The organism is Acetomicrobium sp. S15 = DSM 107314 (genome assembly GCF_016125955.1).
Taxonomy (GTDB): Bacteria; Synergistota; Synergistia; order Synergistales; family Thermosynergistaceae; genus Thermosynergistes; species Thermosynergistes pyruvativorans.
The window spans coordinates 57,672-143,600 of the sequence record NZ_JADEVE010000184.1; the positions used below are offsets into that span (position 1 = coordinate 57,672).

At 53.0% G+C, this 85,929-nt stretch carries 88 protein-coding genes, 4 tRNA genes, 1 other RNA gene and 1 pseudogene (1 of these 94 cut by a window edge); 72 read left to right on the top strand and 22 right to left on the bottom strand.

All coding sequences use genetic code 11. The features are described 5' to 3' along the window. A protein-coding gene (locus tag EZM41_RS04985) for a DNA polymerase (protein WP_198470035.1) crosses the window boundary here: on the top strand, positions 1-1,170 show its 3' end. 1,392 nt of this gene lie to the left of the window's left edge; the window shows 1,170 of its 2,562 coding nt (coding positions 1,393-2,562); its start codon lies off the left edge, out of view; its stop codon occupies positions 1,168-1,170. Positions 1,171-1,172: 2 nt separating this feature from the next. On the opposite strand, the gene EZM41_RS04990 is transcribed toward EZM41_RS04985, so the two are convergent. Continuing rightward, positions 1,173-2,669 (bottom strand): ABC1 kinase family protein, encoded by a 1,497-nt coding sequence (locus EZM41_RS04990; RefSeq protein WP_198470036.1) that lies wholly within the window; start codon positions 2,667-2,669, stop codon positions 1,173-1,175. A 166-nt stretch (positions 2,670-2,835) separates the two neighbouring features. On the opposite strand from EZM41_RS04990, the gene EZM41_RS04995 reads away from it, so the two are divergent. From EZM41_RS04995 to proC, 10 genes are all read left to right on the top strand, one after another. After that, entirely contained in the window at positions 2,836-3,927 is a 1,092-nt protein-coding gene (locus EZM41_RS04995; RefSeq protein WP_232619086.1) for a SurA N-terminal domain-containing protein, read from the top strand. Positions 3,928-4,073: 146 nt separating this feature from the next. Beyond that, entirely contained in the window at positions 4,074-5,021 is a 948-nt protein-coding gene (locus tag EZM41_RS05000) for a dimethylarginine dimethylaminohydrolase family protein (protein ID WP_342449238.1), read from the top strand. Between the two features lie 32 nt (positions 5,022-5,053). Next, positions 5,054-5,860 (top strand): transporter substrate-binding domain-containing protein, encoded by an 807-nt coding sequence (locus EZM41_RS05005; protein ID WP_198470039.1) that lies wholly within the window; start codon positions 5,054-5,056, stop codon positions 5,858-5,860. 41 nt (positions 5,861-5,901) lie between these two features. Then, positions 5,902-6,558, top strand: a complete 657-nt coding sequence (locus EZM41_RS05010) for an ABC transporter permease subunit (protein ID WP_198470040.1) — start codon at positions 5,902-5,904, stop codon at positions 6,556-6,558. Further along, complete coding sequence (locus EZM41_RS05015; protein ID WP_198470041.1) at positions 6,551-7,276, top strand: amino acid ABC transporter ATP-binding protein; 726 nt, start codon at positions 6,551-6,553, stop codon at positions 7,274-7,276. Before EZM41_RS05010 ends, EZM41_RS05015 begins: the two co-directional genes overlap by 8 nt. Before the next feature lie 136 nt (positions 7,277-7,412). After that, a tRNA-Leu gene (locus EZM41_RS05020) sits at positions 7,413-7,500 on the top strand. Between the two features lie 264 nt (positions 7,501-7,764). Beyond that, the gene (locus tag EZM41_RS05025) at positions 7,765-8,367 is read left to right on the top strand and encodes a L,D-transpeptidase (RefSeq protein WP_342449239.1); all 603 of its coding nucleotides are present in this window, start codon (positions 7,765-7,767) and stop codon (positions 8,365-8,367) included. A 23-nt stretch (positions 8,368-8,390) separates the two neighbouring features. Beyond that, positions 8,391-8,609 carry a winged helix-turn-helix domain-containing protein gene (locus EZM41_RS05030; protein WP_198470042.1) on the top strand — a complete coding sequence of 73 codons (219 nt, stop codon included), beginning with the start codon at positions 8,391-8,393 and terminating at the stop codon, positions 8,607-8,609. A gap of 17 nt (positions 8,610-8,626) precedes the next feature. Beyond that, positions 8,627-8,986, top strand: coding sequence for a J domain-containing protein (locus EZM41_RS05035; RefSeq protein WP_198470043.1), 360 nt, complete (start codon positions 8,627-8,629; stop codon positions 8,984-8,986). A gap of 32 nt (positions 8,987-9,018) precedes the next feature. Further along, positions 9,019-9,867, top strand: coding sequence for a pyrroline-5-carboxylate reductase (proC, locus tag EZM41_RS05040; protein WP_232619077.1), 849 nt, complete (start codon positions 9,019-9,021; stop codon positions 9,865-9,867). Here proC and EZM41_RS05045 read toward each other — a convergent pair. Together EZM41_RS05045 and EZM41_RS05050 are read right to left on the bottom strand one after the other, a co-directional pair. Then, a complete protein-coding gene (locus EZM41_RS05045) occupies positions 9,848-10,411 on the bottom strand; it encodes a hypothetical protein (protein ID WP_198470044.1) in 564 nt (187 codons plus the stop codon). The genes proC and EZM41_RS05045 overlap by 20 nt on opposite strands. 369 nt (positions 10,412-10,780) lie before the next feature. Next, the gene (locus EZM41_RS05050) at positions 10,781-11,053 is read right to left on the bottom strand and encodes a F0F1 ATP synthase subunit gamma (protein WP_198470045.1); all 273 of its coding nucleotides are present in this window, start codon (positions 11,051-11,053) and stop codon (positions 10,781-10,783) included. Positions 11,054-11,356: 303 nt separating this feature from the next. Here EZM41_RS05050 and EZM41_RS05055 point away from each other — a divergent pair, with 303 nt between their 5' ends. From EZM41_RS05055 to EZM41_RS05075, 5 genes are all read left to right on the top strand, one after another. Continuing rightward, positions 11,357-12,811, top strand: coding sequence for a leucyl aminopeptidase (locus tag EZM41_RS05055; RefSeq protein ID WP_198470046.1), 1,455 nt, complete (start codon positions 11,357-11,359; stop codon positions 12,809-12,811). Positions 12,812-13,000: 189 nt separating this feature from the next. After that, the gene (locus EZM41_RS05060) at positions 13,001-13,834 is read left to right on the top strand and encodes an SIS domain-containing protein (RefSeq protein WP_198470047.1); all 834 of its coding nucleotides are present in this window, start codon (positions 13,001-13,003) and stop codon (positions 13,832-13,834) included. Positions 13,835-13,894: 60 nt separating this feature from the next. After that, positions 13,895-15,244: an aspartate aminotransferase family protein gene (locus tag EZM41_RS05065; protein ID WP_198470048.1), complete on the top strand. Its 1,350-nt coding sequence runs from the start codon at positions 13,895-13,897 to the stop codon at positions 15,242-15,244. Between the two features lie 47 nt (positions 15,245-15,291). Further along, the gene (locus EZM41_RS05070) at positions 15,292-15,981 is read left to right on the top strand and encodes a 3-oxoacid CoA-transferase subunit A (protein ID WP_198470049.1); all 690 of its coding nucleotides are present in this window, start codon (positions 15,292-15,294) and stop codon (positions 15,979-15,981) included. Next, positions 15,965-16,642, top strand: coding sequence for a 3-oxoacid CoA-transferase subunit B (locus EZM41_RS05075; RefSeq protein ID WP_198470050.1), 678 nt, complete (start codon positions 15,965-15,967; stop codon positions 16,640-16,642). Before EZM41_RS05070 ends, EZM41_RS05075 begins: the two co-directional genes overlap by 17 nt. 136 nt (positions 16,643-16,778) lie before the next feature. Here EZM41_RS05075 and EZM41_RS05080 read toward each other — a convergent pair whose 3' ends face one another. Then, complete coding sequence (locus EZM41_RS05080) at positions 16,779-18,143, bottom strand: SLC13 family permease (RefSeq protein ID WP_198470051.1); 1,365 nt, start codon at positions 18,141-18,143, stop codon at positions 16,779-16,781. A gap of 585 nt (positions 18,144-18,728) precedes the next feature. Between EZM41_RS05080 and EZM41_RS05085 the strand changes: the two genes are divergently transcribed. The 7 genes from EZM41_RS05085 to EZM41_RS05115 all read left to right on the top strand — a co-directional run bounded on the left by EZM41_RS05085 (position 18,729) and on the right by EZM41_RS05115 (position 23,853). Beyond that, positions 18,729-18,974 (top strand): sulfurtransferase TusA family protein, encoded by a 246-nt coding sequence (locus tag EZM41_RS05085; RefSeq protein ID WP_198470052.1) that lies wholly within the window; start codon positions 18,729-18,731, stop codon positions 18,972-18,974. A gap of 66 nt (positions 18,975-19,040) precedes the next feature. After that, positions 19,041-19,946, top strand: a complete 906-nt coding sequence (locus tag EZM41_RS05090; RefSeq protein WP_198470053.1) for a YeeE/YedE family protein — start codon at positions 19,041-19,043, stop codon at positions 19,944-19,946. A 138-nt stretch (positions 19,947-20,084) separates the two neighbouring features. Next, positions 20,085-20,441 carry a DsrE/DsrF/TusD sulfur relay family protein gene (locus EZM41_RS05095; protein ID WP_198470054.1) on the top strand — a complete coding sequence of 119 codons (357 nt, stop codon included), beginning with the start codon at positions 20,085-20,087 and terminating at the stop codon, positions 20,439-20,441. Between the two features lie 11 nt (positions 20,442-20,452). After that, a complete protein-coding gene (locus tag EZM41_RS05100) occupies positions 20,453-20,809 on the top strand; it encodes a DsrE family protein (protein WP_198470055.1) in 357 nt (118 codons plus the stop codon). A 10-nt stretch (positions 20,810-20,819) separates the two neighbouring features. Beyond that, entirely contained in the window at positions 20,820-21,089 is a 270-nt protein-coding gene (gene tusB / locus EZM41_RS05105; protein ID WP_198470056.1) for a sulfurtransferase complex subunit TusB, read from the top strand. 236 nt (positions 21,090-21,325) lie between these two features. Next, on the top strand, positions 21,326-23,098 hold the full coding sequence (locus tag EZM41_RS05110) for a methyl-accepting chemotaxis protein (protein WP_198470057.1): 1,773 nt from the start codon (positions 21,326-21,328) through the stop codon (positions 23,096-23,098). A gap of 14 nt (positions 23,099-23,112) precedes the next feature. Next, a complete protein-coding gene (locus EZM41_RS05115) occupies positions 23,113-23,853 on the top strand; it encodes a PDZ domain-containing protein (protein WP_198470058.1) in 741 nt (246 codons plus the stop codon). Here EZM41_RS05115 and EZM41_RS05120 read toward each other — a convergent pair. Beyond that, the gene (locus EZM41_RS05120; RefSeq protein WP_198470059.1) at positions 23,843-24,439 is read right to left on the bottom strand and encodes a uracil-DNA glycosylase; all 597 of its coding nucleotides are present in this window, start codon (positions 24,437-24,439) and stop codon (positions 23,843-23,845) included. The genes EZM41_RS05115 and EZM41_RS05120 overlap by 11 nt on opposite strands. Positions 24,440-24,485: 46 nt before the next feature. Continuing rightward, positions 24,486-24,836, bottom strand: a complete 351-nt coding sequence (locus EZM41_RS05125; RefSeq protein ID WP_198470060.1) for a hypothetical protein — start codon at positions 24,834-24,836, stop codon at positions 24,486-24,488. Between the two features lie 209 nt (positions 24,837-25,045). On the opposite strand from EZM41_RS05125, the gene hutH reads away from it, so the two are divergent. Then, positions 25,046-26,575: a histidine ammonia-lyase gene (hutH, locus tag EZM41_RS05130; RefSeq protein ID WP_198470061.1), complete on the top strand. Its 1,530-nt coding sequence runs from the start codon at positions 25,046-25,048 to the stop codon at positions 26,573-26,575. 68 nt (positions 26,576-26,643) lie between these two features. On the opposite strand, the gene EZM41_RS05135 is transcribed toward hutH, so the two are convergent. Beyond that, positions 26,644-27,171, bottom strand: coding sequence for a type 1 glutamine amidotransferase domain-containing protein (locus EZM41_RS05135; RefSeq protein ID WP_198470062.1), 528 nt, complete (start codon positions 27,169-27,171; stop codon positions 26,644-26,646). A gap of 434 nt (positions 27,172-27,605) precedes the next feature. On the opposite strand from EZM41_RS05135, the gene lysX reads away from it, so the two are divergent. Further along, entirely contained in the window at positions 27,606-28,523 is a 918-nt protein-coding gene (gene lysX, locus EZM41_RS05140; RefSeq protein ID WP_232619078.1) for a lysine biosynthesis protein LysX, read from the top strand. Here the strand turns inward: lysX and murB are convergent. The 3 genes from murB to EZM41_RS05155 are packed head-to-tail and all read right to left on the bottom strand — an operon-like array spanning position 28,520 to position 31,928. Next, positions 28,520-29,482, bottom strand: coding sequence for a UDP-N-acetylmuramate dehydrogenase (murB, locus tag EZM41_RS05145; RefSeq protein ID WP_198470063.1), 963 nt, complete (start codon positions 29,480-29,482; stop codon positions 28,520-28,522). The genes lysX and murB overlap by 4 nt on opposite strands. Before the next feature lie 36 nt (positions 29,483-29,518). Then, positions 29,519-31,657, bottom strand: coding sequence for a methyl-accepting chemotaxis protein (locus EZM41_RS05150; RefSeq protein ID WP_198470064.1), 2,139 nt, complete (start codon positions 31,655-31,657; stop codon positions 29,519-29,521). A gap of 46 nt (positions 31,658-31,703) precedes the next feature. Continuing rightward, complete coding sequence (locus tag EZM41_RS05155; protein ID WP_198470065.1) at positions 31,704-31,928, bottom strand: hypothetical protein; 225 nt, start codon at positions 31,926-31,928, stop codon at positions 31,704-31,706. Between the two features lie 242 nt (positions 31,929-32,170). On the opposite strand from EZM41_RS05155, the gene EZM41_RS05160 reads away from it, so the two are divergent. The 3 genes from EZM41_RS05160 (at position 32,171) to EZM41_RS05170 (ending at position 34,868) form a co-directional block, all read left to right on the top strand. After that, entirely contained in the window at positions 32,171-32,794 is a 624-nt protein-coding gene (locus EZM41_RS05160; RefSeq protein ID WP_198470066.1) for a nitroreductase family protein, read from the top strand. Between the two features lie 90 nt (positions 32,795-32,884). After that, positions 32,885-33,676, top strand: coding sequence for an SDR family oxidoreductase (locus tag EZM41_RS05165; RefSeq protein WP_198470067.1), 792 nt, complete (start codon positions 32,885-32,887; stop codon positions 33,674-33,676). A gap of 19 nt (positions 33,677-33,695) precedes the next feature. Next, complete coding sequence (locus EZM41_RS05170; protein ID WP_198470068.1) at positions 33,696-34,868, top strand: alanyl-tRNA editing protein; 1,173 nt, start codon at positions 33,696-33,698, stop codon at positions 34,866-34,868. A 61-nt stretch (positions 34,869-34,929) separates the two neighbouring features. On the opposite strand, the gene EZM41_RS05175 is transcribed toward EZM41_RS05170, so the two are convergent. The 4 genes from EZM41_RS05175 to lpdA all read right to left on the bottom strand — a co-directional run bounded on the left by EZM41_RS05175 (position 34,930) and on the right by lpdA (position 39,434). Continuing rightward, on the bottom strand, positions 34,930-36,426 hold the full coding sequence (locus EZM41_RS05175; protein WP_198470069.1) for a tripartite tricarboxylate transporter permease: 1,497 nt from the start codon (positions 36,424-36,426) through the stop codon (positions 34,930-34,932). Between the two features lie 4 nt (positions 36,427-36,430). Then, positions 36,431-36,880 (bottom strand): tripartite tricarboxylate transporter TctB family protein, encoded by a 450-nt coding sequence (locus EZM41_RS05180; RefSeq protein WP_198470070.1) that lies wholly within the window; start codon positions 36,878-36,880, stop codon positions 36,431-36,433. Between the two features lie 71 nt (positions 36,881-36,951). Beyond that, positions 36,952-37,926 (bottom strand): Bug family tripartite tricarboxylate transporter substrate binding protein, encoded by a 975-nt coding sequence (locus EZM41_RS05185; protein ID WP_198470071.1) that lies wholly within the window; start codon positions 37,924-37,926, stop codon positions 36,952-36,954. Between the two features lie 116 nt (positions 37,927-38,042). Beyond that, a complete protein-coding gene (lpdA, locus tag EZM41_RS05190) occupies positions 38,043-39,434 on the bottom strand; it encodes a dihydrolipoyl dehydrogenase (protein WP_198470072.1) in 1,392 nt (463 codons plus the stop codon). 199 nt (positions 39,435-39,633) lie between these two features. Between lpdA and miaB the strand changes: the two genes are divergently transcribed. Genes miaB through EZM41_RS14325 form a run of 3 tightly spaced genes read left to right on the top strand, consistent with a single transcriptional unit; the run spans position 39,634 to position 43,050 of the window. Further along, positions 39,634-41,004, top strand: coding sequence for a tRNA (N6-isopentenyl adenosine(37)-C2)-methylthiotransferase MiaB (gene miaB, locus EZM41_RS05195; RefSeq protein WP_198470073.1), 1,371 nt, complete (start codon positions 39,634-39,636; stop codon positions 41,002-41,004). Beyond that, a complete protein-coding gene (locus tag EZM41_RS05200; protein WP_342449240.1) occupies positions 40,988-41,647 on the top strand; it encodes a helix-hairpin-helix domain-containing protein in 660 nt (219 codons plus the stop codon). Before miaB ends, EZM41_RS05200 begins: the two co-directional genes overlap by 17 nt. After that, entirely contained in the window at positions 41,644-43,050 is a 1,407-nt protein-coding gene (locus EZM41_RS14325) for a ComEC/Rec2 family competence protein (protein ID WP_198470074.1), read from the top strand. Before EZM41_RS05200 ends, EZM41_RS14325 begins: the two co-directional genes overlap by 4 nt. 31 nt (positions 43,051-43,081) lie before the next feature. Here EZM41_RS14325 and EZM41_RS05210 read toward each other — a convergent pair whose 3' ends face one another. Together EZM41_RS05210 and EZM41_RS05215 are read right to left on the bottom strand one after the other, a co-directional pair. Continuing rightward, on the bottom strand, positions 43,082-43,870 hold the full coding sequence (locus tag EZM41_RS05210; RefSeq protein WP_198470075.1) for an epoxyqueuosine reductase: 789 nt from the start codon (positions 43,868-43,870) through the stop codon (positions 43,082-43,084). A 150-nt stretch (positions 43,871-44,020) separates the two neighbouring features. Further along, positions 44,021-45,004 (bottom strand): asparaginase domain-containing protein, encoded by a 984-nt coding sequence (locus tag EZM41_RS05215; protein WP_198470076.1) that lies wholly within the window; start codon positions 45,002-45,004, stop codon positions 44,021-44,023. Between the two features lie 77 nt (positions 45,005-45,081). On the opposite strand from EZM41_RS05215, the gene trkA reads away from it, so the two are divergent. The 5 genes from trkA to EZM41_RS05240 are packed head-to-tail and all read left to right on the top strand — an operon-like array spanning position 45,082 to position 51,375. Further along, complete coding sequence (gene trkA, locus EZM41_RS05220) at positions 45,082-46,443, top strand: Trk system potassium transporter TrkA (RefSeq protein WP_198470077.1); 1,362 nt, start codon at positions 45,082-45,084, stop codon at positions 46,441-46,443. A gap of 7 nt (positions 46,444-46,450) precedes the next feature. Continuing rightward, entirely contained in the window at positions 46,451-47,902 is a 1,452-nt protein-coding gene (locus EZM41_RS05225; RefSeq protein ID WP_198470078.1) for a TrkH family potassium uptake protein, read from the top strand. Between the two features lie 45 nt (positions 47,903-47,947). Continuing rightward, positions 47,948-48,952 carry an asparaginase gene (locus tag EZM41_RS05230; RefSeq protein ID WP_198470079.1) on the top strand — a complete coding sequence of 335 codons (1,005 nt, stop codon included), beginning with the start codon at positions 47,948-47,950 and terminating at the stop codon, positions 48,950-48,952. Between the two features lie 2 nt (positions 48,953-48,954). Next, entirely contained in the window at positions 48,955-50,121 is a 1,167-nt protein-coding gene (locus EZM41_RS05235; protein WP_198470080.1) for a hypothetical protein, read from the top strand. A 12-nt stretch (positions 50,122-50,133) separates the two neighbouring features. Then, complete coding sequence (locus tag EZM41_RS05240; RefSeq protein ID WP_198470081.1) at positions 50,134-51,375, top strand: dicarboxylate/amino acid:cation symporter; 1,242 nt, start codon at positions 50,134-50,136, stop codon at positions 51,373-51,375. A gap of 63 nt (positions 51,376-51,438) precedes the next feature. On the opposite strand, the gene EZM41_RS05245 is transcribed toward EZM41_RS05240, so the two are convergent. After that, positions 51,439-52,089 carry a lactate utilization protein gene (locus tag EZM41_RS05245; RefSeq protein ID WP_198470082.1) on the bottom strand — a complete coding sequence of 217 codons (651 nt, stop codon included), beginning with the start codon at positions 52,087-52,089 and terminating at the stop codon, positions 51,439-51,441. 102 nt (positions 52,090-52,191) lie between these two features. Between EZM41_RS05245 and EZM41_RS05250 the strand changes: the two genes are divergently transcribed. Then, a complete protein-coding gene (locus tag EZM41_RS05250; protein WP_198470083.1) occupies positions 52,192-52,461 on the top strand; it encodes a hypothetical protein in 270 nt (89 codons plus the stop codon). On the opposite strand, the gene sfsA is transcribed toward EZM41_RS05250, so the two are convergent. Together sfsA and EZM41_RS05265 are read right to left on the bottom strand one after the other, a co-directional pair. Next, positions 52,411-53,598: a DNA/RNA nuclease SfsA gene (gene sfsA, locus EZM41_RS05255; protein ID WP_198470084.1), complete on the bottom strand. Its 1,188-nt coding sequence runs from the start codon at positions 53,596-53,598 to the stop codon at positions 52,411-52,413. The two genes, EZM41_RS05250 and sfsA, sit on opposite strands and share 51 nt — an antisense overlap. Positions 53,599-53,782: 184 nt before the next feature. After that, positions 53,783-54,421 (bottom strand): annotated as a pseudogene (locus tag EZM41_RS05265) (cyclodeaminase/cyclohydrolase family protein). A gap of 486 nt (positions 54,422-54,907) precedes the next feature. Here EZM41_RS05265 and EZM41_RS05270 point away from each other — a divergent pair. The 8 genes from EZM41_RS05270 to EZM41_RS05305 all read left to right on the top strand — a co-directional run bounded on the left by EZM41_RS05270 (position 54,908) and on the right by EZM41_RS05305 (position 60,489). Beyond that, positions 54,908-55,447, top strand: a complete 540-nt coding sequence (locus EZM41_RS05270; RefSeq protein ID WP_342449245.1) for a Na+/H+ antiporter subunit E — start codon at positions 54,908-54,910, stop codon at positions 55,445-55,447. Then, the gene (locus EZM41_RS05275; protein ID WP_198470086.1) at positions 55,444-55,701 is read left to right on the top strand and encodes a monovalent cation/H+ antiporter complex subunit F; all 258 of its coding nucleotides are present in this window, start codon (positions 55,444-55,446) and stop codon (positions 55,699-55,701) included. Before EZM41_RS05270 ends, EZM41_RS05275 begins: the two co-directional genes overlap by 4 nt. Continuing rightward, positions 55,698-56,057, top strand: a complete 360-nt coding sequence (gene mnhG, locus EZM41_RS05280) for a monovalent cation/H(+) antiporter subunit G (protein ID WP_198470087.1) — start codon at positions 55,698-55,700, stop codon at positions 56,055-56,057. The genes EZM41_RS05275 and mnhG overlap by 4 nt, the downstream gene beginning before the upstream one ends. Further along, the gene (locus EZM41_RS05285; protein WP_198470088.1) at positions 56,054-56,314 is read left to right on the top strand and encodes a hydrogenase subunit MbhD domain-containing protein; all 261 of its coding nucleotides are present in this window, start codon (positions 56,054-56,056) and stop codon (positions 56,312-56,314) included. The genes mnhG and EZM41_RS05285 overlap by 4 nt, the downstream gene beginning before the upstream one ends. After that, entirely contained in the window at positions 56,314-57,066 is a 753-nt protein-coding gene (gene mbhE, locus EZM41_RS05290) for a hydrogen gas-evolving membrane-bound hydrogenase subunit E (protein WP_198470089.1), read from the top strand. Before EZM41_RS05285 ends, mbhE begins: the two co-directional genes overlap by 1 nt. Next, positions 57,063-57,404, top strand: a complete 342-nt coding sequence (locus EZM41_RS05295; protein ID WP_198470090.1) for an NADH-quinone oxidoreductase subunit K — start codon at positions 57,063-57,065, stop codon at positions 57,402-57,404. Before mbhE ends, EZM41_RS05295 begins: the two co-directional genes overlap by 4 nt. Beyond that, positions 57,401-58,864, top strand: coding sequence for a complex I subunit 5 family protein (locus EZM41_RS05300; protein ID WP_198470091.1), 1,464 nt, complete (start codon positions 57,401-57,403; stop codon positions 58,862-58,864). Before EZM41_RS05295 ends, EZM41_RS05300 begins: the two co-directional genes overlap by 4 nt. A gap of 161 nt (positions 58,865-59,025) precedes the next feature. After that, positions 59,026-60,489: a proton-conducting transporter transmembrane domain-containing protein gene (locus tag EZM41_RS05305; RefSeq protein ID WP_198470092.1), complete on the top strand. Its 1,464-nt coding sequence runs from the start codon at positions 59,026-59,028 to the stop codon at positions 60,487-60,489. 86 nt (positions 60,490-60,575) lie between these two features. Here the strand turns inward: EZM41_RS05305 and EZM41_RS05310 are convergent, their stop codons facing one another. Together EZM41_RS05310 and EZM41_RS05315 are read right to left on the bottom strand one after the other, a co-directional pair. Then, entirely contained in the window at positions 60,576-60,899 is a 324-nt protein-coding gene (locus EZM41_RS05310; RefSeq protein ID WP_198470093.1) for an AzlD domain-containing protein, read from the bottom strand. Beyond that, a complete protein-coding gene (locus EZM41_RS05315) occupies positions 60,896-61,606 on the bottom strand; it encodes an AzlC family ABC transporter permease (RefSeq protein WP_198470094.1) in 711 nt (236 codons plus the stop codon). Before EZM41_RS05315 ends, EZM41_RS05310 begins: the two co-directional genes overlap by 4 nt. 168 nt (positions 61,607-61,774) lie before the next feature. Here EZM41_RS05315 and ffh point away from each other — a divergent pair, with 168 nt between their 5' ends. From ffh to ffs, 13 genes are all read left to right on the top strand, one after another. Then, a complete protein-coding gene (gene ffh / locus EZM41_RS05320) occupies positions 61,775-63,106 on the top strand; it encodes a signal recognition particle protein (protein ID WP_198470095.1) in 1,332 nt (443 codons plus the stop codon). 21 nt (positions 63,107-63,127) lie between these two features. After that, positions 63,128-63,406, top strand: coding sequence for a 30S ribosomal protein S16 (gene rpsP / locus EZM41_RS05325; RefSeq protein ID WP_198470096.1), 279 nt, complete (start codon positions 63,128-63,130; stop codon positions 63,404-63,406). A 2-nt stretch (positions 63,407-63,408) separates the two neighbouring features. Continuing rightward, a complete protein-coding gene (locus tag EZM41_RS05330; protein WP_198470097.1) occupies positions 63,409-63,648 on the top strand; it encodes a KH domain-containing protein in 240 nt (79 codons plus the stop codon). Positions 63,649-63,711: 63 nt separating this feature from the next. Continuing rightward, a complete protein-coding gene (rimM, locus tag EZM41_RS05335; protein WP_342449246.1) occupies positions 63,712-64,245 on the top strand; it encodes a ribosome maturation factor RimM in 534 nt (177 codons plus the stop codon). Continuing rightward, the gene (gene trmD / locus EZM41_RS05340; protein ID WP_198470099.1) at positions 64,242-65,384 is read left to right on the top strand and encodes a tRNA (guanosine(37)-N1)-methyltransferase TrmD; all 1,143 of its coding nucleotides are present in this window, start codon (positions 64,242-64,244) and stop codon (positions 65,382-65,384) included. Before rimM ends, trmD begins: the two co-directional genes overlap by 4 nt. 174 nt (positions 65,385-65,558) lie before the next feature. After that, complete coding sequence (gene rplS, locus EZM41_RS05345) at positions 65,559-65,909, top strand: 50S ribosomal protein L19 (RefSeq protein WP_198470100.1); 351 nt, start codon at positions 65,559-65,561, stop codon at positions 65,907-65,909. Positions 65,910-66,033: 124 nt separating this feature from the next. Next, positions 66,034-66,118 (top strand) — tRNA-Leu (locus EZM41_RS05350). A gap of 171 nt (positions 66,119-66,289) precedes the next feature. After that, on the top strand, positions 66,290-68,377 hold the full coding sequence (locus EZM41_RS05355) for an acetate--CoA ligase family protein (RefSeq protein WP_342449241.1): 2,088 nt from the start codon (positions 66,290-66,292) through the stop codon (positions 68,375-68,377). 3 nt (positions 68,378-68,380) lie between these two features. After that, a complete protein-coding gene (gene plsY, locus EZM41_RS05360; protein ID WP_198470102.1) occupies positions 68,381-68,977 on the top strand; it encodes a glycerol-3-phosphate 1-O-acyltransferase PlsY in 597 nt (198 codons plus the stop codon). 29 nt (positions 68,978-69,006) lie between these two features. Then, positions 69,007-69,477: a tRNA adenosine(34) deaminase TadA gene (gene tadA / locus EZM41_RS05365; protein WP_342449247.1), complete on the top strand. Its 471-nt coding sequence runs from the start codon at positions 69,007-69,009 to the stop codon at positions 69,475-69,477. Between the two features lie 11 nt (positions 69,478-69,488). Continuing rightward, positions 69,489-69,581 (top strand) — tRNA-Ser (locus EZM41_RS05370). 17 nt (positions 69,582-69,598) lie between these two features. Continuing rightward, a tRNA-Ser gene (locus tag EZM41_RS05375) sits at positions 69,599-69,691 on the top strand. 11 nt (positions 69,692-69,702) lie between these two features. After that, positions 69,703-69,802, top strand: an RNA gene (gene ffs, locus EZM41_RS05380) — signal recognition particle sRNA small type. Between the two features lie 25 nt (positions 69,803-69,827). On the opposite strand, the gene EZM41_RS05385 is transcribed toward ffs, so the two are convergent. Beyond that, positions 69,828-70,160 carry a metal-sensing transcriptional repressor gene (locus EZM41_RS05385; RefSeq protein WP_198470103.1) on the bottom strand — a complete coding sequence of 111 codons (333 nt, stop codon included), beginning with the start codon at positions 70,158-70,160 and terminating at the stop codon, positions 69,828-69,830. A gap of 200 nt (positions 70,161-70,360) precedes the next feature. Here EZM41_RS05385 and rpsB point away from each other — a divergent pair, with 200 nt between their 5' ends. From rpsB to rpsR, 14 genes are all read left to right on the top strand, one after another. Then, the gene (rpsB, locus tag EZM41_RS05390; protein WP_198470104.1) at positions 70,361-71,212 is read left to right on the top strand and encodes a 30S ribosomal protein S2; all 852 of its coding nucleotides are present in this window, start codon (positions 70,361-70,363) and stop codon (positions 71,210-71,212) included. A 1-nt stretch (position 71,213) separates the two neighbouring features. After that, the gene (tsf, locus tag EZM41_RS05395; RefSeq protein ID WP_342449242.1) at positions 71,214-71,807 is read left to right on the top strand and encodes a translation elongation factor Ts; all 594 of its coding nucleotides are present in this window, start codon (positions 71,214-71,216) and stop codon (positions 71,805-71,807) included. Positions 71,808-71,878: 71 nt separating this feature from the next. Beyond that, a complete protein-coding gene (pyrH, locus tag EZM41_RS05400; protein ID WP_198470106.1) occupies positions 71,879-72,601 on the top strand; it encodes a UMP kinase in 723 nt (240 codons plus the stop codon). Positions 72,602-72,660: 59 nt separating this feature from the next. After that, positions 72,661-73,218, top strand: coding sequence for a ribosome recycling factor (gene frr / locus EZM41_RS05405; protein WP_198470107.1), 558 nt, complete (start codon positions 72,661-72,663; stop codon positions 73,216-73,218). A 111-nt stretch (positions 73,219-73,329) separates the two neighbouring features. After that, positions 73,330-74,316, top strand: a complete 987-nt coding sequence (locus EZM41_RS05410) for a TAXI family TRAP transporter solute-binding subunit (protein WP_198470108.1) — start codon at positions 73,330-73,332, stop codon at positions 74,314-74,316. A gap of 65 nt (positions 74,317-74,381) precedes the next feature. Then, positions 74,382-76,229: a TRAP transporter fused permease subunit gene (locus tag EZM41_RS05415; protein ID WP_198470109.1), complete on the top strand. Its 1,848-nt coding sequence runs from the start codon at positions 74,382-74,384 to the stop codon at positions 76,227-76,229. An 88-nt stretch (positions 76,230-76,317) separates the two neighbouring features. Further along, positions 76,318-77,712, top strand: a complete 1,395-nt coding sequence (locus tag EZM41_RS05420) for a tryptophanase (protein ID WP_198470110.1) — start codon at positions 76,318-76,320, stop codon at positions 77,710-77,712. Positions 77,713-78,001: 289 nt separating this feature from the next. Then, positions 78,002-80,656 carry a preprotein translocase subunit SecA gene (secA, locus tag EZM41_RS05425; protein WP_198470111.1) on the top strand — a complete coding sequence of 885 codons (2,655 nt, stop codon included), beginning with the start codon at positions 78,002-78,004 and terminating at the stop codon, positions 80,654-80,656. After that, on the top strand, positions 80,656-82,476 hold the full coding sequence (locus tag EZM41_RS05430; protein ID WP_198470112.1) for a hypothetical protein: 1,821 nt from the start codon (positions 80,656-80,658) through the stop codon (positions 82,474-82,476). The genes secA and EZM41_RS05430 overlap by 1 nt, the downstream gene beginning before the upstream one ends. A 22-nt stretch (positions 82,477-82,498) precedes the next feature. Beyond that, positions 82,499-84,175: an arginine--tRNA ligase gene (gene argS / locus EZM41_RS05435; RefSeq protein WP_198470113.1), complete on the top strand. Its 1,677-nt coding sequence runs from the start codon at positions 82,499-82,501 to the stop codon at positions 84,173-84,175. 3 nt (positions 84,176-84,178) lie between these two features. Then, complete coding sequence (locus tag EZM41_RS05440; RefSeq protein WP_198470114.1) at positions 84,179-84,472, top strand: FtsB family cell division protein; 294 nt, start codon at positions 84,179-84,181, stop codon at positions 84,470-84,472. 223 nt (positions 84,473-84,695) lie between these two features. Next, positions 84,696-84,980 (top strand): 30S ribosomal protein S6, encoded by a 285-nt coding sequence (gene rpsF / locus EZM41_RS05445; RefSeq protein ID WP_342449243.1) that lies wholly within the window; start codon positions 84,696-84,698, stop codon positions 84,978-84,980. Positions 84,981-84,994: 14 nt separating this feature from the next. After that, complete coding sequence (locus EZM41_RS05450; RefSeq protein WP_198470115.1) at positions 84,995-85,486, top strand: single-stranded DNA-binding protein; 492 nt, start codon at positions 84,995-84,997, stop codon at positions 85,484-85,486. Between the two features lie 24 nt (positions 85,487-85,510). Continuing rightward, a complete protein-coding gene (gene rpsR, locus EZM41_RS05455; RefSeq protein WP_198470116.1) occupies positions 85,511-85,741 on the top strand; it encodes a 30S ribosomal protein S18 in 231 nt (76 codons plus the stop codon). The last annotated feature ends 188 nt before the right edge of the window (positions 85,742-85,929 follow it).

The window sequence follows — 85,929 nt, forward strand, 5'->3', positions numbered from 1 at the left end:
TATGGTCTGGCTGTAGACAGAAAAATGCTCGAAGGCTTGGCAGGAGAGCTCGCTATCCGCATAAAGGAGGTGGAAGCCTCCATAGCGCGAATGGCCGGTACAGAGATAAACCTCAACTCGCCCAAGCAGGTGGGGTGGCTGCTCTTCGAAAAACTTGGACTGCCTCCGACCAAAAGGACGAAGACGGGTTATTCCACCGACGTTACCGTGTTGGAAGAGCTCTCTAAGCTTGATACCGAGCTCAGCGAGGTTCCCAAAAAATTGCTCGAACACCGTGAGCTTTCAAAGTTGCTCTCCGGCTTTGCGCAGGCCATCCTGCGGGCTATCGACCAAGAGAGCGGGTGCGTGCATTCCACCTTCGACCACACCTCTACTGGGACCGGCAGGCTCAGCAGCAGAGACCCTAACATCCAAAACATCCCGGCCTATGGAGAAAACGCTTTTGCGCTGCGAAAGGCCTTCATCCCCCATGAGCCGGACAGGGTTTTCGTGGCGGGCGATTATTCCCAGATAGAGCTCCGCGTCCTCGCTCACCTTTCGAAGGAGGAGCGCTTGTTAGAGGCCTTTTCTGCTGGGCGCGATATTCACGCCGAAACGGCTTCGTGGGTTTTTGGAGTTGCCGGAGACGCTGTTACACCTGAGTTGCGCAGGTTGGCCAAAATGATAAATTTCGGGCTTTTGTATGGCATGAGTTCCTTCGGCCTATCCCAGCGGCTCGGCATCGCGAGGAGCGAGGCGCAAAAGATAATGGAACGTTACTTCCAGGCCCTTCCCAAGGTCAAGGATTACCTCGAAAGAAGTTTCGAGGAGGCCAAGGCGAGAGGATACACCCTTTCCATATTCGGGAGGCGGCGCCCCCTGAATGAAGTTTCTACTACGGAAGGAAGGGGTGCCGACGCTATGAGGCGCGTAGCCATAAATACCCCTATTCAAAGCAGCGCTGCTGATGTCGCAAAGCTTGCCATGATCAAGTTCTCGAAGAAGGCCGAGCATTTGAGCGGCGAAGCGAGAATGGTCCTTCAGATTCACGATTCCATAGTATGCGAATGCCACGGGCAAAACTCGGGCGAAGTCGAAGAGGCGCTCAAAGAGACGATGGAAAGCGCGGTAAAGCTCGACGTGCCGGTACTGGTTCAAATGAAGCGCGGCAAGTCCTTGGCAGAGGTGTGAGGTCAAAACAAAAGCATAAGAGCTAAGAGAAAACCCGCTATCGCCCATGGCAGCGCTGAAACCTGGGGACTTGCCAGCCACGGCGTCATGGCGACCAGGCAAACGCCCAAAAAGAGCCTGCCTTTGTTGAGGCGACCTTCTTTTTCGGGCGGAGGTTGAATATCTTGGGCGAGCCAAAACGACCTCACCCTCTCGGCCTGCTCCCTGATAACATCCATCGCAGCCTCAAAAGGATGAGTCATCTGCCAGGTCGTCACCTCGTCCAGCGCTTTTTTAAGGACATCCTCGCTGGACGAGGTGGGGTCTAAGGCCATAAGGTGCCCCTCAAGCGTGGAAAGTGCTCTCACGAGGTAGAGAAAAGGGCGCGGTATCTTGAAGCCGTGCTGTGCGGAGAGGGTGGTTAAGGCCTCGAAGATCTCCGAAAGGGAAACCCTCCCCACAGGCCGACTCAAATAATCTTCGAGCATGTCATACATTTGGCTTTGAAGAGCTGTGGCCTCGTGCGAAGGAGGCAGGAACCCTAAGGATAGAAACACGCGGTGAGCCCTCTCTGCGTCTGCATGAAGCACCGCTTCGAGGAGTCTCAAAAATTTGCGTCGCATGACTTCCGGCACAAAGACCATTGCACCAAAGTCAAGGACTATAAGTTGTCCATCTTCGTTAACTAACAAGTTACCGGCATGAGGGTCAGCATGAACCATGCCCGCCTCTATGAACTGGATCGAATATATCTGGACGAGCTTGCTGGCCATCTCTCTTTTGGCGAGCATAGAAAGAGACGGTATCGCTTTGTCCAGGCGAACCCCTTGGTGGTAGGTCATGGTGAGGACCCTCTTACTGCACAGTTGATTTATCGGTTGGGGGACGATGATGCCTGAACCTTCGGCCACTTTTGCGCGGAATCGCGCCATGGATGACGCTTCTCGCAGGAAATCCATCTCGTGCTGCATCTGCAAAGCGAGTTCGGCGACGAGGTCTTCCAGCGTGAAGGGGAGCCTCGATGGGCTCGGTAACCACTTGGACAAGTGGCGCATAATCCGGAGGTCTCTTGCAACTTGAGCCTCCAAGCCGGGACGTCTAACCTTTATGGCCACAGTTCGGCCGTCGGCCAACAGGCCGCGGTATACCTGTGCTATGCTTGCAGAGCCGATGGGCTCTTTGTCGTAGTCTACTATGGCTTCAGCCGCCTCTCCCAATTCTTCGTCTATAATTGTCTTGACTTGCGAGAACGGAGCGGGTTTGACCTCGTCGAGCAGCTCAGAGAGGGCCTGCAAGACTTCGGGAGGCAGCAAGTCCACATGGCAGCTGAGCATTTGCCCGAGCTTTATGAACGTAGGCCCTAACGCCTCTAAAACTTCCTTGAGGCTTTGTGCCTCTTCGTCTGTGAGTATCCTTTGTCTCGGCAGGCGGTCGGCCTTGTAAAGACGTGCGAGGGGAGGACCGAGCGTGATTAAGACCCGCACAAATCGCATGGCGTGAAGTAGCGAGCGCCAGTTCATAAAAGCCCCTCCTGGAGGTAAAATTGCGGATATGTCAATGCGTCTGAATATGCTTTCATTATAGAGCAGATGACGATTTTTGACACCCTCAAAAGAAGGGAAATCGCGTATCATTAATGGACGTCCTCATTGGGACGGTCAACGAAAGGAGACGGTAGGTTTGGTTATGAGAATGCTCAGGACCCAGGTGAAATGGATCATGCTGGTGGTGGCGGTGGTTTTCGTCATCTCCATATTCGCTGTCTATGTACACCGGGGTAGCGGAGGAAGAAATGTGGCACAAGGCGATCGCGTCGTAGCCGAGGTGAACGGCAAAAAAGTCATGCTTTCGCAGATAGACAGTGCGGTTCGTTCTTACGTGGAGCACTATGGCTTAAAAGACATAAGCCCGTCGGACCTTCCCTCGCTTCGACGGAGTGTTCTCGATAGCATAATCGTAGAAGGCGAACTCGAGAAGGAGGTCCAGGCCCGTTCGATTCAGGTGACCCAGGAAGAGATAGACGCCGCAATCGCGTATATAAGCCAGCAGTTTCCGACCAAGGAGTCTTTCGAGGATTACTTGAAGAACAACGGCATCACTATGGAGGTCTTGAGAAAAGAAATTGCCAGGCAGATTGCCCAGCGCAAGCTTCTTCAGCAGGCGTCGGAGGGAGTCTCCGTGTCCGAGGAGGAGACGAGAGAATACTACGACGCCATGAAAGAGTCTTTGTTTAAGAGGCCCAAAGGATATCTGATCAATGTGGCCCGCTTTAAAGAACCTCACGTGGCGGAGATAGTTAAGGAAGATCTCTCCGATAAACCAGATGCCTCTTCTTGGAAGGAGCTCATGGAGCTGCACTCTAACGATGTAATATCCCACACGCCTTATGAGAACCCTGTATTTTTGAATGAAGAATCGCTGAAACAGCAGTTCGGCATCCAGGAGCTAAACAAAGGAGAAATCCTCGGACCCGAGGAGATTGCGAGCGGAGATTACGCCCTATTTTTAGTGATGGAGGAGAAGCCCGAAGAGGTGATATCCTTCGATGTGGTCAGCGGAGACGTAGAAAGGTTCCTTTATTCTCAGAAAGCGCAACAGCGCCAACAGGAGTTTTTAGAGGAGCTTGTAAAGAGGGCCGAAGTGAAGCTCTTGGAGCCTGAGCTTTTTGAAGCGGCAAGCAACGATCAGCCCGAAATGTCCCAGGACAATGTTGTATCTGACGATGTCGCCTCTTCGGATTTGGGATCCGAAGCGCCGCAGGAAGGCGCAAAGCCTTAATGCTTGGGCGATGCAGGTGGGTGCGGCAAACTGTGTAATATCGGTGGGATGGAGATATTTTAGCGGCCGTTCAATGAGGGCGAACTTGCCTTTGAAGAAGCCCAGTCTTCGTTTAAACCTAAACTATTTGCTGATGATCCCAGGAGGTGTGCGTCTTGGAAGAGCTTTTGGCTCGCGGCGAGAGGTGGTTCCCCGAAGAGTCTACTTTCAGAGAGGATATGCCCAAGCTGTGGGGTGATTGGGGGGTAGATTCCGAGGTGGGAAAGCTCAGGGCTGTTCTTATGAGAAGACCGGGAGAGGAGATAGAAAGACTATCAAGCCCTGAGCCCTACAGGTGGAAGGCGTTAATGGACCCGGAACTTGCCAGGGCACAACAGGATGCCTTGGCAAAGGTGTATAGAGATCACGGCGTTGAGGTTTATTACGCAAGAGAAGCGGCTTTGGACAAGCCTAACTCGCTGTACCTGAGGGATATCGTATTCATGACCCCCGAAGGTGCCATACTGGGAAGACCGGCCATGGCGGCCCGCAGGGGAGAAGAGCGATGGGCCGCTAAGGCCTTGAGCGAGTTAGGCGTTCCGATTGTGAGGACCATAAACGGTGATGGCATCTTTGAAGGTGCCTGCTGTCTGTGGATCGATAGCAAAACGGCGATCTTGGGCACTGGTGTACGTTGCAATGCCTCGGGAGCAGCCCAGGTGGAGTACGAGTTGAGGAATATGGGCGTTGAAAATATCATAAAGTTCCAGATCCCCTATGGGCATGCCCATGTCGATGGCCTGATGAACTTGGCGGATCGTAAAAAGGCAGTCGTATTTCCGTGGCAGGTGCCGTACGACGTGGTGGCAGCATTGAAAGAGTTGGATTTTCAGATAATAGAGGCTCAATCCGTCCTCGAGGTTAAGCAGAACTTTGGGGTAAACTTCGTGGCCTTGGAGCCCGGAGTGGTCGTTATGCCGGCCGGAAACCAGCGCACTCAGGCTGCAATGGAGGAAGCAGGCATAAAGGTGATCACCGTGGACGTATCGGAGATCATGAAAGGGTGGGGCGCTATACATTGCATGACGGCCTTTTTGAGGCGTGATTCCATATAGGCGTTAAGTTTAACGTAAAGGAGAGGTGTGACGTGAAAAAGGTCTTGTGCTTGGTGACGGTTTTGGCGGTTATGGCTTTTTCTCACGCTGTCTTTGCCGCTGAGAAACCATGGATGGTCGACAGGGTCTTGGACAAGAAGGAGTTGGTTTTGGGCACGGCTCCCGGGTATTTCCCCTTCGAGATGATCGACAAAAAGGGAAATATCGTAGGATACGATGTCGATGTCGCTAAGGAGATGGCAGATGCCTTGGGGGTCAAGCTGTCGATACAGAGATACGGCTTCGACGGACTGATCCCCGCCCTTCAGACCGGCAAGATAGACATCGTAATGGCCGGCATGACCATAACGCCCAAGAGGGCTCTCGTCGTCTCTTTCAGCAACCCTTACTATTCTACTGGGCAGACGCTTTTGGTGTCGAAGAAAAACCCCGACGTCAAGTCGTGGCGCGATCTCGATCAGCCGGGTAAGATCATAGGCGTGTCATTGGGCACCACAGGGGCGATTCTGGCCAAACAGATCTTCGAGAAGGCCCAGGTTAGAGATTTCGATACGTTCCCCGATGCCTCGCTTGCCGCGTCCTCCGGCAGAATCGACGCGGTCGTCTATGATGAACCTGGCGTGAGAGTATACGTGGCGCAACATCCCGATACCACCTATGGAGTTTACGACCTTATCTCTGTAGAAAACCTCGGCATAGCGGTGCCCAAGAACGACTTCGCCTCACTTCAGTGGATAAATTCCTTCTTGTATTCTTTTGTAGGAGGCCTAAAGCATCAAACGATGGTCAAGAAATGGTTTGAAGATATGAGCTGGATACAAGAGATGGAAGCGAAATAAACTTTGCATATTAGTGCGTAAAAGTCAGAGAGGGGATTTCCGTGAGCGAGCTTGACTGGGGAGTGGCAATAGACTATCTCGACGTTCTGCTCTATGGCGTGTTGCTGACGCTGAGGCTATCGGCCATCTCTACAGTAGTCGGGTTAGCGATAGGGATAACCGTTGGATTGTGTCGCATATCCAAAAACCCGCTAATAGCCATTCCCGCAGCCGTGTATGTTGAGGTCGTGAGGGGGATCCCCCTCCTCGTCCTCCTTTTTTACATCTATTTTGGAATAGGCTATTTTGTGAACATGCCGCCCTTTATAGCTGCCGTCTCGGGCCTCGGCATATTTTCAGGGGCCTTTGTGGCCGAGATTGTGAGGAGCGGCATAGAGTCGATCTCGAGGGGTCAAATGGAGGCTGCTCGCTCCACGGGCATGACATATTTGCAGGCCATGAGGTTCGTGATCCTGCCGCAGGCCTTCAGGAGGATCCTGCCGCCGTTGGCGGGGCAATTCATATCTCTCATAAAAGACTCATCCCTGGTGTCTGTGATCTCTGTGGTGGATCTAACCCTTCAAGCGCGGAATGTGATAATTGCCACATTTCGATCGTTTGAGATCTGGACTGTAACGGCATTGCTCTATTTTTCTCTCACATTCACGTTATCTCGCGCAGTGAGGTACTTGGAAAGAAGGTTTAAGATAGTTGATTAAGCTCGAAAGGGTTTTTAAGAGCTTCGGCCATCTCCAAGTGCTTAAAAGCGTCAACTTGGAGGTGAAGAGTGGAGAGGTCGTGGTGGTGTTAGGGCCGAGTGGCGCCGGCAAGAGCACCATGCTTAGGGTTGTAAATGGCCTGGAGACGGTGGATTCGGGCCAGGTTTGGGTCGACGGCGTGCCTGTCCACGATAAAAGGACGAACATCAATCTGTTGAGACAAAAGATCGGCTTCGTGTTTCAACATTTCGAGCTATATCCTCATCTCACAGCGCTGCAAAATGTGACATTGGCCCCCATCGTCGTCAAGAGGATGAAGAAAGAGGATGCCGAGGCGAAAGGGGTTCAGCTCCTTTCGGCTTTGGGCCTCTCCGATAAGGTCGGCTCATTTCCGGCGCAGCTCTCCGGCGGCCAAAGGCAACGCGTGGCAATAGCCAGGGCCTTGGCGATGGACCCCAAAGTGATGCTCTTTGACGAACCCACTTCAGCGCTGGATCCTGAGATGATAAAAGAGGTCTTGGATGCGATGAAGTCATTGGCGAAGGGCGGTATGACGATGATCATCGTTTCTCACGAGATGGGTTTTGCCAGGGAAGTCGCCGATAGGGTTGTCTTTATGGATAAGGGGATGATCCTGGAAGAAGGTGCGCCGGAGGCATTCTTTTCTTCGCCGACTCATCCCAGGGCGGTCGAGTTCCTGGAGAAAGTACTGCGATGACCTCGCCCTCGCTTGAGGGTGCGAAATGGATAAACGCGGGGAATGCAGGCGAACGCACTTTGATCTCGCAAAGCCTATTGCCTATGTGTGGGAGTCTTGTGATATACTTACTGCGTTAGATTCCCCAGTCTTGTGTGCCGGGGTGGCGGAACAGGTAGACGCAGTGGACTCAAAATCCACCGGTGGTTGCCATCGTGCGGGTTCGAGTCCCGCCCCCGGCACCACTTTTTACAAACCCAGTCGGAATTAACACTTGCCTTTTTGAAGCTCAACGCGGGGGAGCGTATATGCGCTTTACCTGCCTATAAACAGCCCTCATTTCGTTTTCCTTGTAATGAAGTATAAGTGCGTTCTTGACCTTGCAAAATGGGCAATGATAATATTCTTGCGGCGCAGGGCAAGATTTCGTCGTTGGTAAGCAGACAAAGGCGTGTTGTGTTATGATTAAAAAACTTGGCGTTAAAATTTGAAGCTGGGGGTTTTAACAGGTGAGGTCTTCGTTTAAACGTTTTTCGGAAAACCGTGTCCGCCGTAGGCGACTGTGGTTATTGCCGGTGTTGTTTCTTTTAGCGGGCCTTTCGTTTTGGGGCATTAAAACCCTTTGGACTTCCGAGAGCGCTACCGCCGGCGGCGGTCAAAAAGAAAAGGACGTCTCAGTTGCTTCCATTGCGGCGACCGCTCCTGCTAAGGGCGGAGAGGTGTGGGTGAAAGTGGTAAAGAGTTCCCATACACTTTATTTATATGAGGGTGACAAGATAATTAAGACCTCTATCGTCGCGGTGGGCGAAAATCCCGGAGATAAACAGAGAGCCGGCGATCGCAGAACGCCCGAGGGAGAGTTTGTCGTCGAGCAGATTCAAAATTCGAGCTACTGGAAATACGACTTCGGAGACGGCCCTGTGGAAGGAGCTTATGGACCGTGGTTTATACGGTTAAAGACCGGATGGCAGGGTATAGGAATTCATGGCACCCACGACGAATCTTTTCTGGGGAAGGACGTCACAGAGGGGTGCATTAGGATGAAAAACGAGGATTTAGAGTTTTTGAAGAGTCGCATAAGCATCGGGACAAGGGTGGTAATAGAACCTTAAAGGGCGCAAGGGGGGCGAAGGGGATGGATAGGGTCGACACAGAAGAGATAGGAAAGACGGCTGGATTGGTATGGGATTATTTGGAAGAGAATGGGCGAAGCTCTATCAATGCCCTCTATAAAAATTTAAGGGTTTCCAAGCGGTTGGTCGATGCGGCCATAGGTTGGCTGGCCAGGGAGGGGAAGTTATCGTTCAGTCACGAGCAAAGGGGTACTTACGTAGAACTCCTTGAGTCCAAGTAGTCCTGCGGCGAATCCCTATGGCTATAATCCTCAAAATAACCGGTTTTATACTTCCCTTTTTGCTGCTTTCAGCGGTGGCCTGCGTTGTCAATGGTACCGCTTCTCGCTTGCAGAATCTGAGAGGTTTGCGTCTGCGAAGAGCGTTGCCGCCACAGAAGTTTGGCGCCTTGCGTGATCCTTACTCCGTTTTGGGTTGCCAGCCGGGAGCCACTGAGGATGAAATAAGGCGTGCGTATAAGAGCCTGGTCCTCAAATATCACCCCGACAGGGTTAAAACTTTGGGGTTGGACGAGGAGTTCGTTCAATTGGCCTCAAAAAGGTTTCAAGAAATTAGGGTTGCATACGTGTATCTGATGGCACTTAAGCGCAGATCTTGATATAGACCTTTAGCTACCGGGAGGGAGCGACGTTGGATAATTTGAAGGACTACAAAATAGCGGTGATCGGAGCGGGCATTATAGGAGGAGCCATTGCCGATGCCCTGGCTCCTTATTGTCAAGTAATGGCTACGAGGCGCAGCAAGGAGAAGCTCGAGGAGATCAAGAAAAAGGGCATCGAAACGACGCAGGATAACATTGCGGCGGCCACATGGGCAGATGTGGTGGTGGTCGCTGTAAAACCGAAGCAGGTGGTTCCCGTTCTACAGGAGATAACCTCGGCGGTAGAGGACAAACTCGTCATATCCTTCGCTGCAGCCATATCTTTAGACATTATGAGGCGCGTCGCACCGCGCTCGCGCTTCATAAGAGCCATGACCAATATAGCAGCGATTGTGCGTAAGGGTTACACAGTGTATGCCTACGGCGGTGAGGTCCTACAAAAGGACATAGCCTTAGCCGAGGCGATATTTGCAAACCTAGGCGAGGCGAGGGCTGTGGACGAGCAATTTCTCGACGTCTTGACCGCCATGTCCGGCTCTGGCCCAGCGTATATATATACCGTAGTGGAGTCCATGATTTATGGAGCTTTGAGGATGGGTTTGCCTCGCGACTTGGCGTTGCAGGCTGCTGCCCATACAGCCATCGGTGCCTCGCACCTCCTGCTCGCCTCTGGGAGGCATCCGGCCGAACTGAGGGACCTCGTCGTCACGCCGGGCGGCGTGACGATAGAGGGAATCTACGAATTAGAAGAAAGCCGCATACGCACGGCCTTTATGAAGGCAATCAGCGCCGCCTCCGTAAAGGCGCAACAATTCTCTGAGGATGCGAGGGTGCAGGCGGAGAAAACCTTAGGTAACATCAGCGAGGGCTCGGATTAGCACCGGCCTTCCAACGGATCAGTTTCTTGAACAGCTGGAAAGAGGTTTTATCGTCCCTCGGGCTATTGTCCGAGGGATAATTTTCGGGGGCGATATCTCTCTGGACGACTTCTTTAACCGCCGCGCGAGTCACCTCTTTGCTACTTCCCTTATCGTGAGCGCACCTCTGTGGCAAAGGAGTATTATTTACAACTGCGCAGTTATGCTTTAACAGCTTTTCTATCTCCGCCCTTATTTCCTCCAATTGGTGACGGAGGTGTGCGTTTTCTCGTGAAAGGCGGTCCACCTCAGCCTCCGTTTTCTCTAAAGACGAGAGCAGCTTTGGTATATCGTCTTTGGCTGCTGCAATGAAGCGGCCGTCTGCCTCTCGCTGTTGGATCACGTTCCCTTTTCGGCGGCCATAGTCCCCAATCACCTCGCAGACAAAAAAATTCAAGGGACTTTTCGATTTCATGGAAACTGCACGCCCTGAGAACTGCCAAGGGCCAGGGGTGGCAGATTCGTGGCGCCTTCGTATCTCTTCACGCTCTTCTTTATTTAACAAGGCTACCCCCTCCGCCTAAAGGATGAAAATCGTGCATGCTTCTCGCTGCGCAAACGAGGCTTACTCGACTATTATACGTAAACCGTGGCTCTTCTGTACGTGTGCCCGTCGTAGAGGCGACTGCGTCTTTCAGAGATGACTAAAAAAGATCAAAGACTAAAGGTAGACGAATAACGTTATTGAAGACGCAGATGATATCGGCCGAAGAGTTGAAGGCGCTAAAAGCAAGCAGAGCGAGGAAATTAAAGGAAGCGCAATAGAAGCCACAGAACATTTTAGCTAAAACTCGATAAGTTGCGTTTTTACCCTAAACCATTCGGAGGGAAGAGCGCATGCTTTTGTTCCGAATGGTTTAGGGTAAACCAAATCCTACTGCGAGTTGGACTCTGGGATTTGGGATAGTTTTTTGAGGAGCTCCTTCAGATGCCCCTCTCTTTCTATTGGTTGCATTTTGAAGTGAGCGTTCAAAAACTCAAAGGCATCTACCCCGGCCATTTCAGTTAATTTGACGAATATGTCTGCGATCTCGTCGCTGTGCTTCTTCAAAAAGCGTTGTTTTGTTTTCTCCAGCTTTTGCTGGGTTTTCTGGATTACTTCCTCTATGGAGCTCCTTCTCCTTCTTTGTCTCATCTGATCGATCATATTTAACCCCCCTATTTTTTTAAGATCTCAAGTGCTGTCAAGTAATTATACACCTTTTCGCGTAAACTTCCATATCTGTCTAAAGATAGGGCATAATGTGACTACGCGGTGAAAAAGAGGGCGCTATCGTTATCGTAAAGTTAACAATGCCAGTTAACTTGTGAGCCAATATAAAAGTGCAGTGTGCGCAAGCGCCGGTATTTTTGACGCCATGAATAGGGCACAGAAGGCGGCAGTAGTATAATCTTTGGAACGGATCATGTTCGTCGTAGGCTTTTTAATATAGCTTTGGAGGTGGATGTAATGCGCGTAGAGTCTATGCCCCACGATCTATCCGGTTTCGAGGGGGAATCGCTGGGGCTTTTGCTGTTCGAGGGTGATCTCGACGGTATCAATTGTCTGGGGGATCTGGCATCTGAGGTACGCTCCAGGGCTGAGCTTGAGCGGTTCACCGGAAATAAGGAAAGCTTTATCAAGGCCACATTCCCTGACGGGCGTATCAAGCGCGTAATTTTAGCCGGCTTGGGGAAGAGGGAAAAAGCCACGCCCGATGCCTTTCGTACGGGCGCAGCTTTGGTCGTAAAGGAGGCAGCTAAATCAGGGGCAGCTTCTTTGGCTCTTGCAACGCCAACCGCGCCGGATGCCTCGGTCTCTCAAGCCCTCACCGAGGGAGCGCTGCTTGGAAGCTACAGCTTTGACCGCTATAGATCTAAGAAAGATGAACCCGAGACTAAGATAAAGCAAGTTATGGTAGCAGGCGGAGACGAGGAGGCATTGAACAGGGGTGCGCTTTTCGCCTGCGGTCAAAACTACGCCAGAGACTTGGCTAACGAGCCGGCCAACGTAATCAACCCGCTTACCTTCTCGGGTGAAGCTCAGAAGGTGGCAAAGGAAGTAGGGCTCGAATGCACCGTATACGACGAGAGCCACCTACAAGGGATGGGCATGAACGCCCTTTTGGCAGTCGGCAAGGGATCCGCTATTCCTCCCAAGTTCGTTCATCTGGTGTATCGTCCGGCGGAAAGGTCGGCGAAGCGGGTAGCTTTCGTCGGCAAGGGGATCACTTTCGACAGCGGCGGTTTGAACATAAAGCCAGATGAACACATGAGGGGGATGAAAGGAGACAAGATGGGCGCCTGTAACGTTTTGGCCGCCATGCGCACGATTGCCCACCTGCGCCCTCCTGTGGAAGTCCACGGCCTTATAGGGCTCGCTGAGAATATGCCCAGCGGAGATGCCTACAGGCCAGATGACGTGATTAAAGCATATAATGGCAAGACCATAGAAATAGGGAGCACCGATGCCGAAGGGCGCGTCACCATGGCCGATGTCCTGTCTTATGCTTCGAAGCTTAAGCCAGATTACATCATAGATATGGCTACACTGACCGGGGCTTGCATAATCGCATTGGGAGGCTACATGGCTGGCCTCTTTTCAAACGACGAGGACTTTGCAAGAGACCTCCTTTCGGCGTCATCTCGAAGCGGCGAGAGGGTGTGGCGTCTTCCGCTCGATGATGAGCGGCTGCGGAAGCGTATCGATTCCCCCATAGCCGATGTGGCAAATGTAGGGGGACGTCCTGGCGGTGCCATCACGGCGGCCATGTTCCTTCAGGAGTTCGTGGAGGAGGGCATACCCTGGGCGCACCTCGACGTTGCCGGTGTGGACAATTACAAGGAGCCGTTCGGATATTATGCCAAAGGGGCTACGGGCTTCGGTGTCCGCTTATTTCTTGAATGGCTCTATTCGATAATCTGAGAGGTTTGAGGCGGGTTTAACTTAACAGTCTTTCGCGAAGTGGACGGGAGGTCGCAAGGCCTTCCGTCCACTGTTTATGTCGGTTCACGAGTATTGACAGACGAAGGCGAGGTCGCTATGATGTAGTTGCATAATTTGCTGCATAAATTAAAAATAGATGCAAGTTATGCTGCAGAAAGGTGGGGTCGCGTGATCCAAAGGCTTATTCGAGAGAGGTTGAGCACCCTCCCTCCAGGTCAAGCTGAGGTGGCGCGCTTCATAGCGCAAAATCCACAGGAGGCAGCCTTCCTCACCGCCGCTCAGATAGGCTTCAGGGTGGGTGTGAGCGAATCCACGGTCATCCGCTTGGCGATGGCCTTGGGTTATCCAGGTTTTCCCGAGATGAGGACAGCTATCGCCGGCCAGGTTAAAGATCAACTTTCTACGCTCGAGCGCCTGCATCGTTATGATGAAACTTCAGTGGACTCTTCTCTTCTGCGACGAGCGCTTAGAGAGGACATGGGCAATCTCTCCGGGGCCCTCTTATCGGTGGACGAAGGAGCGCTTGAGGCACTATCTTATGCCATAGTTCAGGCTAAAGAGACTTACATTCTGGGCTTACGGAGCGCTCATTCCCTCGCCTACTATCTGTGGTTTTACCTGTCTTGGTTTTTGCCTCACGTGCAGCTTTTGGGAAGGGAGAACATCTGGGAGAGGATAGCGCAGGGAACGCCCGAAACGCTCTTTGTTGGGATGAGCTTTCCCCGCTATACGCGCCTTACCGTCGAGGCCTTAGAGGCTGCAAGGGTGAAAGGGCTTTCCACGGCAGCCATAACCGATTCTTTGGTCAGTCCCTTGGCTGCCTGCGCTCAAATCGTCCTCGCCATTCCATCTAAGCCCATCTCTTTCATAGATTCGTTTTCTGCCCCGATGAGCGTCTTAAACGCTCTTATCCTCGGTGTAGTGGGGAAATGCAAGGATTGCGCGGAAGAGCGCTTAGAAGAACTCGAACGGATGTGGCAAGAAAGGCAAATCTATCTATAGTGTGGGCGATGGACTCCGTCGGGTAAGGGAATTGGGGTAAAAAGGGGGGTGTATTTTGTTATGAGCGAAAAATGTCACGTCTTTCCGAGGGATTTCACTCAGGATTTGCCTATGGCGGTTAAGGCGAGCGGCATTTACATCTACGACGATCAAGGCAAGGAATATATCGACGGTTGCAGCGGTGCCCTCATATCAAATGTGGGGCACTGCGTGCCGGAAGTGGTCGAGGCGGTATGTGAACAATTGCGTCGCTTGGAATTTGCCCACACCTCCCGCTGGAGCAACGAGGCCATAGAGCGAGCTGCCGCCCAGGTAGCAAGCCTTGCCCCCATGGGGATGAGTTACGTCTGGTTCGTCTCCGGCGGGAGCGAGGCCGTGGAATCGGCAGTGAGGCTCGCTCGGAGCTTTTATCTTGAGCGAGACGGAGGGGGGTCGCAGAAGCACCTCATCATAGGCAGGTGGAACTCGTATCACGGAAGCACCATGGGGGCCGTGGCAGTAGGGGGCAATATCCCAAGGCGCAGGGCCTTTGTCCCCATGTTCATGGAGCATCCAAAAATTGAGACCCACTATTGCTATCGTTGCCCTTTTTCTCTCGCCTATCCGTCATGTGGCTGCGCTTGCGCGAAAAAGCTCGAAGAGGCGATCAAACGCATAGGCCCTCAATATATAGCGGCGTTTTTAGCTGAGCCAATTGTGGGTTCGACTGTGGGGGCGCTCCCTCCGCCTGACGAATATTGGCCCATGGTGAGGGAAATCTGTGATCGCTACGACGTATTGTTGATAGCAGACGAGGTGATGACTGGTTTCGGCAGGACGGGGGAGAACTTCGCCGTGGATCACTGGAGCGTGATCCCGGATATCATCGCCTGCGCCAAGGGGATGGCGGCAGGCTATGTTCCCACCGGCGGGGTCATCGTAAAAGATGCCGTAGCGGAAGTAATAAAGAAGGGAAGCGGCGCATTTCCCATGGCGCACACTTATTGCGGCAATCCAGTGAGCGGCGCTGCCGTCGAGGCTGTGATCAAATACATAAAGGCTCACAACCTCGTGAAAAATGCACGCGTCCAGGGAGAACTTTTGGGGTCACTCTTAAAAGAACTGGAAGAGATTCCTATCGTGGGTGAGGCGAGAGGCAAAGGGCTCATGTGGGGGGTGGAGCTCGTGGCCGATAAAGCTACCAAGCGTCCATTCCCCAGAAAGCTCAAGACTTCTGGCGTCGTAACGCGTGAGTGCATGAGGCGCGGCCTCGTGGTCTATCCCGGTGGAGGCATGGCTGACGGCGTGGACGGCGACAACTTCATGGTGGCTCCTCCTCTAACAGTTAAAGAAGGTGAAGTGCGCGAAATAGCTTCTCGCCTGAAAGGTGCCCTTGAGGCCGCCTCAGAAGCGGTACGTGTGGGCGCATGAAGCAGACAGCGCTTTAAAAAAAATAGATCGAGGAGGTTGGTATTGGCGTGCCTACGAAAGTGATAAAACCGGTAACCTCGGCCAAGGAAGCGGTTAGCGGCATCAAAGACGGAAGCAGCATTATGGTCGGAGGTTTTAACTATGGAGGCATTCCTTACACATTGATCGATGCCCTTGTGGAGAAGGGGGTAAAGGGCCTCACTCTTATATCCAACGACACCGCCTATGAAGACGTAGGGCATGGCAAACTCATATCTGGAGGACAAGCTAAGAAGGTGATCGCCTCCCATGTAGGGTTAAATAAGGCTACAAGTCGCCTTTACAACGAGGACAAACTCGAATTGGAACTGGTGCCCCAGGGGACGCTTGTGGAGCGGATCAGGGCCGGCGGTTTCGGCCTGGGCGGCTTTCTAACTCCTACGGGAGTGGGCACCGTGGCGGAGGAGGGGCATCAAGTTGTGGAGGTGGGTGGCAAGAAATTCATCCTGGAGCTCCCGTTAAAGGCGGATTTTGCCCTTATCCGAGCCCATTATGCCGATCGAATGGGCAATCTCACGTATTTCGGCACCAACAGAAATTTCAATCCTATAATGGCCACGGCAGCTGACGTCGTCGTGGCCGAGGTGGATGCCGTAGTGGACGTGGGATGCATCGATCCCAACGATGTGGTGACGCCCGGCATCTTCGTTGACATCTTAGTGGTAAAGGGGGACTCCTACTATGCTGCCCGCACTTAGCGAAGAGGAGAAAAAGCATCGCATCGCCAAAAGGGTTGCCCTGGAGTTCAGCGATGGCGATGTCGTGAATCTGGGCATAGGCATTCCTGCACTGGTTTCAGATTATATCCCGGAGGGGGTCAGGGTCATCCTGCAGACGGAAAACGGTGCTGTGGGGGCCGGTCCCAAGCCGGACGTAGAAGATCTGCGCTTCATAGGCGCAGGGGGTAGATGCCTTTCCATCGCGCCTGGCGGGTCATGCATAGCCAGCGACTTGAGTTTTGGCATCATTCGAGGAGGGCATTTAGACGCCACCGTCTTGGGAGCCTTGCAGGTGGATTCCGAAGGAAATTTGGCTAACTGGATGGTGCCGGGTGGCCTCGTGGCCGGTATGGGTGGCGCTATGGATTTGGTTGTGGGCGCCAAAAGAGTAATTATAGCCACGACTCATACGACAAAGGATGGTCGTCCTAAGCTCGTAAAAAAGTGCACGCTCCCTCTTACGGCCGTGAACGTCGTAGATGTGGTCGTAACAGAGCTCGCTCTCTTTCGTTTCTACGATGGGAAGATGGTCTTGGAGGAAGTGGCTCCCGGCGTTACGGTGGACGATATAAGGGCTTGCACCGAAGCCGATTTTGCGGCAGCGGAGCCCGTTCAAGTCATGAAAGGCATAACGCAGTAGAATTATCTTGACAGCGACTCACTGTTTAGGCGAGGTGAGTTGCCCGCAAATAAGGGATGCCGCAAGAAATCTGCGATGGACAAGCCGCATCGGTTCCTTCATGAGACGGCTTGTCCATCGAGTCAGCGGCTCTTCTTTATAGGCCCAAGATGCCGAAGAAGAGCATGCATACAAAACCGCCCACTACAGACATGGAAAGCCCCCAGATCAAAAGATGTCGGAACAGTTTGGATTTGTCCTCATGTTCCGGTGCGCAAGCTATGCAGAGAGCCCCGAGAGTCGAAAGGGGCGACATATCCACCATGTGCGCGCCAACGTTCACAGTGGAGATCAAAGCGACAGCGTATGCCACCTGCCCTGGCGTGCCCATGATGCCGAGGCTTCGCATCAACCCAGGCACGAGAGGTAAGAACATGGGCATTACCACGCCAGAAGAGCTCGAGTAGGCCGAGATGATGCCGGCTATCAGCGCCACCCAGAAGTGAAGGGTCAACGGTGTGGATATGGAGCCTATGAGCTCGACCAGCACGTTTAGACCTCCTGTTTTGTCCATGACTTCGACGAGCACCGTGACGCCGCAGACAAGTGTCAGGACGAACCACGGCACGCGAGCGATGGACTTCCTTACGTTTGCGGCGCCACAGAGCATCAAGATACCCGACAACAAGAAGGCTACAGACCCTACATTGGAGAATAGGCGTATCGCCCATTTGGGGAGCACTTGTGAAGCTCCCGGCAGCAGCGGCAAAAGGATCAAAATCACGTAAGCCGCCATGATCGCCACAGTAATCCGCTGCTTGTCGTCGAAGGGTTCCGGTTTAGGGGCGATCTCGTCGATGTTTAGTGTCCCGCGCGCTTTCCGCATCCAGGCTAAACCACCCAAAAGCAAAAAGCCAGCGATGTTGGTAATACATTGGGCTACCAAAGAATTCCAGTAGACCTTCCATTCTATGGGAACTATTCTCCCTACCTCTATACCTAAGTCACCTGCCATTTTCGATACGATCTCCATAGACACAATTCCCGTGGGAGCGAAGGGAGAAAAGGCGGCAGCGTTAGCCGTCCCTACCACTAAAAGCGTCATCAGAAAAGCCTTCATGCCTATTCGCCCTGCGATGGCCATGGCAAAAGGGGCTATCAGGGCTACGGTGGCGATATTGCCGGGGCCGATTGTGGTTAGAACCAACACGATCAGAAAGATTATGAGCGGAATGAGTGCAGTGTTTCCCTTGGCCAGGCGCACGGCGCTGATGGTGAGCTTATCCAGCGTGCCGTTCTCTTGGGCCATACCGAAGAGAAATGTGACGCCGAAGAGCGTCATGAATAGCGAGGTAGGCCAAAACCCCAAGACTTTGCTTCCGCTTAAACCTCCCCAGATTGTTCCCACCAAGAGAGCGAAAAAAATTCCCAAAAGGCCCGGATTCCATTCCTCCCTGAAGCAGCTTATGATGATGACGATCGCGAGAGCCACTAAGGAAAGCAACGCTGCTGTAGAAAACATCCGTTACCCCTCCCGTTTTTAAAAGAGTCATAGGATCACGACAACTATGCTTTTTACTTATCATATTATCTTAGAAACGTCAAGATAGGGTTCTCCGCTGTAAGACGACGTAATTTCGTCTTGGCCATAGCGCATGACCCATTTGCTTAATTACTACTTTGATCATCAATACTACGACGTGAATTATGAGAATTAAGAAAATACCCGGTATTATCTGTAAGGCTAATTGCTACAAGGACACATTTCAACTTAATTAGCTGCAATCTATTATGTTTTTCGCATGATTTTGATGGATTTTGCGTACAATAATTTGTCTCACCCTTGACAAATTGAGAGATCAAGGTTAAATTAACAATCAAGCGATTATGGTGTGTTCGAATGATGATAACATATATAATGCTAAAATTACTGAGATTAGCTATACCTAACATAATATACTATTTGAGGATTTTAAAGTATGAATCGTGAGAGGCGATTATGAAAGAGTGAAATTTTAGATGTAAAAGCAGTTATGGAGGGTATCATTATTCGAGGAAAGATATTTGAATCGATTATAAATTGTAAACTTACACGGAGGGATGAGAAATGGCAGATTACGAGGTGTCGAGGGTCATCGATGTGAGAGGCGAAGTGTGTCCTGTGCCGGACGTGGAGACGAAGAGGGCCATAAAGGGCGCAAAAGAAGGCGAGATCCTCAAGGTGCTCGTCGATTACCCGCTTTCGGTGGAGAGAATCCCTGAGAGCGTGAAGAAGCTGGGGAGCGAGGTTTTAGAAGTTAGAAAGAACGGCGGAAGCGACTGGGAGATCTACGTGAAGGTTAAAAAGCAATAGAGATTGCGAATGGCGCCGTGGCGAGATGCGGCGCCATTCGCGATGAGCGAGAGGGAGGGTAAAAACATGATCTTCAGCGGTTTTTTGATTGGCCTGATATTCGGGGCGCTCTTACAGAGGAGCAGGATGTGTTTCAATTCGGCCTTCAGGGATGTGTTGCTATTCAAAGATAACTACCTTCTAAAAATGGCCTTGCTCGCCGTGGCCGTCCAGATGGTCTTAGTGCATTTGCTGGCCCAGATGGGCTTGATCGCGCTTGCGCCTTCTGGCCTCAACTGGGTTGCGAACATAGTCGGTGCGTATATCTTTGGCCTTGGCATGGTTTTGGCAGGAGGATGTGCCAGCGGCGTGACCTATAGAGCCGGAGAAGGTCTTACAACCGCGTGGTTCGCCGCCATCTTTTACGGCGGGACGGCTTATGCCATGAGGAACGGTGGGGTATTCAGCGGCGTATGGAAATGGTTCCAAGGGTTCGGCGTTGCGCCATTTCAGTATTTTGATCAAGCCACAGGAGAAGGATTTTCAAGGCTGTATCTGCAGAAAGCCGGGCAAACGCTGCCCTCCGTCTTTGGCGTCAACCCGTGGATCGTTGTGGTCATATGCGTGGGCCTGATCCTCTGGTATGTCTTCGGCACGCAGACCAGCGAGAGGGAGTCGAAAATAGGGTTAAAAATGGCCGCCGTGCTGTTGGGCGCCGTAGGGGCTTTTGCCTGGTATTTCAGTGAACTGGTCGGAAGAAACTACGGGATGGGTATCACGGGAGGATGGTCTAACATATGGAGCGTCTGGCTTTCGGGTAAACCCTTCAGCTGGGATGGGTTGAGTGTCTTCGGCATCGTGGTGGGCGCTGCGATATCCGCCGTTATGGCGAAGGAATTTAAGCTCAGGATGCCGAGAAACCCCATCACATACGTGCAAGTCATGGGCGGTGGCATCGTCATGGGTTTCGGTGCCACCATAGCTGGCGGGTGAAACATCGGTCACTTCTTCACCGGCGTGCCGGTGCTCGCGATTTCTTCTATAGTTGCTTCGGTGTTTTTTGTGTTGGGAAACTGGACGCTTGCCTGGTTCCTATACGGGCGGGAATAACTCGACGGGAGGCTTGAAGCTATGAAGATAGCCATACAGGTAATGACTCCGCCCTACTCTTACCAAGATATGGACAGCGCGATAAAGATCGCCGAGGCAGCCCTCAACAAGGGACATGAGGTGGCGATATTCCTCTTTGCCGACGCAGTAAATGCTGCCAACTCGCGCGTCAAGCCGATCAGAATTGACAGGAATATTCCGAAAAAGTTAGAGGAGCTCATAAAGGAGAAGGGCTTGAGGGTTGACATTTGCGGGCTTTGTATGGAGTATAGGGGGCTTACGGAAGAGGCGATTATAGAGGGGGCGCGCCCCAGCGGGTTGCCTGAGCTGGCCAAGCTGATCGCCGAAAGCGACAGGTTCTTGAGCTTTCCTGCATGAGGTGACAGACGATGTCCAAGAAGGTGCTCTTTGTGGTTTATCAGTCCCCCGTGGGCTCTATATGGGTCAACGAGGCGTTTCGCACGGCTTTCGGCATGTATGGCGAGGATGTGGAGCCATCGATCCTGCTCATGAGTGAGGGCGTAGTCGCGTTGGCTCGCGAGTGTAAGCCAGAGAAATTGGGCTTGCTTTCGGTGAAGATGGTGCAGCGCTATGTCAAGCGTTACGGCACGCCCGTATATGCCGTCGGGGAAGATCTCGATACTTACGGCGTGAGGGATGTGGATGAGGGGTTTTCGGCCCAGATTATCAGAAAAGACGAACTCCCCGAGCTCTTCCGTCAACACGATTACGTGATATTCATGTGAGGTGAAGGCTATGGCTCTTATTTTGATAAAATACGGCCCAGATCATCCGGCGGAAGGGGTAAAGCTTTCGAGTGCAAGGGAGGGAGATTGTGCGGTACTCGTCCAAAACGGCGTCTATTGGGCTGCCTGTGATGCCTTGAAAGACGCAAAATGTCCGGTCTACGCCATAAAGGACGACTTCCTTGCCAGGGGTTATGAGGAAGAACAACTCGATATCGAGCTTATAGACTACGATGCTTTAGTCGAGCTGATTGAGAGAAACGAAGGGTTCCTGGGTTAGGTAGTTTGTAAGTTTTTAATCACGGTGTTCAGCGTAGCGGATGGGCCAAGATTCAGGAGATCCCATCCGCTTATTTTTGCGTTCACAGCTGCACACGTGCTGCTGCCTGCGTGGAAATAGAGCGGGCATGCCCCTCGCTGGGATTTGTGATAATATCAACGATAAAGCGGTGGCTTTCGAGATCGGATGAATGAAGCGCTTATGCTTTAAAGATCGATGCGAAGGGGGTAAACATGGTGTCTTTTTTTGGATCGCTCAGGCTCAGAAGCAGGTTATTCCTTTTGGTGCTGTTGCTTGTGGCCATCAACGCGGCCACGGGGTGGTATCTTATAACTGCCTTGAAAGGGCAAGGGAAAGCCATTGAAGAGCTTTATGGCGGGGGAATGGAAATAAGCAAGGCTGCTGAGGTCAATGTCGGCGCTTCTGGTCTGTTGACCTCCATGTACAGCACTTTTAACAGCCCGGAGGTGATATGGTCGGGCCAGGCGCTCATCATGGAGTCGATGCTGCAGAACCTCGAAAGGGCTATAAGTGGCTACGAAGAGATCACCGTGATCGAGGGCAATAAGGCGAGATGGGATGAAACGGCTAAAACATTCGCCGAATGGAGTGCCGGCGTCAAAGAAGTAATTGAGCTTTTCCGCAACGAAGCGCCGAGGGAAGAGGTTTCGAAAAAAATTGGTGGCATTTACCTCTCCACCAACGCCCTATCGCAGAGACTGGGCGAGATATTTTCCTTCTCTCAGATCGGCCTCGATACGATCTCCAACAACGCAACCTCTCGCCTGAACGAGGCGATAAAGACTTCTACCATCGCTATGGCCATCGCCGCCGCCGTCGCGCTGGTCCTTGGATTCTTGGTGGCCAGCTCCATAACTAAACCTTTGAAAAAACTCGTAACAAGCGTCCAAAACATAGCGGAAGAGTTGGATCTCACAGTTAGAGGCAATTCCAAAAGCAGGGATGAGACGGGCGACGTGAGCCGCTCTCTCGATCATCTCCTCGAGCGCTTCTCCGAAGCTCTGAAGGAGGTCTCCGGCGTTAGCCTGAGAGTGGCGGAGTCGGCTGAAAACTTCTCGGCCTCGAGCGAGGAGACGAGCGCCAACCTTCAAGAGGTCAAATCGAGCGCGGAGGCTATGGCCGCTCAGGTGGAAAACTTGGCCGCTGGGGTGGAGGAGATAAATGCCTCTGTGGAGGAGGTGGCCGCTGGGGCTCAGTCGGCTGCCCAGAGGAGTCAAGAAGTGACCGAGGAAGTAGAGAGGGCTCGAGGGGCAGGGGAGGATGGAATAAGGGCTGTTCAGAACGCCGTCGCTGCCTCTGTAAATGTGGCAGACGGAGCACTCAAGGCCTCGAATGTTGTGAGTGAACTCGCTGAGAGGGCCAAGCAGATTCAATCGTTTGTGGATGTTATAGGTTCTATAGCGGATCAAACTAACTTGCTCGCCCTGAACGCTGCCATAGAAGCAGCTCGTGCCGGCGAACACGGCAGGGGTTTTGCCGTGGTAGCGGAAGAGGTGAGAAAACTTGCCGAGGCGAGCAATGAGGCTGCCCTGAAGATCGCCGATCTCGCTCAAACGATAGTGGCAGACCTTGGCGAAGTCGTCGACGTCACTAAGGAGAACGCACGGATGGCCGATGGCGCCAAAGCTCAAGCTCAAGAGGCTGAAACTGCAATAAGCCGGATTATGGAGGCGCTGAGATCCATCACTGCCGCTGCTCAAGACATGGCTGCGCTGGCCGAAGAACAGGCTGCCTCGAGCGAGGAGATAGCCAGCACCGTTCAAAACATGGCAGAACGGACTCAGGACGTCGCCAGCGCCGTAGACAGTGTTCACAGGAGCATCGAAGAGGTTGCCCAGGCATCCAGGCATATCGCCGAAGGCTCCTCTGAGCTCGCAGATCTGGCCGGAAAGCTTCAGGAACTCGTGAGGCAATTCAAGATTGAGAAGGAAGAAGAGAAGACAACAGAAAAAACCACAGCGGAGGCTGGACTCGTGCCGGTGAGTTAATATCGGAGGTAGAGATGGCTTTGGTTTGGAAAGCAGCCAGACTGCTCGTTGTGGCGCTGATGGGGTGTTTGTTTTCTACGGCTGCCTGGGCTGATGTGGGGTGGTCAACCAGGGTAGCGGGGTTGTTAGTAGAACTCGCCAAGGGAGACAAAGCTTACAAGGTGGTCATAAGGAATGGCTCGCCTGATGATGTGCGTACGGTCATAAAAGAAGCAATGGAGAAGCACGACTTTGCTCTTGACCGAGAGGAGGAAGAAGTGCTCCTCTTTACAAAAAAATACGGCCTCTCTCGCTATGACGTAGTTTATCGTATCAGCAGCGTTAGAGATGGCACAGAGGTGATCGTGGCTGAAAGTATGCCGAGGAGCATCGTCTTTTTTGATCCTGGCATATTGGGGCGTACATATCGCAACCCAACTTACCTCAAGCCTATCCTGGATTCGGTAAAAGATCGTTTCGACAGGAGCGAACCCCAACTGCCGAAGACGGGGATCTTTTTGGGAGGTTCCGATGCAGGCGGTTATGTTATATCTTCTGTGGCGCAAGGAAGTCCGGCGGATGAGGCAGGTCTAAAAGCCGGAGATTTGGTGACGGAAGTAGACGGTGTGCCCTTAGCGGACCTCGCGATCGATGCGGCGAGGTTTCTGGCAGAAGACGGGCTGGGGAAACCTTCGATCCTCCTTACGGTTCATAGCCAGGGAGAGAGCCGCGTAGTGCGGTTGTATATGAAAGAACCCGCACAGGTTACTCCGTGAGGTTTTCTTGTAGGAAACGCCCGAGGGCGCGAAAGCCTTCCATGGTATCGGGGAGGAGTGAGTGATTGTATATGATCGAGGCCGGGTGAGGCATTGGGAATATGACCTTACCCTGTGCCTCGTAAGGCTTGCCGAAAAGAGCCGGTATGGCGCGATTTTCCGGCGGAACCGGCAGGCCGTGCAATTTGAAGATCACTTTCGCGGGAAACTTCCCCAATGTTAGGATCACCCTCGGAGATATGAGCGCTATTTCTCGTTCGAGGAAGGGAAGACAGGCGCAAACAGAACTCCATTTGGGGCGGCTGTAGCGAGGGATCATGCACTTCAAAAGGTTTGTACGGTATGTATCGCCAAACGAGAGACCCGCTGCTTCCATAAAATAACGCAAAAGGTGGCCCGATGGTCCGATGAAGGGACGGCCTACCATGTCCTCGCCTTCGCCAGGAGCTTGCCCCACTATCATAAGGAAAGCGCGGTCGTTGCCTTCCCCTGGCACCGCACAAAAACGACGCTCGCTCAAAATGCAGCGATGGCAGTTCCTCACTTCCTGAGCCAATTCTTCGAGCGCTTTTTTGTCATTTCCCATATACATAGATATCTTGTAAAGGGGCTGAAATTATCGCGAACGTGAGTTAGACGGACGAAACAACGGCGATGGCCTGATCTAAGGCAGCCCTTAGCTCATCCCATGAAGGGATGCCTCGGAAGATTGCCTTGTTATCCAGCACCCACGCTATCTCCTTTGCTCTGATCTTGTATTTAAATATTTCGAAGAAATAGAGGACATTTCGAGGGTCTATAAGTTCTACCTCTATCTTGTCTCCGTATTCCCTCTTGATTCTTCTCAAAAGCGACCCTACCTTTTCTCTCTCCCCCAAGAGGTGGAACGTCTCCATCTCCTCCATCTCTCTGTAGTCGATCGGGAGGCAGCAGGAATAGATCTCTGGCTTTTCCATAAATATCTTCAAAACCGGCCTTCTCATATTCTCTTCTCTCCCTTCTGCACGCTGGTAGTCCAGACGACACATGTCTTTCAATCGTTTAAAACCATTATATCTTATGTCCGAAGATCTACAGCTCTTTTACTCTCATCCTTTGTGCTATTTTTAAATGCTCGTGTCATGCACTGCCCTTGATTTTATGGTATTATATTATGAAAGGGCATAACAGCTTCCTTCAGGGGGCGGTGGCTATGCATATTATATGGCTCAATGGGCATTCCCTCACCATCGAGGATATCGTGCGCGTAGCCAGAAATGGCTACGGCGTTGCCCTGGATCCCTCTGCCAGAGCCTTCGTGCCGAGAGGCTCGTCTATGGTGGAGAAGTGGGCTGACGCTGGAGAAACGATTTACGGCATCACCACCGGCTTCGGCGACCTGGCGTCTACGTCTATCTCTCCCGAACTGAGCGAAAAACTCCAAGAAAACCTCCTGAAAAGCCATTCCTGCGGAGTGGGAGAACCGTTTCCCGAGGAGATCGTCAGGGCTGCAATGCTGCTTCGCATCAACACTCTCACGAGAGGTTATTCGGGCATCAGGCTGAAGACATTAGATCAAATGGTCGCCTATCTCAACGAAGGGATTCACCCCGTAATTCCGTCGCAGGGCTCCGTCGGTTCGAGCGGCGACCTTTGCCCGCTTTCGCATCTGGCCATCACCCTTCTTGGACTGGGAGAGGTCTTCTATCGAGGGAGGAGGGTTCCCACGCTTCGAGCTCTCAAAGAGGCTGGGCTTAAACCCCTCGACGGGCTCGGCCCTAAGGAGGGCTTGGCCTTAAACAACGGCACTGCCATGACGACAGCCGTTTCGGCCCTGTCTCTTTACGATGCCCTCGAGCTTGCCAAGGCCGTGGACGTAGCGGCGGCACTCTCTTTGGAAGCGCTTCACGGCGTGCCAGATGCCTTCGATCCCCGCATTCATGAGCTTCGCCCGCACATAGGGCAGAAGTTGGTGGCATCCAACATACGAAGGCTAATCGAGGGGAGCGAAATCGTCGAAGCCTACAGAGACAAAAGGGTGCAGGACGCCTACTCGTTGCGCTGTATTCCTCAAGTCCACGGAGCCAGCCGCGACGCGATGGATTTTGTGCGTCAAAAGATAGAGATCGAAATCAACTCCGTGACAGATAATCCTCTCATATTCCCAGCCGAGGGCGAGGTTTTAAGCGGCGGAAATTTTCACGCCCAACCCATCGCGTTGGCCATGGACTTTCTCGGGATTGCCGTCGCCGAACTTGCGGATATCTCCGAAAGGCGCGTCGCCAGGTTGGTCGACCATAAACTTTCAGGGCTTCCGCGCTTCCTCATAAAAAACAGCGGACTGAACAGCGGCCTCATGATCCCCCAATATACCTGTGCGGCATTGGTTTCGGAGAACAAGGTCCTCGCACACCCCGCCTCTGTCGATTCCATACCGACGTCGGCCAACCAAGAAGATCATGTTTCTATGGGGGCCTATGCCGCCCGCAAGGCCAGGACCATTGTAGAGAATGCCCAAAAAGTGGCGGCTATAGAATTTCTGGTCGCAGCGCAGGCTTTGGACTTCAGTGCGCCACTTAAACCCGGTAAGGGCACCGGAGCCGCTTATCGCCGCATAAGAGATGAAGTCCCGTTTTTGGAGGAGGACGTTATCCTTTATCCTTTGATCGATGTGGTCTTGAAGCTGCTATGCTCTGGTGAGGTTGTAGCATTTGCAGAAGGGGTCATTGGAGAGCTCGACTGACTCAAAAATGAGCTCCGGAGTTTGTGCCCCGGAGCTCAGATCGTTCTCATGGAGCCTTTCGGTGCCCTTTAGTTGCTTGAAGCTGCCTCGATTATGGCCTTGCAGAAATGAGGCAAATCGGCAGGCGTACGGCTGCTTATGAGGTTTTTGTCCACGACGACGGGTTCATCCACCCAATTTACCCCCGCGTTTACCATGTCATCTTTTATCGCGGAAAACGATGTGGCCTTAGCACCTTTCAGTATGCCGGCCGAGATGGGCACCCATCCTGCGTGGCAGATGAAGGCGACGATTTTACCGGCCTTATGGAATTCTTTGGTGAGTTCCAAAGCCTTGGGGTACCTTCTGATTTTGTCGGGAGCATAACCTCCCGGGATCAGCAGACCGTCGAAATCTCCGGCTCCTACCTCGTCGAACGAAGAGTCAGCCTTGCACGGGTAACCGTTTTTGCCTCGGTAGACTCGCCCTTTTTCCGGTCCGACTGTTACGACTTGAGCCCCCTCTTCAGTGAGGCGAATTTTGGGATACCATAGCTCGAGGTCCTCATATTCGTCCTCTACAAATTGCAGAAAGCGCTTTCCCGATAAACGAGACATAAAACACCACCTCCGTCTCTTCTTTGTTCAGATTTTATAATCATTTTAATCGTTTTTCAACCCTCTTTGATGCTCTCTTTTTGCCCTGTTTAAAACCCTCATTTACATCTGGCGAACGATTTGCCATCTGATGCCTGCTTGGGCGATGGTTTCCCTCGGTTGTCAGCACCGACAGCCCAAAGACAACGACGGCTTCGCTTCTGTTTTTTCAGGTAGAGCACTTTTGCCCACCCTGATACTCATATAAAAGTGTAGGTGGAATGGATACGGTGCCTCATATAAAATTCTAAGCCAAAACGAGCTCTTTCTCGCATTGCTCAACATCTGCTTTCTGCTTGAGATATGCCCTTGACAGATTTTGGTAATCCGGTTTAGAATTCGTTCATATTGTAAATTTAAGTTAACGCCTTTTGTCTTTCGAGGAGGGATTCATTATGGCAGAGTCTGCCCAAAGCGTCAATCTCATGGGGGAAGCTAATGGAGCGTTTCCCTTGCGCATCATCTATTCTCGCCTGCGCACGGAGGAAAAGATGCTCTTTCAAGCGGCCGATAGACTGGGGATACCGTATGTGGCAGAAGACATCCGCACAAAGAGATGGCCCGACTTGGGCGGCTATCCCGGCGAGGTTGTCATCTGCCGCTGTGTGAGTCATACACAAAATGTCGCGTTGGCCCAACTCTTGGAGTCTAAGGGCGTGCGCACGATCAACAATTCTTCGATAATGCTTCTATGCGGCGATAAGATTGCCACGGCGGCGCGCTTGGACGCGGCCTGTATACCTCAACCTGAATACCGTGTAGCTTTTTCCCCGGAAGGGGCAGTCGAAGCCGCGGAGGAGCTCGGATACCCTGTAGTCTTTAAGCCTTCGGTGGGGAGCTGGGGCAGACTTTTAGCGAAGGTGAATGACCGCGACGCCGCTGAAGCCTTGGTAGAGCACAAGAGCTACCTTGGGCCTCATCATCAGGTCTTTTTCTTGCAACGTTATGTGGAGAAAAATGGCTATGACCTGCGGGTTACCGTGGTCGGCGGAAAGCCCGTTACGGCCATAAAACGATGTAGCAGCCACTGGATAACCAACACCGCCCGCGGGGCCCAAGCTGTGAGGTATCCCTTAGAGGAAGATCGGGAATTGGTCTCCCTTTTGCAGCGACTTTATAAAGCCATCCCAGGCGACTTTTTGGCCGTAGATCTATTTAGGATGGATGGACGATGGGTTATAAACGAGGTCAACGGCCAGCCGGAGTTTCGAAGTTCTACGATCAGCACCACGGGGGTTGATTTGGCGGCCTTGATGATGCAATACGCCTGGTCGCTTGTCCCCGAGGAAGCGCTCCTCGTTGGTCAGGGTTAGTTTGCCTCGTCGAGGAAGGTGTGCAGGGGGCCCAAGCGCCCCCTTTCGTCCACATAGCGCACCTCGCACTCCAAGTATAAGCCGGTGCGTTTAAATGTTGCTGCCCTAATCAGGCTAACCAACTTAAAGACATCAGCGGCCTTTCCGCCGCCGAGGTTTACGATGAAGTTGGCATGCTTTTGACTCACTTGGACGCCGCCTACCGTAAGCCCCTTCAATCCCAGGTCTTGTATCACCTTGCCCGGAGGGCCGAAGCTATCATAGAGCTCCGGGTGGTTGGAGAAGACAGAGCCGCAGTTCGGAAGCTTTAAGGGGAATTTCCTTTTCCTCTCCTCGAGGATCTCAAGCGTTTGCCGCCTGATTCGGGATGGGTCGTCGGGTCGACACAATAGCTCTGCCTGGAGGATTACAAGATCCGTGTCTTGGAAAATGGAACGACGATAGGAAAAGGCACATTCGGCGTTATGCATGACCTTCACATTTCCGAAGCGGTCCATTGCCCATACCCTGCGGACGGTTTCGCCTATGCTGTGCCTTAAACTGCCGCCGTTCATATATATAAGGCCGCCCAAGGTGCCGGGTATGCCCGCAGCGTGCTCGAGTCCGCTTAGGCCCCTATTCGCAGCCGCTCTTGCCAAGGCTGGCACCCACGCGCCGGCCTGGGCCGTTATGATGTTGCCTTTGACTGTATAGTGGGAGAATTTGCGGCCTATCTTCAGCACGGCGCCGCGCAACCCTGCGTCGCTGAAGAGGAGGTTAGACCCATTACCTACGATAACAAGAGCGACGCCCTCTTCTTCAGCACGAGCGCAGGCCCTTGCTACTTGATCTGCCCGGAGCGGCTCTATGAAGAGATCCGCCACCCCCCCGATCCTCCAACGGGAATGAAGCCAGAGGGGCTCATTCACGCGGATGAGCCCCAGATCTTCTGCAGTGCGAAGCCTTTCTATTCCCTTCATCTAACCCCCGCCCGTATAGCCTTTTGTAGCATTGTATCACGGGCGGGAGGCGAAGGCTTGCGCGACTTTCGAGTCGGCGGCAGATGCGGAAGCGGTTACCGGCAAAGCCCTCAGACCTGTGGGCGCCTCAAGAGGCGCCTCGCCTTTACATATGGCAAGGCACCTTTCCATCAACGCTGTGAGCTTGCGGCTCGCCTCCTCGGCGCGACCATACATAGCTTTAGCGGCGTCGAAATCGCGCCTCGATACCGCTTCGATAGCGGGAAGTGCAGATTTGTGGACGATTTCGTGGATTTTCCCTATCTCCTCCCAAAGCGCAGCGATCTCTTGAGGTGGGATAGAAATGGCATAAAAAACGCCGAAGTGGCAGCGGGTAGGGTCCGTCTGAACGAAGGAGAAGGCTTCGTCTCCGCTCGTTACGGCTTTCAGCCTCTTGACCCAGCGTTTGTGGGCCTCCAAAGCTCCTTCGACTTCGGCGATAAAATCTTCTTTCTGGGCGAGTTTGAACCTGGAAAATTTATCCAGCATCGCTCGAGAAAGATTCACCACGCGCTTTGTCTCTTCGCTTAAGGAGACCAGCGATCCCTCCATGGTCTTTGCCGTATGTGTTACGCGCTCCATTATCTCTTTGAGGTCAGAGGTGCGAGATGCGATCTGTTCCGACGCTGCCGACATCTCCTCCGTAGAGGCTGACAACTCCTCGGCGCTGGAAGCCACACCCTCGGCGCTCGTTCCCACCGAAGCGATTCCCTTCAACACGGCGGCAATCTCTTCTATTACGCGATCGCTTCTTTTGGCCACGCTGTCCATCTCCTCGGCCATAGAGGCGATCTCTTTGGCGTTTCCTTCGACCTCTTCCATCACGGCGTTGAGATTTTCCCCTATCTGAACGGCTGCCCTCCTGCTCTCCTCAGCGAGCTTCCTCACCTCTTCTGCAACCACCGCAAAGCCCTTGCCGTGCTCACCGGCCCGGGCGGCCTCTATAGCGGCGTTCAATGCCAATAGATTAGTCCTATCGGCGATGGCCGTTATAGCCTTCACCACGTCTTGGATAAGGGAGGCCTTTTCGGTCACGGCCTCTGTGCTTTGGGCCACCCCATGGCCCTGGTCTCTCATGGTAAGGATGGACTTTCTTACCTCCTCAAGGGCAGATTGGCCTGAAGCGGCCCTTTCTCCGATTTCTGCGGCAGCGGCGTTCAGCTCCTCCGCCATCCGAGCCAGACCTTCGCTAGCCGCAGCTATTTCGGCTATCCCCGAATTGGCCTCTTGAACCGAGGCAGCAATTTCATCTATGTCCTTGGACCCTCTGGATAGCTCTTCGTGCATCTCTTTAAATACGGACGAGGAGCGCCTTACCTGGTCTTCCACGGCGCTCATTTGAACTGCGCTATCCCTGAACGTGCAGAATGTGTCCCAGAAAGAACGCCGCAGAAATTCGATGAAGTGGTTGAACGCGGCGCTTAAATAGCCCAATTCATCCCTGGATTTGACCGGTAAGCGCTGAGTCAGGTCTAAGGTGTCTTCGGCGAGCGCTTTTACGAATGATAGGAGGTTTTTTAGCGGACGGACGATGCCCCTGCTTATGAGCAACCCCACCAAAAAGGCAAAGACCGTACCTGCGATAAGTGTTGCCGATCGAACGCGCCTCCACCATGCTGTTTTGCCTACAGCGTGTTCAGCTAGTACGGCCTGAAGGCGGTTTAACTCGTCTAAGAGCGTTCTCCGATCCTCTGCCAAGGCCTCTGCTGTCATTTGAGCGTTGCTGCTGCTGGAGATGGCGTCGAGCCTTTCCCGCACCTGGCGCCAAAGGCTCAATATGCTTTTGATTTGGTCTTGCACCTCGGGCGGGGCAGGATGGATTGTGTCAATGTGCAAGTAGGAGAGGATTTGGGGTGGAAGAACCCCTCCTTCCAAGAGTAGTTTCAGCCCTTGGTCGAAAGCCTTGATTTTATCGGATAGATTTCGCCGTATTGCGTCGTTTTGATCATAGCTTAAGTAAGTAGCTGTAGCAAATATACCTTCCGCCAAGAAGGCTTGCCTCAAGGCAATGGCCTCTATGGCAGCGTCTTCCTTCTCAAGTCCATTCACGATGTTGTTCAAGCTGTAAACTCCCACGATGAGGATGACGAAAAGTGCGATCAAAATTGCACTGCGCCTCATAAGGCCCTTTCCCATTTTTTCACCTCCGCAGCGATATGTTGACGATCAGGGTCAAATTCGATCAAGTTTTCCCTCGCTCGATAATCTCCTGGGCCTTTTCTGTTTGGTTTGGGAACAGATCCTTCGGCACCTTCTCTCTCCCCACAGCCTTAAATACTGCGTAGCGAGCACATTGTGAATTATCACTCAGGCAGTAGCGCTTTTTCATCATATTGGCCGTCGCCGGCATCTTTTCCATTAAGTCGTTAAAGAATGGGCACTTTTCGACTAATTCACACTTTTGCATCGTCTGTACACCTCCGCTCAAAGATTTGTACCGCCACGCAAAATTGAATCATTTTTGAAAATCTAATTTTATACTAATGCTTCGAGCCTTTCTTCGTCAATGCCCTTTGGTCACACTTTCGTCGCAACATTTGGCAGATGAGGGATCGTTGCGGCGCAAAAAGGAGGTATGGTTTAACTTAAACTCCTTCCAATTGCGTGATATAATTCCACTTGAGACCATTTTACAGAGGAGGGATCGCAGTGGATGTCATCCAGGCGTTGAAAGAGAGGCGCTCCATAAATTTCTTTGATCCCGAGCGCAGCATACCCGATAATACGTTGAAGGAGCTCTTGGAGATCGCAAATCTCGCCCCGTCTTCGTTCAATCTGCAGCCGTGGAAGGTCATCGCTGTCAAAGACAGGGAGCGAAAAAAGGTCCTCAGGCGCTGTGCCTTCGACCAACCAAAGGTGGAAGAGGCCTCGGTTGTGCTCATAATCGTGGCCGATCCGATGGGCGTTGAGGAAAACCGGGATGCAGTTATAAAGTCCAACATAGAGTTAGGCTATATGAAGCCGGAGGCCACGGAGTCGACTCTGGGAATGATCCAGACCCTTTACGGCCCTCCCAATAGCCTGCAGAGGAAGATCTTCGCGGTCAAAAACGCGTCGCTTTTCGCCATGAGCGTAATGGCTGCCGCCAGGGGGTTGGGATTGGAAACGCACCCGATGGACGGCTTTGACGAGGGGGCCATAAAGAAGGAATTCGGCATTCCCAACGATAAGATAGTTCCCATGATCATCGCGGTTGGTTACCTTAAGCCGGGAGTCAAGCTTCTTCCTCGGGCATATAGGAGAAAGATCGAGGATTTCGTCAGGTTTGAGTAGAGCTTCCTGTATAAAAGCGCTGCCAAAACGGCGCTGCGACAAAAGGGCGCCGTTTTGTACAAAAGGTTTTAGGAAACGGAGGGAAAAGTTATGGACCTCGGACTCGAGGGCAAAAGTGTTTTAGTGTTGGCTTCGAGCTCTGGCCTCGGCAAGGCCATAGCCGCTGAGTTTGCAAAAGAGGGGTCGCGCGTCATGATATCCTCTTCCAACGAAGAAAAATTGCGGATCGCCCAAAGGGAGATAAGGGAAGCCACCGGCAATGAGCCTCTGTATAGGGTTTGTGACATCACGAAGGCCGATCAAATAAAAGCGCTGGTGCGCGAGACCGCCAACGCCTTCGGCACGATCCATGTGCTCGTCAACAACGCGGGCGGCCCACCTCCAGGCACATTCGAGAGCTTCGGTGACGATGCGTGGCAGCGCGCTTTCGAGCTCGACCTCTTGAGCTACGTGAGGAGTATCCGGGAGGTGCTTCCCTATATGAAGAAAGAGCGCTGGGGAAGGATAGTGAACTCCACCTCCTCTTCGGTCAAAGAGGTCATAGACAATCTCATACTCTCCAATACGTTCCGCATCGGTGTGGCTGGGATGAGCAAGACTTTGGCACGGGAGGTGGCCCCTTATGGCATCCTCGTAAACGTCATAGGGCCGGGCCGGATACTCACGCCGCGCCTGGAGCAAGTGGACAAGGCGAACGCGCAAAAAATGGGAAAGAGCGTAGAGGATGTCCGAGCAGTCACGCTTTCGGCCATACCGTTGGGGCGGTTTGGCGACCCAGTGGAATACGCCAAGCTCGCCGTTTTCCTGTGTTCCGAGGCCAACACCTACATAACTGGACAGACTATCATAGTCGATGGCGGGATGGTGAAGGCCGTCCCATAAGTCGAGGGAGGAAACATCTGTGGAAGCTAAGATCAAGGATGTCCTCAAGGTCGAGGGCAAGAAAGCTCTTGTGACGCTTTGCGAAAATCCCTTCCGCCCGGCCGGGGGAGGACAGCCTGGAGACACGGGCACCTTGGAGGGCACAAATCTTTTGGCGGTTGTTAATGATTGCACCGAAGAAGACGCAGGGCCTGTGCTCCACTTGGCTGTGAAGCGGGGGGAAGTGAGGCCTGGTGATGTTGTAACGGTCAAAGTTGACTACGGACGCCATGCGACACTTTCGCGCATGCACACCGGCGAACACATACTATCCCGGGCTTTAGAAAGGCAGGTCTCAGGTCTCAAGGTGTATAAGGTTTCCATAGATTCCAAAGAGAGCTCTATATACCTGCGCTACGACGGAGAACTCACATGGGAGATGCTCTTTTCCGCCGAGGATGAGGCGAACTCTATCATCGCCTCCGATATCCCCGTAAAAATTTATAGCCTTTCTCCTCAAGAAGCCCAAAGCCTTCCCAATTTAAAGGCCAACTGGGAGAGAATAGAAAGCGAGAAGATAAGGATCGTCCAGATCGGTGATTACGATCTGATAGCCTGTTCGGGCAGCCACGTATCCTCGACGGCTCAAGTCGGAGGGGTGATCGTGACGGCCTTCAGGGGTTCACCTCCCGAGTGGGAAGTGAAGTTCTCTCTGGAGAGGGCGCACCTCTTGGATGATTACGGCAGGGTCATGAGGAAACTTTTGCGCAAGGTCGGATGCAAGCCTGAAGACCTTGAGCCCATTTACGACAGGCTGAGGGAAGAGAAAGAATCGCTCCAAAAGCTCCTCGGCAAGGTGAGGAGCTACATCTCCTTTCCCTTCTCGGAAGAACAAGTGGACGGATACGAGCTGTTATCCGCCGAGGCGCCAGGCTTGACGGTGGAGGTCGCGACGCCCGCCTTGAAGAAGCTCACCGAAGAAAGAAAAAAGGCCGTGGTTGTCTTGCTGATTCAGGTGGGCGAAGAAAGGGAGGCCTACTTCGTTTTAACGGCCGGCAACGACGTCGCTGTGGACCTGCGGAAGATCGTAAAGGACAGAAAAGAGCTCGAAGCCAAAGGCGGCGGGAGCGCTTCCTGGGTTTCCGGGGTTACGGCATGTCTTTCCGTGGCGCGCTGGAGGGAAGCGCTGAGCGAGCTTCTCCGCTCCTCTTAGCGGCGTCTCCAGGTCGTAAAGAGACAGGGAATCGAGCGCCATCTCCCGATTCCCTGTCTCTTTACGAGGCAACGCTTCTGCGCCTTCTTCTCGCCGACCAGAGCGGGATCGTCCACGCGCATGCTACGCAGATCACCAGCACGGTGCTTATGGGGCGCGTTACGAACTGGTTCAAGGCGCCGCCGGTCTTTATAACGCTCATCATGAAGTTGCGCTCCACCATGGGCCCGAGTATCAGCCCCAAGACTATCGGGGCGACGGGCACATCGCTCTTCTCGAAGAAATATCCCAAGAGCCCCATGACAAGCATCACGCCCACGTCGAAGAGGCTGTTGTTTATGGCGTAAGAGCCGACGCAGCAAAAAAGCAGTATAGCAGGCATGAGAATCCCCTTCGGTACTTTGAGCATCTGCATGCCAGACCTGGCGGCCAAATATCCGAGGGGAATCAGTAGCACATTGGCGATGAGAAAGATCAGATATATGGCGTAGACGAGGTCCCCTTGCCTTTCAAAGATAAGGGGACCAGGACGCAACCCCTTCATCATGAGGATGCCGAGCAATATGGCCGTTATGGAATCACCCGGTATGCCGAAAACGAGCGCCGGGATCCATGCTCCGCCCAAAGCTGCGTTGTTGGCCGACGTTGCGGTTAGGACTGCTTCTTCCGAGCCTTTGCCATATTCTTCCGGATGTTTCGATGAAAGTTTACCGACGCCGTAAGAGATCCAGGCAGCGATGTCGCCCCCTGCACCCGGCAGAGCTCCTATGACCATGCCCAGCACTGCAGAGCGCAGCAGTATTCCTAAACGGTTTTTCATCGCTGCCCATGCGCTTTTGAGCATTTCAAAAAAGCCGAAGGAGAGCTTTTGCGCCGTGAAGCTGACCGACTCCTCCGTCGTGCGTATAACCTCACTCACGCCGAATAGTCCGACCATCGCCGGGATGAAGTTCACGCCGCCCAAAAGTTCGCTGCTTCCGAAGGTAAAGCGCGGTATGCCGAGCGTTATATCTATTCCTATAGTGGAGAAAAAGAGCCCCAACAGGAGCGCTATACAGCTTTTAACCGTGGAGCCCTTTGATACCGTGACGGTGGTGGAAAGGCCCAAAATAGCGAGCCAGAAGTACTCAAACGAAGTGAAACGCGTGGCAAATTGGGCTAACGTAGGAGCGATAAGCATTAGCGAAAGTGCCCCAATGATCCCACCCGTAGCACTACAACAAGCGCAAAGGGCCAACGCCTTCACGGCCATTCCTTTATTGCACAGTTGGTATGCATCTTCTACATAGGCGCTGCTCGACGGGGTGCCGGGAACGCGCACCAGCGTCGCAGGAATGTCTCCGGCAAATATCGCCATGGCCGAGAGGACTATCACACCCGCTAAGGCGGGGAGCGGATCCATGAAGAATGTGAAGGGAACGAACAAAGCGGTGGCCATCGTGGCCGTTAGCCCCGGGACGAGCCCCACAAAGAGGCCATAGACCGCCGTAATGACCATGATGAAAATTAAATAGGGGCTCGATAATAATTGAATTGCTGCCGCGAGGTTTGCCATCATCTTTCTACCACCCCCACGGTCCCACGGGAAGCGGAACCCTGAGCGCCTTTGTGAATAACCCCCACACTACTGCTACCAATATCGTGGCCGTAACGGCGCTGCGCAAAAGGCTATTCTTGCGCAAGCATAACTCTGCCATCATCATGATCCACGACGTTAGAATGAAGCCCAACTTGGGAGCACAGGCGATCAGAAATATTACCAGCCCCGTAACTTCCACGAGCCTTAAGCGTTCGCCCGGCCCGCTGAAGAATTTCTCCCCTTTCTCCTTTTGACGCAAAGCGGGCGCTAACACCAATATACCGCAGATACATAAAGCGATGCCTATAAGCGTGGGGAAAAGCCCTGGCCCGGCATATGAACCAGGGACATTCCCTAACTGCATGCTCCTATGTACAATGAGCACCCCTCCGACAGCGCACCCGGTGCCTATAACGGCATCTTTTGCGAGCAATGTGACCACCCTCTCACACAAATAAGAGCAGGGAGAGCTAAGTCTCCCCGCTCTTGCAAGTCTCCTTCCTTCTACTTGGCTAATCCCAGCTCTTTCATGAGATTGCCCAGCTCTTCATCGTTTTCTGCCAAAAACTTTACTGCCTCGTCGGTCGGAATCCAGGCCACACCGTATCCAACTTGATCCATAAAGCTTGTGAAACGCTCGCTTTCGACCGCCTTTTTCAATGCCGGTTCCAAAACACTTACGACGTCGTCGGAAAGCCCCTTGGGGCCGGCTATGCCGCGCCACGTGCCCAGGCTCCAGTCTATGCCGAGTTCCTTCAGCGTCGGTATGTCGGGGAAGGCTTTGACGCGCTCATCTGCCATGACTGCGAGCCCCTTGATCTTGCCGGCCGAATAGAGACTCATGCCCTCGGGCAAGCTGCACGGCACCAGATCCACGCCTCCGCCTATCAGCTCGCGCAGGCCTTCAGCGGCCCCTGTAGAGGGAACCCAAGTGACCGCGTCAGGCGGAAGGCCCATAGAGGCGAGCCACCCGGCCATGGCGAGGTGCCATATGCCACCGGTGCCCGTGCCGGAGGCGCGCAGTTTTCCTGGGTTTGCCTTTATCTCATTTACGAGGTCTTCCAATTTCCCCCACTTCGAGTCGGCCGAAACCCATACCGCCGCAGGGTCGATGTTTACAATCCCTATGGGGCGAAAGTCGTTGTAAGTTACCTCCGCCATGCCCATCCAATGCATCATGTTGAGCTCGGCGGTGATGATAGTGAGCGTATATCCGTCTGGCTGAGCCTTGGCTCCGGCTATATGACCTATGGCTCCGCCTCCGCCGGTGCGGTTTACCACGTTAAACGGAACGCCCAGATCTTCCTGCAAGATGGCGGCTATTGTCCTTGCTACTTGATCCGTTCCTCCGCCCGCGCCCCAGGGGCAAATGATCTGTACTGGTCTATCTGGGTAAGCCGCTTGTGCGCCTACCGACGAGGCAAAAAGCGCAAACGCTGCAACAAATACAACACACGCTAAACGCCACTTTCCCTTCATGCCTATCCCTCCCAGATGAGATTAAATGCTCTTGAACATCGATATTTTAGGCTAATCTTGTCGTACTTGTCAACCGAAATTGCACTTTAGTTTCACATAGTGAACCATATTTAGATTCACCGCTTGGGCATGTGTATACTTATGCCATCGGCAGCGAGGGCAGCTTCGAATATGGCCTCTCCCACTGTAGGGTGGGCGTGAATTGTGGAAGTTATCTCTTCCAGCGTGGCCTCGAGTGTCATGGCTATCGTTCCTTCGGCGATGAGCTCTGTGGCCTTGGGGCCCAATATGTGCAGTCCTAAAATCTCGCCATATTTTGCGTCTGCTATAATCTTCACCATGCCCTGTGTTTCGCCCAAAATGAGAGCCTTGCCGTTCGCCGCCAAGGGAAATCGCCCTACTTTTATTTCACCTGCGTGCTTTTTGGCCTCCTCCTCCGTCAAACCCACACCTGCGAGCTCGGGAGAGGTGTAGAGGCAGTTTGGAACAGCCTTGTAATTCATGGCTTTGTGCTCGCCCATAATGTTTTCTGCCGCTATAGCTCCTTCCGTCATCGCCACGTGGGCTAACATTATAGGGCTTGCGCAGTCGCCTATGGCGTATATCCCTGCGACGCTCGTCTCCATCTGCTCATTCACGGCGATGCGCCCGCGCTCTACCTTGACGCCTATGTCTTCAAGGTTCAGGCCCGCCGTATAGGGCTTGCGCCCCACGGCCACGAGCACTTTCTTTCCGGCGAGAGAGAGCTCTCCTTCCCCGGCTTTCGCTTTCACCTGGAGTAGGCCTTCCTCCCTTGTGATGCCCGTTACGGTTGTGCTCGTGTGAAAGCGCACGCCCCTGCGCTCCATAATTTTTTTAAGTGCGGCGGCCATCTCCGAATCCATAGGGGGAAGTATCTCGGGCAACATTTCCACTACCGCAACCTGCGATCCGAGGCTCGAAAAGATTGAGGTGAACTCCATCCCTATTACGCCGCCACCGACGATGACGATAGACTCCGGAACCTCGTCGAGTGAGAGCGCTTCGTCGCTGGTTATCACGCCCTCGAGGTCCATACCGGGTAGGGGGAGTTTAACCGGCGCTGATCCGGTGGCTATGACGAAGGCATCGCCCTTTATGTTCTCCTTTGTTCCGTCTTTTTTGGTTACCAAAACCTCTTTGGGCGTCGCAAATGAGCCTTCTCCTTGAACGACGGAGACACCGTTAGACGAAAGGAGTGCCTTTACTCCGTTGGTAAGTTGCTTTACTACGGAACTTTTCCTGTCCATGAGAGCTTTCCAGTCGACCGACAAGCCTTCCGTGTTCAAACCGATGCGCTTGCCTCCCTTGACGGATGAATAGAGTTCAGCTGTATGAAGGAGGACTTTGGTAGGAATACATCCCCTGTTTAGACATGTGCCTCCGAGCTCGCCCTTTTCGACCAATGTGACGTCGGCACCCAGTTGAGCGGCTCTGATGGCGGCCACATATCCGCCAGGTCCTCCTCCTATGACGACTACCCGCTTCATTTGTATCTCTCCTTTCGGCGTCAGAGCTTATTGCTGCATGTTCATCTTTACAATTATACTCGGTGCATGATGCATAAACCTACTTGCACTGCGGTATTTACCTCTCCTCCTCGTGTCCTCTGGTATAATATTGAAGCTATTTTCAATAGGCTTATATACACACATGTATTTGAGCTGATTTTTTCGGTGGTGAAGTTGAATGCCCAAGGGGACGAAGTTTTATCTGCACGTCTTCGGTTGCCAGATGAACGTCTACGATGCCGACCGCCTCAGGAGTGCACTGGTAAATAGAGGATGGGTCGAGGTGCCGGAAGACACGGCTAAAGTGATCGTCTTTGTGACGTGCAGCATCAGGGAGAAGGCCGAGCAAAAGGTCCTGAGTGCACTGGGGCGGCACGGCCGTTCCCGGTCTCGCGCTTCACGGCCTCTTGTGGCCGTGATCGGATGCATGGCCCAGCGGATGGGTGAGGAATTGATGCGCCGCTTCCCCTGGGTGAGCCTGGTGGCCGGACCCAGACATCTCGGATTAGTGCCGGAGGCGCTCGACGACGCGCTGCGAAACGGAAGAAGGCATCTTCTCCTCGATGCAAACGCCAGGGAAGTTATAGACTTAGACGAGATTCCCATCGTGCGAAGCAACCCCTATAAGGCATATGTGACGATAGCACATGGCTGCGACAATTTCTGCACATATTGCATCGTGCCTTATGTGCGCGGACGCTTTCGCTCTCGCAGGCCAGAAGACGTGATCTATGAGGTAGAGCACCTCGTCAAAAGCGGCGTATTGGAGGTCACGCTTGTGGGGCAGAACGTGAACAGCTACGGTCGCGACCTGAAGGGATACGGCTTCCCCCGCCTTTTGGAGGACGTGGCGTCCATTCCTGGCCTTGTTAGGTTGCGCTTCACCACGTCTCATCCGCGCGACTTCACGGACGATCTGATCGAAGTTATGGCGCGGGTTGAATCTATCTGCCCCTCGGTCAATCTGCCGATACAATCCGGAAGCGACCGGATATTGCGCCTCATGAACCGCGGCTACACTGTGGCTGAATACGCTGCCAAAGTGGAGAGGTTGAGGGATGCCTTGCCTCAGCTCGGCTTGACCAGCGATCTCATCGTGGGCTTTCCCACGGAAAGCGACGAAGATTTCAGGGCCTCCCTGCGAGCTCTGGAGGTTTTTCGCTTCGATCAGGTGCATACGGCCTCCTATTCCCCTCGAGAAGGCACGCCCGCTGCGCGGATGACAGGGCAGATTCCAGAAGAGACGAAGAGAGAGCGCCTCTGCGCAGTGAATGCCCTTCAATCCGAGATAGCGCTTGAGATCAACAAGGGCCTCGTGGGGAAGGAATGCGAAATCTTGCTTGACGGTTTCGCCCCCAAGGGTGAGGGGTTGCTTCAGGGCCGAACCGTTACCGATAAAGTGGTTATTGTGCCAGGAGGCGCAAATTGCTTGGGGAAGTTTGCCCTCGTTAAATTAGTGCGCGCCGAACACTGGTGCCTTCACGGAGAGATCCTCTCTCTGCGTGCTTTTCCCTTGCGGGAGCGTGAGGTTCGTGATAGGGCAGGGTAGGTGGCGCGGCTTTCTTTTTCTCGCAGGTGGTGTGGGGTGCTTCCTTTTGGCTTCGTTTTTGCTGTGGACTTTCTCCGGTCGTTTTTCCGACGATGGGCCCACCACTGAAGCCGGTCCCTCCTTAGGGGTTAGGTCCCGGGAGGCGCAAGTGGAACCGGTTGCAGCGCCTCTTAAGGAAGAGGGGTGGGTGGTTTACGTCACCGGCGCCGTCGCGAGGCCCGGGGTTTACAACCTTCCGGCCGGCTCCAGGGTCTACCAGCTCGTCGAGAAATCCGGCGGGCTTACAGATAAGGCCGACGCCGAATCCATAAACCTCGCGGCAAAGCTATCCGACGGCGTCCATGTGCACGTCCCTAAGAAGGGCGAGGCCAAGACGCCGGCACAAGGCTTTGTGGCCCAAGAGAATCAGAAAAAGGGGAGTTTTTTAGACAGCACTTCCACTGGTTCGGTTGATATAAACAGGGCCTCTAAGGAAGACCTTGAGCGGCTTCCCGGGATCGGACCGAAGACGGCAGAGGCCATAATAGCTTACAGAGAAAGCCACGGCCCCTTTAGGCGTGTCGAAGACCTGCTGCAGGTCAAGGGGATAGGCCCTAAGAAGTTGGAAGCCGTTCGAAACCTCATAACCGTGGGTTCACCGTGACGCTTTTACACACTTCTCCCGCGCTGGTTTTGCTTTTGGGTTGGAGCGGTGCCCTCCTTTCCCTTTCAAGGGGAGTATCTCCCTTGGTTTGTGGGGTAATAGGAGGACTTGCCGCCCTGGGCCTATCGCTCCTCAGCGTCAAGAGGATGGACAAGCGACTGACCTGTGTGACATCTCTCATCGTGGCCCTCGCAGTCTTGGGAGGTTTTTTCATCTCCTGGAGATCCTCCGTTGAACCTTCGCTTCCTCAAGCTGTCGAAGGTAAGGGCGTTATAGTCACGGAGCGGCCCTGGGGAGGCAGAAGGGCTATCGTGGCGGATGTATCGGGCAAAAGGTGGCTCGTATATGCTTCGCCAGCGCTTGCGTTGAAAGAGGGCGACGGTGTTTACTTAAAAGGTTTTCCACGTCAGCTTTCCGAAGCTCGAGAACCAGGAGAGTTCGATCCGCATCTGTATTGGAGGGCCAGGGGCGTAAGCGGCGAGGTTGTCGTGGCTGAGCTCAAACGCTCCGGCGGCGATGGTTCGCCTTTGGCGCGGTGGCGCACGCGACTGAGGCGCTTCCTGCTTTTGAGGCTACCTCCACGCCTGCGCGGTTACATGAGCGCCGCCCTATTGGGGGTCAGAGATCCAGGTCTGGAGGAACGACATCGTCGGTGGGGCACCGTGCACCTCCTTGCTGTATCTGGCTTCCATGTCGGTTTAGTAGCCGTCGTATTTCGCAAGCTCTTCCGAAATATGCCTCTTGCGCCGGCGTGGGTGAGCGCTTGTATATGGTTTTATACGCTGATTACAGGTGCCGCACCTAGCGCCCTGAGGGCCGCGCTCATGATCGAGGCGATAATACTGGCCGGCTGGATTGGCCGTCCTCAATCCTCTGTGCACTCTGTGTCCCTTGCAGCTATCGCGTTGCTTTTGTGGCGCCCCTGGTGGTTTTGGGATGTGGGGTGGAGACTTTCGGTGTTGGCCGCCTTGACGCTCGCTTCCTTGGCAAGCGTGAAACGCACTTGGCATGGCGCCATCGCGGCCAGCCCATCTGTTTGGGTTACGACGGCGGCGCAGATAGCCCACACCTTCGGCAGCGTCCCCTTGGGGGGATTGGTCGTAAACCTCGTCGCCATCCCAGCTTTTTCGCTGCTCTTTCCCCTCGGCGCAGCGGCTTCGCTTTTGGCTCTATTGCCGCTACCTTTGGTGGGATGGGCTCTTTGGGGAGTTGAATTCATTTTTGCCCTGTGCGAGTTCGGCCTGAGCACCCTTTCTAAGTTGCTTCCCGGTGAGCTCGTCTGGTTTCCGCAGCTTTCCATCGTTTCTGCCGTGGTGTTTTTTGCGCTTCTCGGCCGAGCGGTTAAATTGAGCGGCGTGCGCTGGTTCATTTTCCTACTCGTAGCTTTGGTGCCATTCGTGTAGCGCCCTTTGGTATCAGTTCAAATTGCTATCATTAGCTCAGGTCTTTTAGCGCACATGCCGCAGTGGCGCATTTCCCACAAGCATCTACTTCATTTCCTATGACCGATCTGTAACGTTCGTTGACTTCGTTGAGACGGTTGAAGCATTTATGCTTGTCGACTCCATTAAGTGAGATGGCACCGACCGGGCACGCTTTAATACAGGCATTGCAGGCTTTACCCTCCAGAGTTGGGCATATTTCGACTTTGGGCGACAACAGTGGCTCGGTGGGTTTAAGGTGATAGTCTAAAATCAGGCTCCCAAACCGTCCAGCGCATCCAAGCGGCGTGATCAACATCTGATGGAGGCCAAATTTGCCCAGCCCTGCCATATATCCTACGCTTTTATGCGACCATCTGCTCAACAACGTTGATTTATCAAAATTGTGGGTCGGTTCAACCCATCCGGCTGTGATGTCTAAGCCCAAAAGGGCGTCTCTGATGAGTTCGCAAGTGCTCGATATCAAGGCGTTAGTCTGGGCATATGCATATAGCCAGCTGATATCGGGGTCCCCTTCTTTGCGCCTGTTTTTATTCACTATATCTGGTGTAAAGGGAAAGAAAAACGAGACCACCGTCTCTGCTCCTCTTAAGATGTCATTGGGTAATAGATGTTTTGGGTTCACTTTATCGCGAAGCGTTATAAATCGGTCGTCTGAGGCATCTAAAAATCCGATGAGGGGTCGCCGGTATTTGGTTTCATACCTCCCCCACCCAATGCCGCCTTCGGCAGCCTTGTTTATGATTGCCCTGATGATGTCGACCACCGTGATTTCATCCATGAAGCTTCACCCCTCAAAACACTCTTGGGACCACGTCTTTGTTTTTGTCTTTCTTAGTCTTCTCCTCCTTTCATACCTTACGTCTCACACGAACACTGCAGCCACCAGACCGAGCCTAAGGCAATATGTATTGGTTGTTAGTTTGTATGCTTAGCGGAGCAGGTATTGCTGCAGGACATCACCAGTGTAGCCTGCGCCGATTCCGACGGCCAACTTGAGCCGTGCCTGTAGCGGAGACAGGTGCCCTCCGTTTAACACACCTGCTTTGAATAATTTTAGGGCACTGCCTTCATAGCTATATATCGGCAACACTTGCCCTCTTTGACAACGCGATGCGAGCACGACCGGAATTCCCCTCCGAACTATGTTCTTAATTGGCGGCAACCACAGAGGATTTACGTTGCCCGATCCGAAGGCAGCCAGCACTATCCCATCTAACTCTTCTTCGGTCAGGAGGTTTAATAACACCTCACCTCCGCCCAGAGAGGCCCAGATTATCTCGACATCTTTCGCCGGCACAACCGGCTCCGGCAAAGGTGTAGACCGCTTTGGCGACCTCAAGATTTGAACGTTCCTCTCCACTATCTCTCCAACTGGACCGCGCCCAGGCGCCTCGAAGGCATCTCTGCGATAATTTGTCACCTTGCAAACCTCTGAGGCGGCGAAGAGTTGGTCTTGCATGCAGACAAGAACTCCCAAGCCCCATGTGACCTTTGAGGCGGCCGCTAAAACGGCCTGGTTTAAGTTCAGGATGGCGTCTGTGCCGATGTGATCCGATGGGATCATGGCTCCCGTGAATATCAACGGCTGCGGATAAGACCAGAGCAGGTCCGCAAGATATGCCATCTCTTCCATAGCATCCGTGCCACAGGTGACCGCTATGCCTTCGAAGCCGTCCTCTACAAGTTTGCGGAGTATCTGGATGAGGTCTATAGTCATTCTGGTGGTGTAATGGCAGCTGGGTTGATGACTCCAGTCGACCACCTCTATGGAACAATTCAGTCGAGCCTGGTCGATCCATCGAAACATATCTTGGGCTCCAAGAGCTGGAGCGTAGCCACCCTCTCGCTCGCTGTAACTCATGCCGATCGTTCCTCCAGCTACGACCAAGGCTATTTTGGGTTGATCGGGCACGGTTTCACCCCCTTATTGGTCTATAATATCCATCGCTATGAAATTGCTTTGACAAGGATAGCACAAGGGGTGCGAAAATGCGCGTCGTAATAATAGGTGCCGGAGAAGTGGGATTTAGCCTCGCTCAAAAATTGATAGAAGAGAGTCACGACGTCATAATCGTAGAACAGGACGAGGGAAAAGCAGCTAAAGCCGATGGCGAGCTCGATGCCATGGTTATCCGAGGGAACGGCGCCCGCCCTCAAGTTTTAGCAAAGGCGGGTGTGCAGCAGGGTGGGAATGTAGATCTTTTGGTCGGCTGTACCGATCGTGATGAGGTTAACATATTGGCCTGCTGGATCGCCAAGAGGGCGGGCGTTAAGCGAGTCATATCCAGAGTGCGGAGTCTGGAGTTCACCGATACGCAGGCATGGGCTCACGAGTTTGGGATCGATCTCATGGCTTCTCCTGAACGGTCAGTGGCAAGAGAGATCGAAGAATTGCTCTTCGTGCAGGCCGCTTCTTACGCTGGAGAGCTCATCAGGGGACAGGTCGGCATATATGCCTTTCGAGTAGCTCCCGATTCGCCAGTGGTCAACACGACCTTGAGCGATGTCAGAAAGCGATATTCCAAACTTCGATCCATCATCGTCTTCATCGAGAGGGGCGACGAGGGTTTTGTCCCATCCGGCGACTCGAGGTTTTGCGAGGGCGATCTCTGTTATCTCGTGTGCATGAGGGAAGACCTTCCATTTGTGGAATCGTTATTGCAGCCCAAAAAGAAGCGCCCCTTACACCGCGTCTTCATCGTGGGAGGGGGCAAAATAGGTTTTCAACTCGCCTCCAGGCTTGAACGTAGCCCAAATTTCATCGATGTAAGGCTGATCGATATGGACAAGGAGAAATGCGAGCGCCTGGCCCAAGAGCTGAAAAAGACCGTCGTATTGTGTGCCAGCGCCGACGATGAAGAGTTCTTGAAACAGGAGGGCGTCGAGAATGTCGATGGCTTTGTTTGCACGACAGCCAACGACGAAACCAATATATTAATCGCCGTATTGGGCAAAGCCCTCGGCGCGAAGAAGAGCATAGCCGTGGTGCGTCATAAGACGTATTTGAACATGGATCGGTATCTGCCAGTGGATTCTTTGGTAAATCCGAACGAAGCCTTAATTTCCATGATACTGCGTTTTGTTCGCTATTCTGAGCAGGCCACATCGCTCTCTATAATTGACAAAATCGGCGCAGAGATGTTGGAAGTGTCTGTGCCTGCGGATAGCCCGACGATCGGGAAACCCTTGAGAGAACTCAATCTGCCCAAAGGGGTTGTAATAGCCTTTGTAGAGAGAAATGGAGAGATCTTCGTTCCCGACGGAGACGCCGTGCTTCAGGCCAACGATACAGTAGTGTTGTTTGCGTCGAGCGGGCTCGTTTCTAAAGCCTTAAACATCCTCGAGGGGTAGTATTTAAATGCGGGTTGGCATAGTTTACAAAATTCTCGGCCTACTTGGAATAGTTGTATCGCTCTGGATGTTGTGGCCGATCTTTTGGGCGGCGATCGACGGCAGCGACGACTTGTTTCCCCTCCTTTACAGCATGGTCTTAGGCTTAGCCATATCCGGTGTTTTTTTGCTCCTCGGTCGCGGAAAGAAAGCGGGAGATATGGGTCCCAGAGAGGCCTTTGCGGCGGTGGGGTTGTCGTGGTTTTTTGTTTCGGCTATCGGGGGGCTGCCCTTATGGCTACACGGAACACTTCCCTCCTATACAGATGCCTTTTTCGAGGCTGCGTCCGGCTTCACCACCACCGGAGCCTCTGTGCTGATCGACATCCAGTCTGTCCCGCGAGGGATTCTATTTTGGCGCAGCCTCACGCATTGGCTCGGCGGAATGGGCATCATCGTATTGAGTTTGGCCATATTGCCCATGCTCGGAGTGGGAGGGATGCAACTTTATAAGGCCGAGGTGCCTGGCCCTGTGCCGGAGAAGCTCACGCCGCGCATCCAGCATACCGCTCTTTTGTTGTGGGGGGTTTATGTCTTGCTGTCAGCACTCGAAACCGGGCTCCTATTCTTGGGCGGGATGAACATATTCGAGGCACTTACCCACACGTTTGGCACGATGGCTACGGGTGGCTTCTCGCCACTGAATGCCAGCATAGGGCAGTATGGCAACGCTTATTTTGATTGGGTGATAATCCTATTCATGTTTTTGGCCGGTGCCAATTTTACGCTGCATTTTCAGATCCTAAAAGGCGATATAAGTGCTTGGTGGAGAGATGAGGAATTTCGTTTCTACGCCTCTTTGGTGGTCGGCGGCGTCCTTTCCGTCGCTGCCTTCTTGCTCCTTTCTGGCAACTATGACACGTTCTTGGATGCCTTGCGATTCGGGGCGTTTCAAGTAGTGAGCATAATTACGACTACAGGTTATGTCACGGCGGATTATGAGACGTGGCCGTTTTATGTTCAGGTTCTCCTGCTCGTATTCATGTTCATCGGAGGGTGCGCAGGTTCGACCGGAGGAGGCATCAAAAACGTTCGAATCTTGATGCTATTCAAGGAGATCTACGCCGAACTGATGAGATTGCTTCATCCCAAAGCCGTTATCTACACACGTTTAAATGATCAAGTGGTTAGCAGGGAGGTCGTCTCATCGATATTGGTCTTTTTCAGTATTTACATAGTGGTATTTACCGTGGGCACTATAATCATGGCTGGATTGGGCGTTGACGTCTTAACGGCCATTGCCAGCGTTGCCGCTACGCTCAACAATATAGGTCCTGGCCTCGGAAGCGTCGGCCCTACGGATAACTACGCCTCGATCCCGATGGCTGGTAAGTGGGTGCTTTCCGTGTGCATGGTCATGGGGAGACTCGAGCTGTACGAGGTGCTCCTGCTCTTTGTGCCGGCCACCTGGCGCAGGTAGCGCCATTGTAATCGACAAAAGAAAGAAGGAAGGGGACGATTTTTGTTGAAAAGAATCCTCATCTTAAGTACAGGCGGAACCATAGCTAGTGTCAAGACGAAAGAAGGACTTACTCCCAAGCTTGGTCCTGAGGATATATTTGTGCTTGCCGGGGTCGACCGAAACATAGCAAGCGTTGAGTTTAAGGAAATCTTGAACATCGATAGCTCTCTTATGCAGCCGGAAGATTGGGAACTTATTGCAAAGGAGGCCTTCGCCGGCCTGCAAAAGTACGACGGGATTGTGGTCACCCATGGCACGGACACCTTGGCGTACACAGCTTCTATGCTCTCCTTCATGTTGAAGAACTTGGAAAAACCGGTTGTGTTGACCGGCGCAATGATCCCTGCGGGTATGCCCGAAAGCGATGCTCACAGAAACTTGAGGGATGCCCTCCTGTTCGCATCCTCCAATTTCGGTGGTGTGTTTGTGGCGTTCGCTGGAAAGATCATGAAAGGCTGTAGAACTTCAAAAGTGAGCACAGTAAGGGTAGATGCTTTTGATAGTATAAATTATCCTGTCGTGGCATATATAAGCGACGATGGAAAGTTAAGTTTTAATGTAAGTCCAACCGAGCTTACCGGCCGCCCCGAGCTGGATGCAAAATGGGACAGCCCTGTCTTCCTCCTCAAACTGACTCCAGGCATCGATCCGAGGATAATCGGCAAGTTAGTCGAGATGGGTTATAGAGGATTGATTCTCGAGTGCTTTGGGTCGGGTGGCCTTCCTTATAGAAAAAGAGATCTGCTTAAAGAAGTGGAGAAAGTGGCTAACACTCTGCCCATTATCCTAACCACCCAAGTGCCTTATGGCATTGTCGACTTGAGGGAATACGAGATAGGGGTAAGGGCAATGAGGGCTGGCGCGATATCTGCCTATGATATGACGAGGGAGGCATGCGTCACCAAACTCATGTGGGCTTTGGGACATTCGAGCGATGTGGAAGATATAAGACGCATTGTTCACATGAACGTATCAGGGGAAATATCGATTCCTTCAGAGGAGGCGTAGCCATGGCTATATGTATAGCAGGTCATATAGGGGTGGGCCACGTCTTCAGCCATTCGGGGATAAACCAGGACGACTCACAAGGCTTTGCTGCCATAAGTCGCATATTGTGCGAGCGCTTTGGCATTAGGACTATCATTAAGGAGGTTTTCGTGGAAAAGGGAACGCTTTTGGTGAGAACCGAGGACGGGGGGATAGGGAAAGCCGTTCCAAGGCGTGGCATAGCGCCCTTTGAGGCAGAAATCCTAAAAAGGCTTATCGGTGAGGATGCCGCTTTGCCTCATCTAACAGTCTTAAAAGTCTTCGGCAGAATGTATGGCCACGGTGTGACCGATCTCCCCGTGGCGACGGAATATGCCGTGGCAGCTTCCGTCGTGGATGCCTTTGTTAGAAAGATTCCAGGTTTTGTCGTCGCAACCAGCGAAGGTGAAGTTGCAAGTGACGTTATAGGTGGAGTACAGATTGATGCGGAAGGGGTCCATTTAGCTCTTTTGCTCACGATAAATGGGTCGAGAATTGGCATCGGCCCCGTGGAAGATTTAGAAGGAAACGTACCTTTGCCACCCAAGCGGGAGGTGATGCAGAGGATAGGAGCGCTAAAGGCTCCTACTATAGTGGTAGAGAGCAAAGCCTACCTGCCGCATTTAAAGCTCGAGAAGGAAGCTTTTTTGATCAGGTTTAACGAGGCGATCGATAATGTTGTCGTTGGAGAAAGCTTAGAGGAGGCGCTGAAGAAAGAGAGGTTAAATTACATCCTTGTAAGAGATGCCTTTCCTGAGAAAAAGGGCGAAATGAAGGATAAGCTGGTTGAAATATCGAGCAACATAGCGCGGCTTGCTATCCTAATGGCGGCTACAGATAATGCTGATGGCAGGGCGATGGCAATCGCAGAACTGGCAAGGCTCATCTCCGAAGATGTAGGCGGCGTAATATTTATGAGCAATGCTTTAAACGATGTCGTTCGAGGTGCCGGTCTTGTGCCAGGCACTGGAGTTGTGTTGTCTATAGCTGTGCCTAAAAGTTACCTCGATACCCATGTGGCGCTCTTTACCACTAAAGAGGAAGCTGGTATAATTAGTATGGCAGTTTTGGCCGCAGCAAGGGTGCTTTGGGGTCGTTACGATGAAGCGATGAAAGAGCTTGAGGAAAAATATATAGAGCCGTTAGGCTAAGGGGGTGTTGTTATGGCAGAGTTAGATACTGTGTTGAGGCTCGGCAAGAGGCCGCTTTATATTCTCATGGGAGCCGTGATCGGCGCAGTCGTGGGGGCCATCATCGGTCCTGAGATCTCGGTCATAAAACCCTTCGGTGACGCATTTATCTATCTTTTAAGGTTCATAGTGGGTCCGCTTATCCTTGTTTCGATAGCCCACTCAGCTACTGTTGTAGAGGATTATCGCAGAATGGGGAGGGTTTTTGGTTGGTTTATGGCCTATTGGGCGATTATGGGTATTATTGCCGCTGTTATTGGATATACAACAGCTAATATTATGAAGCCTGGTATAGGCGTCGCGCTCGGAGAGAAAGAGATTCAACTGGCTGCCGTATCGGTGCGGGATGTTATATTAGGGTGGATACCCCAGAACAGCATCAGACCGCTATTGGAACTCAACATCGTACAGGTCATAATTATAGCTCTATTGGTAGGCTTTAGCGTAGTCTTAGTCAAGGATGTAGCCCCTCAAGAGAGCAAATTCATGAAAGATTTCCTCGCCTCAGCATTGGCAGTAATCTATAAGATTGTTGATATTATACTCTGGTATGCGCCTATTGGAGTGTTCGCTCTCATGGGCGATCTCGTTGGGACCATTGGAGGAGTGGGTCTTGCCGCCGTAGGCAAAATGGTGCTCACTCAATGGACAGCTTATTTGCTGATTTTTATTATAGTGCATCCGATTGTTTTGCTCTTGATACTTCGAGTCAACCCGCTAACATTTTGGAAAAAGGTTTACCCTGCCATGATAACAGCCTTCTCTACCCAGAGCAGTTCTGCTACACTTCCGGTGACGTTGAGGGTAACGAAGGCACTGGGCGTCCCGGATGATGCAGCCAATCTGATCCTTCCCATAGCGGCTACCATCAACATGCAAGCTGTGGCTGCAGAAATGCCCATTTATGCGGTATGGGCGGCACAGATGTATGGCGCACAGCTCACCGTGGCGCACGTGGTCGTGGCGCTCCTCATGGGGGTTTTCGGCGCTGCTGCATGTGCCGGCGTTCCTGGTGGCGGTATATTGATCGCCGCCATTACGCTCCAAACGTTGGGGTTGCCCCTCGCGCCGGTGGGGTGGATAGCTGGCATATATGTCGCCATAGATGTTTTAAACACGACATTGAACGTTACGGGCGATCCGCTCGGCGTGATGGTGGCGAGCAAGGCATTGGGAGAGTTCGACAGGGAAAGATTCTATGCTCCTATAAAATAGAATAGCAAGTGGGGTGCGACGAGCTGCTGCGCGTGCAACAATCCGTCGCGCCCCCTTGCTATTTTAGTAGCCGAGCGCTTCGCCGACCAAGATCACATGAGCGTCGCGACCCGTAGGTACCCGCTCGAGGGTTAACACTGCCCTGCAAAGCCGCTCTGGACTGTTGCAGTTTACGCAGTGCCCCACGCTCTTGCAGGGGACGTTCGTGTTCAGACGGATAGCATTCATAGGGGTAGCCACGTCTCTGATCCGCTGTATGGCAGATTCTACGTCGCGACACACCTTGTTTATCCCTACTACAAAAATTATCCTGTTGCTCGCCCAGGCCATTCCTGAGACGCGGTTGCCGGAGCCATCGATATTGACGAGGATTCCGTCGAGCGTCACGGCGTTTGAGCTAGTCAACAATACATCCGATGCGTTTTCGTCCATGAGCCTTTTGGCTCTCTCTTCGGGTGACAGAGATACACCCCAATGGTGGAATATCTTGTGTCCTCGCGACTCGAGAGCCTCGGGCAAACCCAGCTCCCTGATCGTTACACTTCCTGGGATGCCGACGGATGCACCGGGGGGTATGAGTTCCAAGACAGCCTCCCTGGCCGCATTTCCTGTCTCTACATAGCGAGCCTTGAATCCGTTTCCTTCCAGTGCCTTGGTAACGCTTGCTCCCAGACGTCGGTAGTATTCTTTGCGCACATCATCCCACGACGACATGGTTTCACCTCCAGCTATGAGATGTTAAAATAAATTTAACGTATTGGGCTCTGCAGCCCGACGTTAATTAGCATAACACAAGCGAGAGGGAGGTTAAAGGAAGTGTGCGACGTCATTACTCCTGAATCCGTAGGTCATCACCATGTGAGCGACCCCTTAGAGGTGGCCGAACTGCTCCGAGAGACTTTGGCTGAGGAGCTTCGCTCTATGAACGACATCCAGGCACGGTGGCACATGATAGAGGACGACAAGGTGAAACATGCCCTGGAGCACATCTTGGGAGACAAAAGACGCCTTTTGGTGGCCCTGTGGGGCCTCCTCTCAGAGGTGGAGACGCGTGCTTGGAGCGATGCCGGCGAGAGGCATGCCTGACGTGGATGAGGTGTGCCCGATAAGGGCGCCCCTGTACGGCCTGTCTAAACGATAGTAGAGCAGCAAATTTACGAAGTCGGTGCGTTTAATGGGGTCTTTCAAGAAGCCGAACAAATGCGATCTGCAATCGCAATCGCTTGCGCCGAAGTTGGTTATAGCGAAGTCGCATATCCCCATGAGATCCTTCGATAGGAGACATTCTATGTCTTCTTGGGTCCTTATGGGAAGAAGACGTGTAGCTTTGGAAGCGCTGCTCAGATAATCTATATGCCAATGCTCGTTCTTTCTCTTTCTGCTGTGGCGATTAACGCGCGCCGACAGGTTCTTTTTGGCGGAGCCGACGTAGACGTAATACGCTGGGCGGAAGGAAATCTCTCCTAAGGAGCCGATTTTTATAGTCTTCGGCTCCTTCAGCTCGAAAATAACCATATAGGCGCCGCTATCGGCCATTTCCCTATCGATAATTTGCCAAGGGATGGTAAGCCTTTCGGGATTTACCCGCATTGTGAGCTCTTCGTCCCAACGCACTGCGACAGGGGCTATGTCGATGATGTTGCGGGCATTCGCAAGGGCAGTCGCAAAGTCGAAATCGGTGTGGTAGTCTGGGATGAACGCCCTTGGGCTTAAAGAATTTACAATGAACAACAGGAAGGCTTTGAAACCCTCCTTAGTCAGCCTGGCCATCTCCTCGATGTGCCTTTTACCCCTCGCGGTGACGGCGTCAGGAAAGGCAGCTACCTCTTTTCCGAAGAGCGTGCAGGATTTGACTTCCAGCAAGACCTTTTGGCCGTCCCTTTCGAGCAAAAAGTCGAAACGGCTATCGCCTATCGTAAATTCCGGCCGTATCAGCTCAGAATCCTCGAGTCCGGGAACGAGGTTTCTCGCGAGCATGTGTCTCGCCGCGCGATTGGCCATGTGAGTGTGCAGCAGTATCCATTCGTTCGCCCTTTTAGCGGCCATGACTACATACGGCAATGTGCCCGATGACGCCGCCAGTAGCAATGGAGTGCCTGGCAACAAGATTTCCCACAGCCTTCCTGGGTTTGGCAGGTAAGCGGAGACGACGCCATTTTTGGTCTCGACCCTAACGACGAACCTGTTTGGGCGATCAAGAAAATATGCCAATATCCTTTTCAATCGTTTACACCCCCGTTTCCCCGCTACGGATACCTTCTGCGAACTCTGGATATTCGGGGAGCCTCAAGCCAAGCTTCATGGTCTTGTCGTTTAACATGTTATTCCCCTCGTTCTACGAAAATCCTCTCTCTCAAGCGTTCCTGTAGCAATTCCCGATCTTTACCAAGGCCTGCCCGTTTCTTTATCATCTAAGGAAACTTCCTGTGGCTTCTTCAACATTGGCCACGTGGTTTTTGATCTCAGATAGGAGAGTGTCTATTTTACTTCTCGCGTCGACGGTTAAGGTTTCATTCGCTAACTCCATGAGGTTGATCTTGACGTTGTAGGCTGGTGAACGGGCCGCAGCTTGGGCGAGAGTAGCCGCTGTTCCGATATCCGAAATGGCGTTAGGGTTTTACATGACGCAAGCCGTTTCAGCCAGCGTCGTGACGTCGTGGCCGACACGAAGGGTCCTCATAGACACATGAAAGGTCTCTTTCTCAGCCTCTTGGGTGGCTTCTCTTCGGCGGTTTTTTCGTCTTCCATATTTCCATATTTCCTTTGGGAGCCTCAGGGCGGCCATGAAGGTATCGAACGCCTCAATGCCATCTTCCGTAAGTTCCAAAAGGTGGATTTTCAGATCCGCTACTCTCTTGCCGACATCTTCCATGGCCTTCCGCCTGTCCCGATACTTTTCCTTTACCACGGCAAGGGTCGCCACCATGGAGATCAGGGCGGCGCCGAGTGATGCCGACAATGGAGCATTGCTCCCTCCACCTGGGGTAGGGGAGCCGGAAGCCAGTCCTTCTATGAATTCCTTTATGGTCATTTTGGACAGTTTCATCTTTGCTCTTTTCTTTTTATTATAGGGCTGATTATCGAGTGACGAGCACTTCTTTTTGGACTTCTATATCAGATAATACGCCGGCATGATAGGTAGGTAAACCGCTTAGGGGTTGACGAAAATCCTTGAGAGTTATAAAAACCAAATCAGACATTCATCAGAAGCAGAGGAATATGCGTTCATCTCTATAGTGTAAAATGTGTGGCATGTGGGTTATTTGGATAGCTCGTCAAGCGTCAGGGATCTTGCCTTCTTTGTAGGCTATGGATTAAAGCATTGTGCTTAACGATGGCGCAACTGGCATGTTTTTGAAGGAGTCCGTGAGGATGATTGCCCTTTTTGTTAGTTGTTAGACAAAGTGGAATTGTGGGCAATGGGGTTAAGGATTTTGGCCTTTGTGTCGTTAGGCGTTTTGGGTAAAATTTATACGATCTTTTTGTCGATGAATTAGTTTTGATTACTCCTTCATCAGCCTGCAATTGTTCCGTGAAAAGGGGGAACCGCTTGCGGACTTACAGAAAGGCACCTGTTGTCCTTTTCTTCGCTCTTTTTTCATTCTGGGTACTGTTTACAGGCAGAGTGGAGTTGTCGGTTCTGGCGATCGGAATTGTGCTCAGCATGGTTGTTACCCGCATCACTTGGCGGACTTTTTTTTCGTCGGCTCACGAAATACAACATCACGTGGAGTCTCCGTTGCATTTTCGCCTGCGTGAGGCAGTGGTCTTTTTTCCGTTTTATGCCTGGAATATTTTTAAGGCGACCGCACAGGTGGCCTTTTTGGCGCTAAGGCCCCGCATTGAACTGATGCCGGGAATTATCAAGGTTGAGACCGGCCTTAAAAACAAAACTACTCTCGTGATCCTTGCAAATCAAATCACTCTTACGCCGGGCACCTTGACTGTTGACACCGACATAACTAATCATAGTCTTTTTGTGCACTCCTTGAACCTCAGCACATTGGATGCATGCTCTGCCCGCGAGGAAATCAGACACCTTGAGGAGCGACTGAGGAGGCTCATGGAATGATATTTTTTGTCTTGTGGGGGCTCATGCTTGCAGCGATAGCGGGATTCTGGCGAGTTATAGTGGGCCCTACGGTTCCCGACAGAATTGTCGCAGCCGACGCCCTGTCTATCATTCTGACCACGGTACTGACATTACTGGCCTTGGTCTTTGGGAACGGCATCTTCCTGGATATAGCTTTGGCCTTTGCGGTCTTGGCTTTCGCAGACGTGCTTATAATGGCTAAATACTTTGAGCATGGAGAGCTCCATCGATGAGGATCGAAGTGTCTCTTGTCGTCGCTTATACCTTTATGGTCGTCGGTGTGTTTTTCTCCATAACCTCGGCTTTGGGGATAATAAGGTTTCCAGATGTTTATGCGCGAATTCACGCCGGCACGAAGGCACTTACCGGAGGAGCTTTGATGGTTTTAGTCGGTGCGGCGATTTACGCCCCAACCTGGCAGGCTACGGCAAAGATACTCCTCATTGCCCTTTTCTTCGTGTTCACAAACCCCCTTTCGTCTCATGCCATTGCCAGGGCATGCTTTCGTCACGGTATTAGGCCCAAAATTGTCTTCAAGGATGACTATAGTGAAGCTCTGGCCAACAGCAAGGAGGAAATACAGTCGTGAACATTTCCTTCTACGCTTTGATCTGCGGCTTTCTGGTTTTGACTGCCGCAGTTGCTTCCGAGATAGAGGACATCTTAAGCGCAGTGATAAGCCTCTCTGTATTTAGCGTTTTACTTGTCATTGCATTTGTTATACTTCAGGCGCCCGATGTGGGTTTGACACAGGCTGTTATTAGCTCGGGGCTTATTACGTCGCTGTTTTTGGTTGCGTATAGTCAAACGAAAAAACAAGGCCTTTGGGGAAAGGATGGCAATTAATGCCAAGGCTGTCGGTTTTCCCCCGCATAGCGGCATTATTTCTTTGCCTTTCTCTGGGATGGTGGCTCTGGAAGGGTATCGTGGTTTTGGAGGAACCCGAATACATCACGGGCCCAGCGGTGCATTACATCGAAAAGACAGCCGAAGAAACCGGAGCCTCTAACATAGTTGCGGCTATCCTGTTCGACTATCGGGCTCTTGACACTCTGTGTGAGGCCACGGTGATTTATACGGCCGTCTGCGGTATTGCTCTACTTTTTGCCAAAAGTAAATATAGGAAGTCTTCGATAGGGCTTTCGTTCATCGTAAAAAGGGGGCTCGGTTTCGTTGTTCCCTTCCTGTTGTTATACGCTGCTGGTATAGTCCTCATGGGCCACCTTACCCCTGGTGGGGGTTTTCAAGGCGGAGTAGTTTTTGCGACTGCTACGATCCTCTTTTGCATAGTTTATGGGTCCAACTTTGAAGCCGCCAAGATTAACCCCAAGGCAAAGGAATTCATCGAATCGTCGGGAGCCGTTCTCTTTACTCTTATCGGATTTATAGGATTCTGCGCCGGAGCAGGTTTTTTGGCCAATGTAGCGGCGGGTTTTCCCAAGGGCGAGGTGGGGAGTTTTCTTAGCGGAGGCACCATACCGCTACTTAACATTGCTGTTGGAATGAAAGTTGGTGCGGGTATGTCAACCATTTTTTATAGCATGGTCAAGTTTTTGGAGGTAAGACCTGAAGAATCTCCGGAGGTGGATAAACCGTGACGGTGATCAGGTTGAGCTACGGTACGGCTATCTTGATATTCTGCATAGGCCTGTATACGATAATCTCAAAAAGAAACCTTTTTAAAACTGTCATAGGGCTTGCGCTCATGGAGTCTGCAGTGCTGCTTTTAATAGTGACTTCTGGCTACATTCCTGGTGGAGTACCCCCCATCATACCGATAAACGGCGTTGCCGTTAATCCCCTTCCCCATGCCTTTACGCTGACGGCGATTGTAATTGGAGCAAGCGACGTCGCTATGGCTCTTGCTCTCATAATGAAGCTCCACCAGCGATATGGCACAGTGGACCTGGATAAGATCAGAGGACTTCGTGGATGACTCCAGTCTTGGCCATAGTTACGCCTCTTGCCTGGGGGTTTTTGATCCCGCTGGTATATCTTTTTCGAAAATCCCTGCTAAAGTGGGCCATTCCACTTTTCGAGTTTGCCATCTTCGCGATTACCCTTGCTGCAGCTTTTTCTGGATGGCGACAATACACTCTTTCATTCCTTGGAGGGTGGCCTGCTGAACTTGGAATAGTGTTCGTTGTGGACAAGTTGTCAGCCTTTTTTTTGGTCCTTGTGGCCATAGGAGGTGGCGGCGCATTTCTGTGTTCCTACGGGCGCCTAAAAAGTGGGCCCTGGAGATACTACGTTATCTTTTTCCTACTCCAAGGGGCCATGAACGGCGTTATAGTCACGGGAGACATATTCAACCTCTTCGTCTTCTACGAGATATTCTCGCTGGCAGCATATCTCCTAGTTGCCTTTACCATGTCCTGGCAGGCCATAGAGGCGGGGCTAAAATACCTCGTGATGGGAACTGTCGGAGCCTTCTTTATTCTGCTCGGTATTGCCTATATCTTCATGGCCACAGGCTCCCTGAATATGGCAATCCTTTCGGTATCACTTTCGCAAATTCCGAAAGAAACGCTGACTGTGATTGCTGTCTGTTTGTTAGTGGGGCTCTTTATAAAAATTGGCGCTTTCCCGGTTCACTTTTGGCTACCTGACGCCCACTCATCGGCACAGACGGCAGTGAGTGCCCTTCTTTCGGGTGTGGTAGTAAAGATCTCCGTATATGCCCTAATAAGGGTATCGCTTTTATTTTTTCTTGAAGCAAGACCGAACATCTTTGCCGTAATTACCGCGGTGGGAGTGTTGTCCGTAATGGGCGGGCATCTGATGGCGCTGAGACAGGAAGACATAAAGAGGCTTCTTGCTTATTCTACGGTGGCACAGATCGGTTATATTTTAATAGGCGTAGGAGTAGGCACGGCGGCAGGGATCACCGCGGCCGCTTTTCACGCGGTCAATCACATGTTCATGAAAGCCGGGTTGTTTATCACGGCGGGACATATTACAGAAGATATGAAGACTCGTAACATTTCGGAACTGCGGGGTCTTTATCATCATCGCCGTGGGTTTGTTGTTATCTTCACTATACTGGCTGCAGCGATAATAGGCATTCCTCCGCTAAGCGGTTTCATGGGTAAGTGGTATCTGATGCTCGCCTCTGTGTCTGCAGGAAACATAGTTCCAGCCCTGGCTCTGGCGATTGGGACAGTTCTTTCGGCCTTGTACTACCTGCGCATTTTGTCAGCCTTTTATTCACCCGGTGACGCTCCGCCTGCACGGGAAAATCCTTACTGGCCTTTCTTGGTTGCGGGAGCTTTTTCGGTATGCTGCGTTATTCTGGGGTTTGCCCCTTTCTTTCCTCCTCTCTGGGGTGTCTTTTCGGAAATAGGGATTTGCGCCATGGATAGGGCGGGGTATGTAGCGGCGGTGTTTTTGGAATGACAATGGAAGCGAAGCGCTATACTGCGCCGGGTGCTTCTTTTTGGTGCGGTTGAAGCTGGCTCATTGCCTGGTCTCTTTAACTATTGGCTTCACTGCCGGATTTGTGGTCTTTTTTCTTGTCACGATGGTAGCACTTTGCGGGTTGGGGTGATGAGGTGTTGATGTCGGCGGGATTGAGGCTTTCTTTTGTGTTCGACCCACTCTCCATATTGATGGCGACGTTGGCCCTGTTTATGACAGCCGCAGTCTCGATTTATTCCCTTGGATATGCAAAACCCGAAAACAGGAGGGAACGCAAACTTTTCTCCATTGCCCCCTGGCTCTTTTGTCTTTTTTCGTGTCTTTCTGTTTTTTCAAGTGACTGGTTCTTTTTCGCTCTGTTCCTCGAATTATCCTCAGTCGTGCTCTTTTTCATGATCCTGCCGGTGAATTTCCGCACCGCTGTTTACTATCTGTTGGCTCAGCTTTCGGGGTCGCTTTTAGTCCTTCTTGGCGCGGCTTTCATGTTGCGCGAAACAGGTACGGCCGCTATGGGGCCTGTCCCCGCCAAACTGCTTTGGCTTTTTATACCTGGAGTCGGTATCAAGGCTGCCTTACCTGGACTACATTTCTGGCTCCCAAAGGTCCATAGCGAGGCACCCACCCCAGCAAGCGCTCTGCTGTCGGGTTTTGCCGTCAAGCTTGGTATATATGGACTCGCCAGGCTGGTTTCGCCCCCTGCAGCACCGGCGCTTTTGTTTCTTGGCCCCGCTATGGCCCTCTACGGTGTCTTTCAGGCCCTCATGCAGCATGATGCAAAACGACTGCTGGCCTACCATACTGTGAGCCAGCTCGGCTATATAGTATCTGCCATAGGGGCAGGGACGGCTCTTGGCGTTGCCGCTGGTGCCTATCATGCCGTAGCTCACGCACTCTTTAAAGGTCTTCTCTTTCTGACTGTGGGCACCCTCGAAAAGGCGTACGGGACTAGAGATCTCCGTTTTTTGGGCTCCGGAGCTGCGCGTACCTTCCCCCTCACTTTTGCGCTATTTTTGGTGGGAGCTCTGGCAATAGCGGGCTTTCCTGGCATGAGTGGCTTCGCTAGCAAGGCCATGGTAAAAACCTCGTTGAAAGAAACATCCCATTACGCCATCCTTTGGATGCTCCAGGCGGCAAGCGTGGGAACTGTTTTGTCCTTCTGCAAGCTCGGATATTTTGGTTTTTTTGCTAAGGACAGACAGCCGCTACAGCCATGCGCAAAAGAACTGCCCCGCGCTAAAAAAGACAAATTTCGCAACGCAGGAATGGGACTTCTTGCTGCGGGAACTGTTTTTTTAGGACTTCGTCCGCAGGTTTTACCCACTTTTATGCAGATAAATTGTCCAGCTTTTTTCGAAAGCGACGCTATCCTCTCGGCGGTCGTTCCTATTTTTATCGGTGGAATCCTGTTTTTGGTGCTCAGGAAGGTTCTGGCCCCAGCAGACCACAAAACCCACGACGTGGATAGTTTGTTAACCAAAATCTATGTCGTCCTGGCGTGCTGCCCTGCCTTGGTCGCCAAACTCCACACAGGCAGGCTCCGCTTTTATATCGTTACCGTCATCATTACTGCTTTATCGGCCTTCTTTTTCATCGCAAGTTATTAACGATTTCACTGTACAGCAGTATAAAAGTCAGACTGAGCTTGTAAAGCAATTAAGGCGATGGTTCTGACCCTTTTACCCACTCCATTCTATAGGTACTTTGTTAAAATATCGGAAATCAGCATAAAAAGAACTCCTGACGATATTGTCCAAAACATACTTTTCGTAAAAATAGCAGTTATGATAGCCACTATGCCTGCCAGCAGCTTCATGTTTTCAAAAGAAATTAAAAACTGGCCTGACCTTATGAAAAGCTCAGGCGCTATTAAAGCTGATAGTACAACCGGTGGCACGTAGCGCAAGGATTTTTGCAACCACAAAGGCATTTCCCATAAACCAAAGAGGTAGACGAAAGATAGCCTCGTAAGATAAGTTAAAATTCCCCCTAAAAATAAAACCAGCCATACTTTCATGGCCGCCTTCTTCTTGCCTCTAAAACAAAACCGCTCATTATGCCGATCAAGGCCGCCGCGATTGGGCCTAATTTATAGGGGAGTTCATAAAGCAATAAAGATGAAACCCCTGCCACAAGAGCCACGATAACACTTGAATGGCTCTTTAAAGTTGGGACCAAAATAGCGATAAAGGTTAAAGGGAGGAAAAAATCCAGTGGCCACTTCGGAGGAAGCATTTTACCTAAAGTGATACCAACCGCAGTGCTCAGCTGCCAACTTATCCATAAGGCAATGCCGGCACCTAAAAAGTATAGGTGTCCATAGCTGTGCTCTTGTTGTTTTTGATAGTGATTTATAGTTACGGCATAAGCTTCATCGGTCAAAAGATATGCCAAAAGGGCTTTCCAACCGAATGAGAGCTCTTGTAAATATGGCGCAACCGAAGCACTGTAGAGCAAATGACGCAAGTTTATTATCGCTACCGTGAGGACAATCACAGACCAAGGAGCGGCCTCGGCAAAGAGTTTGCTGGCCGCGAATTGCGAAGAACCGCCAAAGATCATGCAAGACATCAATTGAGTCTGGAGTTTTGTCAAACCTGCCTCTAAAGCCGTAATGCCGTAAATTACTCCGAATGGCACAACGGCAAAGAGTAGAGGGGTTTCGTCGCGAACCCCCTCTAAAAAAGCATACAAACTTCCTTGAACCTTCAAACCTATTCCCATCTCCAAAAGCACCAAAATTCAAAGCAAATAAAAAGCCAGAGAATGGTACCATGTCAGATTTTAATAAACAACTGCCCTGCAGAAAGTCGATACGTTACGACCGCCGGTGACTTGACAGTTTGAGGCGCTCCTCATAATATAATCGAGCTGCTTTCTGGGGGAATGTCTATGTTTGAGGGTTTAAGAGAGCGCCTGGAGGGTGCGTTTTCCAGGCTGAGAAGCAAGGGAAAACTCACGGAGGCCGACGTGGAGGAGGCGCTTCGAGAGGTGAGGCGCGCCCTTCTTGAAGCCGACGTGAACTATAAGGTCGTAAAGGAATTCACGTCGCGCCTGAAAGAAAGAGCTGTAGGACGAGCCGTCCTCGATTCAATCACGCCTGCTCAACAAGTCCTCGCCATAGTATATGAGGAGCTCATCTCACTCATGGGCGGAGGGGCAGAGCCTCTCGCTGTCGCTTCGAACCCGCCAACCCTTTATATGCTCGTGGGGCTTCAAGGTTCCGGCAAGACTTCGACGGCCGTAAAGCTCGCGAAGCGCTTATCTTCCGGTCATAGGCCGATGGTTGTGGCCTGCGACCTGCAAAGGCCTGCGGCGGTAGAGCAGCTCAAGGTTTTGGCGAGCGAGGCGAAAATACCCTGTTTTGCGCCTTATACGTCAGGCGACCCTCTTAGGGTGGCCGAAGAGGCTATGTCGTATGCGCGAGATCGGCTCGTAGATGTTATTATATTCGATACGGCTGGTCGTCTTCATGTGGACGAGGCGCTCATGGATGAACTGGCTAAAATGAAGGCTCTCCTCTCCCCTCATGAGATTTTGCTCGTAGTGGATGCCATGACGGGGCAAGAGGCGGTAAACGTAGCCTTGACATTTAAAGAGCGTCTGTCTATTACAGGGGCAATATTGACAAAGCTCGACGGCGATGCACGGGGCGGCGCTGCCTTGGCGATAAGGGCAGCGACAGGGGTTCCAGTGAGGCTCGTGGGTGTTGGGGAACACTTGGACGATCTGGAAGTCTTTGACGCCGCCCGGATGGCCCAGCGCATCTTGGGAATGGGAGACGTAGCCGGCCTTGTGGAGAAGATCCAGTCCACTGCCGACATGGGCGAAGCGGAGCGTTTGGCCAAGAGCTTAAAGGAAAACCGTTTTACTATGGAAGAGGTGTTGCTTCAGATTCGACAACTTCAGAAGCTTGGCCCTCTGGAAAAGGTCCTGGAGATGGTTCCTCTGCCTGGCAAGCTAAAACAGTTGAAAGGCGTAGAGGTGGACCCTAAGAGGCTTAAACATGTGGAAGCTGTTATACTCTCTATGACGCCGGAGGAGAGACGGCGCCCTGAAATCATCAAGGGAAGCCGCAGGCGCCGGATAGCGCAGGGGTCAGGCACGAGTGTTCAGTTAGTGAACCAGGTATTAAAGCAATATGAAGAAATGAAAGGGATTTGGAAGCGTCTGAACAAAGGCAAGGCAAAGGGTTTCAAGTTGCCTAAAGAATTATTTCAATAGTTTGTGGAGGTGTTTTATCTTATGGCGGTGTGCATTCGTTTGGCCAGGCATGGCCGCAAGAAATTGCCATTTTATCGCTTAGTGGTGGCGGACTCCCGCTCGCCGAGAGACGGGCGCTTTATCGAGAAAATAGGCCACTATAATCCGTTGAGGGACCCTGCCGAGATAGCGGTCGACGAAGAGAGGGCCCTATATTGGCTCAAGGCAGGGGCGAAGGCATCCGACACGGCTCGCTCGATCCTGGTCAAAGCCGGAGTCTGGAGCAAATTCGAAGAGAGCGCAAAGGCGGGTCAGCTATAGGTATGCCGGATTATTGCCGCTTGGTCGAGGGCATCGTGAAGCAGCTCGTGACTGTAAGCGATGCCGTGAGCGTTACAGAAGAGCGCGATAGCGGCACAGTGAGGGTCAAGGTCAGCGTTGACCCTCAAGATTTGGGGCGCGTCATAGGCAGGAGAGGCGTCACGGTTAACGCCATCAGGACGGTCGTCAAGGCTGCGTCTATGAAGTCGGGCGAAAGGGTCGAGGTCGACGTCGTCGAGTGAGACAATATTTCTACAGATTGTGTCCGAGGGCCGATTAAAACGAAAAGCGGAAGGTGAAAAGAGATCGCAGACTCAAAGGAGCTCGTCACCGTCGGCGTAGTGGCTGGTGCTCATGGCATCAAGGGCGCAATGAGGGTGGTGCCGCTCACCGACTTTCCTGAGCGCTTCTTGAGACAGAAGGAGCTCAACCTTTATAGCGATGATGGTGAGTTTATCCGTTGCCTCCATGTCAGGATGGCAAAGTTTTTGGACGCCAAGAGAGAGTTCCTTGTAGAGGTTGAGGAGTTTGGTGATCGCGGCTCAGCGGAGTCCCTTAGGGGCATGCTCATAAAGGTGGCCAAAGAGCATCGCGCCGTCCTGCCTGATGGGCAATACTGGATAGAAGATATCGTGGGCCTCGCCGTGAAAGATCTCGCTACTGGCGAGGTCTTGGGTGAAGTTATAGACGTATTGTCGACCGGCGCTAACGACATCTATGTGGTGAAAGCTGCCTCGGGAGAGGAAAAGCTTCTCCCCGCCATAAGAGACGTTGTTCGGCGGATCGATTTAGACGAGGGAGTCATCGAGGTGACCTTGATCGAGGGGTTGTGGGAGTGAAGCGTTTTTCTGTCATAACCGCCTTCCCCGAGATTTTCAACGGGTTTCTATCCTCGAGCATAATCGGCAGGGCTATATCCTCTGGCCTCATAGAAGTTGAGCTTTTGAACTTGCGCGACTTCGCTGAGGGCAAGCACCGGCAGGTGGACGATTATACTTACGGCGGCGGTGGTATGGTGCTGATGGCCGAGCCGCTCTATAAGGCCGTGCAGGCAGCGTGTAGCATCTCTGGGAGGGCCATGGTCATTTTCCCCTCTCCTCAAGGGGTCATGCTGTCGCAGGAGGTAGTCGAAAGCTTGGCCCAGGAGGATCACCTGATCATCGCCTGCGGTCACTACGAGGGGGTGGACGAGCGCTTCGTGGAGAGCTGCGTGGATTTGGAGCTGTCGATAGGGGATTATGTCTTGACGGGAGGAGAGCTCCCCGCTATGGTTATAATTGACGCTGTGTCTCGTCAGCTCCCTGGTGTGGTGGGTAAGGCCGAGTCCGTCGCAGAGGATTCCTTTTTCAGGGGTTTTCTCGATCACCCTCATTACACTCGCCCTGTCGAGTGGAGAGGAAAGCGAGTCCCCGAAGTTTTGCTATCTGGCGATCATGGCGCGGTCCTCGACTGGAGGCGAAGGCAGGCTGCAGACAGGACGATCGTCCGCAGGCCGGATCTGTTGAGCCGGGCCAATATTTTGCCCTATTTGAGCTGTGGCTTTTACGTCACGTTGTTTTCGGCGCCGGATATATCACTCGAGGAGCTCGAGCGGATATGCACGGTGTCTGGCGCTTATGGCGCAAAGAAGGTGCTCGTCGTGACGCCTCTGCAAAAACCCGTCACGACAGATTTGTCGATGGTAAAGCGCTTTTCTTCGTTAGAGAGTGCTATGTCATGGATAGGGAAGAGCGAAAAGAAGGTTCCTTATGTGGTTGGCATGACGGAAGCGCCCTGCGGCGGCGTTCATTGGCTTGAGTTGAAGAGGCGCGTCCTTGAAAGAGACCTTCCGCTCTCCCTGGTCTTTTGTGCCGATGAGCTCCTTGCGAAGGAAGCGTCGCACTTTGACACTATGATGTGTTTGGACGAGAGGGGGGATAAAATCCCGCTCTCTTGCGAGGTTTCGGTGGTATTAGATCGCCTGTTCGGCTCGAGGTAACCGTTTGTCGTGCCAGGTCTTTCCAATTTTATTTTTGAGCGGTTGGCGTGATCGAACTTTTGTCTCTTATGTGTCTATGCTACAATGCAACGGAGCAACATGCGCTGTGACCGAATCTTGTTTTTTTAAAACATTTGACTTTATCGAGAAAGAATTTAGAAGGAGGATATAGCGATGGACCCAAGGGTCGCTCTTATAGAGAGGCGTTTTAAAACCAAGGAAGTGCCGGATTTCAGGCCAGGCGATACCGTGAAAGTGCACGTTAAAGTCTCGGAGGCCAATAGGCAGCGTATCCAGATCTTTGAAGGCGTTGTAATAGCGAGGAAGCATGGCGGCGTCAGAGAGACCTTTACAGTGCGCAAGGTCTCCGGCGGCGTAGGGGTGGAGCGCATCTTCCCCCTTTATTCTCCGGTCATAGACAAGATCGAGATTGTGCGTAGGGGCAAGGTGAGGAGGGCCAAACTCTACTACCTGCGCAAGCTCAGCGGTAAAGCCGCCCGCATAAAGGAAGCTCGAAGACGATAGAGGATTGTGAATTTGTCAGCTCGCGCAAAAGCGCAAAGGTGCGGCTTTCTTCCGCAGATGAGCGGCAAAGGCCCGGACAGCCTTGACGGATTTGCGCCCCGGTTGCTATAATCGCTGGCGTAGTGCCGAGGTGGTGGAACTGGTAGACACGCACGTTTGAGGGGCGTGTGGGGAAACCCATGGGGGTTCGAGTCCCCCCCTCGGCACCATTTTTGTGCCCTTTTACCTCTTTTTGCTTCGAAGGCGAGAATTGCCGCCCTCTCTTCCGCATAGTTCGCTTCAAGGTGTATAGTTGTGGTCGTAAGAATAAAAAACGCTACGGAGGCTTAGGTCATCAGAGCCTCCATAAGTGCTTGTGTCTTAAGCGAGGAGGGAAAGCCGTGCCGCAAGACCTTAACGCGTTGCTTTGCCCTAAGAGCGTGGCGGTAGTTGGGGCTTCGTCCAATTTAGAAAGCATCTCAGGTAGGCCTTTGAAGCTGCTGCTGCGATATAAATTCGACGGGCGCATTTACCCCGTCAATCCAAAGTACGAATCTCTCCATGGCCTTCCGTGTTTCCCCGATGTTTTGTCGTTGCCGGAGACCCCCGATGTGGCTCTGATCGCTGTTCGCTCCTCTCTTGTGCCTGAGGTGATCGAGCAGTGCGCGGCGCGGCGCGTTCCTTTTGTGGTGATCTTTTCCTCCGGCTTTGCCGAGAGCGGCGACGCGACTTCTCAGGAGCGGGTGATCGAGCTCGCCAGAAAAGGCGGCGTGCGAATAGTGGGGCCTAATTGCCAGGGACTTGCGAACCTCGCACGGGGCATCCCTTTGAGCTTTTCTGCCTCCCTCGACAGCGATAGGCCTTGTAAAGGTCCGGTGGCATATGTGTCCCAGAGTGGCGCCTTCGGATTTTCGTCGTATTCGCTCGCTGTGGACGGAGGGGTCGGCTTTCGTTACGTCGTGACGACCGGCAACCAGGCGGATCTGGATGTGGTGGATTTCGGCATGCACTTTTTAAAGGATCCAGAGGTGCGCCTCCTGCTCGTTTATCTGGAAGGGTTGAACGACGGAGAGCGTTTTTTGGAGTTGCTGCGGACCGCCAAGGAGAAGGAGATCCCTGTGGCAGTATTGAAGGCCGGCAAGAGCCCATCGGCGCAGGCTGCGGCGAAGAGTCACACCGCAGCCGTTGCCGGGGACAGGGTCGTGTGGGAAGCGGTTTTGCGGCAATATGGAGCTATAGAGCTCGATGATGTAGAGGACATGATAGACTTAGGCATTGCCTTTGCTGCGCCGCAGCGCCCGGAAGGCAAGAGGGTGGCGATACTGACAACGTCCGGCGGCGCCGGCATAATCATGGCAGATCGATGTTCCGATCTTGGCCTTGATGTGCCTCGTTTTTCGCCGCAAATCCAGGAGCGCATAGCAGCGCACATTCCGCCATTCGGGTCTCCCGCCAATCCCGTCGACATGACCGCTCAGGTCATAAACGATCCGGAGGGTTTTCCTATATGCCTCGATTCTGCGCTCTCTTCCGGCGAGGCAGATGCCGTAGTCTGCATAATATCCATGATCACGGGCAGCTCTGGGCAGGCAATGGCGGACGAGCTGGAGAGGGCCTTTCGCCGTTCCTCCAAGCCTATCCTATGCTCTTGGCTTATAGATGAAGAACATGGAGGGCAGTTTTTGAAGCAGCTTCACGCTGCAGGCCTGCCGGTCTATCGCAGCCTGCGGAGGTGCGCCTTTGCACTGGCCTCGATGGTCAAGTGGCAGACCGGTAGAGCGCCGATGCGTCCCGCGATCGAAGCTTCTGTCCCCTTTCTCTCGACGCTGCCCGAAGAGCTGACGGAGTACGATTCCAAATTGCTCCTCGCCCATTACGGGGTCCCCATCACCAGGGAAAAACTCTGTTTGAGCCTGGAAGAAGCGCTCTCTGCGGCTAACGACATCGGTTTTCCCGTGGCTTTAAAGGTCATTTCCCCCCAGATCTTGCACAAGACCGAGGCCGGCGTCGTTGCCCTTCGCCTCAGCGACGAAGAGGAGGTACGGAATGCCTATGGCAGGCTCCTCGAACGCGCGCGTCGCTTCGACAAAGATGCCCAGATCAAAGGAGTGCTCGTCCAAGAGATGGTCGAGGGCGGGCTTGAGTGTATGATAGGGGCGAAAAGGGATCCCGTCTTTGGCCCAATCATAGCCGTGGGTTTGGGCGGAATATACGTCGAGGTTTTGAGAGACGTGGCACTGCGTCGCTGTCCCGTAGATGAAGAGGAAGCGTTGGAGATGGTGCGATCGCTGAAAGGCTTCCCGCTTTTGGCCGGTGCCCGCGGGAGTACCAAAAAGGACATTTCGGCTTTGGCGGATATGACCAGGCGGATCTCGGAGCTGGCTTATGTGGAGAAGGACTTGAAGGAGCTCGATGTCAACCCGGTCATCGTGCTGGATGAAGGGCATGGCGCTGTGGCTGTAGATGCCTTAGCGTTGAGGGGCAAATGATAGATGGATTGGCTCTGGGTGCTTTTCGGTTACCTTTTCGGCTCCATCCCGACAGGCTATCTGGTGGTCAAGGCCATCCGCGGCGAGGATATACGGCGCTATGGTTCCGGCAATATAGGAGCCACCAACGTGGGTCGCCTTTTAGGCAGGAGGTGGGCCATGGCGGTCGGTGCCTTCGATATCGTCAAAGGCGGTTTGGCCGTAACGTTGGCTCGCCCATGGGCGGACGACCACCTCATTTTGGCCCTGGTGGGCGTGGCCAGCGTTTGTGGGCATGTATTCCCGCTTTGGCTGAAATTTAGAGGAGGCAAGGGCGTAGCCACCACTTTCGGCGTCGTCTTCTCCTATCACCCACTGGTCGCCTTGGCGAGCGGCGCCTTGTGGTGGATCTTGGTTCGTCTCTTTCGCTATGTATCCCTCGCCTCGATGATTTCTCTGTCATGTGCGCCGTTCTTCTTTTGGCTGCTGGGAGCAGATCGCGTCTATATCTTTGCCACCGCCTCATTGGCAGTGCTTACGATCGCGAGGCATAAGGACAATATAGATAGGCTGCTTTCCGGCACGGAAAACCGCGTGGGCAGGCCCGCCAAGGGGCCTTGACAACGCTTGGGATGTGCTATAAATTGACTGTGCCTCGAAATGCCTCCGCAAGGGATTTGTATTTTATGCGCCTGGCCTTGGAGGAAGCGAGAAAAGGAGTTTTTAGGGGCGAAGTGCCGGTGGGGGCGGTGGTGACAAGGAACGATGCTTTGGTTGCAAGCGCTCGCAATCGCCGCGAAGAACTGAAAGACCCCACAGCTCACGCCGAGATTCTGGTGCTGAGAGAGGCTTCTTACGAGCTCGGCGATTGGAGGTTAGAGGGTTGCGTCTTATATGTCACCCTCGAACCATGCCTTATGTGCGCCGGGGCGATTTTGCAAACCCGCATAAAGCGAGTCCTCTACGGTGCCCAGGATCCGAAGGGCGGGGCGTGCGGTTCCATCTATGATCTTTTGAACGATGGCAGGGTGTCGCCGCGGCGGGAGGTCGTAGGGGGCGTCTTAGAAGAAGAGAGCAGCGAGCTGTTGCGAAGCTTCTTTTACTCGAGGCGTAAGGCTTAAGCATCGAATGTGGAGAGATGGCCGAGAGGACGAAGGCGGTCGACTCGAAATCGACTAGGCGGTTCGAAGCCGCCTCGTGGGTTCGAATCCCACTCTCTCCGCCATGTAGATAGCGTTCAACGGAGAGGTGGCCGAGAGGCCCAAGGCGCTCGCCTGGAGAGCGAGTAAGCGGTTAGAAGCCGCTTCGTGGGTTCAAATCCCACCCTCTCCGCCAAAGTTGCGGGGGGCCCGGCCCCGTGCGGCGAAGGCCCGTGAACCCCGCCAGGCCCGGAAGGGAGCAACGGTAAGCGGTAACCTTCGGGTGCCACGGCGAAGCTGGGCTTCCCGCTCATATTTTTGCGCGTTGCCAATTATTCTTCCTCGGCCTTTTCTTCTTGCGCGAGCAGTGGCGCTATGTCCAGGAGGGTGCTCACGACCGTCTCGAGCTCTTCCAAACTCTTTTCAGTCGGCTTGCCCTCTCTGAAGCATTTGTGAACGTAGCCCTTCAGTATCTCTATACAGGTTTGCTGCATGGCCTTGCGGGCGGCCGATAGTTGGATTAGGATGTCGCGGCAGGGTCTGTCTTCGACGATCATGCGCTGGATTCCGCGAAGTTGGCCCTCTACGCGCTTTAACCTGTTCAGGATTGCCCTTTTTTCCGGTGCAACGTCCTCAACTTGTTGCACGAGAGCACTTTTAGCCACCATCCGAACCCCCTATGAGTATTTGATCCCTTTCGCTCAATGTTAAGCGTTGAGAGCTTGAAGGTCAACTGCAAGCTATGGTATACTTCCCCGTGGCTTAAACACACACATCGTCTGATGTCCCTGGGGGTGCCCTTAAAAGAGAGTGCCAGGGGCAGGAGAGGGCGGTGGAGGAAGGACAACCAAAAGGAGGGAAAGCATTGGCAATCGTTTCGATGAAACAGCTTTTGGAAAGCGGTGTTCACTTCGGACACCAAACCAGGCGTTGGAACCCCAAGATGAAGCCCTACATATTTGCCGAAAGGAACGGCATCTACATAGTCGATCTCCAGAAGACGGTAAAAGGGCTTGAGAGGGCGTACGATTTCCTGAGGGAGGTCTCGAAGGGCGGCGGAAGCGTGTTATTTGTGGGAACCAAGAGGCAGGCCCAGGAGACAATCGCCGAGGAGGCCCAGCGCTGCGGGCAGTTTTATATCAACCAACGCTGGCTCGGAGGACTGCTCACGAACTTCCAAACCATAGCACGGCGGGTGCGCTATATGATCCGACTCCAAGAGATGGAGGAGTCCGGCGAGTTCGAGCGTTATCCCAAGAAGGAAGTCATCAAGCTTCGAAAAGAGCGCGCGAAACTGGAGAAATACCTTTCTGGGATCCGCGACATGAAGGATATCCCCGATGCGTTATACGTGGTCGACCCGCGGCGGGAGGAGATCGCAGTTAAAGAAGCCCACAAGCTCGGCATACCTGTCGTAGCTATTGTGGACACTAATTGTGACCCCGAACTCATCAATTTCCCGATACCGGGCAACGATGATGCCATAAGGGCCATCAAGCTGATCACCTCTCTGATGGCGGATGCCATAATCGAGGGGCGACAAGGCATCGATGGCACCTTGACGGTCAAAGAGGCAGAGACAGAAGAGGAGCCCGAAACGGAGGAGACCGAGGAAGTGATCTCCGTCAGGGAGAAACTCCACGAAACGTATGCGGAAGTTGAAGAAGAACTCGTGGAAGAAGAATTGGAAGGGCGCAAAGGCTGGAAGGAGGATTGACGTGGCTACCGATACCGCTTTATTGAAAGAACTTCGTTTTCGCACCGGCGCCGGCGTGCTCGATTGCAAAAAGGCGCTTGAGGAGTGCAATGGCGACATAGAAAAGGCCGTAGATCTGCTGCGGGAGAAAGGGATCGCTATGGCAGCCAAGAAGATGGGCAGAGAGGCTGCCGAAGGCAGGATCTTCAGCTACATCCACAGCAATGGCAAAATAGGCGTGCTGCTTGAGCTGAATTGTGAGACCGATTTTGTAGCGCGTACGGATGAGTTTATGAATTTGGGGCACGAGTTAACGCTTCAGATAGCAGCTGCAGCTCCGGCCTATCTTTCCGCCGAGGATGTCCCCGCCGAGGATTTAGAAAGGGAGAAACAGATTTATCGAAAGCAGGCCTTAGATGAAGGCAAACCCGAGAATATCGTGGACAGAATCGTAGAGGGACGGCTCAAGAAATTTTATGAAGAGTCCTGCCTCTTGGAACAGAGGTGGATACGAGACTCCGATAGAAAAATAAAGGATATCGTCACGGAGCACATAGCTAAATTTGGCGAAAACATAGTGGTCCGTCGTTTTGCCCGCTATGCGATTGGAGAGTAAAGCTGAAACGGCGAGGTTCAAGCCTCGCCGTTTCAGCTATTATATGATGCAACTTGCGAGGGAGCCGAAAAATGCCTGTTTATAGTAGGGTGCTTTTAAAGCTTTCCGGAGAAGTATTAGCTGGTTCTAAATCGTTCGGACTCGACCTGAAAGCTGTTGAAGCCATTGCCTGTGAGGTGGCAGAGGTAGCCAAAGCCGGCGTGGAGTTGGCCATGGTAGTAGGCGGTGGAAATATTTTTCGCGGCGTGGAGGCTGTTAAGGGAGGCATGGACAGAGCCCAGGCCGATTATATGGGCATGCTCGCCACGGTCATAAACGCCTTGGCGCTTCAAGATTCTCTCGAAAGGCTGAAAGTGCCGACGCGCGTTCAGACAGCCGTAGAGATGAGGCAGTTGGCGGAGCCGTTCATCCGTAGAAGGGCTATAAGGCATTTAGAGAAAGGAAGAGTCGTCATCTTCGCTGCAGGTACAGGTTCCCCGTATTTTTCCACCGATACGGCGGCCGCGTTGCGAGCCGCTGAAATCCGGGCAGACTGCCTGCTGAAAGGCACCAAGGTCGACGGCGTATACGAAAAAGACCCGGAGAAAGAGCCCGACGCCTCGTTTTTGCCTCATATTTCCTATATGGAAGCCTTGACGCGTCAGCTCAAGGTGATGGATGCCACAGCCTTCTCGCTTTGCATGGAAAATGCCGTGCCAATTGTCGTCTTCAACATCCTACGCCCTGGCAACTTGAGGCGGATAGTGCTCGACGGCGAACGGGTCGGAACGGTCGTCGATTCCTCAAAAGGTTGATATTCAGGGGTACATAAGGCAAAATTGAGGTAAGGTTTGGATTGAAAGGGGAAGTGGAGATGCCCGATAATATGCTTAAGGAACTATCTATCCGGATGGAGAAGGTGGTATCTCACCTTAAGGAAGAGCTTGTAGCTTTGAGAACGGCTCGGGCTCATCCAGCTCTGGTAGAGGGCATAAATGTTGAATATTACGGGAGCACGATGCCCATAAAACAGCTTGCTACGGTCGCCGTCCCCGAGCCCAGACAGCTTATGATCATCCCCTGGGATAAGTCGGCCGTGAAGGTCATCGAGAAGGCCATCATGGCTTCTTCTTTAGGGGTTACGCCGCAGAGCGATGGCGAAAGCATTCGCCTAACGTTGCCGGAGCTGACTCGCGAGCGTCGCACAGAGCTGGTCAAGCTTGTGCGCCGCCACGCCGAGGATGCGCGCGTGGCTATACGAAACTTGCGCCGCAACGCTTTGGAGGATGCCAAGAAGAAAGAGAAAGACGGTGAAATCACAGAAGACGATCTAAAGCGTTATCGCGAGGAGATTCAAAATATCACAGATGAGTTCATAAAGAAAGTCGATCAAGTGATGGAAGATAAAGAGAAGGAAATCATGGAAGAGTAAGACCCGCGTCGCTTACTTCACTGACAGCTTTAGCGGCAAACCGAGGCGAGCTCCTTGTATCAAGAGAGACTGTTAGGAATAGAGCATAATATGTTCAGGGGGTGAGTCGTTATGAAGGCGAGAAAGTGTTGTGTTATCTTGATGGCGGTGTTTCTGGTTGCCTTCGCTACGGGGGGAGCTTTTGGAGCGAAGGAAAATTGGCCCGCACAGCTGCGCTTTCCGTCTGGCCCTCCAGGGGGGACGTGGTTCGCCTTGGGTGGGGCCATAGCCGATATGTGGACGAAGAGCGTCATCCAAGTGACGAGCGGTAGCGGCGGCGGCGTAAGCAATGTTGTGAATGCCGGGCGCGGAGAGGCCGATTTGGGGCTTTCTACTACCTCTATGCTTGGTGCAGCGGCAAAGGGGCTGGATCCGTTCAAAGAGCCGGTCGAGGGGACGGCGCTATTTGCGAACATCTATAGGCAATATACATACTTCATCATGCGCAAGGATTACGCCGACAAGAACGGTGTTAAATCCGTCAAGGATATCGTCGCCAAGAAGCTTCCCATCCGTTTTGCTACACTTAAGCCTGGCACATCGTCGGAGTTCTCCATCCGTTCCATTTTTGAAAAAGGCTTCGGTGTTGGTTGGAATGACATCAAGTCCTGGGGTGGCTCGGTGAGCTTCGCCTCTTACTCCGACGGGGCAGACCTTTTGGCCGACAACCACTTGGACTGCTTTGCCTTTCAGGTCAGCCGCGTAGCCTCGGTCATCATGGACATAGAAAGCCGTGTCGATGTGGTGTTGCTTCCTGTGGATAAAGAAGCTCGAGATGCCATGGCTGAAGTTTATGGAACGACTACATTCGACATAGAGCCAGGGGTTTACAAGAGCGTGACTGAGCCGGTTCCCACGGTTGGCGATTACACATGTATAGTGGTGGCCAAGGCCCTGCCGGAGGATCTGGTATACGAGCTTTCCAAGGCCTTGTGGGAGCATAAAGACGAGCTCGGCGAGGCTTTTGTAGACATGAAGGAGCTGAACCCCAAAGAGGCTATTTCCGAAGGCGTCCCTGTCCACCCGGGCGCGGCGAAGTTCTGGTCAGAGTTGAGGTAAAGCCTATAAATGACGGGCAGCGTTTTAAGCGGCTGCCCGTCATTTATTTTTGAGGAGGGTTTAGCGTGCGAAAGCTCAAGGGCCCGCTTAAAGCGGTTATATACCTCTATGTTGTCGCCATGGGGCTGTTTCACCTTTACACGGCGACGTTCGGCAGCTTAGAGGCTTATCTGCAGCGAAACGTCCATCTGCTCTGGATTCTTCCACTCACGTTCATCCTTTACCCTGCCTCTAAGGCCGGTCCCAAGGATGAGGTTCCACCTTTCGACTGGGCTCTTGCGGTCTTGGCCGCGTGTCCGGGGTTGTATGTCATTTTCAATTACGAGTCTATTATCTATCGTGTCATTCAGGTTGACCCCGTAACGACCGTCCAATTGTTGCTCGGCACATTGCTCACGTTGTTGCTGTTAGAGGGGACGCGACGGGTTGTGGGATGGCCTTTGGCCGTTATAGGCGGGCTCTTTGCGGCATATATGTATTTTGGCCATTTTTTACCAGGCATAGCCAAAGGTTTCCCCTTTTCTTTCCATAGAGTCATAGAACATCTCTATCTCACCGATGAGGGAATTTTTTCTTCGTCGCTCGGGGTCTCTGCCACTTATGTCATGATCTTCCTCATATTCGGCGGCTTCCTCGAAAAGAGCGGCATAGGTCCTTATTTCATGGATTTGGCTCAAGCCTTCGCCGGCCATTCGCCAGGAGGACCGGCGAAGATCGCTGTGGTGAGTTCCGCCATGTTCGGATCTATCTCCGGCTCGGCTGTTGCTAACGTCTACGCCACTGGCGCCTTTACGATACCGTTGATGAAGCGCATAGGATATTCACCCACCTTCGCCGGCGCGGTAGAAGCTGTGGCGAGCTCCGGAGGGCAGGTTATGCCTCCGATCATGGGGGCCGGTGCCTTCATAATGGCTTCTTTCCTCGGCATCCCCTACAGAAATGTTATCATAGCTGCTTTTGTCCCCGCCCTTTTATATTACGTCGCAGTTTTTGTAATGGTCCATATGAGGGCATTGAAGAGAGGCCTGACTGGACTCCCCAGGGAAGAGCTGCCATCACGGATCTCCGTGTTGAAGCGCATATATTTGGTCGTCCCGCTGGTAGGTCTGGTTGTAATGCTGCTTTACGGCTACACTCCCATGAGGGCTGCTATGGCAGGTATAGCGATGGCCTGGATTGTGTCCCTCTTCGATCCGCGCTATCGCATGGGGCCCAAGGCTATCCTCGACGCGATTCACGACGGCTCGATGAACATCTTCGTCGTGGCCATCGCTTGTGCTACAGCCGGCATAGTGGTCGGGTCGGTCACGCTCACCGGTTTGGGCTTTAAGGTGGTGAGCCTCATATTCTCGCTGGCCAGAAACATCCCATTCTTGGCCCTTTTGCTCGTCATGCTGCTTTCTATACTGTTGGGCATGGGGCTTCCAACGACCGCTGCGTATATAGTGGCCTCAGCCTTGACTGTGCCGGCCTTGGCGAAGCTCGGATTTCCCGCACTGGCTTCTCATATGTTCGTGTTTTACTTCGCCATCATTTCAGCCATAACGCCTCCGGTGGCGCTGGCCGCTTACGCTGCCAGCTCCCTGGCAGGTTCGAACCCGGACGAGACAGGTTTTCAAGCTATGAGGCTCGGACTTTTAGCCTTCATCGTACCTTATGCCTTCTGTTACGATGGGGGGCTTCTTTTGCAGGAGGGCTTCCTGTGGAATATCTTTGCTTTCTTGGGCGGCCTCGGTGCCGCTATGGCCATCGGTTGGGGGATAGAAGGCTTTCTGCGTCGGCCGCTTTCTTTTTGGAGCCGCGTCCTATTTTTGGTCATGGGCATCTTGTGCCTGTGGCCATCGACGCCGATCAGGCTTTTGGCCCTCGCCGTAGTATTTGGAGCATATATTTCCCATCGCCGCGCTTCCTGAAAGCCCTCTGGCATTACATTATTTGTTATTGTGGCAATTAGTCAGGCGAGATGAGCCGAAGACTTAGCCTCATGGAGGCGCATGCGAGATGAGGTCTCGTATAGGACCCGAGCCATTTAAGATCAAAGCGGTGGAGCCGATGCGGCTTCCGGATCGGAGCGTGCGGGAGGAGGCGCTCGTCAGGGCCAACTATAACCTCTTCGGGCTGAGGTCTGAAGAGGTTTACGTGGATCTCTTGACCGACTCCGGAACCGGGGCCATGAGCGCCGCGCAGTGGGCAGCGCTCATGATGGGCGATGAGGCGTACGCAGGTGCGAGGAGCTTCTACGCCCTAAAAGATGCCGTGAAAGAGATCTTGGGCTTCGATTACGTCATTCCCGCGCATCAGGGGCGAGGGGCCGAGAACGTCCTGTTCGGCACCCTTTGTAAAAAGGGAGACGTCATCCCCTTCAACATGCCCTTCGACACCACGATGGCTCACATCCTAAACGTCGGGGCAAAGCCAGTAGACTGTGTGGTCGACGAAGCCTTTGACCTCGTATCTGACTATCCCTTTAAGGGAAACGTCGACATAGGTAAGTTAGAGACTGTAATAAACCAGTACGGCAAGGAAAATATCCCCCTGATAATGGTCACCGTTACCAATAACTCGGGCGGCGGGCAGCCCGTCAGCCTTCAAAACATCAGGGACGTCTCGCAAGTCGCCCGCAAATACGGCATACCCTTCTTTCTCGATGCAGCGCGGATGGCTGAAAATGCCTATTTTATCAAGATGCGCGAACCGTCCTGTGCTAACATGTCGTTGAAGGAGATCATCCGCGCCATGGCCGATGCGGCAGATGGTTTGGCAGTTTCGTGCAAAAAAGATCCCTTGGTCAACATCGGCGGCATGATCACCTGCAGAAACGAGGAGATGTATCACGTCTTGCTCCCGCGCACCATCCTTTACGAAGGGTTTGCCACCTATGGGGGACTAGCAGGGCGAGATCTGCAAGCGCTCGCGCAAGGGCTTTTTGAGATGACGGACGAAGAATATATGTCTCACCGCGTGGCCCAAGTGAGGCATCTCGGCGAATTGTTGGACGAAGCCGGCGTCCCCTTCGTAAAGCCAGCCGGAGGACATGCCATATTCGTGGACGCTGCCTCTTTCCTCCCTCGCATTCCCCAGCGGCTCTTCCCCGCCGATGTCCTCGCTGCGGAAGTTTACATAGAGGGGGCTGTGCGAGGGATAGGACTAGGAGCCCTCGCTTTCGCCACCGCCGACCCAGAGACCGGTTCTGAGGTCTTGCCGAAGCTCGAGCTGTTCCGGCTTGCCATTCCGCGCAGGGCCTACACGAATTCGCACATGGAATACGTAGCCGAAGTCGTTAACGATGTTTACAAGCGGCGCGAAAGCGTAGATTACGGCCTCGAGTTGGCTTACGAACCGCCGGTCAAGGGCATTCGTCACTTCCTCGGCAAGCTGCGTCCAAAGAAGCTTTGAGTGCCGGCTACGCCTTTATAGCGGCGAGTTTTTGCAGAATATCGTCGCATTGAAGGTTGGGGGTAAGGATGAAAAATCGCTTAAAGACTCCTTACCCCTTTTACATCTGAGCCTGTGGTCCAAATTGCGTCCCATCAGTTTTTGGTGGGCTGGTATAATGGGTGTAAACCTAAAAGAGAAAGAGAGTTCACCTTTGCGGTTTTTTCATTAGTGACTTTTACGGATCCGTCTTCGGTCAGAGGTGGGTCTATAATCGAGAAGCGTAAGTTTGTTGAAGGTGGTAATGGCTATGTTGCAGGCTGTAAAGAAGATGTTAGGTTTCGACCCTAACGAGCGCACTCTGAAACGATATAGCGCCATAGTGAGCAAGATCAATGCCCTCGAACCTCAGATGGAACAGATGAGCGACGAGGAGCTGGCCTCTGCCATAGCTCAGTTCAGGGGGCGCGTCCAAAGCGGTGAAGCCTTGGACGACTTGCTCGTCGATGTGTTTGCCGTGGTGCGTGAGGCTGCCAAAAGGACTTTGGGCATGCGCCACTTCGATGTCCAGCTCATGGGAGGCATTGCCCTCCACGAGGGAAAAATAGCGGAGATGAAGACAGGCGAGGGGAAGACGCTTGTGGCCACGCTCGCTGTAGTGCTCAACGCTTTATCCGGCAAAGGCGTCCACGTGGTGACCGTTAACGACTATTTGGCGAAGCGCGACGCGGAGTGGATGGGTGCCGTATATCGCTTTCTCGGCCTATCCGTGGGCGTGATTTACGCCATGATGGATCAGGGCGAGCGGCAGAGGGCTTATCAGGCTGATGTCATTTACGGTACGAACAGCGAGTTCGGCTTTGACTACCTGAGGGATAACATGGCTGTCAGTAGATCCCAGCTAGTCCAGAGGGGGCATCATTACGCTATCGTGGACGAGGTGGACTCGATCCTTATAGACGAGGCGCGCACCCCGCTTATAATCTCCGGTCCGTCAGAAGAAAGCGATGAGCCTTATAAACTCGCCGATCGCATAGCCAGGCAATTGAAGCAAGGCGTCCACTTCGAGATCGACGAGAAAGAGCGAAATGCAGCGTTGACAGAGGAGGGGATAGCCCACTGCGAAGAGCTTTTGGGCGTAGAGGAGCTCTTCAGCGATTACTCCACCTCCGAGATGGCTCACAAGATCGTTCAGGCCCTCAAGGCGAGGCATCTCTTCCATCGCGACACACATTATGTGGTGAGGGATGGGGAGGTTGTGATCGTCGACGAGTTCACGGGGCGACTCATGTTCGGCAGGCGCTACTCCGATGGCCTTCACCAGGCCATAGAGGCAAAGGAAGGGGTGCGCATAGGGAAGGAAAGCCAGACGCTCGCCACGATCACGCTCCAAAACTATTTCCGCATGTACAAAAAACTTGCGGGCATGACCGGCACGGCCGCCACGGAAGCCGAGGAGTTTAAAGAGATATACGGCCTTGATGTGGTGGTTATACCCACGAACAAGCCCATGATCCGCGTCGATCATCCGGATGTCATCTACCGCACCGTAAGGGAGAAATTTGTAGCTGTCGCGGATGAGGTACACGAGCATTACAAGGTAGGCTCTCCCGTGTTGGTCGGCACCACATCCATAGAAAATTCGGAACGGCTGAGCAAACTCCTCAAGGCGAGGGGCGTGCCGCATCAAGTTCTTAACGCCAAATACCACGAGAAAGAGGCGGCTATCGTCGCCCAGGCCGGCAGACTTGGGGCTGTCACTGTGGCAACAAATATGGCCGGCAGGGGGACAGACATCCTTCTGGGCGGAAATCCAGATTTTCTGGCCCGCGAGGAGGCTCTTCGAAAGGGGATAGACCCCGTAGGCGATCCAGAAGGTTATGCGGCGCTGCGCGAGCAGATGCGCGCCCTATGCGCCGCAGAGCACGAGCGGGTTGTCTCCTTGGGCGGGCTTCACGTTGTCGGTACGGAGCGGCACGAAGCCCGGCGCATAGACAACCAACTCAGGGGGCGCAGCGGTCGTCAGGGAGATCCCGGCTCGTCTCGCTTTTACCTCTCTCTTGAGGATGACCTGCTGCGCATCTTCGGGTCTGAGAGGATACAGGGGATCATGGAGAAGCTCGGCATGGAAGAAGGGGAAGCCATCGAGCATCCCCTTCTTACGAAGGCCATCGAGTCAGCTCAGAAGCGAGTGGAGCAGTATCACTTCGATATCCGCAAACAATTATTGCAATACGATGGTGTTTTGAATCAGCAGCGCGAGACTGTATACGGAGAGCGACGCCGCATCCTCTTCGCTGAAGACTTGATAGAGGAGGCGTGGCAGGTGGTGGAGGATGCCATAAGCGGCATCTTAGAGCGCGCCTTTCCCGAAAACGGCGAGCCCCAGGTCAGGGCGGCCGCTTTGCGGCTCAGGAACATTTTCGGTCCAGGCATTGAAAAGCACTTGGAGGGTGTGGACGCGCGCGCCCTGCTGCCGGAGGCGGAGAAGGCGGTCGTTTCGGAGGCCAGGCGGCGCTTCGATGAGAAGGTCGAAGAATTGGGCCACGATGTGGCGAATGAGCTCTTTCGCTTTATCCTTCTGCACGTTTTGGATAGCCATTGGAAAGAACACCTCCTCGCGATGGATGAGCTCAGGCGAGGCATAGGCTTGCGCGCTTTAGGACAGAAGGATCCGCTGCTCGAGTATCAATTCGAGTCCTTTAACCTGTTCCAAGAGATGTTCGAGAGCGTGCGAGAAAAGGTGGCTGAGCTGGCGATGAAGGTTTCGGTCGCTAAGGAGGAGCATAGGCCCGCCCGTAGAGCAGTTCCTGCGGTGCAAAGTCATAAGGTTCCGGTGGGGGTCGGTTCGCCCTCCGGTGGAGGCTCCAAAGCGCCAAGTCACAAAGCGAAAGTGGGGCGAAACGACCCATGTCCTTGCGGAAGCGGCAAAAAATACAAGCATTGTTGTGGGAAGAACGCATAATGACTCTTCGCAGGCTCTCTTCGCTCTATATAGCGGTGATATGCTTTTGCTTTTCACTTTTCTTCCCCCTTCCTTCCTTCGCTAAGGAGTGGAGCGCGCCGGTGGAAATTTTGCGCTTATACCGCGAAGCCCCTCCGCTTGAAGCATACGAAGGGGCTTCTGCTATGGTGTGGTTGCGGGAAAACCGCTATCGCCTCCTTTCGAGTGGGGATATGGAACAGGTTACGCGTTGGCTCATCTTCGCCAACGGCCCACTCAAGGAGAACTGGAGGACTTGGAAAATCCCTGTGCCGCACAAGGGAGAACTCACCTTGCAGGAAACGGCACTCTACGACCCCGTGTCGGGGAGGCTCATATCCCCCCTCGTGCCCTCGAGTGAGAAGGACGGCGTTCCCTTCGTAACCGTAAGAGTCCCACCCTTGGACGGCAACTACGTTTTGGCCATCGCCTATCGGAGGACTTTTCCCAAAAGGTACAACGTGGATGATGTGCTATGGACCGTACTCGACCTGCCGCAATGGGAACAACGGGTGAACGTAGAGGTGCCGTCCGGTATGCAACTCTTTTGGTCTTCTTCGGCAGGAGAGCCCAAGTTGGAAAGAGATGGCGTAGCAGATCACTATGTCTGGCAGATCTTAAACCAGCCTCCCTGGGTCGGGAAGGGGATTTTGGCGCAAAGGGAGGGGGTTTTAGCCTTCAGCCTGCGCGAAGGGGCGATTAACGCCCTGCAGCCCCTGATGGACTGGGTGAACTCGATGGGTTCGATCACGCCTCAGTTTGTCAAAGACGCCTTGAAGGACGCGAACAAGGCCAAAGCCGGACAGCGCATCATAGATTGGGCGCTCGACCCGAAGAAAAAACTCGGCGGAGTGCCCTGGGACTGGGCACGCCCAGCATCCGAATTGCCAACCGAGGGCCCTTGGTCTGAGTGGGAAAGGGTGGGACTGCTACATCACTGGCTAAAGAGTGCCGATTGGAAATCCGAGGTGCTGTGGCTTCCGGCGTTTCCGTTGGCGGATAAAGTGCCTGGCACTGGGAGGATCTGGCTTCGTCCTGTGCTCCGCCTTTCTGCCCCCGGTGTTTCTCGATATTATCTCGATGGGAAGCATCCAATAATAAACGGCGTGCCGAGCTCTCTTTCGGGGCGCACTTTATATGCCTTGGACGGCGCCAACGTCGTCAAGGATGTAATACCCCAAGGGAGCTATTCCGACCACCGCTTCACCATTAGGTGGAACGTCACGGTCGACGAGAATGGAAGCGGAAGCGGCGAGGTTTCGCTCCACTTGCGGGGTGGTTGGATTGAATTGATGCCAGAGGGAGAGTCGAGCGACGTCAGGGAACTCTTAGATAGCTTCGTCTGGCCTTCGGGCCTTCAAATTGACGTAGCGAATGCCGCTGTCGAGGTATTGAAAGATGCTTACCGCATCACCGTGCCTTTTTCGGGTATGGTCGCAATACCGGCTGGAGGGCAAATGCTTTTGAGGCTTCCGTCGGCCGTGCCGAAGGATTTATTGTCGCTCGGCAACTTCGCGCCCCCTTACCACTTCCTATTTCCCTTTATAGTAGAGCAAGAAGGCCGATTCACTCTCCCCAAAGGGTATGATGTTGTCTCATCGCCGCCGGTCAGGGGGGGAGGCAAAGACGTGATCTTTAAAGAGGAGTTAAAGTGGAACGCAAAGAGGAGGTTTTTGAACTCTTCTTATATGTTGATCTTGAAATCGTCAACTGTGGATATAAATACCTCCGCAGAGTTATCCAATGCGTTGAAAGAAATGGTGCGATGGAACGAACTGACGGTGCCCTTTAGGAAGCGCTAAAGATTGCAGCAGAGGTGATGACATGAAAGACATAGACGAACAGCTGAGAGGATTGTTCATGGAAGCCGTAAAGACAGTGGCTGCGAAGAAGGGAGTGGAGCTGCCCGAAGGCTTTGACGTCTTTTTGGAGAGACCGAGGCGACCGGAGCTGGGGGATTGGGCCACAACCGTGGCGATGCAACTCGCTAAAACCTTTGGCGAGCGCCCCTTAGACCTCGCAAACGAGATAATCTCAAACCTTCCTCAAAACCCGCACGTGGAGCATATCACCGTGGCGGGGCCCGGTTTCATAAACATATCCTTGACGAGGGAGTGGGAAGCCTCGCTCCTTCGCGAGATCCTTTCTTCGCCAGAAGAGTACGGCCGCTCCGATCTTGGAGGCGGCCGCAGGGTTCAGGTGGAATTTGTGAGCGCAAACCCCACGGGGCCGCTGCACGTGGGACACGGTAGGGGAGCCGCTGTCGGCGATGTAACAGCCAATATCCTCGCTATGGCAGGTTGGCGGGTTGAGCGGGAGTATTACATAAACGATGCGGGGTTACAAATGGAGCTTTTGGGCCGCTCCGTTCAGTCGCGCTACTTCGAACTGCTCGGAGAGCCCGATAAAGCTCCCTTCCCCGAGGATGGTTACAAGGGCGACTACACCTACGACCTGGCAAGAGGGATAATAGAGGCCGAGGGGGATCGTTTTTTAAGGGTAAGGCTTGAAGAGAGCCTCCCAGCCTTTATAACCCGTTCTGCCAGGGAAATCCTCAAATGGATAAAGAAGGATCTGGATGACTTCCGCGTCCACTTCGATGTATGGTATTCTGAAAAGGCACTCTATGAGAAAAACCTCGTGGATGAAACCATATGCTTCCTCAAGGATAGGGGATATACCTACGAAAAGGACGGGGCGCTTTGGTTTCGGTCTACCGCCTTTGGGGACGAGAAAGACCGGGTGCTCATAAGGAGCAACGGATCTCCCACATACTTCGCCTCCGACGTGGCCTATCATAAGGACAAATTCGACAGAGGTTTTGATATGGTCGTCGACGTGTGGGGGGCAGATCACCACGGCTACATCCCGCGTATGAAAGCCGCGGTCCAGGCCCTCGGCAGGTCGCCGGAGGACCTTGAGATTCTTTTGATCCAGCTCGTGAATCTTTTTTCTGGCGAGGGGCAGGTTTCTATGTCAAAGCGTTCCGGCGAATTCGTCACCCTTCGCCAGGTGATCGATGAGGTCGGTGTTGACGCTACGCGCTACTTTTTCCTGATGAGGCGCTGCGACAGCCCCTTGGATTTTGACCTCGAGTTGGCCAAACAGGCATCGCTTGAAAACCCCGTATATTACGTCCAATATGCTTGTGCGAGGATCAACAGCATATTTCGCGAGGCTGCCTCGAGAGGCGTATCTCTCCCTACGGTTGAAGCGTTGGACATAGCTTCGTTGGGTACCGCCGAGGAAAAGAAGCTTATAAAGACGCTTTCGACCTTTCCAGAGGAGATGGGAGGAGCGGCGAGCGAACTTGCCCCTCATCGCCTCGTAAATTTTGCATATCAGTTGGCGGGCGATTTTCATGTATTTTACAACGCCAATCGCGTTTTGGGGGCCGGTGAGCCGCTGGAGCAATCGAGGCTGCTTTTGGTACGAGCGACTCAGGTGGTGTTAGAAAAAACCCTTGACATCTTAGGGATATCGATCCCTGAGAGGATGTGAGGAATGTTACGCCTTCGTTGGATATTGTGCCTGACTATCGTAGGTTTAATAGCTGCAATTTTGACGACGAGTTATCTCATGGAGTTATCCCGATTGCGGCATTTGTCCTCGGCGATCGACCAGCGAGTGGCGGAATTGGTTAGACTTAAGAGGGGGATACAAGACAAAGAGGAGAAGATCCTCTATTACAAAACGGAAGAGGGCATCGCGCGTGAGGCGAGGGAGCAATTCAATCTCGTGATGCCAGGAGAGCGCATATATCGCATAGAAGTTGCCAGTCCCGACGTGACGCGTTAGGTTGCTGCTACTAAATAAAATGACAGACACGGCGGACGCGTTGGCCCTTCTCGAACGAGAATCTTGCTTAAGTCCTCAGATGAGCATAGGCCTCGTGCACTCCAAATTTTTAGGCGGTACAGCTCGACCCATTGCCTCGAAAGACATCATGGCATATAATGCCAACGGTACATCCCTGCCTCTTTCGTGAAAAGAGGCCGTCAGTCCGAGGGGAGGAGGTGAAGTGGTGCGGCCTTACGAGATGATGGTCCTCTTTCATCCTGAGCTTGAGGACCACAAGGTAGCTGTCGATGAAGTCGGTGAGCTGGTTAAAAGCATAGGTGGCGAGATAGCCAAAGTCGATTTGTGGGGAAAGAGGCGCCTTGCCTATCCCATCCAGAAGAAGGAGGAGGGCTTTTACGCAGTTTACGCCTTCAACATGGAACCGTCTCAGGTAAAGGAGCTGCGGCGTCGCGTGCGACTCCAATCTTCTGTGATGCGTCACATGTTGGTGCGCCCTGATGCGTGAGGAGTTGAGTTCTCGTGGTTAGAGGGTTCAATAAAGTGATCTTGATGGGCAACCTGGCGCGCGACCCCGAAGTGCGCTACACTGCAAATAAGCAGACGGTAACCCGTTTGACGGTGGCCGTCGGCCGGCAGTGGAAGGATAAAAACGGCGAATTGAAGGAACAGACGGATTTCATTCCGGTAGTCGTATGGGGACCTCAGGCAGAATCGTGCGAGCGCTACCTGCGCAAGGGGCGCCCTGTCCTCGTGGAAGGCAGGTTTCAGGTTCGAAATTTTGAGACGAATACCGGAGATCGCCGTTGGGTATCCGAAGTAGTGGCCACGAGCGTGGTCTTCTTGGGTTCTTCTGCGCGGGGAGAGGATTTGGAGCCGGCACCCAGGAGGTTCGAGCGGCCTCAGGTTGGCAACGTTCGCGATGGAGGGGGCCTCTCCGAGGACTTTCCGCTCGACTTCTCGGAGATGCCGACAGAAGAGTCCGGAGACGACGAGGCAGATGTCCCCTTTTAACGCTATGAGGAGGTTTTGATTAGCATGGCAACATATAGAAGGCGCAAGCGTCGCCCCAAGGTGTGCCACTTTTGTTCCGATGACGTGAAGAGAGTGGACTATAAAGAGATAGAAAAGCTGCGCAGATATCTCACGGAGCGCGGCAAGATAGTCCCCCGCAGGGTGACGGGGAATTGCGCCAAGCACCAAAGACAGCTTACGAGGGCCATAAAGCGCGCCCGCATAATGGCTTTGTTGCCGTTCGCGTCTGAGTGAGGCGTCGATCCTGTGGACGGATCCTTCCGCGGAAGGTACGGCTATGCAAAAAAGAGGAGAGGCGCCGCGCCTCTTTTTGGCCTAGCCGTACCAGCCGACGAAGGATCCGTCCAAAGGCTCGACGCCACACTCCCACGCGAACGGCAACACAGCCAAAAAGCGGGCGCGCATAATGGCACGCGTAAGCT

Bases quoted from the DNA above. Each gene is read 5' to 3' on its own strand.
- EZM41_RS04990 (WP_198470036.1), bottom strand. From the start codon at position 2,669: ATGAACTGGCGCTCGCTACTTCACGCCATGCGATTTGTGCGGGTCTTA.
- EZM41_RS04995 (WP_232619086.1), top strand. From the start codon at position 2,836: ATGAGAATGCTCAGGACCCAGGTGAAATGGATCATGCTGGTGGTGGCG.
- EZM41_RS05030 (WP_198470042.1), top strand. From the start codon at position 8,391: ATGGATAGGGTCGACACAGAAGAGATAGGAAAGACGGCTGGATTGGTA.
- EZM41_RS05035 (WP_198470043.1), top strand. From the start codon at position 8,627: ATGGCTATAATCCTCAAAATAACCGGTTTTATACTTCCCTTTTTGCTG.
- EZM41_RS05050 (WP_198470045.1), bottom strand. From the start codon at position 11,053: ATGATCGATCAGATGAGACAAAGAAGGAGAAGGAGCTCCATAGAGGAA.
- EZM41_RS05055 (WP_198470046.1), top strand. From the start codon at position 11,357: ATGCGCGTAGAGTCTATGCCCCACGATCTATCCGGTTTCGAGGGGGAA.
- EZM41_RS05065 (WP_198470048.1), top strand. From the start codon at position 13,895: ATGAGCGAAAAATGTCACGTCTTTCCGAGGGATTTCACTCAGGATTTG.
- EZM41_RS05075 (WP_198470050.1), top strand. From the start codon at position 15,965: ATGCTGCCCGCACTTAGCGAAGAGGAGAAAAAGCATCGCATCGCCAAA.
- EZM41_RS05080 (WP_198470051.1), bottom strand. From the start codon at position 18,143: ATGTTTTCTACAGCAGCGTTGCTTTCCTTAGTGGCTCTCGCGATCGTC.
- EZM41_RS05085 (WP_198470052.1), top strand. From the start codon at position 18,729: ATGGCAGATTACGAGGTGTCGAGGGTCATCGATGTGAGAGGCGAAGTG.
- EZM41_RS05090 (WP_198470053.1), top strand. From the start codon at position 19,041: ATGATCTTCAGCGGTTTTTTGATTGGCCTGATATTCGGGGCGCTCTTA.
- EZM41_RS05095 (WP_198470054.1), top strand. From the start codon at position 20,085: ATGAAGATAGCCATACAGGTAATGACTCCGCCCTACTCTTACCAAGAT.
- EZM41_RS05100 (WP_198470055.1), top strand. From the start codon at position 20,453: ATGTCCAAGAAGGTGCTCTTTGTGGTTTATCAGTCCCCCGTGGGCTCT.
- tusB (WP_198470056.1), top strand. From the start codon at position 20,820: ATGGCTCTTATTTTGATAAAATACGGCCCAGATCATCCGGCGGAAGGG.
- EZM41_RS05115 (WP_198470058.1), top strand. From the start codon at position 23,113: ATGGCTTTGGTTTGGAAAGCAGCCAGACTGCTCGTTGTGGCGCTGATG.
- EZM41_RS05120 (WP_198470059.1), bottom strand. From the start codon at position 24,439: ATGGGAAATGACAAAAAAGCGCTCGAAGAATTGGCTCAGGAAGTGAGG.
- EZM41_RS05125 (WP_198470060.1), bottom strand. From the start codon at position 24,836: ATGAGAAGGCCGGTTTTGAAGATATTTATGGAAAAGCCAGAGATCTAT.
- hutH (WP_198470061.1), top strand. From the start codon at position 25,046: ATGCATATTATATGGCTCAATGGGCATTCCCTCACCATCGAGGATATC.
- EZM41_RS05135 (WP_198470062.1), bottom strand. From the start codon at position 27,171: ATGTCTCGTTTATCGGGAAAGCGCTTTCTGCAATTTGTAGAGGACGAA.
- lysX (WP_232619078.1), top strand. From the start codon at position 27,606: ATGGCAGAGTCTGCCCAAAGCGTCAATCTCATGGGGGAAGCTAATGGA.
- murB (WP_198470063.1), bottom strand. From the start codon at position 29,482: ATGAAGGGAATAGAAAGGCTTCGCACTGCAGAAGATCTGGGGCTCATC.
- EZM41_RS05150 (WP_198470064.1), bottom strand. From the start codon at position 31,657: ATGGGAAAGGGCCTTATGAGGCGCAGTGCAATTTTGATCGCACTTTTC.
- EZM41_RS05155 (WP_198470065.1), bottom strand. From the start codon at position 31,928: ATGCAAAAGTGTGAATTAGTCGAAAAGTGCCCATTCTTTAACGACTTA.
- EZM41_RS05165 (WP_198470067.1), top strand. From the start codon at position 32,885: ATGGACCTCGGACTCGAGGGCAAAAGTGTTTTAGTGTTGGCTTCGAGC.
- EZM41_RS05175 (WP_198470069.1), bottom strand. From the start codon at position 36,426: ATGATGGCAAACCTCGCGGCAGCAATTCAATTATTATCGAGCCCCTAT.
- EZM41_RS05185 (WP_198470071.1), bottom strand. From the start codon at position 37,926: ATGAAGGGAAAGTGGCGTTTAGCGTGTGTTGTATTTGTTGCAGCGTTT.
- lpdA (WP_198470072.1), bottom strand. From the start codon at position 39,434: ATGAAGCGGGTAGTCGTCATAGGAGGAGGACCTGGCGGATATGTGGCC.
- miaB (WP_198470073.1), top strand. From the start codon at position 39,634: ATGCCCAAGGGGACGAAGTTTTATCTGCACGTCTTCGGTTGCCAGATG.
- EZM41_RS05210 (WP_198470075.1), bottom strand. From the start codon at position 43,870: ATGGATGAAATCACGGTGGTCGACATCATCAGGGCAATCATAAACAAG.
- trkA (WP_198470077.1), top strand. From the start codon at position 45,082: ATGCGCGTCGTAATAATAGGTGCCGGAGAAGTGGGATTTAGCCTCGCT.
- EZM41_RS05225 (WP_198470078.1), top strand. From the start codon at position 46,451: ATGCGGGTTGGCATAGTTTACAAAATTCTCGGCCTACTTGGAATAGTT.
- EZM41_RS05235 (WP_198470080.1), top strand. From the start codon at position 48,955: ATGGCTATATGTATAGCAGGTCATATAGGGGTGGGCCACGTCTTCAGC.
- EZM41_RS05240 (WP_198470081.1), top strand. From the start codon at position 50,134: ATGGCAGAGTTAGATACTGTGTTGAGGCTCGGCAAGAGGCCGCTTTAT.
- EZM41_RS05245 (WP_198470082.1), bottom strand. From the start codon at position 52,089: ATGTCGTCGTGGGATGATGTGCGCAAAGAATACTACCGACGTCTGGGA.
- EZM41_RS05275 (WP_198470086.1), top strand. From the start codon at position 55,444: ATGATATTTTTTGTCTTGTGGGGGCTCATGCTTGCAGCGATAGCGGGA.
- mnhG (WP_198470087.1), top strand. From the start codon at position 55,698: ATGAGGATCGAAGTGTCTCTTGTCGTCGCTTATACCTTTATGGTCGTC.
- mbhE (WP_198470089.1), top strand. From the start codon at position 56,314: ATGCCAAGGCTGTCGGTTTTCCCCCGCATAGCGGCATTATTTCTTTGC.
- EZM41_RS05300 (WP_198470091.1), top strand. From the start codon at position 57,401: ATGACTCCAGTCTTGGCCATAGTTACGCCTCTTGCCTGGGGGTTTTTG.
- EZM41_RS05305 (WP_198470092.1), top strand. From the start codon at position 59,026: ATGTCGGCGGGATTGAGGCTTTCTTTTGTGTTCGACCCACTCTCCATA.
- EZM41_RS05310 (WP_198470093.1), bottom strand. From the start codon at position 60,899: ATGAAAGTATGGCTGGTTTTATTTTTAGGGGGAATTTTAACTTATCTT.
- EZM41_RS05315 (WP_198470094.1), bottom strand. From the start codon at position 61,606: ATGGGAATAGGTTTGAAGGTTCAAGGAAGTTTGTATGCTTTTTTAGAG.
- ffh (WP_198470095.1), top strand. From the start codon at position 61,775: ATGTTTGAGGGTTTAAGAGAGCGCCTGGAGGGTGCGTTTTCCAGGCTG.
- rpsP (WP_198470096.1), top strand. From the start codon at position 63,128: ATGGCGGTGTGCATTCGTTTGGCCAGGCATGGCCGCAAGAAATTGCCA.
- EZM41_RS05330 (WP_198470097.1), top strand. From the start codon at position 63,409: ATGCCGGATTATTGCCGCTTGGTCGAGGGCATCGTGAAGCAGCTCGTG.
- rplS (WP_198470100.1), top strand. From the start codon at position 65,559: ATGGACCCAAGGGTCGCTCTTATAGAGAGGCGTTTTAAAACCAAGGAA.
- plsY (WP_198470102.1), top strand. From the start codon at position 68,381: ATGGATTGGCTCTGGGTGCTTTTCGGTTACCTTTTCGGCTCCATCCCG.
- pyrH (WP_198470106.1), top strand. From the start codon at position 71,879: ATGCCTGTTTATAGTAGGGTGCTTTTAAAGCTTTCCGGAGAAGTATTA.
- frr (WP_198470107.1), top strand. From the start codon at position 72,661: ATGCCCGATAATATGCTTAAGGAACTATCTATCCGGATGGAGAAGGTG.
- EZM41_RS05410 (WP_198470108.1), top strand. From the start codon at position 73,330: ATGAAGGCGAGAAAGTGTTGTGTTATCTTGATGGCGGTGTTTCTGGTT.
- EZM41_RS05420 (WP_198470110.1), top strand. From the start codon at position 76,318: ATGAGGTCTCGTATAGGACCCGAGCCATTTAAGATCAAAGCGGTGGAG.
- secA (WP_198470111.1), top strand. From the start codon at position 78,002: ATGTTGCAGGCTGTAAAGAAGATGTTAGGTTTCGACCCTAACGAGCGC.
- EZM41_RS05430 (WP_198470112.1), top strand. From the start codon at position 80,656: ATGACTCTTCGCAGGCTCTCTTCGCTCTATATAGCGGTGATATGCTTT.
- argS (WP_198470113.1), top strand. From the start codon at position 82,499: ATGAAAGACATAGACGAACAGCTGAGAGGATTGTTCATGGAAGCCGTA.
- EZM41_RS05440 (WP_198470114.1), top strand. From the start codon at position 84,179: ATGTTACGCCTTCGTTGGATATTGTGCCTGACTATCGTAGGTTTAATA.
- rpsR (WP_198470116.1), top strand. From the start codon at position 85,511: ATGGCAACATATAGAAGGCGCAAGCGTCGCCCCAAGGTGTGCCACTTT.